The organism is Amycolatopsis sp. lyj-84 (assembly GCF_046549075.1).
In the GTDB taxonomy this organism is placed as follows: Bacteria; Actinomycetota; Actinomycetes; order Mycobacteriales; family Pseudonocardiaceae; genus Amycolatopsis.
In genome coordinates this window covers 56957-170698 of the sequence record NZ_JAJPWO010000003.1, presented here as the reverse complement: position 1 = coordinate 170698, position 113742 = coordinate 56957, and the positions used below count along the sequence as shown (strand labels likewise).

At 68.8% G+C, this 113742-nt stretch carries 112 protein-coding genes and 2 pseudogenes (2 of these 114 only partly in view); 68 read left to right on the top strand and 46 right to left on the bottom strand.

From position 1 onward, the window contains the following. The 4 genes from ACLJRM_RS10895 to ACLJRM_RS10880 all read left to right on the top strand — a co-directional run. Positions 1-224, top strand: partial view of a ferritin-like domain-containing protein gene (locus ACLJRM_RS10895; protein ID WP_410662943.1) — the final stretch only. The gene continues 706 nt to the left of window position 1, outside the view; only the last 224 of its 930 coding nucleotides appear in the window; the start codon falls outside the window, past its left edge; its stop codon occupies positions 222-224. Beyond that, complete coding sequence (locus ACLJRM_RS10890; protein ID WP_410662942.1) at positions 221-706, top strand: FAD-dependent oxidoreductase; 486 nt, start codon at positions 221-223, stop codon at positions 704-706. Before ACLJRM_RS10895 ends, ACLJRM_RS10890 begins: the two co-directional genes overlap by 4 nt. Then, complete coding sequence (locus ACLJRM_RS10885) at positions 703-2190, top strand: flavin-containing monooxygenase (RefSeq protein ID WP_410662941.1); 1488 nt, start codon at positions 703-705, stop codon at positions 2188-2190. The genes ACLJRM_RS10890 and ACLJRM_RS10885 overlap by 4 nt, the downstream gene beginning before the upstream one ends. A 76-nt stretch (positions 2191-2266) precedes the next feature. Beyond that, a complete protein-coding gene (locus ACLJRM_RS10880) occupies positions 2267-3799 on the top strand; it encodes a PstS family phosphate ABC transporter substrate-binding protein (RefSeq protein ID WP_101611088.1) in 1533 nt (510 codons plus the stop codon). Between the two features lie 42 nt (positions 3800-3841). Here the strand turns inward: ACLJRM_RS10880 and ACLJRM_RS10875 are convergent, their stop codons facing one another. Further along, the gene (locus ACLJRM_RS10875) at positions 3842-4306 is read right to left on the bottom strand and encodes a GreA/GreB family elongation factor (protein ID WP_101611087.1); all 465 of its coding nucleotides are present in this window, start codon (positions 4304-4306) and stop codon (positions 3842-3844) included. 123 nt (positions 4307-4429) lie between these two features. Here ACLJRM_RS10875 and ACLJRM_RS10870 point away from each other — a divergent pair, with 123 nt between their 5' ends. The 5 genes from ACLJRM_RS10870 (at position 4430) to glyA (ending at position 8739) form a co-directional block, all read left to right on the top strand. Continuing rightward, positions 4430-5017 (top strand): TetR/AcrR family transcriptional regulator, encoded by a 588-nt coding sequence (locus tag ACLJRM_RS10870; protein WP_101611086.1) that lies wholly within the window; start codon positions 4430-4432, stop codon positions 5015-5017. Positions 5018-5133: 116 nt separating this feature from the next. After that, positions 5134-6360: a M14 family metallopeptidase gene (locus tag ACLJRM_RS10865; protein WP_410663176.1), complete on the top strand. Its 1227-nt coding sequence runs from the start codon at positions 5134-5136 to the stop codon at positions 6358-6360. A 110-nt stretch (positions 6361-6470) separates the two neighbouring features. Then, positions 6471-6992: a gamma carbonic anhydrase family protein gene (locus tag ACLJRM_RS10860; RefSeq protein ID WP_410662940.1), complete on the top strand. Its 522-nt coding sequence runs from the start codon at positions 6471-6473 to the stop codon at positions 6990-6992. A 117-nt stretch (positions 6993-7109) separates the two neighbouring features. Then, positions 7110-7361: a hypothetical protein gene (locus tag ACLJRM_RS10855; protein ID WP_410662939.1), complete on the top strand. Its 252-nt coding sequence runs from the start codon at positions 7110-7112 to the stop codon at positions 7359-7361. 109 nt (positions 7362-7470) lie between these two features. Then, positions 7471-8739, top strand: a complete 1269-nt coding sequence (gene glyA, locus ACLJRM_RS10850; protein WP_101611082.1) for a serine hydroxymethyltransferase — start codon at positions 7471-7473, stop codon at positions 8737-8739. Between the two features lie 97 nt (positions 8740-8836). Here glyA and ACLJRM_RS10845 read toward each other — a convergent pair whose 3' ends face one another. Beyond that, positions 8837-9355: an inorganic diphosphatase gene (locus ACLJRM_RS10845; RefSeq protein WP_101611081.1), complete on the bottom strand. Its 519-nt coding sequence runs from the start codon at positions 9353-9355 to the stop codon at positions 8837-8839. A gap of 151 nt (positions 9356-9506) precedes the next feature. Here ACLJRM_RS10845 and dacB point away from each other — a divergent pair, with 151 nt between their 5' ends. The 14 genes and pseudogenes from dacB (at position 9507) to folK (ending at position 23958) form a co-directional block, all read left to right on the top strand. Further along, positions 9507-11618: a D-alanyl-D-alanine carboxypeptidase/D-alanyl-D-alanine-endopeptidase gene (gene dacB, locus ACLJRM_RS10840; protein WP_410662938.1), complete on the top strand. Its 2112-nt coding sequence runs from the start codon at positions 9507-9509 to the stop codon at positions 11616-11618. A gap of 109 nt (positions 11619-11727) precedes the next feature. Further along, positions 11728-12756 (top strand): zinc-dependent metalloprotease, encoded by a 1029-nt coding sequence (locus ACLJRM_RS10835; protein WP_101613567.1) that lies wholly within the window; start codon positions 11728-11730, stop codon positions 12754-12756. Beyond that, positions 12753-13727 (top strand): tRNA lysidine(34) synthetase TilS, encoded by a 975-nt coding sequence (tilS, locus tag ACLJRM_RS10830; RefSeq protein WP_101611079.1) that lies wholly within the window; start codon positions 12753-12755, stop codon positions 13725-13727. The genes ACLJRM_RS10835 and tilS overlap by 4 nt, the downstream gene beginning before the upstream one ends. Positions 13728-13740: 13 nt before the next feature. Next, on the top strand, positions 13741-14304 hold the full coding sequence (gene hpt, locus ACLJRM_RS10825) for a hypoxanthine phosphoribosyltransferase (protein ID WP_093933323.1): 564 nt from the start codon (positions 13741-13743) through the stop codon (positions 14302-14304). 144 nt (positions 14305-14448) lie between these two features. After that, entirely contained in the window at positions 14449-14814 is a 366-nt protein-coding gene (locus ACLJRM_RS10820) for a hypothetical protein (RefSeq protein ID WP_101611078.1), read from the top strand. Between the two features lie 17 nt (positions 14815-14831). Next, the gene (locus tag ACLJRM_RS10815) at positions 14832-16211 is read left to right on the top strand and encodes a WXG100 family type VII secretion target (protein WP_101611077.1); all 1380 of its coding nucleotides are present in this window, start codon (positions 14832-14834) and stop codon (positions 16209-16211) included. 65 nt (positions 16212-16276) lie between these two features. Next, complete coding sequence (locus ACLJRM_RS10810; RefSeq protein ID WP_101613566.1) at positions 16277-17071, top strand: ESX secretion-associated protein EspG; 795 nt, start codon at positions 16277-16279, stop codon at positions 17069-17071. Between the two features lie 182 nt (positions 17072-17253). Next, on the top strand, positions 17254-18087 hold the full coding sequence (locus tag ACLJRM_RS10805; RefSeq protein ID WP_101611076.1) for an ESX secretion-associated protein EspG: 834 nt from the start codon (positions 17254-17256) through the stop codon (positions 18085-18087). Positions 18088-18288: 201 nt separating this feature from the next. Next, positions 18289-20715 carry an ATP-dependent zinc metalloprotease FtsH gene (gene ftsH / locus ACLJRM_RS10800; RefSeq protein ID WP_101611075.1) on the top strand — a complete coding sequence of 809 codons (2427 nt, stop codon included), beginning with the start codon at positions 18289-18291 and terminating at the stop codon, positions 20713-20715. Beyond that, positions 20684-20956, top strand: a pseudogene (locus tag ACLJRM_RS10795) (GTP cyclohydrolase I); the annotation flags it as partial. The gene ftsH and the pseudogene ACLJRM_RS10795, both read left to right, overlap by 32 nt. A 972-nt stretch (positions 20957-21928) precedes the next feature. After that, positions 21929-22273, top strand: a pseudogene (folE, locus tag ACLJRM_RS10790) (GTP cyclohydrolase I); the annotation flags it as partial. Beyond that, on the top strand, positions 22270-23112 hold the full coding sequence (gene folP / locus ACLJRM_RS10785; protein WP_168214426.1) for a dihydropteroate synthase: 843 nt from the start codon (positions 22270-22272) through the stop codon (positions 23110-23112). The pseudogene folE and the gene folP, both read left to right, overlap by 4 nt. Further along, positions 23105-23464 (top strand): dihydroneopterin aldolase, encoded by a 360-nt coding sequence (gene folB / locus ACLJRM_RS10780; RefSeq protein ID WP_410662937.1) that lies wholly within the window; start codon positions 23105-23107, stop codon positions 23462-23464. Before folP ends, folB begins: the two co-directional genes overlap by 8 nt. Then, entirely contained in the window at positions 23461-23958 is a 498-nt protein-coding gene (gene folK, locus ACLJRM_RS10775; protein ID WP_410662936.1) for a 2-amino-4-hydroxy-6-hydroxymethyldihydropteridine diphosphokinase, read from the top strand. Before folB ends, folK begins: the two co-directional genes overlap by 4 nt. A 470-nt stretch (positions 23959-24428) precedes the next feature. Here the strand turns inward: folK and ACLJRM_RS10770 are convergent, their stop codons facing one another. The 10 genes from ACLJRM_RS10770 to topA form a co-directional block, all read right to left on the bottom strand. Next, positions 24429-25637, bottom strand: a complete 1209-nt coding sequence (locus ACLJRM_RS10770; protein WP_410662935.1) for a DNA polymerase III subunit delta' — start codon at positions 25635-25637, stop codon at positions 24429-24431. After that, complete coding sequence (locus ACLJRM_RS10765; RefSeq protein WP_101611097.1) at positions 25634-27688, bottom strand: bifunctional MFS transporter/dTMP kinase; 2055 nt, start codon at positions 27686-27688, stop codon at positions 25634-25636. The genes ACLJRM_RS10770 and ACLJRM_RS10765 overlap by 4 nt, the downstream gene beginning before the upstream one ends. 145 nt (positions 27689-27833) lie before the next feature. Further along, positions 27834-28349 (bottom strand): hypothetical protein, encoded by a 516-nt coding sequence (locus ACLJRM_RS10760; protein WP_410662934.1) that lies wholly within the window; start codon positions 28347-28349, stop codon positions 27834-27836. A gap of 112 nt (positions 28350-28461) precedes the next feature. After that, complete coding sequence (locus tag ACLJRM_RS10755) at positions 28462-29706, bottom strand: hypothetical protein (RefSeq protein WP_410662933.1); 1245 nt, start codon at positions 29704-29706, stop codon at positions 28462-28464. Between the two features lie 12 nt (positions 29707-29718). Beyond that, positions 29719-30492: an ESX secretion-associated protein EspG gene (locus ACLJRM_RS10750; RefSeq protein ID WP_410662932.1), complete on the bottom strand. Its 774-nt coding sequence runs from the start codon at positions 30490-30492 to the stop codon at positions 29719-29721. Beyond that, positions 30485-31276, bottom strand: a complete 792-nt coding sequence (locus ACLJRM_RS10745) for an ESX secretion-associated protein EspG (RefSeq protein ID WP_101611100.1) — start codon at positions 31274-31276, stop codon at positions 30485-30487. The genes ACLJRM_RS10750 and ACLJRM_RS10745 overlap by 8 nt, the downstream gene beginning before the upstream one ends. Before the next feature lie 95 nt (positions 31277-31371). Continuing rightward, positions 31372-32604 (bottom strand): RNA polymerase sigma factor, encoded by a 1233-nt coding sequence (locus ACLJRM_RS10740; RefSeq protein WP_410662931.1) that lies wholly within the window; start codon positions 32602-32604, stop codon positions 31372-31374. After that, positions 32601-32924 (bottom strand): YciI family protein, encoded by a 324-nt coding sequence (locus tag ACLJRM_RS10735; protein ID WP_410662930.1) that lies wholly within the window; start codon positions 32922-32924, stop codon positions 32601-32603. The genes ACLJRM_RS10740 and ACLJRM_RS10735 overlap by 4 nt, the downstream gene beginning before the upstream one ends. A 38-nt stretch (positions 32925-32962) precedes the next feature. After that, on the bottom strand, positions 32963-33583 hold the full coding sequence (locus ACLJRM_RS10730; protein WP_410662929.1) for a dihydrofolate reductase family protein: 621 nt from the start codon (positions 33581-33583) through the stop codon (positions 32963-32965). Between the two features lie 178 nt (positions 33584-33761). Next, the gene (gene topA / locus ACLJRM_RS10725) at positions 33762-36653 is read right to left on the bottom strand and encodes a type I DNA topoisomerase (RefSeq protein WP_174720475.1); all 2892 of its coding nucleotides are present in this window, start codon (positions 36651-36653) and stop codon (positions 33762-33764) included. A gap of 269 nt (positions 36654-36922) precedes the next feature. On the opposite strand from topA, the gene ACLJRM_RS10720 reads away from it, so the two are divergent. Next, on the top strand, positions 36923-37735 hold the full coding sequence (locus ACLJRM_RS10720; protein WP_101611101.1) for a serine protease: 813 nt from the start codon (positions 36923-36925) through the stop codon (positions 37733-37735). An 82-nt stretch (positions 37736-37817) separates the two neighbouring features. Here the strand turns inward: ACLJRM_RS10720 and ACLJRM_RS10715 are convergent, their stop codons facing one another. The 4 genes from ACLJRM_RS10715 to ACLJRM_RS10700 all read right to left on the bottom strand — a co-directional run bounded on the left by ACLJRM_RS10715 (position 37818) and on the right by ACLJRM_RS10700 (position 42074). Next, a complete protein-coding gene (locus ACLJRM_RS10715; RefSeq protein WP_410662928.1) occupies positions 37818-38429 on the bottom strand; it encodes a hypothetical protein in 612 nt (203 codons plus the stop codon). A gap of 34 nt (positions 38430-38463) precedes the next feature. Beyond that, positions 38464-39048 (bottom strand): hypothetical protein, encoded by a 585-nt coding sequence (locus ACLJRM_RS10710; RefSeq protein ID WP_101611103.1) that lies wholly within the window; start codon positions 39046-39048, stop codon positions 38464-38466. Between the two features lie 101 nt (positions 39049-39149). Beyond that, complete coding sequence (locus ACLJRM_RS10705) at positions 39150-39698, bottom strand: hypothetical protein (RefSeq protein ID WP_233222923.1); 549 nt, start codon at positions 39696-39698, stop codon at positions 39150-39152. Positions 39699-39812: 114 nt separating this feature from the next. Further along, entirely contained in the window at positions 39813-42074 is a 2262-nt protein-coding gene (locus ACLJRM_RS10700) for a sodium-translocating pyrophosphatase (RefSeq protein ID WP_101611104.1), read from the bottom strand. Between the two features lie 319 nt (positions 42075-42393). Here ACLJRM_RS10700 and ACLJRM_RS10695 point away from each other — a divergent pair, with 319 nt between their 5' ends. After that, positions 42394-44859 (top strand): DEAD/DEAH box helicase, encoded by a 2466-nt coding sequence (locus ACLJRM_RS10695; protein ID WP_410662927.1) that lies wholly within the window; start codon positions 42394-42396, stop codon positions 44857-44859. Between the two features lie 13 nt (positions 44860-44872). On the opposite strand, the gene ACLJRM_RS10690 is transcribed toward ACLJRM_RS10695, so the two are convergent. The 8 genes from ACLJRM_RS10690 to ssd form a co-directional block, all read right to left on the bottom strand. Continuing rightward, the gene (locus ACLJRM_RS10690) at positions 44873-45499 is read right to left on the bottom strand and encodes a bifunctional DNA primase/polymerase (RefSeq protein ID WP_410604986.1); all 627 of its coding nucleotides are present in this window, start codon (positions 45497-45499) and stop codon (positions 44873-44875) included. Between the two features lie 419 nt (positions 45500-45918). Further along, complete coding sequence (locus ACLJRM_RS10685) at positions 45919-46275, bottom strand: Rv3654c family TadE-like protein (RefSeq protein ID WP_410662926.1); 357 nt, start codon at positions 46273-46275, stop codon at positions 45919-45921. Continuing rightward, entirely contained in the window at positions 46272-46616 is a 345-nt protein-coding gene (locus ACLJRM_RS10680) for a TadE family type IV pilus minor pilin (protein ID WP_410662925.1), read from the bottom strand. The genes ACLJRM_RS10685 and ACLJRM_RS10680 overlap by 4 nt, the downstream gene beginning before the upstream one ends. Then, complete coding sequence (locus tag ACLJRM_RS10675; RefSeq protein WP_101611108.1) at positions 46616-46789, bottom strand: DUF4244 domain-containing protein; 174 nt, start codon at positions 46787-46789, stop codon at positions 46616-46618. Before ACLJRM_RS10675 ends, ACLJRM_RS10680 begins: the two co-directional genes overlap by 1 nt. A gap of 16 nt (positions 46790-46805) precedes the next feature. Next, the gene (locus ACLJRM_RS10670; protein WP_410662924.1) at positions 46806-47393 is read right to left on the bottom strand and encodes a type II secretion system F family protein; all 588 of its coding nucleotides are present in this window, start codon (positions 47391-47393) and stop codon (positions 46806-46808) included. Beyond that, positions 47387-48127, bottom strand: coding sequence for a type II secretion system F family protein (locus tag ACLJRM_RS10665; protein WP_410662923.1), 741 nt, complete (start codon positions 48125-48127; stop codon positions 47387-47389). The genes ACLJRM_RS10670 and ACLJRM_RS10665 overlap by 7 nt, the downstream gene beginning before the upstream one ends. Beyond that, positions 48124-49266, bottom strand: coding sequence for a TadA family conjugal transfer-associated ATPase (locus ACLJRM_RS10660; RefSeq protein WP_101611111.1), 1143 nt, complete (start codon positions 49264-49266; stop codon positions 48124-48126). Before ACLJRM_RS10660 ends, ACLJRM_RS10665 begins: the two co-directional genes overlap by 4 nt. Further along, positions 49263-50336: a septum site-determining protein Ssd gene (ssd, locus tag ACLJRM_RS10655; protein WP_410662922.1), complete on the bottom strand. Its 1074-nt coding sequence runs from the start codon at positions 50334-50336 to the stop codon at positions 49263-49265. Before ssd ends, ACLJRM_RS10660 begins: the two co-directional genes overlap by 4 nt. A 596-nt stretch (positions 50337-50932) precedes the next feature. On the opposite strand from ssd, the gene ACLJRM_RS10650 reads away from it, so the two are divergent. The 7 genes from ACLJRM_RS10650 to ACLJRM_RS10620 all read left to right on the top strand — a co-directional run bounded on the left by ACLJRM_RS10650 (position 50933) and on the right by ACLJRM_RS10620 (position 60552). Continuing rightward, positions 50933-51730: an HAD family hydrolase gene (locus ACLJRM_RS10650; protein ID WP_101611113.1), complete on the top strand. Its 798-nt coding sequence runs from the start codon at positions 50933-50935 to the stop codon at positions 51728-51730. A gap of 618 nt (positions 51731-52348) precedes the next feature. Continuing rightward, entirely contained in the window at positions 52349-54154 is a 1806-nt protein-coding gene (locus ACLJRM_RS10645; protein WP_410662921.1) for a glycoside hydrolase family 3 protein, read from the top strand. Beyond that, positions 54151-55431, top strand: a complete 1281-nt coding sequence (locus ACLJRM_RS10640) for an exo-beta-N-acetylmuramidase NamZ domain-containing protein (protein WP_410662920.1) — start codon at positions 54151-54153, stop codon at positions 55429-55431. The genes ACLJRM_RS10645 and ACLJRM_RS10640 overlap by 4 nt, the downstream gene beginning before the upstream one ends. A gap of 11 nt (positions 55432-55442) precedes the next feature. After that, entirely contained in the window at positions 55443-57218 is a 1776-nt protein-coding gene (locus tag ACLJRM_RS10635; RefSeq protein WP_101611116.1) for a serine hydrolase, read from the top strand. 237 nt (positions 57219-57455) lie between these two features. Next, the gene (locus ACLJRM_RS10630; RefSeq protein WP_233222922.1) at positions 57456-58427 is read left to right on the top strand and encodes a MurR/RpiR family transcriptional regulator; all 972 of its coding nucleotides are present in this window, start codon (positions 57456-57458) and stop codon (positions 58425-58427) included. Between the two features lie 17 nt (positions 58428-58444). Further along, positions 58445-59374, top strand: coding sequence for an N-acetylmuramic acid 6-phosphate etherase (locus tag ACLJRM_RS10625; RefSeq protein WP_101611117.1), 930 nt, complete (start codon positions 58445-58447; stop codon positions 59372-59374). 74 nt (positions 59375-59448) lie between these two features. Beyond that, the gene (locus ACLJRM_RS10620) at positions 59449-60552 is read left to right on the top strand and encodes a HoxN/HupN/NixA family nickel/cobalt transporter (RefSeq protein WP_410662919.1); all 1104 of its coding nucleotides are present in this window, start codon (positions 59449-59451) and stop codon (positions 60550-60552) included. 97 nt (positions 60553-60649) lie between these two features. Here ACLJRM_RS10620 and ACLJRM_RS10615 read toward each other — a convergent pair whose 3' ends face one another. Further along, positions 60650-61819 (bottom strand): MFS transporter, encoded by a 1170-nt coding sequence (locus ACLJRM_RS10615; protein ID WP_410662918.1) that lies wholly within the window; start codon positions 61817-61819, stop codon positions 60650-60652. Positions 61820-61870: 51 nt separating this feature from the next. Between ACLJRM_RS10615 and ACLJRM_RS10610 the strand changes: the two genes are divergently transcribed. After that, positions 61871-62176 carry an ArsR/SmtB family transcription factor gene (locus ACLJRM_RS10610; protein WP_101611120.1) on the top strand — a complete coding sequence of 102 codons (306 nt, stop codon included), beginning with the start codon at positions 61871-61873 and terminating at the stop codon, positions 62174-62176. Here the strand turns inward: ACLJRM_RS10610 and ACLJRM_RS10605 are convergent. Next, on the bottom strand, positions 62153-63010 hold the full coding sequence (locus tag ACLJRM_RS10605; RefSeq protein WP_410662917.1) for an alpha/beta hydrolase family esterase: 858 nt from the start codon (positions 63008-63010) through the stop codon (positions 62153-62155). The two genes, ACLJRM_RS10610 and ACLJRM_RS10605, sit on opposite strands and share 24 nt — an antisense overlap. A gap of 115 nt (positions 63011-63125) precedes the next feature. Here ACLJRM_RS10605 and ACLJRM_RS10600 point away from each other — a divergent pair, with 115 nt between their 5' ends. Both ACLJRM_RS10600 and ACLJRM_RS10595 read left to right on the top strand, forming a co-directional pair. Next, positions 63126-64400, top strand: a complete 1275-nt coding sequence (locus ACLJRM_RS10600; protein ID WP_410662916.1) for a tannase/feruloyl esterase family alpha/beta hydrolase — start codon at positions 63126-63128, stop codon at positions 64398-64400. Between the two features lie 4 nt (positions 64401-64404). Then, a complete protein-coding gene (locus ACLJRM_RS10595; RefSeq protein ID WP_410662915.1) occupies positions 64405-64989 on the top strand; it encodes a nitroreductase family protein in 585 nt (194 codons plus the stop codon). Here ACLJRM_RS10595 and ACLJRM_RS10590 read toward each other — a convergent pair. Together ACLJRM_RS10590 and ACLJRM_RS10585 are read right to left on the bottom strand one after the other, a co-directional pair. Next, positions 64967-66811: a helix-turn-helix domain-containing protein gene (locus tag ACLJRM_RS10590; protein WP_410662914.1), complete on the bottom strand. Its 1845-nt coding sequence runs from the start codon at positions 66809-66811 to the stop codon at positions 64967-64969. The genes ACLJRM_RS10595 and ACLJRM_RS10590 overlap by 23 nt on opposite strands. Next, a complete protein-coding gene (locus ACLJRM_RS10585) occupies positions 66808-68055 on the bottom strand; it encodes an MFS transporter (RefSeq protein WP_410662913.1) in 1248 nt (415 codons plus the stop codon). Before ACLJRM_RS10585 ends, ACLJRM_RS10590 begins: the two co-directional genes overlap by 4 nt. Before the next feature lie 453 nt (positions 68056-68508). Between ACLJRM_RS10585 and ACLJRM_RS10580 the strand changes: the two genes are divergently transcribed. Continuing rightward, positions 68509-68715 (top strand): hypothetical protein, encoded by a 207-nt coding sequence (locus ACLJRM_RS10580; protein ID WP_410662912.1) that lies wholly within the window; start codon positions 68509-68511, stop codon positions 68713-68715. A 245-nt stretch (positions 68716-68960) separates the two neighbouring features. Here the strand turns inward: ACLJRM_RS10580 and ACLJRM_RS10575 are convergent, their stop codons facing one another. Next, positions 68961-69770, bottom strand: a complete 810-nt coding sequence (locus ACLJRM_RS10575; RefSeq protein WP_410662911.1) for a GntR family transcriptional regulator — start codon at positions 69768-69770, stop codon at positions 68961-68963. Between the two features lie 153 nt (positions 69771-69923). Here ACLJRM_RS10575 and ACLJRM_RS10570 point away from each other — a divergent pair, with 153 nt between their 5' ends. From ACLJRM_RS10570 to ACLJRM_RS10525, 10 genes are all read left to right on the top strand, one after another. Next, positions 69924-70391: a hypothetical protein gene (locus ACLJRM_RS10570; RefSeq protein WP_410662910.1), complete on the top strand. Its 468-nt coding sequence runs from the start codon at positions 69924-69926 to the stop codon at positions 70389-70391. Between the two features lie 318 nt (positions 70392-70709). Beyond that, on the top strand, positions 70710-70949 hold the full coding sequence (locus ACLJRM_RS10565; protein WP_410662909.1) for a hypothetical protein: 240 nt from the start codon (positions 70710-70712) through the stop codon (positions 70947-70949). Between the two features lie 19 nt (positions 70950-70968). Then, positions 70969-71259 (top strand): AMED_5909 family protein, encoded by a 291-nt coding sequence (locus ACLJRM_RS10560; protein WP_410662908.1) that lies wholly within the window; start codon positions 70969-70971, stop codon positions 71257-71259. A 41-nt stretch (positions 71260-71300) separates the two neighbouring features. Beyond that, positions 71301-71537, top strand: coding sequence for a helix-turn-helix domain-containing protein (locus ACLJRM_RS10555; RefSeq protein WP_410663175.1), 237 nt, complete (start codon positions 71301-71303; stop codon positions 71535-71537). A gap of 1 nt (position 71538) precedes the next feature. Continuing rightward, a complete protein-coding gene (locus ACLJRM_RS10550; protein WP_410662907.1) occupies positions 71539-71871 on the top strand; it encodes a hypothetical protein in 333 nt (110 codons plus the stop codon). Between the two features lie 10 nt (positions 71872-71881). Continuing rightward, on the top strand, positions 71882-72160 hold the full coding sequence (locus ACLJRM_RS10545; protein ID WP_410662906.1) for a helix-turn-helix domain-containing protein: 279 nt from the start codon (positions 71882-71884) through the stop codon (positions 72158-72160). A 355-nt stretch (positions 72161-72515) separates the two neighbouring features. Continuing rightward, positions 72516-74081 carry an FtsK/SpoIIIE domain-containing protein gene (locus ACLJRM_RS10540; protein WP_410662905.1) on the top strand — a complete coding sequence of 522 codons (1566 nt, stop codon included), beginning with the start codon at positions 72516-72518 and terminating at the stop codon, positions 74079-74081. Beyond that, entirely contained in the window at positions 74078-75718 is a 1641-nt protein-coding gene (locus tag ACLJRM_RS10535) for a replication initiator (protein WP_410662904.1), read from the top strand. Before ACLJRM_RS10540 ends, ACLJRM_RS10535 begins: the two co-directional genes overlap by 4 nt. After that, positions 75715-75936 carry a helix-turn-helix domain-containing protein gene (locus ACLJRM_RS10530; RefSeq protein ID WP_410662903.1) on the top strand — a complete coding sequence of 74 codons (222 nt, stop codon included), beginning with the start codon at positions 75715-75717 and terminating at the stop codon, positions 75934-75936. The genes ACLJRM_RS10535 and ACLJRM_RS10530 overlap by 4 nt, the downstream gene beginning before the upstream one ends. A 130-nt stretch (positions 75937-76066) precedes the next feature. Continuing rightward, positions 76067-77314, top strand: a complete 1248-nt coding sequence (locus tag ACLJRM_RS10525; RefSeq protein ID WP_410662902.1) for a tyrosine-type recombinase/integrase — start codon at positions 76067-76069, stop codon at positions 77312-77314. A 161-nt stretch (positions 77315-77475) separates the two neighbouring features. Here the strand turns inward: ACLJRM_RS10525 and ACLJRM_RS10520 are convergent, their stop codons facing one another. From ACLJRM_RS10520 to ACLJRM_RS10510, 3 genes are all read right to left on the bottom strand, one after another. Further along, positions 77476-78234: a 3-hydroxybutyrate dehydrogenase gene (locus ACLJRM_RS10520; protein ID WP_410662901.1), complete on the bottom strand. Its 759-nt coding sequence runs from the start codon at positions 78232-78234 to the stop codon at positions 77476-77478. A 160-nt stretch (positions 78235-78394) separates the two neighbouring features. Continuing rightward, a complete protein-coding gene (locus ACLJRM_RS10515) occupies positions 78395-79126 on the bottom strand; it encodes an oxidoreductase (protein ID WP_410662900.1) in 732 nt (243 codons plus the stop codon). Continuing rightward, positions 79123-79620, bottom strand: a complete 498-nt coding sequence (locus ACLJRM_RS10510; RefSeq protein WP_410662899.1) for a phosphoribosyltransferase — start codon at positions 79618-79620, stop codon at positions 79123-79125. The genes ACLJRM_RS10515 and ACLJRM_RS10510 overlap by 4 nt, the downstream gene beginning before the upstream one ends. A 115-nt stretch (positions 79621-79735) precedes the next feature. Between ACLJRM_RS10510 and ACLJRM_RS10505 the strand changes: the two genes are divergently transcribed. Together ACLJRM_RS10505 and acs are read left to right on the top strand one after the other, a co-directional pair. Continuing rightward, positions 79736-80314, top strand: a complete 579-nt coding sequence (locus ACLJRM_RS10505; RefSeq protein ID WP_101611128.1) for a GNAT family N-acetyltransferase — start codon at positions 79736-79738, stop codon at positions 80312-80314. A 100-nt stretch (positions 80315-80414) separates the two neighbouring features. Next, complete coding sequence (gene acs / locus ACLJRM_RS10500) at positions 80415-82385, top strand: acetate--CoA ligase (RefSeq protein ID WP_410604965.1); 1971 nt, start codon at positions 80415-80417, stop codon at positions 82383-82385. 69 nt (positions 82386-82454) lie between these two features. Here acs and ACLJRM_RS10495 read toward each other — a convergent pair whose 3' ends face one another. Further along, positions 82455-83309, bottom strand: coding sequence for a GyrI-like domain-containing protein (locus ACLJRM_RS10495; protein ID WP_410662898.1), 855 nt, complete (start codon positions 83307-83309; stop codon positions 82455-82457). A 173-nt stretch (positions 83310-83482) separates the two neighbouring features. Here ACLJRM_RS10495 and ACLJRM_RS10490 point away from each other — a divergent pair, with 173 nt between their 5' ends. Continuing rightward, on the top strand, positions 83483-83986 hold the full coding sequence (locus ACLJRM_RS10490) for a DUF6319 family protein (RefSeq protein ID WP_410604963.1): 504 nt from the start codon (positions 83483-83485) through the stop codon (positions 83984-83986). A 57-nt stretch (positions 83987-84043) separates the two neighbouring features. Here the strand turns inward: ACLJRM_RS10490 and ACLJRM_RS10485 are convergent, their stop codons facing one another. Next, the gene (locus tag ACLJRM_RS10485; RefSeq protein ID WP_410662897.1) at positions 84044-84379 is read right to left on the bottom strand and encodes a cupin domain-containing protein; all 336 of its coding nucleotides are present in this window, start codon (positions 84377-84379) and stop codon (positions 84044-84046) included. Next, a complete protein-coding gene (locus ACLJRM_RS10480) occupies positions 84376-85683 on the bottom strand; it encodes an MFS transporter (RefSeq protein WP_410604961.1) in 1308 nt (435 codons plus the stop codon). The genes ACLJRM_RS10485 and ACLJRM_RS10480 overlap by 4 nt, the downstream gene beginning before the upstream one ends. A 109-nt stretch (positions 85684-85792) precedes the next feature. Here ACLJRM_RS10480 and ACLJRM_RS10475 point away from each other — a divergent pair, with 109 nt between their 5' ends. Next, positions 85793-86473 (top strand): DUF2848 domain-containing protein, encoded by a 681-nt coding sequence (locus tag ACLJRM_RS10475; protein WP_101611132.1) that lies wholly within the window; start codon positions 85793-85795, stop codon positions 86471-86473. Here ACLJRM_RS10475 and ACLJRM_RS10470 read toward each other — a convergent pair. Continuing rightward, positions 86437-87219, bottom strand: a complete 783-nt coding sequence (locus ACLJRM_RS10470; protein ID WP_410662896.1) for a tRNA(His) guanylyltransferase Thg1 family protein — start codon at positions 87217-87219, stop codon at positions 86437-86439. The two genes, ACLJRM_RS10475 and ACLJRM_RS10470, sit on opposite strands and share 37 nt — an antisense overlap. Then, positions 87216-87668, bottom strand: a complete 453-nt coding sequence (locus ACLJRM_RS10465) for an ATP-binding protein (RefSeq protein ID WP_101611133.1) — start codon at positions 87666-87668, stop codon at positions 87216-87218. The genes ACLJRM_RS10470 and ACLJRM_RS10465 overlap by 4 nt, the downstream gene beginning before the upstream one ends. Positions 87669-87946: 278 nt before the next feature. Between ACLJRM_RS10465 and ACLJRM_RS10460 the strand changes: the two genes are divergently transcribed. Further along, on the top strand, positions 87947-88666 hold the full coding sequence (locus ACLJRM_RS10460) for a VIT family protein (protein ID WP_101611134.1): 720 nt from the start codon (positions 87947-87949) through the stop codon (positions 88664-88666). A 124-nt stretch (positions 88667-88790) separates the two neighbouring features. Here the strand turns inward: ACLJRM_RS10460 and ACLJRM_RS10455 are convergent, their stop codons facing one another. After that, a complete protein-coding gene (locus ACLJRM_RS10455; RefSeq protein ID WP_168214429.1) occupies positions 88791-90251 on the bottom strand; it encodes a peptide MFS transporter in 1461 nt (486 codons plus the stop codon). A 206-nt stretch (positions 90252-90457) separates the two neighbouring features. Here ACLJRM_RS10455 and nhaA point away from each other — a divergent pair, with 206 nt between their 5' ends. The 4 genes from nhaA to ACLJRM_RS10435 are packed head-to-tail and all read left to right on the top strand — an operon-like array spanning position 90458 to position 93561. Beyond that, positions 90458-91660 carry a Na+/H+ antiporter NhaA gene (nhaA, locus tag ACLJRM_RS10450; protein ID WP_101611135.1) on the top strand — a complete coding sequence of 401 codons (1203 nt, stop codon included), beginning with the start codon at positions 90458-90460 and terminating at the stop codon, positions 91658-91660. Between the two features lie 48 nt (positions 91661-91708). Beyond that, the gene (locus ACLJRM_RS10445; RefSeq protein WP_101611136.1) at positions 91709-92209 is read left to right on the top strand and encodes a phage holin family protein; all 501 of its coding nucleotides are present in this window, start codon (positions 91709-91711) and stop codon (positions 92207-92209) included. Positions 92210-92224: 15 nt separating this feature from the next. Then, a complete protein-coding gene (locus tag ACLJRM_RS10440) occupies positions 92225-93148 on the top strand; it encodes an alpha/beta fold hydrolase (RefSeq protein WP_410662895.1) in 924 nt (307 codons plus the stop codon). After that, positions 93145-93561 (top strand): DUF1992 domain-containing protein, encoded by a 417-nt coding sequence (locus ACLJRM_RS10435; RefSeq protein ID WP_410662894.1) that lies wholly within the window; start codon positions 93145-93147, stop codon positions 93559-93561. Before ACLJRM_RS10440 ends, ACLJRM_RS10435 begins: the two co-directional genes overlap by 4 nt. A gap of 81 nt (positions 93562-93642) precedes the next feature. Here ACLJRM_RS10435 and ACLJRM_RS10430 read toward each other — a convergent pair whose 3' ends face one another. Genes ACLJRM_RS10430 through nth form a run of 4 tightly spaced genes read right to left on the bottom strand, consistent with a single transcriptional unit; the run spans position 93643 to position 96814 of the window. Beyond that, on the bottom strand, positions 93643-94827 hold the full coding sequence (locus tag ACLJRM_RS10430; protein ID WP_101611139.1) for a MarP family serine protease: 1185 nt from the start codon (positions 94825-94827) through the stop codon (positions 93643-93645). A 6-nt stretch (positions 94828-94833) separates the two neighbouring features. After that, the gene (locus ACLJRM_RS10425; RefSeq protein WP_101611140.1) at positions 94834-95541 is read right to left on the bottom strand and encodes an NUDIX hydrolase; all 708 of its coding nucleotides are present in this window, start codon (positions 95539-95541) and stop codon (positions 94834-94836) included. Then, positions 95538-96134, bottom strand: coding sequence for a TlpA family protein disulfide reductase (locus ACLJRM_RS10420; protein WP_101611141.1), 597 nt, complete (start codon positions 96132-96134; stop codon positions 95538-95540). Before ACLJRM_RS10420 ends, ACLJRM_RS10425 begins: the two co-directional genes overlap by 4 nt. Further along, entirely contained in the window at positions 96131-96814 is a 684-nt protein-coding gene (nth, locus tag ACLJRM_RS10415) for an endonuclease III (RefSeq protein ID WP_410662893.1), read from the bottom strand. Before nth ends, ACLJRM_RS10420 begins: the two co-directional genes overlap by 4 nt. A 238-nt stretch (positions 96815-97052) precedes the next feature. Here nth and ACLJRM_RS10410 point away from each other — a divergent pair, with 238 nt between their 5' ends. The 9 genes from ACLJRM_RS10410 to ACLJRM_RS10370 all read left to right on the top strand — a co-directional run bounded on the left by ACLJRM_RS10410 (position 97053) and on the right by ACLJRM_RS10370 (position 107530). Continuing rightward, positions 97053-97304, top strand: a complete 252-nt coding sequence (locus tag ACLJRM_RS10410) for a hypothetical protein (protein ID WP_005166943.1) — start codon at positions 97053-97055, stop codon at positions 97302-97304. 158 nt (positions 97305-97462) lie between these two features. Then, positions 97463-98137 carry a Crp/Fnr family transcriptional regulator gene (locus ACLJRM_RS10405; RefSeq protein WP_003081747.1) on the top strand — a complete coding sequence of 225 codons (675 nt, stop codon included), beginning with the start codon at positions 97463-97465 and terminating at the stop codon, positions 98135-98137. 468 nt (positions 98138-98605) lie between these two features. Further along, positions 98606-99868: an MFS transporter gene (locus ACLJRM_RS10400; RefSeq protein WP_101611143.1), complete on the top strand. Its 1263-nt coding sequence runs from the start codon at positions 98606-98608 to the stop codon at positions 99866-99868. 9 nt (positions 99869-99877) lie between these two features. Next, positions 99878-100942, top strand: a complete 1065-nt coding sequence (locus tag ACLJRM_RS10395; protein ID WP_101611144.1) for a DNA polymerase III subunit beta — start codon at positions 99878-99880, stop codon at positions 100940-100942. A gap of 341 nt (positions 100943-101283) precedes the next feature. After that, positions 101284-101955: a FadR/GntR family transcriptional regulator gene (locus ACLJRM_RS10390; protein ID WP_101609539.1), complete on the top strand. Its 672-nt coding sequence runs from the start codon at positions 101284-101286 to the stop codon at positions 101953-101955. 4 nt (positions 101956-101959) lie between these two features. Then, positions 101960-103399 (top strand): amino acid permease, encoded by a 1440-nt coding sequence (locus tag ACLJRM_RS10385; RefSeq protein ID WP_101609540.1) that lies wholly within the window; start codon positions 101960-101962, stop codon positions 103397-103399. Next, positions 103396-104349 (top strand): asparaginase, encoded by a 954-nt coding sequence (locus ACLJRM_RS10380; protein ID WP_410662892.1) that lies wholly within the window; start codon positions 103396-103398, stop codon positions 104347-104349. The genes ACLJRM_RS10385 and ACLJRM_RS10380 overlap by 4 nt, the downstream gene beginning before the upstream one ends. 10 nt (positions 104350-104359) lie before the next feature. Then, positions 104360-105748: an aspartate ammonia-lyase gene (gene aspA / locus ACLJRM_RS10375; protein WP_410662891.1), complete on the top strand. Its 1389-nt coding sequence runs from the start codon at positions 104360-104362 to the stop codon at positions 105746-105748. Between the two features lie 159 nt (positions 105749-105907). Then, a complete protein-coding gene (locus ACLJRM_RS10370; protein ID WP_410662890.1) occupies positions 105908-107530 on the top strand; it encodes a CocE/NonD family hydrolase in 1623 nt (540 codons plus the stop codon). Here ACLJRM_RS10370 and ACLJRM_RS10365 read toward each other — a convergent pair. Then, positions 107527-108288 (bottom strand): metallophosphoesterase, encoded by a 762-nt coding sequence (locus ACLJRM_RS10365; RefSeq protein ID WP_410662889.1) that lies wholly within the window; start codon positions 108286-108288, stop codon positions 107527-107529. The genes ACLJRM_RS10370 and ACLJRM_RS10365 overlap by 4 nt on opposite strands. A gap of 4 nt (positions 108289-108292) precedes the next feature. Beyond that, positions 108293-108922 (bottom strand): GntR family transcriptional regulator, encoded by a 630-nt coding sequence (locus tag ACLJRM_RS10360; protein WP_101609544.1) that lies wholly within the window; start codon positions 108920-108922, stop codon positions 108293-108295. Between the two features lie 46 nt (positions 108923-108968). Here ACLJRM_RS10360 and ACLJRM_RS10355 point away from each other — a divergent pair, with 46 nt between their 5' ends. Then, complete coding sequence (locus ACLJRM_RS10355) at positions 108969-110147, top strand: aminotransferase class V-fold PLP-dependent enzyme (protein ID WP_410662888.1); 1179 nt, start codon at positions 108969-108971, stop codon at positions 110145-110147. On the opposite strand, the gene ACLJRM_RS10350 is transcribed toward ACLJRM_RS10355, so the two are convergent. Beyond that, the gene (locus ACLJRM_RS10350) at positions 110144-110635 is read right to left on the bottom strand and encodes a DUF1453 domain-containing protein (RefSeq protein WP_410662887.1); all 492 of its coding nucleotides are present in this window, start codon (positions 110633-110635) and stop codon (positions 110144-110146) included. The two genes, ACLJRM_RS10355 and ACLJRM_RS10350, sit on opposite strands and share 4 nt — an antisense overlap. 63 nt (positions 110636-110698) lie before the next feature. On the opposite strand from ACLJRM_RS10350, the gene ACLJRM_RS10345 reads away from it, so the two are divergent. The 3 genes from ACLJRM_RS10345 to ACLJRM_RS10335 are packed head-to-tail and all read left to right on the top strand — an operon-like array spanning position 110699 to position 113280. After that, positions 110699-111325 carry a TetR/AcrR family transcriptional regulator gene (locus tag ACLJRM_RS10345; protein WP_410662886.1) on the top strand — a complete coding sequence of 209 codons (627 nt, stop codon included), beginning with the start codon at positions 110699-110701 and terminating at the stop codon, positions 111323-111325. Continuing rightward, a complete protein-coding gene (locus ACLJRM_RS10340) occupies positions 111322-112818 on the top strand; it encodes an AMP-binding protein (protein WP_410662885.1) in 1497 nt (498 codons plus the stop codon). The genes ACLJRM_RS10345 and ACLJRM_RS10340 overlap by 4 nt, the downstream gene beginning before the upstream one ends. A 42-nt stretch (positions 112819-112860) precedes the next feature. Continuing rightward, positions 112861-113280: a cupin domain-containing protein gene (locus tag ACLJRM_RS10335; RefSeq protein WP_410605548.1), complete on the top strand. Its 420-nt coding sequence runs from the start codon at positions 112861-112863 to the stop codon at positions 113278-113280. Here ACLJRM_RS10335 and ACLJRM_RS10330 read toward each other — a convergent pair. Then, positions 113277-113742 carry the 3' portion of a MarR family winged helix-turn-helix transcriptional regulator gene (locus tag ACLJRM_RS10330; protein WP_410662884.1) on the bottom strand. It continues 53 nt past the right edge of the window, so only the last 466 of its 519 coding nucleotides appear in the window; its start codon lies beyond the right edge, outside the window; the stop codon is at positions 113277-113279. The two genes, ACLJRM_RS10335 and ACLJRM_RS10330, sit on opposite strands and share 4 nt — an antisense overlap.

The window sequence follows — 113742 nt, the reverse complement described above, 5'->3', positions numbered from 1 at the left end:
TGAAACGGTTCTCCACCATCGGCGGCCGCGGCGAGTTCACCAAACGCATCCCGGCGTACCACGTGCTCAAGGCACAGGCGGCGATGATCGTCGACCGCTCGCACGTCTACCACCGGCTGCTGGCCGACCCGATGGTCAAGGCGACCCGGCTGATCCCCGCGCGGCTGCTCGGCAAACCGCAGTCGTGGACCGAGGAGATCACGCACGAACCGGTCGCCTCATGACCTTGGGCGAATTCCGGGGCGAGGTGCTGCGCGGCACCGAATGGTTCGGGCACGACTTCGCCGGGCAGCGGGTCGCCGTCGTCGCGCCCGGCCGTGAAGCGGCGCAGATCGTGCCCGAGGTGGTGGCCACCGCGCGGTCGGTGAAGGTGTTCCAGGAGGAACCCGACTGGGTGGTGCCGATGCCGGTGCCGGGGCCGAACGTCCTCGGGATCGCCGTCGCCCGCGTTTTCCTGCGCTGGCAGGTGAAAGACCCGTGGGTCCGCAGGCTCCTGACACCGGACCGCCGCTTCGGCTCGCGGCGGACGGCGCCGGGCCTCGGCTACTACGGAGCGCTGCGAAGGCCCGGCTGCAAGCTCATCACCTGGCCTGTCTACGCCTTCGCGCCCCACGGAATCCGTACCGCCGAAGGCATCGAGCATCAGGCCGACGTCGTCGTGCTCGGCGCCAGTTCACTTTTCGCACCGGAAGGACGTCCCGCATGACCCCGGACCACGAGATCGCGATCATCGGCGGCGGCTTCTCCGGAATCGGCGCCGCGATCCTGCTGCACAAAGCGGGTTTCGAAGACTTCCTCATGCTGGAGGAGGGTGACGGCGTCGGTGGCGCCTGGCACTGGAACACCTATCCCGGTGTCGCCGTCGACATCCCGTCGTTCAGCTACCAGTTCTCGTTCGAGCAGATCTCCGGCTGGTCGCGGGTCTACGCGCCGGGTCGCGAACTCAAGGCCTACGCCGACTACTGCGTCGACAAGTACGACATCCGCCGCCGTACCCGCCTCGGCAGCAAGGTCGTTTCGGCGACCTTCGACGACGAGACGCACTTGTGGCGCCTCGAAACCGCCGACGGCTGGTCGATGACGGCACGGTTCGTCGTCGGCGCCACCGGCGTGCTCACCCAGCCGAAGCCGCCGGAGATCGACGGGCTCGCCGATTTCCGCGGCACGGTGATGCACACCGCGCGCTGGGACCACACCGTCGACCTGCGCGGGAAACGCGTCGCGGTCGTCGGCACCGGGGCGTCGGCCGTGCAGGTGATCCCGTCCATCGCGCCGGAAGCCGGGCATCTGACGGTGTTCCAGCGGACGCCGATCTGGTGCCTGCCCAAGCCCGACGCCGCCCTGCCGGGGCCGGTGCGGCTCGCGATGCGACGGTTGCCCGGAGCGAAACGGCTGTCGCGGCTGGCCAGCCAGGCACTCGTCGAACTGACCTTCCCGCTGGCCGCGCACTTCCACAAACTCCTGCCGACCGCGGGCGCGGGCGAGCGGATCGGGCTCGCGCATCTGCGCCGCGCGGTCAAGGATCCGGAGACCCGGGAGAAGCTCACGCCGCGCTATGCCTTGGGCTGCAAGCGCCCGAGCTTCTCCAACGAGTACCTCCAGACGTTCAACCGCGAAGACGTCACGCTGGAGACCACGGGCATCGACGCGATCACCGAGCACGGCGTGCGCACCGCGGACGGCACCGCGCATCCGGTCGACGTGCTGGTGCTGGCGACCGGGTTCAAGGTGTTCGAGAAGGGCAACATGCCCGCGTTCACCGTGCGCGGGGCGGGCGGCACCGATCTGGAGAAGTTCTGGGAGGAGAACCGGTTCCAGGCGTATCAGGGCGTCAGCGTGCCCGGTTTCCCGAACCTGTTCACCATTCTCGGGCCCTACGGCTACAACGGTTCCTCGTACTTCAACCTGATCGAGACGCAGACGGCGCACATCGTCCGGTGCCTGCGCAACGCCCGCAAGACCGGGGCGACCCGGGTGGAGGTCACGAACGAGGCCAACGACCGGTACTTCCAGAGCATGCTGGACCGCCGCAAACACCAGGTGTTCTTCCAGGACAGCTGTTCGCTGGCCAACAGCTACTACTTCGACGTGAACGGGGACGTGCCGTTCCGTGCCTCGCCGACGCTGGAAACGATGGTGACGAGCCGGTTCTTCGACCTCGACGACTACGCCTTCGCGGACGGCCGGTGAACACTGGCTGAAGTCCGCCGTCGCCGCCCTGGCTGAGCCTTAAGTTCGGTTCCCCGAACCGACCTGGAGGCTGGCCTTGGAAGGCTTTCCGTGGGACGTCCTGCTCGCGGTGGTCGGGATCGCCGTCCCGGCCGTCGCGTTCCTGTGGGAGTTCGTGCTCGTCGGCCGCAAACGGCTCGGCTACCGCGTGCAGATGGACACCCCGACGGCGTCCGAGCGCGGCTTCGCGCCGACGGCCGACGCGCTCGCACAGTTGCAGCACGAGAACGGCGAGCGGCTCGTCGACCCGTCGTTCGTGCTGCTGCGCATCGAGAACAGCGGCACCACCGACATCGACACCGACGACTACGCGGTCAACGCGGACGACCGGGTCGGCGTCCGGGTGAAGTTCCCCGGCCGCACCGTGGCCGGGATGGTGGTGACCGAGCTCAGCTCGCCGCATCTGCACGAATGTTTCGGCGACGACTCCGGTTTCGGCGCGCGCGACGAGAATCCCGAGCGGCCGGTCGGCGTGATCGACCTGCCGAGGGTGCCGCTGAACCGCGGCGCGCACTACAAGATCCTCGCCGTGCTCGACCGGATCCCGAACGGCTCGACCGAGGACTTCGACGATCCTCAGGTCATCGGTGAGATCAAGGGCGGCAGCCTCCGCGAGACCAAGAGCCGCACCGGGCCTACCGGTTCGGTGATGGCGCTGATCCTCTTCCTGGTGGTGGTCAGCATCTTCCAGCTCACCCGTTCGCTGGTCTTCGACGAGAAGCCGCCGCCGCTGGACTGCGCGTCCGGGAAGCTCACGATCACCGGGTCGACGGCGTTCGCGCCGGTGTTGAAGGAAGCGACGGCGTCGTACGCGAAGACGTGCCCGGGCGCGTCCTTCGCCTTCGACAGCCGGGGGAGCGCGGAAGGGCTCGGCAGCCTGAACCAGGCCGGGAACGACAGCGTGCTGGCGTTCTCCGACGGCGCCAAGGGCGAGGGCTTCCCGCAACTGCTGCCCCGCCCGGTCGCGTTCTCGCTGTTCACGCTCGTGGCCAACAAGGAAGCCGGCGTCCAGGACCTCTCGCTCGCGCAGATCCGTGACGTCTACGACGGCAAGATCGCGAACTGGCGGGAGATCGGCGGCAAGGACCAGCCCGTCCGGCTCGTCGACCGGCATTCCGACTCCGGTACGCGGCGGACGTTCGAGCTCCAGGTCCTGGCGGGCAAACGGGAACCGGGCGACAACTCCGACGACTGCCTCAAACCGGCGCCGGGGGCCCAGCCGGGGGTGGTGCGCTGCGCGCGGCCGTCCACGAACGACGTCCTCGAGGCCGTCTCGCGCGTGCCCGGCGCGCTCGGCTACAGCGAACTGGGTGCGGCCACGAAACGCGAGGACGTGCTGCCGGTCCGGATCGACGGCCACCAGGCGACCCTGGAGGGCGCGATCCACGCGGCCTACCCGTTCTGGGAGACCGAGTACGCGTACACGTTCGGCGAGCCGAAGGCCGACTCGCTCGTCGCGAGCTTCCTGCGGTACCTGACCAACCAGGTCGGCAAGGACATCGTCCGGTCCCACGGGCACCGGCCGTGCGCCGAGCTGGTGAATCCGGTCCTCTGCCGTCCAGGCGCGTGAAGGCCCCCTTGCCGCGGCAAGGGGGCCTTCACGCGCGAAAGGTCAGGCAGGCGGCTTCAGGGTGACGACGGTGGCGCTGGTCTCGCCGCGCGGCGTCCGGTACTTGATCTCGTCGCCCTCCTTGGCGCCCACGAGCGCGAGGCCGAGCGGGCTGTCCGAGGTGACCGTGAAGGCGTCGGCGTCCTCGCCCGGGATCATGACGATGTGGAGCTCCTCCTCGTCACCGTCGGAATACCTGATGGTGACGGTGGTGCCGTCGGGGAGCAGGCCCTTGCTGTTGCGGCCGCCGTGCTCGAGTTTCGCGGCGACATCCGAGATGCGCCGCTCGAGGTAGGCGGCGGCCTCCGCGCGGTCCAGCACCTCCGCTTGGTCGGCCGCGTCGCCGGTCCGTTCCTGTTCGCCGACGAGCGGCGCCATCGCGTCGCGCTGCGCACGCAGATCGGCGAGTTCCTTTTCCAGCTGCCGGCGTGCCGCCGGGCTGAACCCGTTGTCCCCTGTGGTCACCATGCCGCGCATTGTCCGCTACAGATCGGCCGCTAGCCACCTCGATTTTTCACCCGCTGTGATCGTCCGGGACGCTTGCCCTAAGCTTCAGGGCTCCCGTCCTGACTACTTGGTGTAAGGAACTTCGTGACCGCCGTTCCCGGCCGCAGCGTGCGGCTCTCCCCCAATCAGCTGCAGAAACAGGAGCAGATCGTCGAAGCGGCGCGTGTCGTGCTCGCCAGGGACGGGCTCGCGGGCTGCACCGTTCGCGCGATCGCGGAGGCCGGACCGCTCACGAAGAGTGCGATTCATTACTACTTCGCGGACATCGACGTCCTGATCGACCGCGCGATGGCGGCGCACATCACAACGTTCACCGCCGATTTGCGCAAAATTTCGGAGAAACACGATCACCCGGACGAGCGGCTCTTCGCCGCCCTCGAGGCCTTCCTGTCCGAGTTCTCCGGCCGCCCGAACGCGGCCTTCCTCTGGTTCGAATACTGGATCGCCGCGGGCCGCGCGCAGCATCCGCAGGCGATCGACGTCATGCTCACGTCGATCACCGAACTGCTGGCCGAGTTGCTCGCCCCGCTCGACGTCGAAGACCCCCGCGCGCGGGCGCGGGCCCTACTGTCCTATCTGCTCGGTGCGATCGTCCAGCAGCGCGTCCGGCGGCGGCCGTTCGCCGCACTGCGTGGCGACATCGAAGCGCTCTGTTTCGCGAACTACGGGTAGAAATACGCATTAGATCCGTACCGTTACGGATTGTTCGCTCCTGTCGGCTCCCGCCATGGTGAGGTTCCCTTCCCTTGCCTGAGAGCTAGGAGACGACGATGCGCATAAGACGGTGCATGGCCGTGGCGATCGCGGCCGTCGCTGCGTTCACCATCCCGGTCGCCGCGAGTCCGGCGACCGCCGACCAGCAGGCCGAAGACGCGCAGGTCCAGATCTACGAGGTCTTCGGTACCGGTACTTCGCAGCAGCGCACCCAGATCTCCCGGCTGGGCGTCGACGTCCTCGGTTCCGCGGGCGGTACGACCACCTTCATCGGCGAGGCGCGCGACGCGGCGAAGGTGCGCTCACTCGGCTTCCGCGTCGAGCAGCGCGGCGTCGTCGACAGGTCGGAGAAGGTCGGCACGAACGCGATCAACGACTTCCCGCCGTCGGACTCCGGCTTCCACAACTACGCCGAGGTCACCACGGAACTGCGCAACGCGCAGGCGAACTACGGGTCGATCGCGCGGCTGAGCAGCGTCGGCAACTCGTTCCAGAACCGCGCGCTGAACATGCTCAAGATCAGCGACAACGTCGCCACCGACGAGACCGAGCCCGAAGTCCTCTTCACCTGCAACCAGCACGCGCGCGAGCACCTCACCACCGAGATGTGCCTGCGGATCGTGAACCGGTTCACCCAGGGCTACGCCTCCGACCCGGCGATCAAGCGCTTCGTCGACAGTACCGAGATCTACGTGATCCCGAACGTCAACCCGGACGGTTCGGAGTACGACATCTCCGGCGGCAGCTACAAGTACTGGCGCAAGAACCGCCAGGGCAACGGCACCGACCCCAACCGCAACTGGGCCTACAACTGGGGCTGCTGCGGCGGTTCGTCGGGTTCGACGACCAGCGAGACCTACCGCGGTCCCTCGGCGTTCTCCGCCCCGGAGACCAGGGCGGTGTCCAACTTCGTGAACTCGCGCAAGATCGGCGGCGTCCAGCAGATCAAGGCGAGCATCGACTTCCACACCTATTCGGAGCTCGTCCTGTGGCCGTTCGGCTTCACGTACAACGACACCGCGCCGGGCATGACGGCGGCCGAGGCGCAGCGTTTCCAGACGCTGGGCAGGCAGCTGGCGGCGACCAACGGCTACACCCCGCAGCAGTCGAGCGACCTGTACATCACGGACGGGACGATCGACGACTGGATGTGGGGCACCCACAAGATCCTGAGCTTCACCTTCGAGATGTACCCGCGGGGTTCCAACCCCGGTTTCTACCCGCCCGACGAGGTGATCGTCCGGGAGACCACGCGTAACGACAAGGCCGTGGACCTCCTGCTGAACACCGCCATCGGCTGACGGCGCTGAGCTGAAGGGGCCCTTCACCGCATCCCATGCGGTGAAGGGCCCCTTCGTCGCATCAGATGCGGGCATGGTCCCCTTCAGCTCCCGCGCATAGGGTGCGGGACATGCCGATGTTCGAATTCGAGGGGCTGCGTCCCCAGGTGGATCCCGAAGCGTGGATCGCCCCCACCGCCACCCTGATCGGCGACGTCGTCGTCGAAAAGGGCGCCTCCGTCTGGTACGGCGCCGTGCTGCGCGCCGACTTCGGGCGGATCCTCATCCGCGAGGGCGCCAACATCCAGGACAACTCGGTCATCCACGTCAACGGCGGCGTGACCGAGGTCGGCAAGAACGTCACCGTCGGGCACCAGTGCCTCGTGCACGACTGCACGATCGGCGAGCAGGCGCTGATCGGGAACGGCTCGATCGTGCTCGACAAGGCGCAGATCGGCGCGAAGGCCCTGGTCGCGGCCGGTGCCACGGTGACGCCCGGGATGATCATCCCGCCGGAGACCGTCGCCATGGGCAGCCCGGCGAAGAAGCACGTCCCGCTCGACGGCACCGCCCGCGGCTGGGTCGAGCACAACGCGGCGATCTACCAGGAGCTGGCGCGCAGGCACTCGGAAGGCATCAAGCCGATCGATTGACTCTGTTCGTCTGTCGAGCGCTGACGGAAACCTTCCGCGGGGCACAAGGCCGTAGGTACGTCGCGCAGGTGCGAAGGGCGCCCCGCAAAAGGTTTCCGGTGTCGCGATCGAAGAACCGTGACCCGCAAACACGTGATCGTCCCGCCTTTCCGCGATCTCGACCCGGAACTCGGGATCGCGGAAAGGCTGCTGGCGCAAGGGAATCCGTGGCTCGCCGGGGCGGAACTGGTCGCGTTCGGCGGCTGGCGGCGGATCGAACGCTGCGCCGTCTGCGCGGAGGCGTTCTGCGATCGGGCGGCAGGCTGCAGCCGCCGTTGGTGTGCCGGACATCGTCCGCATGCCGACTCCCGTCCCGGTGGAGTGCACTAGGCTCCGGAGGCACCAGCGACTGGCGCATTTGAGGTGGAGCACCACCGGGAAGCGAATCGGGCCGGCACCGCGCGCCTGGGTGAAGGCCACTCCTGAGCCGGAGTACGCCATGACACACCAGCCAGAACTGTCCGCGCTCGCCGCCGCGGACCCGCAGATCGCCGGGCTCGTCGAGGACGAGGCGAAGCGCCAGCACGACAAGATCCGCTTGATCGCCTCCGAGAACTACGTCTCCCAGGCGGTGCTCGAAGCGACCGGCACCGTCCTCACCAACAAGTACTCCGAGGGCTACGCCGGCAAGCGGTACTACGAGGGCCAGCAGCTCATCGACCAGGTCGAGAACCTCGCCATCGAGCGGGCGAAGGCCGTCTTCGGCGCCGACCACGCCAACGTCCAGCCGTACTCGGGTTCCCCGGCGAACCTGGCGGTGTACCTCGCCTTCGCGAAGCCGGGCGACACCGTGCTCGGCATGGCGCTGCCGGACGGCGGTCACCTCACGCACGGCTGGAGCGTGTCCGCGACCGGCAAGTGGTTCACCCCGGTGCGCTACGGCGTCCGCAAGGAGACCGGCCGCGTCGACCTCGACCAGGTGCGTGAACTCGCGCTGCAGCACCGGCCGAAGCTGATCTTCGCGGGCGGCACCGCGATCCCGCGCACCATCGACTTCCCGGCGTTCGCGGAGATCGCCCGCGAGGTCGACGCCGTCCTGGTCGCCGACATCGCGCACATCGCCGGTCTCGTCGCCGGTGGCGCGCATCCGTCGCCGGTCGGGCACGCGCAGGTCATCACCACGACCACGCACAAGACGCTGCGTGGCCCGCGCGGCGCGATGATCCTTTCCGACGCCGACCACGCGAAGGCCGTCGACAAGGCGGTGTTCCCCGGTCTGCAGGGCGGGCCGCACAACCACACGACCGCCGCGATCGCCGTCGCGCTGGGCGAAGCGCAGAAGCCGGAGTTCCGCGACTACGCGCACGCGATCGTCGCCAACGCCCGGGCGCTGGCGGAGGCGCTGGTGGAGCGCGGGTACGACCTCGTGTCCGGCGGCACCGACAACCACCTGCTGCTGATCGACCTGACGAACAAGAACGTGCCGGGCAAGCCCGCCGCGCAGGCGCTCGACCGGGCCGGGATCGAGCTGAACTACAACACCGTGCCGTTCGACCCGCGCAAACCGTTCGACCCGTCCGGGATCCGGCTCGGCACCTCCGCGATCACCACTCGCGGGCTCCAGCCGGAGCACCAGGTCAAGGTGGCGGAGTGGATCGACCGCACGATCACCGCCGCGGCGGCCGAGGAACAGGCCGCCCTGGACACCATCGCCGCCGAGATCCGCGAGTTCCTGGCGCCGTTCCCGATCCCGGGTTACTCGGCCTAGCGAGAGCTGAAGGACGCTTTCCCCGCATAAGACGCAGCAAAGGGGCCCTTCACCGCATGACATGCGGTGAAGGGCCCCTTCAGCTCTGCTCTGCGAACTAGTGAGCGGCCGGACCGTCGACGGCTTCCTTGGCCAGCCGGTCGGTCTCACGCTCGTACGAACGCTTGATCTCGGCCTCGGCTTCGGTACGCCCGACCCAGCTCGAACCCTCGACGCTCTTGCCCGGCTCCAGGTCCTTGTACACCTCGAAGAAGTGCTGGATCTCGAGCTTGTGGAACTCGTTCAGGTGGTGGATGTCGCGCAGGTGCTCGAGGCGCGGGTCGTTCGTCGGGACGGCGAGGACCTTGTCGTCCGGGCCCTTCTCGTCGGTCATCCGGAACATGCCGATCGCGCGGCAGCGGATCAGGCAGCCCGGGAAGGTCGGCTCCTGGACGAGCACCAGCACGTCGAGCGGGTCGCCGTCCTGGCCGAGGGTGTCGTCGATGAACCCGTAGTCAGCGGGGTACTGGGTGGCGGTGAACAGGGTCCGGTCGAGCTTGATCCGACCGGTCTTGTGGTCCACCTCGTACTTGTTGCGCTCCCCCTTGGGGATTTCGATAGTGACGTCGAATTCCACGCCGGCCTCGCTGCTCTCGTCTTTGGTACGCCCCGCCTCGCGGACGGCTCACCGAAATCATCGTCTTGTCTTCACTAGTGTGGACCACGGGGGCTCGGGCGGTCGCATCGATGTGGTCGTATGTGAGCTTGGCCCCTTCCCCGGACGGTGGATGAAGGAGCGTTACGTGCCGGAAAACGATGACCCGAGGTGGCCGTCGGACGACAAGGACACCTCATCCGCCGAGCCCAAGGGCACCAAGGGGGACGGTGAAGCCACCGTCTGGCTGCCCATGTCGGGTCTGGCGAACGGCAAGACCGAAGAGCTTTCAGTGCCGAAGGTCACACCCGAAAGTGGCTCGTGGTTCTCGCCGGTCGTGGAGGTCGAGGACGAACCCGAGATTCCGGAGACGCCCACCCCGCAGTGGTCCGCGTTCGCGCCGGTGACGCCGGTCGAGCCGGAGAAGCCCGAGGCGCCCAAGACGGTCTTCGTCCAGCCCGTCCAGCCGCGGCAGACGGACGAACCGGACTGGGACCAGTTCGACCGGGGCGCCGCCACTCCGACGCGTGAACACGAGCTCGCGAGACCCGAGCCCCGTCAAGAGCCCCAGCGCCCAGAACCCCAGCGTCAAGAGCCTCCGCGCCAGGAACGCCCAGAGCCCTCGCTCCAGGAGCCGCCGCCGGAGCCGTCGCGACGGCCCGAGCAGAACCGGGTCGAGCCGCCGCGTCCCGCGGAGGTCCCGTCCGCGACCATGCACGCGCGCCCGGTCCGCATCGAGCCCGCCGAAGAGCGTTTCGACCCCGAAGCCACTGTCGGGATCCAGCAGCCCCAGCCGCCGTCCGAGGAACCTCCGGCCGCCGAGGCCGCCCCCGCGCCAAAGCCGAAGAAGCGCAAGCGCAAGGTCCTGCTGATCACGGGGCTGGTCGTCGTCCTGCTGCTCGCCGGGGTGGGCGGCGCCGCCGCGATGCCCAAGGTGTCGAACCGGCTCGGCCTGCCCTGGGCGCCGAACGCGCCGAGGGGCGACATCCCCCAGCCCGCCGGGGTCACCCGTGTCCTGCACGGGCCGGACATCAACGGCGTCGCGCCGACGAAAGCGGGTCTCACGGCCGCGCTGGCGGGGCCCGCCGGTGCCGCGGACCTCGGCACGCTCACCGGCACCGTGGTGGACGCGGCGACCGGCGACGTCCTCTGGGACAAGAACTCCGGCACCCCGCTGACCCCGGCGTCGACCACGAAGATCCTCGTCGTGGCGGCCGCGCTGCTGTCGCTGGACCACGGGACGCAGATCTCGACGAAGATCGTCCAGGGCGCCGATCCGGGCACGGTCATCCTCGTCGCGGGCGGCGATCCCTCGCTGACCTCGCTGCCCCTGGGCACGGACTCGCCGCTGTACCCGGGCGCCGCCCACGTCGACGATCTCGTCGCCCAGGTCAAGAAGGCGAGCGGCGGCAAGATCTCCAAGGTCCAGCTGGACGTCAGCCTGTTCAAGGGGCCGACGTCCGCGAAGGGCTGGGACCCGGAGGACACCATCGCCGGGAACACCTACATGGCCCCGGTCGTCCCCGTGATGGCCGACGGTGGCCGCAACGACCCGAAGAGCGACCACGCGCCCCGCATCGCCAATCCCGCGACCGCGCTGACCCAGAAGATCGCGGGGAAGCTCGAAGCCCAAGCGGGCGGCACGACGACGGCGCCGAAGGACGCGAAGGTGCTCGGCGAGGTCAAATCGCAGCCGCTGGCGGAGTTCGCGAACTCGCTGCTCCAGCTTTCGGACAACATGCTCGCCGACGTCCTCGCCCGCCAGATCGCGCTCGCCAAGGGCGCCGAGCCGTCGTTCGCCGGCGGCGCGGCCGCGACCCTGGACGTGCTCAAGCAGGCAGGCTTCGACCTGACCGGAGTCCAGATCAACGACGGCAGCGGGTTGTCCGACCAGAACAAGATCCCGGCCAAGGTGCTCAGCGAGATTCTCGCGGTCGCCGCGGCGCCGGACGGCAAGGATCCGAGGACGGCCAAACTGCGGCCGCTGCTGGCGGGCCTCCCCGTCGCGGGCGGCAGCGGGACGCTGGAGAAGCGCTACGGCGATCCGGCGTCGGCGGCCGGCCGGGGCTGGGTCCGGGGCAAGACCGGGACGCTGTCCGGGGTGAACACCCTGGCCGGCGTGGTGCTGGACACCGACGGCCGCATGCTGGTGTTCGCGCTCATGTCGTCCGGTTCGGACCAGAACAAGGGCCGGGCCGCACTCGACGTCGTCGCGGCGACCCTGCACAAATGCGGTTGTCGCTGAATCCGGTGAGCGACCGGAATCGGAGCGTGAGGAAGTCGAGGCGGAATTCGGTCTTCCAGCGGGTAGCGTCATAAGAGTGAGTGAGGAAACGCCGACCAAGACGCGTTCGATGGTCGACTGGTCCCTGGCCGCCTCGACGGGCGCGCTCCTGGTGCGCGGCGGACCGGTGGTCGACCGCGAAGTGGCCGATGAAGCCGTCGCCGATCTGCGCGAGCTGACCGGCGAGGCGGAGGGGCACGTCCGTGAGCTGACCGGGCTCGGCCTCGACCTGCCACTGCTGCCCGCCGAAGTCGTCGACAGGCCCGGCTGGGTCCGTTCGGCCGCCGCGGGGCTCGACGCGCTCACCGGCCGCGCGCTGCCGGAGGCCCAAGGCGGCCCGCTGGCGCCCGTGCTGGCCGGTGGCGCCGGTGTCCAGACCGGTCTGGTGCTCGCGTTCCTGGCGTCGCGGGTCCTCGGTCAGTACGACCCGTTCGGCGGGCCGGAACGCCGGGGCCAGCTGGTGCTCGTCGCGCCGAACGTGGTCGCCGCCCAGCGCGCGATGGACGTGCCCGGCCACGACTTCCGGCTGTGGGTCTGCCTGCACGAATGCACCCACCGGCTGCAGTTCACCGCGGTCACCTGGCTGCGCGACTACTTCGCCGACGAAGTCGAGCGCCTGATCGGCGGGCTCGCCGGCCGCGACGCGGACGGGCTGAGCGATCTGGTCGGCCGCCTGCCGGACACCATCAAGCAGATCGGCAAGGGCAAGGCGAGCGGCGCCGGTCTCGCCGAACTCCTGCAGTCGCCGGGCGAACGCGCGGTGTTCGACCGGCTGCTCGCGCTCTCCACCCTGCTGGAGGGGCACGCCGACTTCGTGATGGACGCCGTCGGGCCGCAGGTCGTGCCCAGTGTCGAGCTGATCCGGTCGCGGTTCACCGCCCGGCGCAAGGGCGGCGGCCTGATCGACCGCGTGCTGCGCGGCCTGCTCGGCGTGGACGCGAAGATGCGCCAGTACGAACAGGGCGCGAAGTTCACCAAGCACGTCGTCGGCGCCGTCGGCATGGACGGCTTCAACGCGGTGTGGACGTCGCCGAACACCTTGCCGACCAGGGCCGAGATCACCGATCCGGCGGCCTGGGTGCGGCGCCTGCACGGGTGAGCGGGCCGGATCCGGCGATCGCGGCCGTGCGGACGGCCGTGCGGGAGTTCCTCGCGTCGGCGAAGGTCACCGACGAGGTGTGCGTCGCCGTCTCCGGCGGCGCGGATTCGCTCGCGCTCGCCGAAGCGGCCGCGTTCACCGGTACCCGAGCGGGCCTGAAGGTGCGGGCGCTGGTCGTCGATCACGGGCTCCAGGACGGTTCCGCCGGGATCGCGGCGAAGGCGGCGGACACGGCCCGGAAACTGGGCGCCGACACCGCCGAGGTGCTGACGGTGAAGGTCGAGGGCCCGGGCGGACCGGAAGCGGCCGCCCGCCGGGCCCGTTACGGCGCCCTGCGCTCGGCACTTCCCGGCGGACACGGCCTCGTCCTCCTCGGCCACACCCTCGACGACCAGGCCGAAACCGTCCTGCTCGGTCTCGGCCGGGGTTCGGGACCGCGCTCGCTGGCCGGGATGAGGCCGCACGACCCGCCGTGGGGACGGCCGCTGCTCGGCGTCACCCGCGCCACCACCCGGCGGGCTTGCCGGGCGCTCGGCGTCGACCCGTGGCAGGACCCGCACAACGAGGACCCGAGGTTCACGCGTGTCCGATTACGAACGGAAGTAGTGCCCCTTCTGGAGGATGTGCTGTCCGGCGGTGTCGCGGCTTCGCTCGCCCGGACGGCGGCACAACTGCGCGAGGACACCGAGGCGTTGGACACACTCGCGGGTGAGGTCTACCTGCGCGCTTTCACCGAGGAGGGGCTCGACGTCGCGGTGCTCGCCACCGAGCCGCCAGCGCTGCGGCGGCGCGTCCTCCGCAGGTGGCTGCTGGACTCCGGGGTCCGCGAACTGACCGACGCCCATCTCCGTTCGGTCGATGCCCTGGTGGGCAATTGGCGGGGTCAGGGGGGCGTTTGGCTACCCGGCGACTTGGTGGCCACCCGGGCGCATGGCAGGCTCTCGGTCGAAGCACCCCAATCCACCACCTAGAGGGGATCGTCCTGTGTACGAAGGCGAGATCGCCTCCGTGCTCGTCACCGAGCAGCAGATCAACGACAAGATCGCCGAGCTGGCCGCGAAGGTCGCCGCGGACTACCCGGCCGACGGCCCCGGTTCGGGGCAGGGAGACCTCCTGCTCGTCGGGGTGCTCAAGGGCGCGGTGATGTTCATGACCGACTTCGCCAGGGCACTTCCTCTTCCTTCACAGCTCGAGTTCATGGCGGTCTCCTCCTACGGCTCGGCGACCTCGTCGTCCGGCGTGGTGCGGATCCTCAAGGACCTCGATCGCGACATCGCCGGCCGCGACGTGCTCATCGTCGAGGACATCGTCGACTCCGGGCTCACGCTGTCCTGGTTGCTGAAGAACCTCGCCAGCCGCAACCCGGCCTCGCTCGAGGTCGTCTCGCTCCTGCGCAAGCCGGAAGCGGTCAAGGTCGATGTACCGGTCAAGTACATCGGGTTCGACATTCCCAACGAATTCGTAGTCGGATACGGCCTCGACTACGCGGAGCGTTACCGGGACCTGCCCTACATCGGCACCCTGGATCCGCACGTTTACACGTCCTGAGAACCGCTTGCCCGCATCGGCGGAAATGCGGAACCCTGAGCACGGCGAACGCGTCATAGGCTGCGATCAAGTGCGTTAACCTATGCGAAGACCTTCGTCACGAATCAGTCGTGACCTGGCCCGGGGGAAACGGAGAGAGCTCAGATGGGGAACAGCAGCTTGGCGGACGCGAACGCGTTCAAGAACGCCGCGGCCCAGGGCCAGGTCGGGATCGACCCGGACGCGGCCCAGACCGCACTGAACAAGATCCGGACCGGCAAGGACGCCGTCGAGGCGCTGCTCCAGCGTGCCGGTGACCTCGGGCAGGCGCCGAAGCTGGGCAACAACCCGGTCGGCAACGCCATCGCCGCGAAGGTCGCGAACCGCGCCGACGGCGGCGGCGACTCGTACGCCGCCGCTCTCCAGAACCTGTACCAGCAGTACGAGGCGGCCGAGTCCGGCATCGTCACCGCGATGGCCCGCTACCACGAGATCGACCAGGCCGCGGCCGAGCCGTTCCGGAACGTCTGAGGGGGAGTCAGAAAGCCATGCCACCGAAGCACAGTGCCGACTCTTTCGGCGAGAACACCAGCAGCACCCCGGTCCAGCTCGGCGACAACTCGCAGGCCGCGGGCATCGTCTCGTCCGCTCGCGGGCGTTCGGACGGGTTCGACATCGGCGCCGACCGCGCCATCACCAACCCGCCGAACTGGGAGAGCGCCCCGACCAGCCAGGAGCTGTGGGACCAGGCCAACGTCGGCAACGACCCCAGCACCGCGACGTCGATCAGCCAGTCGTGGACCTCGCACGGCTCCAAGCTGAGCCAGGCGTCGAACGACCTCTACAACGCGATCTCCGAACTGGGCGCCGCCTGGATCGGGCAGGGCGCGGCGAGCGCGCAGGGTTCGCTGGTCGCCATCGCGAACTCGGGCTCGCAGGCCTCCGAGGCCGCGCACACGATGTCGGACAGGCTGCAGAAGCAGGCCGACGCGGCCACCAAGGTCAAGCTCATGCCGAAGCCGACCAGCTACACCCCCGAGGGTGCGCTGGGCGCGGCTCTCGCGGCTGGCCCGGTCGGCATGATCACCGACCAGAAGCCCCTCGCCGACCAGGACAAGGAAGTGCGGGCGGAGCAGGCCAGGTTCCTCGAGGCCTACACCAAGGAGATGAGCGAGGTCGACAGCTCGACCCCGAGCTTCGGCCCCGAATCCCTCGGCATGAAGCCGACCGCTTCGCACAACAGCGCTTCGTTCAGCGGTGTCGGCAACGTCGGCGGCGGTGGCCTCAACTCGGGCGCCGTCTCCGGCACCCCCGTCCTCGCCGGCACGCACGGCTACGGCGGCGTGCAGGCTGGTTCGCCCGCGGCGGCCGTCCACGGCGGTCCGGACTCGGGTGTGTTCTCGCAGGCCGGCTACAACGCCGCCACCGGGAACCTTCCGGCTTCGGGTGTCGCTCCCGGCCCTGGCGCCGGTATGGCGTCCGGCGCCGGTGCGCCGATGGCCCCGCACGCCCCGGCGAACGGCGGCAACGGTCTCGGCCAGGCGCTCACGGCGGCCGCGGTCGGCGGCGGCCTCGGTTACGCCGGTGCCAAGGCGCTCGGACAGGGCAACAAGTCCGGCGCGAAGGACACCGACAGCACCGACGCCGCGGCGACCGACAACGCGCCCGCGCAGAGCGCCGCGTCCCAGGCCGTGCCGCAGCAGGGCATCGTGTCCTCCAGCGGCACCATCGGCGGCGGTGCCACCCCGCCGATGCAGGGCATGGGCGGCGGCATGGGCATGGGCGCCCACGGCGCGCAGGCCGAGCAGGAAGAGGAGCACACGCACGCGTCGTTCCTCATCGAGCCGGACCCGGACGACGCCTTCGGTGCCAACGAGGCGACCCCGCCGCCGGTCATCGGTGCCTGGACCGAAGACGACGATCGCTAAAGCGGTTCTCACCGGGCGCGCGGCCTCATCGGCCGCGCGCCCGCTGACTTGTTTGGGGGCTGATGATGGCGAACGGTGAGCTGCTCACCACGGTCGAGCTGGACTTCCTGTGGGAGACCGCGAACGCCGGAGAGCTGCCGTACCCGCTGCGGCTCCGCTCGCACGGGGCGACCGTGGACGAGCGCGCCGCCCTGCGGGCGCAGACGTTCCAGTCACTGAGCCAGCGCCGTCTCGCCGACGACCGGGGGCGCCCCGAACCCCACATCGAGGACTTCTTCGGTGTCCTCGCGAGGCCGGATCTGAGCCTGGACTGCGTCCAGCTCAACAATCCCAACACCGAACCGCTGCTCGCGGTCGCGTCACTGCTCGGCGGGCAAGGCCTCCTGACGGTGCAGGACCCGCGCGGTTTCCACTTCCACCCCATCGCCCCGGACGGCCTCGCGAGCGCGATCGTCTCCCTCCTGCCGCCGGGTTCGCGCGGCACGGAGAAGTCGATCACCCTCCCGCTGGACGGGCTCGTCGGCGCTTCGGGGGCGGACTTCCTCCAGCGTCGCCAGCCGCAGGTCGACGGTACGGCGACGTCCGACGAGGACCGCAAGGCACTCTCTCGGCTCCAGGCGCAGCCGCGGCTGCGCGGGGGCCAGTTCGGCGCCAACGCGCGCAGCAAGCACGGCACGCGGAGCCGGTCTTCGGTGCTGAGCTGGTTCGACACGCAGTCGGGCCGTTACTTCACCCAGGCCACCCGCGGTTCCGACGGTCGCGACTGGATCACCATCGCGCCCGCGGATCCGGCGACGCTGCGCCACCGGCTCACGGAGATGCTGGGGAAGATCGCGGCCGACGCCTCTCCCGCCCGCTGAGCCCTTCCGCCCGTGCAATGAAGGGGACTTTCCTTGCGAAATTTGCGAGGAAAGTCCCCTTCATTGCGTTCTCGCCGGACCACTATCCGCATCCGGCCGACGACTGTCGTACCCCTTCGCTATCGTGAACCCCCTGGGCGTCCCGAGGCCCAGGAGCCAAGGTGCCGGGAGGGCACGGAGCAATGCATCAGGAACACTTCACGCCGCTGGCGTTCGACTTCCTCTGGGAGTCCGCCGAACTCGGCGACCTGCCTTATCCGCTGCGCGTGCGTTCGCACGGCGCGACCGAGGCCGAGCGCCGGGCGCTGCGCAGCCGTGCCGAAGTCGAGCTCCAGGCCCGCGGCCTCCGCGACAACAGGGGAAGGCTCGAGTCGAAGATCGAGGACTGGCTGTACCTCCTCGCCCGCGGCTCGCTGACCATCGACGCGCTGCACATCCCCGAGTTCCAGGCCCCGACGATCGCCGTCCTCGGCGCCACCGACGGTCGCGACGGAGTGCTCGCGATCCAGGACCAGTCCGGGATCTGGCTGCGCGAGGCGCCCGCGGACGGGCTCCCGACAGCGGTCGTCGACGTGCTGCCGCCGGGTCAGCGCGGCTCCGAGGCGTCCGTCACGCTGCCGATCGACGACGCCCGCCGCACCCAGCCGATCCGCGCCGCCGTCAACCCGACGAAGCAGGCCGAAGAGACCGAAGCCGCCAAGAACCGTCGTAAGGACAAGTCCCGCGTCTCACTCAGTGAACGCGTCACCGCGGACCCGCGCGAGGCGTTCGGCAAGCTCACCGGCCAGCCCCGGCTGCGCGGCGGTCAGCTCGCAGCGAACAGCCGGTCCCAGGTCGGCGCCAAACAGCGGTCCCGCGTCCTCGGCTGGTTCGACACCGTCAGCGGGCGCTACCTCAGCACGTCACAGGCCGGACCGGACGGCCGCGAATGGGTCACCGTCTCGCCCGCCGACGTCAAGACACTCCGCACGCGACTCGGTGAAATGGCCGCCGGTGTGGCGGTCGACACACGCTAGGGTGACTGGCGCGTTCACGCTCCGGGAACCCTCACGAGGCGTCCGCCGTTTACGTCCGAGAGGCTCACCACCCTCGTCCGTCCAGGCGGGCGGTATCCTGAGGGGCGGGTGTCGGAGCACCATGGGTCGTCAAGATCGTGATGGCGGGTATCACAGGAGCCGCCCAACCAGGAAGGGTCGAGGCCACCAGGGCCGAGTCGTATGAACCGGAAGAGCGTGCTCAAGAACCCAGTGCTCTGGATTCTCGCGGCGGTACTGGCGTTTCTCGCCTACAACACGATCTTCGACAGTGATCGTGGCTACACCCAGGTGCCGATCTCGATCGCGAATCAGCAGATCACCGCGAACAACGTCAAGGAAGCCTCGCAAGAGGACAAGGAGCAGCAGATCAAGCTGCTGCTGACCAAGAAGATCGAGGTCGAAGGCCAGCAGGTCGACCAGATCATCGCGCAGTACCCGGCGAACGTCGCGGGCAACATCTACGGCCAGCTCATCGGCCTCAAGAACGGCGACAACCCGGTCAAGTTCACCACCAAGGTCACCCAGCAGAACGTCCTCACCCAGATCCTGATCTTCGCCATTCCGCTGGCGCTGGTGCTGGGCCTGCTGATGTGGATGATGAACAACGCGCAGGGCGGCGGGAACCGCGTCCTCAACTTCGGCAAGTCGAAGGCCAAACAGCTCAACAAGGACATGCCCAAGACGACCTTCGGGGACGTCGCGGGCGCAGACGAGGCCGTCGAAGAGCTGTACGAGATCAAGGACTTCCTGCAGAACCCGGCGCGCTACCAGGCACTCGGCGCGAAGATCCCCAAGGGCGTGCTGCTCTACGGGCCGCCCGGTACCGGTAAGACGCTGCTCGCGCGAGCCGTCGCCGGCGAGGCGGGCGTGCCGTTCTACACGATCTCCGGTTCCGACTTCGTCGAGATGTTCGTCGGTGTCGGCGCCTCGCGGGTCCGTGACCTGTTCGAGCAGGCCAAGCAGAACGCGCCCTGCATCATCTTCGTCGACGAGATCGACGCGGTCGGCCGCCAGCGTGGCGCCGGCCTCGGCGGCGGTCACGACGAACGTGAGCAGACGCTGAACCAGCTCCTCGTCGAGATGGACGGCTTCGACGCGCGCGGCGGCATCATCCTGATCGCCGCCACCAACCGGCCCGACATCCTCGACCCGGCGCTCCTGCGTCCCGGCCGCTTCGACCGCCAGATCCCGGTGTCCGCACCGGATATGCGCGGTCGCCGGGCGATCCTCGAGGTGCACGCCAAGGGCAAGCCGATCGCGCAGGGCACCGACCTGAGCGGCCTCGCCAAGCGGACCGTCGGCATGTCCGGCGCCGACCTGGCGAACGTGCTCAACGAGGCCGCGCTGCTCACCGCCCGCCAGAACGGGCACGTGATCACCGACGAGGCACTGGAGGAGTCGGTCGACCGCGTCGTCGGCGGCCCCGCCCGCAAGAGCCGGATCATCTCCGAGAAGGAGAAGAAGATCACGGCCTACCACGAGGGCGGGCACGCGCTCGCCGCGTGGGCGATGCCGGACATCGAGCCGGTCTACAAGCTGACGATCCTGCCGCGCGGGCGCACCGGCGGTCACGCCCTGCTCGTCCCGGAGGACGACAAGGAGTTGATGACCCGTTCGGAGATGATCGGGCGCCTGGTCTTCGCGATGGGCGGCCGGACGGCGGAGGAGCTCGTCTTCCACGAGCCCACCACCGGTGCCTCCTCCGACATCGAGCAGGCGACCAAGATCGCCCGCGCGATGGTCACCGAATACGGCATGAGCGCCCGGCTCGGCGCCGTCAAGTACGGCCAGGAGCAGGGCGACCCGTTCCTCGGCCGCTCGGCGGGCCGCCAGGCGGACTACTCGCTCGAGGTCGCGCACGAGATCGACGAGGAGGTGCGCAAGCTCATCGAGACCGCGCACACCGAGGCGTGGCACGTGCTGAGCACCTACCGCGACGTGCTGGACGAGCTGGTCATCGAACTCCTCGAGAAGGAGACGCTGACCCGCAAGGATCTCGAGCGGATCTTCGCGACCGTCGAGAAGCGCCCGCACATCACCATCTTCAACGAGTTCGGCGAGCGGAAGCCGTCGGACAAGCCGCCGATCAAGACCCCCGGCGAGCTGGCGATGGAGCGCGGCGAGCCGTGGCCCCCGCCGGAGGAGAAGAAGGAGCAGCCGGTGCTGCAGCCGGCGCCGACCCCGGTCGGCACCGCGCAGGGTGGCGGCGACCTTCCCGGTGGCCCGCCGTACGCGGCCCCGGTCCCGCCGCCGGACCCGAACGCCAACCCCTACGCTCCGCCGCAGCCGGGCGCCTACCCCAACGGTGGCCGCCCGAACGGTGGGCCGAACGGCACCGGCCACTGGCCCCAGGCATATGGTGGGCAGCAGCCGGGCGGTCCGGCAGGCGGTTATCAGGGTGGGCCCGTTGGCGGTCCGCCGAACTACGGGGCTCCTCCCGGATGGACCCCGGCGACTCAGCCGGGCGGACAACCGAACCAGCCCTGGCGTCCCGCCGAAGACCGTCCGCGCGACACCTGGTTCGGCGGCGAGCCGGGCCAGCCTGGCGGTCAGCAGGACGAAGGACAGCAACGGCGTGACGACGGACAGGACGACACCAAGCGTTAACGGCGAAAGCCCGGTCTTCGACCAAGAGCGGGCCGAGAAAGCCGTACGCGAACTCCTGCTCGCCTGTGGTGAGGACCCGGACCGGGACGGTCTCTTGGAGACCCCGGCCCGGGTCGCTCGCGCTTACCGGGAAATGTTCGCCGGGCTCTACACCGAGCCGGACCACGTGCTGGACCGCACGTTCGACGAGGCGCACGAAGAACTCGTCCTGGTGACGGACATCCCGATGTTCTCGACCTGCGTGCCCAGCAAGCAGACGGTGAACGCTGTCGGTGGCCGTAAGCAGGCTGCCGAGGTCGAAGTCGGCGACAAGCTGTGGACTCTCGCAGGCGGCCAGGTCGAAGAGACCACGGTGACCGAGATCAGTTCGCACCAGACTCGCGAGCTGGTGGAGGTCAAGACCTCGGGCGGAAGCTTCAAGGTCACACCCGACCATCCTTTGGCGACGCCGAAGGGATGGATGGAAGCCAAGGACGTCGAAGGCTCGTTCATCGAGTGGACTCACGCGCGCAAGCTCAGCCGGGATCGGTGGAAGCCGGTGTTCGGGTACGACTTCGGCTATGTGATCGGCACCGTCTGTTCGGATGGGACTGTCGCTGAGCGGTATGTCTCGCTGGTGGTGAACGACCGCGACTTCGCGAAGAAGTACGCCGAGTCGCTCTACCGTGCCTTCGGAATCGAGGCGAAGCTCGAACCGGTCACACGGCCGTCGGGCTACCTGGGACGTGACGTGCCGGGATTCCGGGTGCGCGTCGTCTCGTCGTTCCTGGCGGACCTGATGCGCCAGTATGTCGGCGGCGACGCTCACCACCAGCGCCAGCGCTTCCCGATGGTCGTGCTCAACGACTTGAGCACGTTCAACGGATTTCTCGACGGGTACGTGGACGGGGACGGTTTCCGGTACAAGAAGATCGCCGGCCGTACCGTCGTCAGCGCGAATATCCCTTTCTTGGAAGATCTGGCCACGGTCATCGGGGCTCGTTTCACCCCCCGGAGCGGCGGGATCGCCTCCCACCTCTATATCGCCGACAGCTGGTTCCGGCGACATGGCTTCCCTCAAGACGACTACACAACCGACCTGATCGAGTCGGAGTACGTCGAGGTCGAGTCCGTCCGGCCGGTGAAGGCGACGGGAACCAAGCCCTACACGGTGTACAGCTTCAAATGCGAGCCGCACCCGACCTTCCTGATCGCCGGGCACCTGACGCACAACTGTGAGCACCACCTGGTCCCCTTCCACGGTGTCGCCCACGTCGGCTACATCCCGAACGGCCACGGCAAGGTCACCGGTCTGTCCAAACTGGCCAGGCTCGTCGACCTCTACGCCAAGCGCCCGCAGGTCCAGGAGCGTCTCACCTCGCAGGTGGCCGACGCGCTCATGCGCAAACTCGCCCCCCGCGGCGCGATCGTCGTGGTCGAGGCCGAGCATCTCTGCATGGCCATGCGCGGGATCCGCAAGCCCGGCGCCCGGACGACGACGTCGGCCGTGCGCGGTCTGCTGAAGTCTTCGGCGTCCTCGCGGGCGGAGGCGCTGGACCTCATCAAGGGCCGTCGATGACCGCCCTGCCCCGGCCCGGCCGCTGCGCGGTGATGGGCATCCTCAACGTCACCCCCGATTCCTTCTCCGACGGCGGCCGCTACCTCGGGGTCGAGCAGGCGCTGGAGCACGCGCACGAGATGTGGGCGCGCGGCGCGGACCTGATCGACGTCGGCGGCGAGTCGACCAGGCCCGGGGCGTCCCGAGTGGACGCCGAAACCGAGATTTCCCGGATCATGCCGGTGATCCGCACCCTCGCGGCCGACGGTGTCGCGATGTCCGTGGACACCACGCGGGCCGAGGTCGCCCTCGCCGCCGTCGACGCGGGCGCGTCGGTCATCAACGACGTCTCCGGTGGGCTGGCCGATCCGAACATGGCGAAGGTCGCCGCGGAGACCGGGGTCCCGTGGGTGCTGATGCACTGGCGCGGGCACAGCAAGGACATGAACGCGCTGGCGTCCTATGCGGACGTCGTCGCGGACGTGCGCGCCGAACTGCTGTCCCGAGTGGACGAAGCGGTCGCCGCGGGGGTCGACCAGAGTGCGATCGTGCTCGATCCGGGGCTCGGTTTCGCGAAGGACGCCGAACACGACTGGGCGCTGCTGAACGGCCTGGATTCCTTCCTGTCACTGGGTTTCCCGGTGCTCGTCGGCGCCTCGCGCAAACGGTTCCTCGGGCGCCTTTTGTCCGGAAAGGACGGAAAGCCCGCTCCGCCGGACGGCCGGGAGAACGCGACCGCGGCCGTGTCCGCGCTCGCCGCGGCGGCGGGCGCCTGGGGTGTGCGGGTGCACGAGGTCGGCGCGAGTATCGACGCCGTGACCGTCGCGGCGGCTTGGCGGAAGGGGAGTCCCGTTGTCTGACCGGATCACGTTGACCGGCTTGAGGGTCTTCGGCAGGCACGGGGTCTTCGACCACGAGAAGCGCGACGGGCAGGAGTTCGTCGTCGACATCGTGGTGTGGCTGGACCTCGGACCGGCCGCCGCGTCCGACGACCTGACCAAGACGCTGCACTACGGCGAACTGGCCGAACTCGCCGCCGGGATTGTGGCGGGCGAGCCGTACGACCTCATCGAGAGTGTCGCCGGGAAGATCGCCGACGAGGTCCTGCGCGACGAGCGGCTGACCGCCGTCGAGGTGACCGTGCACAAGCCGTCGGCGCCGATCCCGCTGAACTTCGGCGACGTCGCCGTGAGTGTGCGGCGGGAGCGATGAGCCGCGCGCTGCTTTCGCTCGGTTCGAATCTGGGGGACCGGCTCGCGTTCCTTCAGTCGGCCGTGGACGCGGTGCGGCCCGCGGTGGTCGCGGTTTCGTCGGTGTACGAGACGAAGGCGTGGGGTGTCGAGGACCAGCCGGACTTCCTCAACGCCCTCGTCCTGGTCGACGACCCGGCTCGCGACCACTGGGACTGGCTGCGCGCCGGGCAGGCGGCCGAGCGGGAGGCCGAGCGCGTGCGTGAGGTCCGCTGGGGGCCGCGCACGCTGGACGTCGACATCGTGACCGTGGACGGGGTGCGCTCCGACGACCCCCAGTTGCTGCTTCCTCATCCCGGCACGCCGGAGCGCGCGAGCGTGCTGATCCCCTGGCTGGAGATCGAGCCCGACGCGGTGCTCCCCGGCCACGGTCCCGTCGCGGCCCTCCTCGCCGCCCGCCCCGCCTCCGACGTCGACTCGGTGCGCCGGACCCCGCTCACGCTCGCCGTCGCCTGACCCCGGAGTAGGGCGTTTGGTCACGTGGGTCGTGAGTGGCGATTCGGGTTAGAACCCGAATCGCCACACACGACCACCCCCCCCCCCCCCCCCCCCCCCCCCCCCCGCTCGGGTCCGGTTGGGTCCGGGGCGGGGGCTGAAGGGGCCTTTCCCCGCATGCGATGTGGCGAAAGCGCCCTTCACCGCGTCCTATGCGGCGAAGGCTCCCATCGCTTCTCTCGGGTCTGCCGCAAGCTGCCCCCAATGCCACATTGGGGACGTTGAGCGTCTCCAATGCCACATTGGGGGCACATCCGAAGCCTCCGAACCCGAAGCCGCTTCACTTACCCACAGCAGTTGTCCACAACCACCCCTACCTGTGGACAACTCGCCCGACCAGCACTTTTCCACCCTCGACCCCGGTAAACTGGACTCGGGGTCGCCCCCCTGGGACGGGCGGGGGGCTGGGGTAGGGCCGGAAGCGGTGCGGTTCAGCCTTGGCGCAGGGTGGTGACCATGGCTTCGACGGCGATTCGCGGTTTCACGTTCAGGTCGATGGCGTCGCGGCATTCCAGGACGGCTTCGAGGCGGCGCAGGATCGAGTCCGGCGCCCAGGCGGAGGCGGCCTGCGAGATTTCCGAGGCGTGGTCCGGATGGTTCAGCGTCGCGCCCGCGCCGCTCGCGGTCACGAGAACGTCCCGGTAGAACGCGGCGAGGTCCACCAGCGCGAGATCGAGGGTGTCTCGCTGGGTCCGGGTCGCGCGTGACTTCTGGCGTTTCTCGAGTTGCTTCACCGCGGCTTCGGCGGCTCGTTTCGCGCCCGAGACGCCCTTTCCGATGCCGTCGCCGCCCATCGCGGTGCGGAGTTCGGAGCGCTCGGCCTCGTCGCGGACCTTGCTTTCCTCGCCCGCGTCGGCCTCGGCCGCGCTGATCAGCTGATCCGCGCAGGTGAACACATCGGACGGACGCCGCAGGCCGAGCGGGATCCGCAGCACCGTGGCCCGCCGCTGCCGGGCGGCCTCGTCGGTGGCGAGCCGCCTCGCGCGGCCGACGTGTCCACTCGAGACGGACGCGGCCCACTGCGCGCGTTCGGGATCGATGCCGTCCCGTTCCACGAGCACCTGCGCGATCGCCTCGGCGGGCGGAGTCCGCAGGGTGACCAGACGGCAGCGCGAGCGGATCGTCACCGAGACGTCGTCCGGGTGATCGGACGGCGCGCACAGCAGGAACACCGTGCGGTCCGGCGGCTCCTCGACGGCCTTCAGCAGCGCGTTCGACGCACCTTCGGTCAGCCTGTCGGCGTCTTCGATGATCACCACCTGCCACCGCCCGGTGGTCGGACGGCGAGCGGCGGACTGGACCAGCGAACGCATTTCGGCGACGGAGATCGAAAGACCTTCCGGCGCGACGAGCTTGACGTCGGCGTGCGTGCCCGCCAGCACGGTGCGGCAGCCGGGGCAGGCCCCGCAGCCGGTGCCGGTGCTGCACTGCAACGCCGCCGCGAACACCCTGGCGGCGGTCGAGCGACCCGAACCCGGCGGACCGGTCACCAGCCACGCGTGGGTCATCGCCCCCGGCGCGACAGGCTGGTTCTCGATGATCCGCGCGGCCGCCGCCGACGCCGTGGAAAGCGTGCGCGCGCCGGGCTCCTGGCCGACGAGCTGCTTCCAGACACCGATCAGCACCGGGGCTTCCGTCATCTGACCTCGACCTTTTCCTCCGCCGGGGCGAGTCCGGCGAGCCTGCCGACGAGCACCGCGCGAATCGCGGTGCGGACCCGGTCACTCACTTCGTCTTCGGTGCCTTCCGCGTCGACCACCACGTACCGGTCCGGGTCGGCGGCGGCCATTTCCGTGAGCAGATGCTGCACCCGCCACTGCGCGTCCAGCGACTCCGACTTCCGCATCACCGTGCCGGGATCGGCGTCGAGCAGGACGGTGATGTCGGGCCGCAACCTGCCGGTCGCCCAGTCGGCGAGCCCTTCGAGTTCCTGGCTGTCCAGCCCGGCGACCGCGGACAGATGCGCCAGCGGCGAGTCCACGAACCGTTCCATCACCACGACGGAACCGGCGTCGAGCGCGGGCTGGATGTCCCGTTCCACGATGTCCGCCCGCACCGCGGCGGCGGCGAGCGCCTGCGCCCGCGCACCGGTCAGCGAAGCGCCGGAGAGCAGCTTCGCGAGCCGCTGGTCGTCCAGCGCCGGGTCGGCCGCCAGCACGACCGGGCGCGTGCCCGCGCGCAGCCATTCGGCCAGCCGCTCGGCCTGGGTCTCGGTGTTGATCGCCCGCGTGCCTTCGAGCGCGATCAGCAGCCCGTTGACGCGGCGAGGGCTGCGGCGCAGGGCGTTGCGGAGATCGGCGAGGATCGGCTCGGCGCGCCTGTCGTCCATCTGCCGGTACGCGAAGATCCCGGCGAGCAGCGCGAGGACACCGCCGCCGATCATCACCGGCCGCGTGCCGTCGATCGAGATCGTGCCGCCCCACAGGCTGATCTCGGTCGTCTGGACCGCGCTGATCAGCACCGGCACCAGGATCGTCGAGCCGAACAGCACGATCTTCATCAGCGACTGGTAGATCGCGTTGATCCGGCCGCGGATGGAGTCCTCGATCCGCGAACCGATGATCGTGACACCGGTCAGGAACGCCGTCCCCGCCCAGACACCGACCGCGGCGACGGCCACCAGCGAAACCGCTAGATGCGGCGACAGCGCGACGACGACGAGACACAGGCCCGCGGCGATGATCGAGATCCCGAACAGCCGGTCGTGCGCGAGCCGCCGGGCCAGCTTCGGGGCCACGGCCATCCCCGTGGCGAGCCCGAGGAAGACGGCGAGCACGAGGAGGTTGAACGCCGCGTCACCGGCCAGCAGGCTGGACGAGTACGGCTTGGCCGAACCGATCACCGCGCCACCGGCGGCGAAAGCGCCGAACGCGCCGATCATCAGCCCGCGCACCAAGGGCGTCGTCCGCACGAAACGGGCGCCGTCGGAGATCATCTGGCGGAAGCCGAATTTCTCCTCGTCTGCGGCCTTGACCTTGGGTTTCTCGACCGAGTGGACGTTGCGCAGCGAAAGCTCGGGGATCCTGGTCGCGATCACGATCGCGCTGGTCAGGTACAGCAGGCCGGTGATGACGACGGCGACCTTCGCGATGCCGAGCTGCGCGTCGCCCTGGAAGAAGTGGAACGTGGTGTTGCTGCCGGTGAGCACGGCGTTCGCCCCGGCCGCGGTGATCACCGCGAGGCCGTAGGTCATCACCATGCCGAGCTGGTTGGCCGTCTCGACCTGGTCCGGGCGGCGCAGCAGGTTCGGCACCGCCGCGTCCTTCGACGGGATCCACATCATCGCGCAGCAGCCGACCAGGAAGTTGCCGACGAACACCCACCACGGCGTGCCGACGAACGCGATCGACAGCAGGAACCCGCACCGGCCGAGGTCGCAGAGCACCATCACCTTGCGCCGGTCGAACCGGTCGGCGAGCAGCCCGCCGAGCGGGGCGAACAGCAGGCCGGGCAGCAGCGACGTCAGCACGACACCGACGAACGCGAAGTTCTGCGCGGCGTAGTTGTCGGTCAGCTTGGTGACCAGACCGGTCAGCGTCAGCAGGTTCAGCCAGTCCGCGACGCTGCACAGGTACGAGACACCCCAGATCCGGCGGAACGGCTTGATCGCCAGCACCCGCCGCACGCGGTGCATGGTGGAAGTGTCACGGCCCGCCGAACCATCCGTGCCCGCTTCGGGCACCGACTGCACGCCCTCGCTGATACGCCCACCCCACTAGTCACCGCGACGCCGGGCGCGACCCGGGTCAACGCCGAGTCCCCCGACCGTATGGCCAGGGTATCCCGATGGGTGACGTGCGGGCGGACGGCCCCGTCCGGCGCTACCGCCGGACGGGTTACCCGAAGATCCCCGCGATGCTGTTAAACAGGCTGGCCAGCAGCTGGATGGCGAGGACCGCGAAGACGATCAAAAGCGCGATCGCGATCATCACACCGGTGGTGTTCGACGACGGCTTGCCGAGCCTCGGAAGCTGCCGGGAACGCTTGGCACGCCGTATTTCGAACTCGGCCTCTTCGTCGACCTCGACCGGCTCTTCCTGCTTCAAACGACGGGGTTGGCGAAGCAGCTGAGGCGGCCTCGAGGGCCACGTGCGCTGTTGGGGCAGGATCCCGATCGGAGCAGGGCCTTGCTCACCGACCGTGCTGACGATCTTTCCCGGCGGCAGGCCGGCGGAATGCTCGGCGCCGTGGCCGTCGGCGGGCTGGTCGTCCGCGAGCATGGCCGCGTTGACCATCCTGCTCACGACTTCGGGGTCGTGCTGGACCGGTCCCGGCACCTGTACGCGGACGTCGTCGGACTCCGCCGACGAGTTCGCTTGTGCCGACGTGCCCGTCGTGACCAGCCCGGACAATGGGTCGGCGAATGTGTCGCCCGGAGGATCTGCCTGAGTGCCATCGCCTTTCACGACGTCCGGGGCATCGAAGAAGGGAGTTCCGCCCTTCCCGCTCATGGTGACCACCTCACTACGGAATGTCCTCTGCTTCCAGGGTAACCACCTCGGCCCGGCGCACATCCGCCCAATGGGCCAGATAAATATCACGCGCAGCGAGGCTGATCTTCACATCCTCCAGCAATGGCTCGAAGAAAGAACGCCGGTACCGGGCATCTGTCGCGGTTGATGCGGCGAAGTACAAACCGGAGAAAACCGCAAGGAAAAAGGAGACATTGATCAGTGCGGAACTCACCGGAAGGGGGACACCCAGCAGTGTTCCGGGCGCCGACTCCCGGCCGGCGAACTCCGTGACGACCTCCGGCTGGAGGATCAGCACCCCGAACACGATGAAGAAGGCGAACACCAGCACGCCGAACGCCACGATCTGCACCGCCTGGGCGAAGAACAGCACCAGGGCGAGGTTCAGCCGCTCCATCTTGGACAGCGCACGCCGTCCCGGCGGTGTCGTGCCGTTGTCGTCGAACGGCGTGCCGCGCAGGACCGCCGCCCCTGGCTCCACGGTCCAGGACTTCAGCTCCTTCATCTCGTCGGACAGCATCGACGCCAGGAACACCGCGCCGATCAGGACGAGGAAGCCAGCCACCAGCCACAACCGCCCCGGGGTGAGCCGTTCCACGGCCTGCCACAGCTCCGCGGTGAAGAAGCTGAACATCACCACCAGCAGAAGCAGCGGCAACGCCCGCGACGCCAGCGAGCCGATCGCCCTGACCTGCGCGACAGCGCTCCGCGCCGCCCAGGTCAGGATCGAGCCGACACCGATCCGCACCAGCAGCATCAGCACGGCCAGCGCGGCGAGGTTGACGAGCACGGCGGCCCACAGCGGGTCTTCCCACGACACCAGCCCGGCGACCCGCTCGCCGAGCGGCAGCACCAGCACCCAGAGGCCGATCGTCGCCACCATGACGGCCAACCGGACCCGGGTGCGCCGCAGCGTCCGGAGCAGCTTCGCCATCGAACGGCCGCCGACCAGCGGCACCACGACCACGGCGAACGTCAGCGCCAGCACGCCGAGGACGTAGGCGAGACCGGTCTCGCGCATCCGGGCCTCGAGCACGTCCTCGGGAACGTCGAGCAGCCGCACCAGCCCGGCCAGCAGCAGGTCGAGCAGGCACAGGAACATCAGGCCCGGGGTCGAGCGGCGCAGCATGCCCGCCCCTCGCCTGCGCCGGTGGATGACCATCGGCAGCCCTCGCCGCCGGAACCACGCGTCAGCCGCCCGCCGGTCCAGGTCCATGCCGCCCTCCCCCTCGTTCATCGCCCAAGACGGCTACGTCCGGCTCAAGTCCACCGCCTCGTGCAGCCAGCCCGCCAGTGCGCGGCGGTCCATTCCACCGAACATCAGCCACCCTTCGGAAGGGGCGGCGTACAACACGAACCTCCCCAGATCGTTGTCGACGATCACGAAGCCGTAGTCCGGGTACTCGGCGTTCAACCCGCCGAAGGCGACCAGATCGAGGATCGCCGTCCCGGTCCGCGGCCGGTTCAGCGTGTCCCCGACCAGGCCGACCTCCTCGTCCTGACCGGCCAGCGGCACGCCGTGCTCGTCGATCCGGATGCGCATCGGGGCCACTTCACCGGCCGGGACGTGCGGGAGCCCGCCGAAGACCCGCGCGCCCAGCTCGCCGAAGTCGCTCAGGCTGAACGTGGTCCGCCGCCCGGACCGCATCCGCCAGACCGCCGCCTGATGCCCGTCGCCGTAGCAGTCGACCCGCACCGCGCGGGGCTCGGACGCGAAGACGCCGGTGAGGACGCCTCGCACCGAACCTCGCAGCATCACGCCGTGCATCTGGACCGCGGCGGGATGGATCTCGCCGTTCTCCATCAGCCCGGCCTCTTCGAGCATCGCCGCCTTGGCCGCGTACCGCTCGGCCTGGGTGACGAGATCCGCGGGCTCGTCGTAGGACGGGCACAGGCGGCGGATCTCGTCGTCGGTGATCTCCGGGTCGTAGCCCAGGTACACGCTCCGTCGCTCGGGCACCGCGCGCAGCACCGGCTCGGCGGCGCGCTTCATCAGTTCCTTCACCGTCGCCGGTTCACGCATGGTTCTGCACCGCCTTCACGATCCACTGTTCGGCCATCGACCGGGTGGCCGGACCCCAGGTGAGCGTCCAGCGGCCGTCGGCGTCCATCGCCGCGCTGAACTGGTACCGGCCGAGGTCGTTGTCCACCAGGCCGAACGCGCCGTGCGGGTACTCGGCGAGGATGGAGTTCCGCACCGCGAGATCGACGAGGACCGTGCCGTGCCTCGGCCGCGAAGCGCCCGCGCGGATCACCTCGACGGCCTCTCGTGCCCGCAGCGGGATCAGCCCGCCCGCGTCCGTCTCGATGCGCACGGTCTCGCCGGGACCCGGCGGATGGTCGGGCAGCCCGTCGAACACCCAGCCCGGCAGCGCGCTGAGGAAACCGGACCGCAGCCGCGCTCGCCTGCCGAGCTTGTTCAGCACCGTGGTGTAGTCCTCGTCGCCGAAGAACCGGACCTCCCACGGCTCCGCGCGCGACGGGAAGACCCCGGTCACCACGCCGCGGATGAACCCGCCGCGCAGCGCGCGATACAGCCCGACGGCCTCGGGCGTGACCTCACCACCGGGGGCCAGCCCGATCGTCGCCATCCCGCTCACGAACCGGGTGTACTGCTCCACCTCCTCGGCCAGGGTGAGCCCTGGAGTCGGCTCCTCGTCGGCCAGCACCGGCGGCACGGCGAGTTCGGGATCGTAGAACTCCATCACCGAGGGACGCTCCGGAACCTCGGCTGCCAGCGGGGCGATGACCTCGTCGATGACGTCGAAGACAGCGGTCGTTGAAGTGCTCACCTGACCATTGAACACCCTGGTACCGACAATTTTTAGAACTTTTGTTCGAACGGGTGAGGTCGGTCGGTGAGCGGTCGGCGAACGGTCCCGAGGCGGTGTTCGGCGATCGGCTAAAGCCGGTCGCGGCGTCGTGTCAGGGAGGCTGTCTCGGCGGTGTTGCCCGCCAGATCGATGGCCTTGTCGTAGGCCTCGCGCGCTTCCCCGCCGCGGCCCAGCCGACGCAGCAGGTCGGCGCGGGTGGCGTGATAGGCGTGATAACCGGCCAGCCTGTCCCCGAGGCGGCCGACGGCCGCCAGCGCCACTTCCGGGCCGTCGAGCTCGGCGACCGCGATGGCCCGGTTGAGGGCGATGGCGGGTGAGGGATCGAGGCGGACGAGCTGGTCGTAGAGGGCGAGGACCTGCGACCAGTCGGTGTCGCGCATGTCGCGGGCGGAGGTGTGCACGGCGTTGATCGCGGCGAGGATCTGGTAGCGCCCCGGGGCCACCCCGGCGGCGGCCGCGGCGAGGCGTTCGCGCACCAGCCGGTGGCCCTCGGCGATCAGCGCCGTGTCCCAGACGCCGCGGTCCTGCTCGTCGAGGGCGATCAGTTCGCCGCCGTCCGAGACCCGGGCGGAGCGGCGGGCCTCGGTGAGGAGCATCAGCGCCAGCAGCCCGGCCACCTCGCCGTCGTCCGGCAGGAGGGCCCGGATCAGGCGGGTGAGCCGGATGGCCTCGGCGGTCAGGTCGTGCCGCAGCGGATCGGTGCCGGAGCCGGTGGCCAGGTAGCCCTCGTTGAACACGAGGAAGAGGGCGGTGAGCACGCTGGAGACGCGGGCCGGGAGATCCTCGGCGGACGGCACGCGATAGGGGATGCGGGCCGCCTTGATCTTGGCCTTGGCGCGGGTGATCCGCTGCCCCATGGCGCTCTCGGCCACCAGGAAGGCGCGGGCGATCTCGGGCACGGTCAGCCCGCCGACCAGGCGCAGCGTCAACGCCACGCGGGCGTCCATCGCCAGCGCCGGGTGGCAGCAGGTGAAGATCAGCCGGAGCCGGTCGTCGTCGATGGCGCCGGGAGGCTCGGGCGGGTCGTCGTCGTAGGTCATCCGGGCCTCCTTCTGCTTGTCGTCGCGTTTGTTCTCGCGCCGGATCCGGTCGATGGCCTTGCGGTTGGCGGTGGTGGTCAGCCAGGCGCCGGGGTTCGGGGGCACGCCGTCGGCGGGCCACCGCTCGACGGCGGTCGCGAACGCCTCGGCCGCCGCCTCCTCGGCGATGTCGAGGTCGCCGAAGCGCCTGGTCAGGGCGGCCACCACCCGTGCCCACTCGCCGTGGTGGGCCTGGGTGATCGCCTCGTCGACGTCGCTCACCGGAACGGCCGCACCTCGATCTTCCGATCGCAGATCTTCGACGCCTCGGTGGCGAGCTTGAGCGCCACGTCCAGATCGGCGGCCTCCCACACCCAGACGCCCGCGAGGTACTCCTTCGACTCCACGAACGGCCCGTCGGTGAGCAACGCCTGCTCGCCCCGGTTGTCGATGACCGTCGCCGAGTCGGTGTCGGCGAGTCCGCCCGCGAAGACCCAGTGGCCCTCGGCGATCAGCCGTTCGTTGAACGCGCTGATGGCGGGCTCCCGGTCCGTGCTGCCGGGGTTGCTCTTGTCGTCGATCACGGAAACCAGGTACTGCATTCCGGGGATCACCTCCTGTGGTGTCGGGACAGTGCGCTTCAGGCAGTTGCATACCGCGGACGCCCGGCGGGCCGGTAGACCTGGATCGTCACGCCCTTCGAGTCGGTTCGCGACTCGGTCAGGTCGAGCGCGAGATCCGGGCCGTTCTCCGGGAACAGGCGCGTGCCCTGGCCGAGGATCACCGGGACCACGATCAAGGTCAGCTCGTCGACCAGCTCGTGCTCCAGCAGCCACCGGATCAGGGTGCCGCTGCCGTGCACCTGCAGCTCACCGCCCGGCTTGGCCTTCAGGTCCGCGATGGCGTTCGCGAGGTCGCCGGACAGGAGGGTGGTGCCCGACCACGCCGGCTCGGTGAGCGTGGTCGACGCCACGTACTTCGGCCGCGCGTTCAACGCCCGCAGGACAGGCTCCCAGCCAGGGATGTCCTGGGCCGTCATGGTTCCCCACGAGCCGGCGAACAGCTCGTAGGTCCGGCGGCCGAACAGGAACGCGTCGGCGCGCTCGTAGGTCCGGTTGATGAACGCCACGGTCTCGGCGTCACCCTTCCCCCTTGCCCATCCGCCGCGCTCGAAACCGTTCCTGCGGTCCTCGTCCGACGCACCGCCGTTTCCCTGCGTGACTCCGTCGAGGGTGATCTGGGTGATGGTCGTCAGCTTCATGAGCGGTTCCTTCGCCTCGGCGCCGCCCCTCGCGGGCGGCCTCACCCCTGCTACGAACGCCCCCGCCCCGATCCGACACCTCCTCCCGGATTTCTTCGGAGAACTTTTCGGGGGACATGAGAACGGCCCGTCTCCTGCTCATCGCAGGAAACGGGCCGTTCGTGGTGACCTGGGCGCGCTACTTCGTCTTCGTGGCTGTCGAGCGCGCAGCGGGCTTCTTGGCCGCAGTCGTCTTCGCCGCCGTCGACTTGGTCGCGGTGGTCTTCTTGGCCGCGGTCGTCTTGGCGGCCGCGGGCTTCCGCGCCGGAGCCTTGCGCTTGGGCGCGGGGCCCTTCGCACGCTTCTCCGCCAGCAGTTCGGCACCGCGTTCGGCGGTCAGCTCCTCGATGCTGTCCGACTTCCGCAGCGTCGCGTTGTACTCGCCGTCGGTCACGTACGGACCGAAGCGGCCGTCCTTGACCACCATCGGCTTACCCGACACCGGGTCGTCGCCCAGTTCCTTGAGCGGCGGCTTCGCGGTCGCGGACCGGCCACGCTGCTTCGGCTCCGAGTAGATCTTCAGGGCCTCTTCGAGCGTGACCGAGAACAGCTGGTCCTCGGTGGTGAGCGAACGCGAGTCCGTGCCCTTTTTCAGGTACGGCCCGTAGCGCCCGTTCTGCGCGGTGATCTCGTCGCCGGATTCCGGGTCCTTGCCGACCACACGCGGAAGCGAAAGCAGCTTCAGCGCGTCTTCGAGGTTCATCGTCTCGATCGACATGGACTTGAACAGCGAACCCGTACGCGGCTTCGGCTGCTTCGCCTTCGCGGCCTTCTTCTGCGCGGCTGTCGCGCCTTCGGGCAGCGGCTCCGGCTCGGGCAGGAGCTCGGTGACGTACGGGCCGAAGCGGCCTTCCTTCGCCACGATCTCGTGTCCGCTGACCGGATCCTTGCCGAGGACACGGCCTTCCTGCGGAGTCGCGAACAGCTTCTCGGCGAGCTCCAGGGTCAGCTCGTCCGGCGGCAGGTCCTCGGGCAGGTTCGCCCGCTGCGACGTGCCGTCGACCTCGCGCTCGAGGTACGGGCCGTAGCGGCCGACGCGCACGACGACGGTGTGGCCCTCGGGGTCGCTGAACAGCGGGATCGAGTTGATCTCGCGGGCGTCGATGTCCTCGACGCCGGAACCGACCAGCTTCTTCAGCCCGCCGAGGCGGCCGACGGAACCGTCGACGCCCATGTCGCCGCCGAAGTAGAACTTCGACAGCCACTGCGTGCGGTGCTCGTCACCGGCGGCGATGCGGTCGAGTTCGTCCTCCATGCCGGCGGTGAAGTCGTAGTCGACCAGCCGCTCGAAGTGCCGCTCCATCAGGCCGATCACGGCGAAGGCGACCCAGGAGGGCACCAGCGCGGAACCCTTCTTCCACACGTAGCCGCGGTCCTGGATGGTCTTGATGATCGACGCGTACGTCGACGGGCGGCCGATGCCCAGCTCTTCCATCTTGCTGACCAGGCTCGGCTCCGAGTACCGCGCCGGCGGCGACGTGGTGTGCCCGTCCGGGCTCAGTTCGGTCGCGGTCAGCGCCTGGTCCTTGACCAGCTGCGGGAGACGGCTCTGCTTGTCGTCCGCCTCACCACCGCTCTCGGTGTCGACGGCCTCGACGTACGCCTTGAGGAACCCGGCGAAGGTGATCGTGCGACCCGAAGAGGCGAAGGTGACCTCTTCGCCGCTGGTGGCGGTGCCGACGATGCGCACCGACATCGTGGTGCCCTTCGCGTCCGCCATCTGCGACGCGATCGTGCGCTGCCAGATCATCTCGTAGAGGCGGTACTCGTCGGTGTCCAGATCCTTCGCGACCTGGCCCGGCGTGCGGAAGACCTCGCCCGAGGGACGGATCGCCTCGTGGGCTTCCTGCGCGTTCTTCACCTTGCGCGTGTACTGGCGCGGCGACGGCGAGACGTATTCCTTGCCGTACAGCTGCGTCGCCTGGCTGCGCGCCGCCGAGATCGCCGACTCCGACAGCGTCGTGGAGTCGGTACGCATATAAGTGATGTAACCGTTCTCGTACAGCTTCTGCGCGATCCGCATGGTGCGCTCGGAGGTGAACCGCAGCTTGCGGCCCGCCTCCTGCTGCAGGGTCGAGGTCATGAAGGGCGCGTACGGCTTCCGCGTGTACGGCTTCTCTTCGACGCTCGCGACCTTGAAGTCACGGTTCTTCAGTCCCTCGGCCAGCCGGACCGCGTCGGCCTCGGCCAGCACGCGGATCTCGGTGTTCGAGGAGGTGCCGGTCTTGAGCTGCCCGTCCGAGCCGAAGTCACGGCCGGTGGCCAGGCGCGCGCCGTCGACGGCGATCATCCGGGCCGGGAAGTTCCGCGGCGACGCCTCGGCGCCCGCGTCCATCGTCGCGGAGATGTCCCAGTAAGACGCCGAGGTGAAGCGCATGCGCTCGCGCTCCCGCTCGACCACGATCCGGGTCGCCACGGACTGCACGCGGCCCGCCGAAAGCTTCGGCATGACCTTCTTCCACAGCACGGGTGAGACCTCGTAGCCGTAGAGCCGGTCCAGGATGCGGCGGGTCTCCTGCGCGTCGACCAGGTCGCCGTCGAGTTCACGGGTGCTGTCGGCCGCGGCGCGGATCGCCTGCTCGGTGACCTCGTGGAAGACCATCCGGCGGACCGGGACCTTCGGCTTGAGGGTCTCCAGCAGATGCCACGCGATGGCTTCGCCCTCGCGGTCGGGGTCCGTCGCGAGGTAGAGCTCGTCGACGTCCTTCAACAGGCTCTTCAGCTCGGTGACCTTGGACTTCTTGTCCGGCGTGACGACGTACAGCGCCTTGAAGTCGTTGTCGACGTCGACACCCAGCCGCGCCCACGACTCACCCTTGTACTGGGCGGGCACGTCGGCCGCGCCGCGGGGAAGGTCGCGGATGTGCCCGACGGAGGACTCCACGACGTAGTTGACGCCGAGGTACGGGGCGATCTTGCGGGCCTTGGTCGGCGACTCGACGATCACCAGCCGACGACGGCCCGCGCCGTCGTCCGACGCCGCGGTCTTCTTCGTCCGTGCTCCTGCCACGCTGTCCTGCTCTCCGCTCATCTTCGGCGCCTTCGCGCCGCCTCTCGACCCGTCAGTGTGCACGCTCGCACCGCCCGGACCACGTCTAGGTGGCACAACACGCCGCCGATCGTGTGTCCAGCGCATCGCCGCTGACCTCGCCGATGTTTCCTTTCAACACCTAGCACGTGATGTCGGACACGTCCGCCTGGGGTACCGCGTGACGGGGTGAACACCCTCCGTTCGACGGTGGTGTCTCCCCCTCCGCCAACGCTTCACTTGATACCCACGCCGACCCGAAAGGACTCCACGTGACCCGACGACTCCTCGGCACACTGTTCGCCATGCTGACCGCATCCGCCCTGGTCGGAACCGCCCCGGCGGAAGCGGCGACGACCACTTTCGCCGGAACCGTGGCGCTGTCGAATTGCTCCGGGTCGGTGGTCAAACCGCCCGCGGCGAGCCTCGACGACCCCGCCCTCGTCATGTCCAACGGGCACTGCCTCCAAGAAGGTTTCCCAGACCCAGGAGAAGTAGTCGTCAACCAGCCTTCGTCACGGACCTTCAGCCTGCTGTCCAAGGACGGGCGTTCGTCCCTGGGCACGCTCAAGGCGAAGAAACTGCTTTACGCGACGATGACCGACACGGATGTGTCGCTCTACCAGCTCAACACCAGCTACGCCAAGATCCAGGCGACCTACGGTATCGCCCCGCTGACCCTCTCGCCGACCCGTCCGTCGGCGGGCGTCGCGATGGACGTGGTCTCGGGGTACTGGAAGAAGATCTACTCCTGCAACATCGACGGCTTCGTCCACGAGCTGCGCGAGGCGAACTGGGTCTGGAAGGACTCGATCAGGTACACCCCGGCGTGCAAGACGATCGGCGGGACCTCGGGGTCGCCGATCATCGAGACCTCGACGGGCAAGGTCGTCGGCGTCAACAACACCGGCAACGAAAGCGGTCAGCGATGCACGATGAACAACCCGTGCGAGGTCGACGCCGCGGGGAACGTCACCGTGCGGAAGGGCATCAACTACGGGGAGCAGACCTACCAGCTGACCTCCTGCCTTTCGCGTAGTGAGCTGGATCTGTCGAACCCGAACTGCAAGGCGCCCAAGCCCTGATGTCTCGCTCCTGAAGTGCAATGAAAGTCCCCTTCATTGCAAATTTTGCAATGAAGGGGACTTTCATTGCACTTGGTGAGGCTCAACCGGCGCGCACCACGGGCACCAAGCTGGGCCAAGCGGGCTCCGCCCCCACCGGCGCGTCCCCGATCAGCTCCAGCACGTGCGCCAGCCGCCGGCGTCCGGTGACCCGCAGCAACGCCTCGTCGCCGCGCGGCGCCTTCGCCGGTACGCCCAGCTGGGCCAGCGCCGTGATCAGGCGTTCGTGCGTCTCCGGCGCCTCCGGATCGAGCGCGAGCAGGTAGCCGTTGCCCTGGGGGCTGCCCGCCGCCAGGGCCCACATCCTCAGCATCGCCCCGTCGAGCCGGAACCCGTCCGGCAAGACCTTCTTCTCACCACTGCTCCAGCGCTGCTCCAACGGCAGCAGATCGACCCGGAACGGCGTTCTCACGAGCGGCCGCCCGCATTCGGCGGCCGAGACCTGCGCCTCGGCGCCACGGCGGCGGCATTCCCTGGCGAGGGCACCGGCCCGCCACGGCTCGTCGACCACGGCGGACAGCCGTGCCGCCGTCCGCCCGAAGCCCGTCATCCGCCCGGGCCCGCACAGCACACCGGCGAGGTCGGCGAGCCCCGGCCCGCTCGCCTCCGCCGAGAAGAGCGAGATCGTCCCGTCCACCCCGACACAATAGAACACAAGTTCGAGTCATGGCCAGTGATAGCGCGGTGACTCAGCGCGGTTGCTTGACCAATTCCTGGCAAACCGGGATCCGGCTGCTCGCCGAAGCGAGCTGAGGCACGTCGTTAAGGCCCCTGAGAAGGTCGAGACGGTCGAGTTCGTCGAGCGACGTCCTAGCATCGCGAAGCGCCGTCTTCGTCGCTTCGGCGTCGGCTGAGGAGTCGAGGCGGTGCCGGACGTCGTCGGCGCGCACGCGGATGCCGTCGAGCTGGGCTACGGCGGCCGCGCGCGAGGCGTCACCGCCGGCGATCGGGGACGGGCCTAGGCCCTTGAGCGCGGACGAGGTGCGGTTCAGTCCCTCGACCACCGAGACCATCAGCTCGCTCGAGGTCCGGGACGCCTGCTGGGGCGTGCTCGGATCGACGCTGGGCAACGTGGCCAGCGTCCGTACGAGGCCACCTGCCGCGCCGCAGTATCCCTCCGCCCAGGCGGAGGTGGGGTCGGCCTGCGACGCGCTGACCGTCGCGAGACCTTCTTGTCTGGCGTGGGAAGTCACCGCGGGCTGCTGCCCGCACCCGGCGAGGCCGAGCCCGATACCTGTTGCTAGCGCGGCAAGGACGGTGAACCGCGGCCGCACAAAACACCTCCCGACCCGACGACTTCCCGGCTGGCCCCCGACGGTACCGATACCGGGGGGCATTGCAAATCGCCGGGCGATCAACACGGCGAAAAGAATGGTCAGGAGGGCAACTTCTTGCAGTTCGGGGCCTGTTCGGCCAGTGCCTTCAGCGACGCGTTCGTTTCCAGCTGCTGGAACGGGTCGGGCATGTCGTTGATGTTCGACCCGATCTGCCGGAACGCGAGCCCGGCCTCCGCCGTGGCGGCTTTGTCGTCCTTCGGCGCGGCGTCCAATTTGGCCTTCGCGGAGACGACCTGGTCGCGGATCGGCGTCAGCGCGTCGACGATGCTCTTGCGCGCGGCCTCGGCTTCCGGGCTCGGCGCCTGAGCGAGTCCGTTGAGGCCGGTGACGGCGTTGTCGAAACCTGGGGCGAACACACGGAAGGCTTCGTCCATCGCGTTCCGGGCGTTCGCGACGTCGCCCTGCTCGAAGTCGGGCATCCTGAACTCGCCGATCTTGGCGAAGTCGATCAGCGAACCGCAGAAACCGTCCATCCAGGACGTTCCGGCGGCGGGGGCGGGAGAAGAAGGTGCCGCGGCGGGAGTTTCGGCGCCGCCACAGCCCGCCAGCAGGAAAGCGGCGGCGAACAAGGTGAGCGAACGCCTCATGGCAGGGACTCCCCGGATCGGGATCAGTGTGACGCGCAGAGATTAGCCTGCCCCGGACGGCCGCCGGGCCCGCCACGGAAACGTGGCGGGCCCGGCGGGTCGAGCTTTTCGGTGTTACGCCTTGGCTTCCGCGGGCGTGTCGGAGAGAACCGACTCGCGGCGCTTGGAAACCACGATCGCCGCGACGATGATCGCGACGGCGACCAGCGAGATCCCGATCCGGACGCCGACGTTGGCGTCCGCGCCGATCGAGAACTGCACGACCGCCGGGGCGATCAGCACCGACACCAGGTTCATCACCTTGATCAGCGGGTTGATCGCCGGACCGGCGGTGTCCTTGAACGGGTCACCCACGGTGTCACCGATGATGGTGGCCTCGTGCGCGTCCGAACCCTTGCCGCCGTGGCTTCCGTCTTCGACGAGCTTCTTCGCGTTGTCCCAGGCGCCACCGGAGTTGGCGAGGAAGATCGCCATCAGGGTCCCGGTCGCGATCGCACCACCCAGGTATCCGGCGAGCGCGCCGGTGCCGAGGCCGAAACCGACCGCGATCGGGGCGAAGACCGCGAGCAGACCGGGAGTGGTCAGCTCACGCAGCGAGTCACGCGTGACGATGTCGACGACTCGGCCGTACTCGGGCCGCGTGGTGCCCTCCATGATCCCCGGGATGTCGCGGAACTGGCGGCGCACTTCGTAGACGACCGCGCCGGCGGCACGGGACACCGCGTTGACCGCGAGACCGGAGAACAGGAACACGACCGCCGCGCCGATGATCACACCGACGAGCGTCTCCGGGCCGACGATGTTCGCGATGAACTCCTTGCCATCGCCGACAGCCTTGGTGATCGCGTCCTGGTAGGACCCGAACAGCGCCGTCGCCGCGAGGACCGCCGTGGCGATCGCGATGCCCTTGGTGATGGCCTTGGTGGTGTTGCCGACCGCGTCGAGCTCGGTGAGGATCTGCGCCGCGTCCTCGTCGACGTCACCCGACATCTCCGCGATGCCCTGCGCGTTGTCCGAAATCGGGCCGAAGGTGTCCATCGCGACGATGACGCCGACGGTGGTCAGCAGCCCGGTACCGGCCAGCGCCACGGCGAACAGCGCGACGCCGCCACCGACCAGGAAAGCACCGAACACGGCCGCGGCGATGACCAGCGCGGTGTACACGGCGGACTCGAACCCGACCGAGATACCGGCCAGGATCACCGTCGCCGCACCGGTTTCCGAGGACTTGCCGACCTCCTTGACCGGCTTGTACTCGGTGCCGGTGTAGTAGCCGGTGATCTTGAGGATGATCGCGGCGAGCACGATGCCGATGATCACCGAAAGGGTCGCGATCAGCGCCGGGTTACCCGACTTGCCGGCGAAGGCCTCGCCGAACTCGGAGAACGAACCGGGCAGGTAGACGAACGCCGCGATCGTCGACAGGACCGCGGAAATCGCCGCGGAGATGTAGAACGAGCGGTTGATCGTGACCAGACCGCCTTCGCCCGCCTTGGCCTTGGTGATGTAGACACCGATGACCGCGGTGATCACGCCGATGGCGGGGACGATGAGCGGGAAGATCAGGCCGTGCACGCCGAAGGCGGTGCTGCCCAGGATCAGCGCCGCCACGAGCATGACCGCGTACGACTCGAAGAGGTCGGCGGCCATGCCGGCGCAGTCGCCCACGTTGTCACCGACGTTGTCGGCGATGGTGGCCGCGTTGCGCGGGTCGTCCTCGGGGATGCCCTGCTCGACCTTGCCGACCAGGTCGGCGCCGACGTCGGCGGCCTTGGTGAAGATACCGCCGCCGACACGCATGAACATCGCGATCAGCGCGGCACCGAAACCGAAGCCCTCCAACACCTTCGGAGCCTGTCCGGTGTAGACGAGGACGACGACCGCGGCACCGAAGAGGCCGAGGCCGACGGTGATCATGCCGACGACGCCACCGGTGCGGAAGGCCAGGCGCATCGCCTTTTCGCGACCGCCGGGTTCACGCGAAGCGGCCGCGACGCGCAGGTTCGCCTGCGTCGCCAGCCACATGCCTAGGTAGCCGATCGCGAAGGAGAACCCCGCGCCGACCAGGAAGAAAATGGACCTGCCGATCTTCTCGTTCCAGTCTTCGGCCGGCAAAGCGAAGAGCAGCAAGAACACGAGACCCCCGAAGATCACGAGGGTGTTGCGCTGCCGCTTCAGATAGGCAGCCGCACCTTCCTGCACTGCCTTCGCGATGTCCTGCATCTTCGAGGTGCCCTGGCCGGCGGCCAGCACCTCCTTGAGCAGGACGTAGCCGATGACCAGTGCAACAAGGGCGACCGCGGCGATTACACCGACGATGGTGTAACCACCTCCGGAGAGCGTGATTTCGCCCTCCGCGAGGAACTGCCGGGACATTCGTCCTCCTGGAGACGTCGCCGTAGGCCAACGACGATCCGCCGATGGAACCGGCGGCACGCGCGCTGGCATGGGGATCTGAGCCGAACGTCACGCTAGTCGCACTGCAAGGCACGTCTCACATGACGCTCGCCACAGACGGTGTGGATTGCGGGAGTGTATTGGTAGTGGGATGGAGGACGGCAAGGCGTCCCCGCCACCGCACGTTCCGTTACCTTGTGAGGCTGATCACTTTATCGATCATCCGCGGGCCGTTCCGGCGTCCGTTCCGTTCGGCGGCGGCCGTTTTCTGTCGGTGCGCTGTGCGAAGCTTCCGAAGGTGGACGGCACGGCGGAATCCGGTAAGGGGCGGCGGCTTCTCGACCGCGCGACGGCGGGGATCCCGGCTTCGCTGTACCCGGTCACCCATGTGGCCGAACTGCCCGCACGCCCGGCGGATTCGGTGGACTGGCCGGAGTGGGCGGCGGCTCCGGTCGTCGAGGCGCTGACGGCGAGCGGCGTCAAGGCGCCGTGGCGGCATCAGGCCGAGGCCGCGTCGCTGGTCCGCGAGGGCAAGCACGTCGTGATCTCCACCGGCACCGCGTCGGGCAAGTCGCTCGCGTACCAGTTGCCGGTGCTCTCGGCACTGGTCGAGGACGAGCGGGCTTCGGCGCTGTACCTGTCCCCGACCAAGGCGCTCGGCGCCGACCAGTTGCGCGCGGTTTCCTCTTTGGACATCAAGAAGGCACGTGCCGCGTCGTTCGACGGTGACACTCCGCTGGAGGAGCGGGACTGGGTCCGCGCGCACGCCAACTGGGTGTTCACGAACCCGGACATGCTGCACCGCGGGATCCTCTCGTCGCACGCGCGCTGGTCCCGGTTCTTCCGGCGGCTCTCGTTCGTCGTCGTCGACGAATGCCACAGCTATCGCGGCGTCTTCGGTTCCCATGTGGCGTTGCTGCTGCGCAGGCTGCGCCGGGTCGCGACGTACTACGGCGCTTCGCCCGTCTTCGTTCTCGCGTCCGCGACGACGGCGGACCCGGCGGCGTTCGCTTCGAAACTCTCCGGGCAGGACTGCGTCCCGGTCACCGAAGACGGCTCACCGCGCGGCGCCCGCACGGTCGCGCTGTGGGAACCCCCGCTGCTGTCGGAACTTTCCGGCGAGAACGGCGCTCCGGTGCGGCGCTCGGCAGGCGCCGAGGCTTCGCGGATCCTCGCCGAACTGGTCATCGAGGGCGCCCGCTCGCTGGCGTTCGTCCGGTCGCGGCGGGGCGCGGAACTGACCGCGCTCGGCGCACGACGGATCTTGTCCGAAGTGGACGCTTCCTTGGCGGATTCCGTTGCCGCGTACCGATCCGGGTACCTGCCTGAGGAGCGGCGCGCCCTCGAAGCGGCGTTGCTGTCCGGGCGGCTGCTCGGGGTGGCGACGACGAACGCGCTCGAACTCGGTGTCGACATCGCGGGGCTGGACGCGGTGGTGCTGGCCGGTTACCCGGGGACACTCGCGTCGTTCTGGCAGCAGGCAGGCCGGGCCGGGCGCGCGGGAGACGCGGCACTGGTCGTGTTCGTGGCCCGCGACGATCCGCTGGACACCTATCTCGTGCACCATCCGGCCGCGATCCTGGACCGGCCGGTCGAGGCCGCCGTCCTCGACCCGTCGAACCCGTATGTGCTGGGACCGCAACTGGCCTGCGCCATCGCCGAACTCCCGCTGACCGAACCGGAGGTCGCGGCCTTCGGCGGTGACGCGGCGCGCGCCGTGCTCGCGGATCTGGTCAGGGAGAAGATCATCCGTCGCCGCACGAGCGGCTGGTACTGGACCTCCCGCGACCGGCCGCACGCCGACGTCGGCATCCGCGGTTCCGGCGGCGAGCAGATCGCCGTGGTGGAAGCCGATTCCGGGCGGATGCTCGGCACGGTCGACCCGGGTTCCGCCTGCTACGCGGTCCATCCCGGTGCGGTGTACCTGCACCAGGGTTCGTCCTACGTGGTCGACGAGCTGGATCTCGAAACCGGGCTCGCCCTGGTGCACGCGGAGGATCCGGACTGGAGCACGTCACCGCGCGAGATCGTCGACATCAGCGTGCTGCGCGTCGAGGAGAGCAGGGTGCACGGCGGGATCACGGTGAATCTCGGCGAGGTATCGGTGAGTTCGCAAGTGGTCGGCTACTTGCGAAGGCGTCCGTCGGGTGAGGTGCTGGACCAGACTCCGCTGGATCTGCCGGAGCAGAGACTCGACACCCGCGCCGTCTGGTACACGATCTCGGCCGAGCTGCTCGGCTGTTCCGATGGCTTGGCGGGGACCGGGGGCCATCGGCCGAAGACCGAGGTTCTGGAGCCGGTGGGGACCGGAGGCTCCAAGGTGGGGACCGAGGATCTTGGCGGAGCACCGGGGACGAGCGCCGAGTTGGATCCGGCGCGCGTCCCCGGTGCCCTGCATGCCGCCGAGCACGCGGCGATCGGCCTGCTACCGCTGTTCGCTACTTGCGACCGCTGGGACATTGGCGGGGTGTCTACCGCGTGGCACGAGGACACCGGGGAGGCGACGGTGTTCGTGCACGATGGCCATCCCGGGGGTGCGGGATTCGCCGATCGCGGGTTTGCCGCAATTGTCCCTTGGCTGGCCGCAACGCGGGAGGCGATCGTTTCCTGCGAGTGCCCGGCCGGCTGCCCGTCCTGCGTCCAGTCGCCGAAGTGCGGGAACGGCAACGATCCGCTGGACAAGGCGGGGGCAGTGGCCGTTCTCGACACCGTGCTCGGGGCGTTGCGTCAGCACGGGCCGCGGTCGGGCCACTTGTTGGCTTGAAGTTGTGGGTTGGTCAGGCGGCGGTGGTCAGGGTCGCCACGGGAGCGACGGCCTTGTCACCGGCCAGCGCACGAACGAGCACGTCGTGCACCTCGGCGGCCTCGGGCAGCTGCCAGCCCCAGACCTCGGGCTTGACCCGCCAGTGCACGACACCGTGCTGGAACGGCGACGGGGGAAGCGGGATGTAGTCGTTCGCGCCGTGCCACTGGATCGAGGCGTGGTCAGCCAGTTCCCGCGGGATGCTCGTCGCGACGGTGGTGAGGAACAGCCAGCGGCCGTTCGGCATCGCGACGATCGGGGCGGGGTGGCCGGTGGCGCGCAGCAGACGGGCGGCGGCCTTGCCGAGCTCGTCGTCGACCTCGATGGCGTCCAGCACGGTGCCGGTGGCCACGAGCAGGCTGTGCGTGTCGTCGCCGAACCAGGTGGCGACCTCGTGCGGGTGGGTCTCGATCAGTTCACGCCAGTTGTCCTGGGCCGGGACGGGACGCCGCCAGGTGAGGTCGTCACCTTCCGCGGTGATCGCGGCGGGCTCGGCACCCGGGAGCACCGGCCAGCCACGCCAGGCGAGACCGATCGCCTCCGCCCGCATTTCGATGCGGAAGGCGCCCCGCCAGCTGTCCGGCCAATTCGCGTCCAACATTACTGTCCCTGCCTCAGGTCAACTCTGTCCTGTGTCTGTCTCTGCCGCACCGCCCCGGCGAACTTTTCGAAGTGGCGCACATCTCAATAAACGGCAAGTTGCACATCGGGAGAAGACCTCACGCGACAACCGGCGGTTACTTAGCGATGAACGCGCGGTAGTCCGACTCGACGGACCGAACGCCGCACGTCCGGTTAACGGGCCTCGACGACCGGTTCGGCGCCGTTCGTCGCAGCCGAGCAGGGCATCCCGCCCTGGTGACCCTGCTCACGACAAGCGGCGCAGGGCCGTTCGGCGGAGCGCTGATCATGCCTTCGACCGCTCGCCGCTCGTCAACGACCGCTGCTCGCGCTCGGCGGTTACCCGTGCGTACCACCGGCCGGTCGCCGAGGGGACGACCGTTCACCGTGCGACGTCCGTCACGGTGGCCGGTCGACCGGCCCCGCCCTTGCCCGTGCCTCTGCCCGCCCCAGGGACGCCAGGTGTCCGGACTCTTCTGACCGCACCTCGACCAGGGCATCGCCACGTTCCCACCGACAGGTCAGCAAGGTGACTGACATCCGGACGGCCACCAGCCGCGCCCGTTCGCAGGCCGCACCGGGACCCGCCGCCGCGTACGAGGCCGCCGCGAGCGCCGCCAGATCCGCGGCGGCCTCGGTGTGGTGCCGGGTCGTGACGGCACCGCCGATCCAGAAGGTCGACACCGCCGCGCAGATCAGGACGGCGACGATCGACGCGGTCCACACGGTCGCGACGCCACGGTCATCCCGCCTCATGGGCCACCGCCCGGTTCGGCGAACGCGAAGGCATGGGAACGCAGCCGGATCCCCGGCAGCAGACCCGCCACCGGTTCGGCCTCGACACCGGCGGTGATGGCATCGCCTTCGCGGACGACGTCCAGCCGCGCGCCGGGCGGCGCGATCTCCCGCACCGCCTGTTCGGCGCGGGCGGGCTGGCCGCGAGCGAGGAGCCTAGCCGCCTCGCGGGCCGCGTCGGTGCAGCGGAGCTGATCGGCGGCGACCCCGATCCCGGCCAGCAACAAAGCCGAGACGAAGGTCAGCGCGCCGATGCCGAGCGCGGCCTCCACCGTGACGGACCCGCGATCACCACCCGGCATCAGAACTTCACCGACAAGGCCCGCTCGATGAGCGCGGTGAGCCCGGCGAAGACGGCTTCACCGTTGACGATCAGGTACAGGACTCCGGCCAGCGCGGCGGCGGCCAAGGTCGCGATGGCGTACTCGACCGTCGCCATGCCGTCGTCGTCGCGGAAGGTGGGGAGCTTGCTCATGGGTATCGCCTTTCGATCAGAGGAGGCCGTCGAGGCGACCGGCCAGGCCGAGCACGACGGGCAGGACACCGAGGCAGAGGAACGCGGGAAGGAAACAGAGGCCGATCGGCGCGGCCAGCAGCACTCCGGCCCGTTCGGCGCGCTCCTCGGCTTCGGCGGAGAGCGATTCGCGCAGCCGTCGCGCGAGGTCCTTCGCGTGAGCCGCGAGCGCGGTGCCCGCCCTGGCCGTGCGAACGGCGGCGACGGACAGCTCGGTCAGACCGGGCCGGTCCCGGACCGGCGCCCAGGCTTCGGCCGGGCCGACGCCCACGGCGAGATGCGACGCCACCGAACGCAGGGCCGCCGCGGTCTTCGGTGACGCGGCGGGCCCGACCGCCTCGAGCGCGACGGACACCGGCAACCCGCCCGCCAGGCAGGCGGCCAAGAGGTCGAGGGTGGCCGCGGATCGGAGGAGTTCGGAGACACCGGAGACACTTCTGTCCCGGACCGGCCGTTCCCGAAGCCACTTGTGGAGACGGCCCGGCCGCGCGACGACCCCAGGTCTGACGCGTGGCCAGCAGAAGACGGCACCGCCCAGCAGGCTCAACGCCGCCCCGGTCAGCACGGCGCCACCCGTCCGGTGAGGGCCCGGCACCAGGCCGTACCGGCCCAGATCAGTCCACTGCCCACGACGAGCAGCAACTGGCCCGTGCCCGTCCCGGTGAGGACACGGACCGGGCCCGCGCCCATCGCCTCGCCGAGCAGCAGGCACACCAGCGGGAGGACCGCGAGTACGGCGGCGCTCGCCCGGGGACCGGCCATCTTGGCTTTGAGACGACGGCGGAATCCGATCTCCGCCTCGGCGTCCCGCCGTGCGGCTTCGAGGACGTCGGCCATCGGGAGGCCGAACCGGTTCGCGAGGGCCCACGCGTTCGCCAAGGCCGGTGGTGCGTCCGGGTCGGCCGTCTCACCACCGAGCCGGGCGGTCGCGATCAGGCCGCGCAGCCGCCCGGACGCCGCGGGCACCGCTTCCGCGACGGCCTCGGCCGCCGTCACCGGATGGGCGCCCGCCCGGAGTTCGCCGACCATCGTCCGCAACACGGACGCGGTGAGCTCGGCTTCGGCAAGCGCCGCCTTCGCCTGTGCCCGCCGACGGTGCTCCTGGCGGACGGTAACGGTGAGCACCAGCGTCGCCAGTGCCCAGCCGATCCCGAGAACCGGCAAGACGAGCAACGCGGGCAGCGGCCACCAGCCCGCGCGAGCGGCCTGAGGGAGGCGCCAGGCGAACGGAGTGCCCACCGTCGGTCTCGGCCAGCACGCCAGCCCGGCGCCGCAGGAGAGGAGGAACCAAGGACTCATGCCGCCATCTCCTCGAGCGGGCTCTCGTCGCCGATCCAATGGCCCTTGCTCCAGATCGGGATGACTTTGGCCTCGCCGCGCAACGACCGCAGCACGCCGACCTCGTCCAGCCGCCGGATCCCGCTCGGCAGGCGTCGCATGTGCAGGACCACCCGCACCGCGGCGGTCAGCTGACTGTGCAGCGCGTCCCGCTTCAACCCGCCGAGCGCGGCCAGGGCCTCCATCCGCGCCGGGACGTCCGACGGCGAATTGGCGTGCAGCGTGCAGGCTCCGCCCTCGTGCCCGGTGTTCATCGCGTTGAGCAACGCGCAGACCTCGCCGCCGCGCACTTCGCCGACGACCAGGCGGTCCGGGCGCATGCGCAACGCCTGCCGCACCAGTTCACCGAGCCCGATCTCCCCGGTGCCCTCGACGTTGGCCGGGCGCGCGATCAGACTGACGAACTGCGGGTGGTCCGGTTGCAGTTCGCCGGCGTCCTCGACGCACACGATGCGTTCGGCCGGGGAAACCGCGCCCAGCAGCGCGGAAAGCAAGGTCGTCTTCCCCGCCCCGGTCCCACCGGAGACCAGGAACGCGAGCCGCCGCCGGATGATCGAATCGAGCAGGTCCGCGCCGCTGGTGCCGAACACCCCGCGCGAACGCAGCTCCGCGAGGTCATGGGTGGCGGGCCGCAGGACGCGGAGCGAGAGGGAGGTCCCGGCGGGCGCCATCGGCGGGAGGATCGCGTGCAGCCGGATCCGGCCCTGCGGCCCCACTCCCGGCAGCCAGCAGTCCGCGAACGGTTGCGCGTCGTCCAGCCGCCGCCCGCCGGCGAGCGCGAGCCGCTGGGCCAGCCTGCGGACGGCCTCCTCGTCCGAGAAACGGATGTCGGTCTTTTCCGGGCCTTCACCGGTATCGACCCAGACCTCGTCCGGAGCGGTGACGAGAACGTCGGTGATACCGGGCTTCCCGAGAAGCGGAGTGAGCGGGCCGGCGCCGACGAACTCGTCGCGGGCCAGCCGGACCGCCCCGAGGACGGCTTCCTGACCGAGCGCGCCACCGGCTTCGGCGCGGACCGCCCGCGCCACGCTCACCGGATCCGCCGGGACGGCCGATCCGGCCAGCCGCCGCCGGACCCGCTCGACCAGATCGTCGGTCATCGCAAGGCACCGGCCAGATTTCCGCGCGCGGCGGCGAGGACTTCGGTGGCCGCGGTGGCCAGATGCCCGCGATGTCTCGGGACGAACTCGCCGCGGTCGAGGGCCGTGGACAGGGAACGTTCGCGGCCCATCGACGTGATGAGCGGGAGGCCCACGGCGTCGGCGATCTCTCGCGGGATCAGCCCTGCGGGCGACGGACCCCGGACCGCGACACCGATCCGGTTCGCGTGGGGTTCGAGCCTGGCGAGGACCTGTTTCGCCGCCGCACAGGCACGGAGTTCCGCGGGGACGACGACCACGACCAGATCGGCCAGCCCGACGACGGTGGACGTTTCGGTGCCGAAATACCTCGGCAGATCGCAGACGACCGTCCGTCCCGCCCGCCTCCCGGCGCACAACACGCCCTCGATCGCGTCCGGCCCGGGGCCGTGTCCTTCCCTGCCATAGGACACAAAGGACAGTGATCCGGACGCATACCTTTTCCGCGGCAGGGCTTCGCTCAACGCCGTCATCGACACCCTGCCGCCGAGGTCGAGTTCCGGCCAGCGCGGCCCGCGATCGCGTTCGGCGGCGAGGAGGACGTCGATTCCGCCGCCGAGCGGATCGCAGTCGACGAGCAGCCCGCCGCTCCCGGATTTCTCCGCCTGGTACGCGACGGCGGCCGCCAATACGGAGGCGCCGGCCCCACCCCGTCCGCCGATGATCCCGATGACGAGGCCGTCGTCACGAGCGGGCCCGTCGACCACGTCGGCGAACGCGCCGATGAGGTCGCCTTCCTCGTCCGGCAGCGAAAGGACCTTCTCCGAACCGGTGTTGAAGGCGCGCTCCCACGTCACCGGTGTCGGCGCGCCCTTGCAGACGAGCAGGACCTTGTTCCGCCGCAGCAGGCGGTTCGGCACGCTCGCGGCTTCTTCGTCGAGCACCACGAGCGGCGCGCGTGCCCATCTCCCGCGAGCGGCGTCCAGATCGGGCGCGCGTTCGACCTCGCAGCCCGCGGCGGCCGCCACGCGCAAGATCTCGTCGAGCAGGATGTCGTCTCCGGCGACGACGAGCGGATGTTCCTCGATCATGACTCCCCCGGGGATTCGGTCGGACTCGGGCTGTGACTCCACGGTCGCCCCCGGCCCCGGTCCCGCACAACGCCATTCCCCTCCGCCTGTGGACAACCGGGGTGTTGTGGACAACTCCGCCGCCGAAAACCGGTTTCCCGCGTTTCCGTCGGGCCTTTCTGGCACACTCCCGGGTTTTTCCACACCGAATGCGCCCGATCCGTTTCCCGGTCGAATCGAACACGAAAAGAGTTGAGGGCAAAGAAAAGTAACGAACATCGGCCGATTCGGCCTTGTCACGGTGAGGTTTTCCGCGGCCGACAAGGTCTGAACCATTGGCGGGGCGGGAAGTTAGAGGGCGGTCCCCGCCAGGGGGGAGGGACGGGGACCGCCTGGGGTTCAGCCCCGGGGGGTCGGACTGAACCTGGGTCCGGTGCAACACCGGACAATGTCACTGTAACTCCGATACCGGCCCGTTGCGGTGGGCGGCGGCACCCACAATTCGATAACGGCACGACGCGCCCGATCAGGTGTGCGGTCGTGAATTTTCCACCGCCGTATCCCGATCGTGGTCGACCAACGGGCGCGCCGTCGTCCGGCTCTCCTATCCTTGGCGAGTGGCCCACCCCAGCACGACACCGAGCCCGGTCGCGGCGTTCTTCGATCTCGACAAGACGATCATCGCGTCTTCGAGCGCGCTGGCCTTCAGCAAGCCTCTTTTGCGCGAAGGCCTGATCAACCGGCGAGCCGCGCTTCGCAGCGCGTACGCCCAGCTCGTCTTCTCGCTCGCGGGCGCGGACGCGGCGAAGACCGAACGGATGCGGGCCGAGGTTTCCGCGCTGTGCACCGGATGGGACGTGGCGCAGGTGTCCGCGATCGTCCGCGAAACGCTGCACGACGTCGTCGACCCGCTCGTCTACGCGGAGGCTGCGGAACTGATCTCCTCGCATCTCGCGGACGGTCACGACGTCGTGGTGCTGTCGGCGACCGGCGAAGAGGTCGTCGCCCCGGTCGCCGAAATGCTCGGCGCGACGCGCAGCGTGGCCACGCGGATGCAGATCGTGGACGGCCGCTACTCGGGCGAAGTCGATTTCTATTGCTACGGCGAGAACAAGGCCATCGCCGCGAAAGAGCTCGCGGCTACTTACGGCTACGACCTCACCCAATGCCACGCGTACACCGACTCGAGCACCGACATCCCGCTCCTCGAGGTCGTCGGAAGGCCGCACGCGGTCAACCCCGACCGCGTCCTGCGCAAGCACGCGACCGAGCAGGGCTGGGACATCCTCGCGTTCGATCACCCGATGTCACTGCGGACCAGGATCCCGGCCAGGTCGGCGGGCCTGGTCGCGCTCGGCGCCGTCGCCGCGGGTGCCACCTGGTACGGCTACAACCGGCGCAAACGCACCCGCTGAGCCCGCACCCGGTCAGCGGTACGGAACCGGTTTTCGCAGACAGAGCGGCGAATTGTCCGTCGCGGAGGGTGCCCGTGTCACTAGATCGAGCCTCTGTACCGGTGCACCCGTCTGCGCACTTGAAGTGACCCGGCTCACGGCGTAGAAAGAAGGTGCGGACGTTCGGTCGGCCAGGGAACAGGTAGAAGAGAAGCCTGTTCCACCCCGGCGAATCTCCGTGTGCGGACACCGGGTACCCACGCGCAGCGCGCCGCGGGAGGCTCGTCGTCTAGGGACTGCGTACCGGGACGCCGGACGCCGAGTCCATGAAGGTACGACCAGAGTTGCACGCTTGGTCGCCCGAGTCGTTCGCACTGATTGGCGGCGCCCGCCGGCTCAGGCCGACGGGCGCCGCCAGTGTTTTGCCCGCCTTTCCCGTCGTGACCGGCCCGGTCACGCATCGATGACGCCTTGTTTTCAAGCGTGACAGGCCCCTTCGCGTCCCTTTGTGTATGAACGGACCGTTCGTGCGGGTGGCCGATGGACAAGCAAAGTGCTCGTGGGTAGCTTCCGGATATCAGTGCTTCCAGGTGGACTTCTTTCCATCTGAGAGTCAGGCACGAATCTGGGAGGCTTGAGGTGACGACCCGAACCGCGCACGCCCGTCATCGGAGGATCCATGCGCTCGCCGTGCCCCTCGCGGGTCTGCTCACCCTCGCGATCGCGGGCGTCCCGGCCGCCGCGCAGCCGGTGACCGCCGACGCGGAGGCCCAGCGGACGCTGCGCGGGCTGACTCTGGAGCAGAAGGTCGGCCAGCTGTTCGTCACGTGGGTGAACGGCAAGTCCGCCGACGAGGTCAACGCCAAGAACAAGGCCGACTTCGGCGTGGACACCCCCGCGCAGGTGATCGAGAAGTACCACCTGGGCGGCGTCATCTACTTCAACAACGACAGCCGGGACAACTTCGACGACCCGGTGCAGGTGGCCAAGCTGTCGAACGGGCTCCAGCGGGCCGCCATCCGCAGCGGCGCGCACATCCCGCTGCAGATCGCGACCGACCAGGAGGGCGGCACGGTCACCCGCATGGGTGCCCCCGCCACCGAACTGCCGAACGCGATGGCGATCTCGGCGGGCCGCGACCCCAAGGCCGCGCAGGACGCCGCCCGGATCCTCGGGCACGAACTGCGCGCCGTCGGCATCAACCAGGACTTCGCTCCCGACGCCGACGTGAACTCGAACCCGGCGAACCCGGTGATCGGCGTCCGTTCCTTCTCCGGCCGCCCGGAGCTGGCGAGCCAGTTCGTCGGGGCCCAGGTCAAGGGCTTCCAGGACTCCGGACGTCGCTCCGAGACGGTGTCCGCCGCCGCGAAGCACTTCCCCGGCCACGGTGACGCGGCCACGGACAGTCACCTGGAACTGCCCAGGATCGACCGGACCGAAGCCAGCTGGCGTGAGACCGACGTGCCGCCGTTCAAGGCCGCCATCAAGGCCGGCATCGACTCGATCATGAGCGCGCACATCCAGTTCCCCAGCCTCGACCCGTCGGGTGAGCCCGCCACGCTGTCGAAGCCGATCCTCACCGGCAAACTGCGCGGCGAGCTGGGCTATCGCGGCGTCGTCATCACGGACTCGCTCTCGATGGACGCCGTGCGCGAGATGCACACCGACGCCGAAATCCCGGTGCTGGCGCTCAAGGCCGGCATCGACCAGCTGCTCATGCCGGTGAACCTCGACCTCGCGATCAACTCGGTGCTCGACGCGGTCCGCAAGGGTGAACTGACCGAGCGGCGCATCGACGAGAGCGTCCTGCGGGTGCTCAAGCTCAAACTGAACCGGGGCATCCTGACCTCGCCGTTCGTCGACCCGGCCAAGGTCGCTTCGAAGGTCGGCATCCCGGCCAACCTCGCGACCGCGCAGGGCATCGCCGACCGGTCGGTCACCGCTATCCGCAACGACGGCGGTGTCCTTCCGCTCGAGCGGCAGCCCGCGAAGACGCTCGTGACCGGCTGGGGTGTGAGCACGACGACCGCGCTGGCCTCGAAACTCACCGCGCACGGAACGCAGGCGACCGCGCTGCAGACCGGCCAGACCCCGACCGACGCGCAGATCGCCCAGGCCGTCGCGGCCGCGAAGAACGTCGACCTCGTCGTGGTGCTGACCAACAACGTCGGCACGTATCCGTTGCAGGGCAAGCTGTTGCAGGCCCTGACGGACACCGGGAAGCCCGTCGTCGCGGTCGCCGCGCAGATCCCCTACGACGCCGGCTACGAGAACCCGGTCAAGACCTGGCTCGCGACGTACGGCTACATCACGCCGTCGGTCGAGGCGCTGGCGAAGGTGATCCTCGGGAAGGTGAAGCCGCAGGGCAAGCTGCCGGTGGACGTCCCCGCGGGCAAGGACGTGGGCACGGTGAAGTACCCCTTCGGCCACGGGCTGACCTGGTGACGCTCAATCGCCGCCACCTCCTCGCCGCCGGGGCGCTCGCGGTCCCCGCGCTGACGGCCGGATCCTCGGTCGCGCAGGCAGGGCCCGAGGTCACGGCGGAAAGCGAGAGCAAAGGTCCCTCGCTCACCCGCACCGGAGCGGACGTGCTCGCCGCCCGTGGCTGGGCGCCGCTGTCCGGCCGCAAGCTCGGCGTCCTGTCGAACCCGACGGGCGTCCTGGCGAGCGGCGACCACATCGTCGATTCGATGGTCGCCGCCGGTGTCCGCCCGCTCGCCGCGTTCGGGCCGGAACACGGCTTCCGCGGCAGCGCGCAGGCGGGCGGCTCCGAGGGCGACTACACCGATCCCCGCACCGGCGTCCCCGTGTACGACGCGTACGGCGCCGACGCGACGAAGCTCGCCGGGATGTTCACGAAGGCAGGCGTCGACACGGTCGTCTTCGACATCGCCGACGTCGGCGCGCGGTTCTACACCTACATCTGGTCGCTGTACACGGCGATGGTCGCGGCGGCGAAGGTCGGCGCGGCGGTGGTCGTGCTGGACCGGCCGAACCCGCTGGGCGGCAAGGCCGCCGGGCCGATGCTGGACCCGGCGTACGCGTCGGGCATCGGGCGGAAGCCGATCGTGCAGCAGCACGGCATGACCGTCGGGGAACTCGCGCGGTACTTCGCCGCCGAGTTCCTGCCCGCCGAAGGGGTCACCCCTGGCAGGCTCGAGATCGTCGAAGTACGTGACTGGCGGCGTGATCAGCTCTTCGAGCGCACCGGGCTGACCTGGGTCCCGCCGAGCCCGAACATGCCGACGCCGGACACGGCGCTCGTCTATCCCGGCACAGGGATGTTCGAGGGCACCGTGTTCTCCGAAGGCCGCGGCACCACCAGGCCGTTCGAGATCATCGGCGCGCCGGGCCTCGATTGGCGCTGGCGCGAGAAGCTCGGCGAACTGCGGCTTCCCGGGGTGAAGTTCCGTGAGGCGTACTTCGTGCCGACGTTCGGCAAGTTCGTCAACGAGCCTTGCGGCGGCGTGCAGGTGACGATCACGGATCCGCGGGCGTTCGACGCCATCCGCACCGCGGTCACCATGTTCGTCACCGCGAAGCAGGTGCACCCGGACAAGTTCAAGTGGCGACCCGACAACTTCCTCGACAAGCTCTCGGGCTCCGACAGGCTGCGCACGATGATCGACAAGGGCGCCGGAGTGGACGAGATCGTCGGCTCCTGGCAGGCCGAGCTCGCCGAGTTCGACCGGAAACGCCGTCGCCATCTCATCTATCGCTGAGGGGAACGACCTTGCGTGCTAGGAAGATCCTGATCGCGACCGTTTCCGTCCTGGTCGCGGCGACCACGCTGTCGACGGCGGGAGCACAGGCGATTCCGGGTTCGGAACAACAGCGAGACCGCGTGGCGGGCCGGTTCGACAAGCCTCGCGAGGGCTTCGCGCCGGCGTCCACCGTGCTCCGTGACGGCGCGCCCGGCGACGTCGGCCTCGACCCGGAGCCGATCAAAGCGGCCGAGCGGTTCATCGACAGCTGGACGAAACCGGACGCCACCGGGCATCCGCACTTCTCCGGCGCTGTCGGCCTGCTCGCGCACGACGGCGTCGTCGTCGAGCGCCAGGCCGTCGGCGGTGCCGTCCGCTACGCCGACGCGAACGGCACGGAACTGCCGCCGGAGCAGCAGATGCCGATGCGCGCGGACACCATCTTCGACATGGCGTCGATCTCGAAGCTGTTCACCTCCATCGCGGTGATGCAGCTGGCCGAGACGGGCAAGCTGGACATCTCGGCGCCGGTGGCGCGGTACCTGCCGGAGTTCGGGGTGAACGGCAAGGAAGCCGTCACCGTCCAGCAGCTGCTCACCCATGTTTCGGGCTTCGCCGCGACACCGCTCCCGTCGCTGTGGGAGGGCTATCCGGACATCCCGTCGCGCCGGAAGGCCATCCTCGACAGCCCGCTGAAGAACCCGCCGGGCAGTACGTACCTCTACTCCGACATCAACCTGCTGACGCTCGGCCTCCTGGTCGAGAAGCTGGCCGGGGCACCGTTGGACAAGGTGGTCCAGGACCGCATCGCGACTCCGCTCGGCCTCGCCGACACCGGATACAACCCGCCGGCGTCGAAACTGGCCAGGGTCGCGGCGACCGAGTACGCGGTGAAGCCGCCTCGGGGCCTCGTACGCGGGCAGGTCCACGATGAGAACGCCTGGTCGCTGGGTGGCGTCGCCGGGCACGCGGGCGTGTTCTCCACGGCCTCCGACATGGCCGTGCTGGCGCAGACGATCCTCAACGGCGGCGCGTACCGCGGTCAGCGGATCCTGCGGCCGGAAACCGTGCGATCGATGCTGACGAACTACAACCAGAAGTTCCCCGACAACTCCCACGGACTCGGCTTCGAACTCGACCAGCCCTGGTACATGGGCGCGCTGTCGGCGCCCTCGACCGCCGGCCACACCGGGTTCACCGGGACCTCGCTGGTGATCGACCCGCTCTCGAGGTCGTTCGCGATCCTGCTCACCAACCGCGTGCACCCGACGCGGAACTGGGGCTCGATCAACCTCGCCAGGGAGGCGTGGGCGAGTTCTCTCGCGAAGGCGATGGCCGTCCGCCCGGTACGTGGCCGTGACGCGTGGTTCAGCGGCGCGGGGGACGTCTCCACGGCCACGCTCACGACCCCGCCGTTGCGGACCCGTGGCGGCCCTCTGAAGGTCTCCTTCGACACGTTCGTGGACACCGAAGGGCCCTCCGATTCGCTCTTCCTGGAAATAAGTACCGACGGTGGCACCACCTGGAAAACGATTACTCTGCGTGCGAGCGGCCCAGGCGCTCCCGCGGGGGACCTGACCGGCCTCGGCGGGCACGGACACCGGGCTTGGTGGCGAGCCGCCGCCGAGGTGTCACAAAGCTCACAAATCACCCTCCGGTGGCGTTACACGACCGATGCCCGTTACACGGGACGCGGAATTTCCCTGGACGGTGTGAAAGTCACTGAACGCGGCCGGATACTGCTGGACAGTGAGCATAATCCCCCTACTTTTGCAGCTACCGGATGGAAGTTGAGCGCTAGGTAGTTGAGCGGTTCCGTTTCGCAGACCGAACCGCCCCGTTGACCGGGGCACAGCCCCTTGCGTCGCGACACTAAGTTGCCAAGTCGTTAGCTCGACCTCGTTAACGGCCTCGACCTGGTTAGCGACTTTCTGGTCAACGATTAATCGCAAATCGAATCCGCAGACACGGATAGGTTGCGATCTTCCCGAAGGGTGTGGGTAGCCTTGTCGCAGATGCCAACGGTTAGTAACTTTCCCACGGTGGGCGATACCGAATCCGTAATCGCGGTCGCACCGTCCGAGTCCGTGCCGGCCCAGCCGACACGGGACGCTGACGCGAGCCCGCTGGTCCGGATCCGCTCACTGCTGCCCGGGCTCGCCCGGGCCGAACAGCGTGTCGCGAAGGTCGTCCTCGAAGACCCGGCGACGGTCGCGCGGCGCAGCATCACCGAGGTCGCGCTCGCGGCGAACACCAGCGAGACCACCGTCACGCGCTTCTGCAAGGCGGTCGGCGTCGGTGGATATCCGCAGCTCAGGATCGCTTTGGCGGCCGACACCGCCCGGTCCGAGGCGCGGTCCAGCCGCAATCTCGGCGGCGAGATCGGGCCGGAAGACGACCTGGCCGCGGTCATCGGCAAGGTCAGCTTCGCGGACGCTCGTGCCGTGGAGGAGACCGCCGACCAGCTCGACGTCCCGTCGCTACAGCGCGTGATCGACGTTTTGGCGGGCGCGGGCCGTGTGGACGTCTACGGCGTCGGCGCGAGCGCGTTCGTGGCCGCGGATCTGCAGCAGAAGCTGCACCGCATCGGCCGGGTCAGCTTCGCCTGGTCCGACACGCACATCATGCTGACCTCGGCCGCCGTGCTGAGCCCCGGAGACGTCGCCATCGGCATCTCCCACACGGGCGCGACCACGGACACCGTCGAGGCGCTGCGTGTGGCCCGTGAGCACGGCGCGATCACCGTCGCCGTGACGAACTTCCCGCGTTCGCCGATCACCGAGGTCTCCGACCACGTGCTGACCACGGCCGCGCGGGAAACGACGTTCCGCTCGGGTGCGACCGCCAGTCGCATCGCGCAGCTGACCGTCATCGACTGCCTGTTCATCGGTGTCGCGCAGCGGCACATGGACGCGTCGGTCAACGCGCTCGACGCGACCAGGGACGCGGTGGGTTCGCACCGGCTGGGCGTTCGGCCCGACGGCAGGCGACGGCCGCGGGAAACCGGCAAATGAGCGAAAAAGTGAGGCGCATGATGACCGTCCCACGCCAGGTGGTGCACGTCGATTCGCCAACCGAACAGCGCAATCCACGGACGACCGACATCGACCTGATGTCGACCATGGGCATCCTCGGCGCGATCAACGCCGAGGACCGCCGGGTCCCCGAAGCCGTCGCCGCGGTGCTGCCGCAGGTGGCGCGAGCGGTCGACTTCGCCGTGGAAGCGCTGCGGTCGGGACACCGCGTGCACTACTTCGGGGCCGGTACCTCCGGCAGGCTGGCGACGTTGGACGCGGCGGAGCTCGTGCCGACGTTCAACGTGCCCTCCGACTGGTTCATCGCGCATCACGCGGGCGGCGCGCGCGCTCTGCGCCAAGCCGTCGAAGACGCCGAGGACGACGTGAAGGCCGGAGCCGCCGAGGTGGCCGAGACCGTCGTACCCGGCGACTTCGTGCTCGGGCTGACGGCTTCCGGCCGGACGCCCTACGTTCTCGGCGCGCTGGCCGCGGCCAGCCGTCGCGGTGCCCGGACCGCGCTGGTCTCGGGCAATCCGGCCGCGGTGATGCCGCCGGGTGTCGATGTCCTCATCGCCGTGGACACCGGCCCCGAGGCGATCGCCGGGTCGACCCGGATGAAGGCGGGCACGGCCCAGAAGATCATCCTCACCGCGTTTTCCACCGCGACGATGATCAAACTCGGCCGGACCTACTCGAACCTGATGGTCAGCATGCGCGCGACCAACGCGAAGCTGCGCGGAAGGACCATCAGGATCCTGCGCGAGGCCACGGGGATGAGCATGGCGGACTGCTCCGACGCGCTCACCGAGGCCGACGGCGACCTCAAGGTCGCGCTGGTCCATCTGTTGTCCGGCGAAGACGTCGCGAACGCGGCGAAGGCGCTGGCGAACAGTGATGGCCACGTACGCAAGGCTCTCGACTCCCTGCGGGTGCGCGCGAGCTGAAAAATCACTGATTGCCCATCACCTGCTCATCTGCTTAGGCTCTCAGGTATTCGCGACTGAGAGGTCGGGTGGTCATGAGCACCGGCGGACAGCCCCGTTCATCCCGACGCCTCGCGCTCACGCGACGCGAACGGGTGTCCGTCGCCGGGATGGCCGGGTTCATCCTGCTGCTCAACGTCGTGGGCTGGGGGGTCCTGACGCTTTTCGTGGCGCCGCGCCAGTACGAGCTCGGCGCCACGGGCGTGTTCGGGATCGGCCTCGGCGTCACCGCCTTCGTGCTCGGGATGCGGCACGCTTTCGACGCGGACCACATCGCCGCGATCGACAACACCACCCGCAAGCTGATGGCCGACGGGCAACGGCCGCTTTCGGTCGGCTTCTGGTTCTCCCTCGGCCATTCGACGATCGTTTTCGTCCTGTGCCTGCTGTTGTCGCTCGGCGTCCGCGCACTCGCCGGCGCCGTCGAGGACGACTCGTCGGCGTTGCACGAGGCGACCGGGCTGATCGGGACGTCCGTTTCGGCGGTGTTCCTGTACCTCATCGGGATCATGAACCTGGTCGTACTGGTCGGCATCGTGAAGGTGTTCCGGCGCATGCGGCGGGGCGAGTTCGACGAAGCGGCGCTGGAACGGCAACTCGACAACCGCGGCTTCATGAACCGACTGCTGCGCGGCGCCACCAAGGCGGTGCGCAAGCCGTGGCACATCTACCCGATCGGCGTGCTGTTCGGCCTCGGCTTCGACACCGCGACCGAGATCAGCCTGCTGGTACTCGCCGGCGGCGCGGCCGCGTTCTCCCTGCCCTGGTACGCGATCCTGGTGCTGCCGATCCTGTTCGCCGCGGGGATGACGCTGTTCGACACCGCCGACGGTTGCTTCATGAACTTCGCGTACGGCTGGGCCTTCGCGAAGCCGGTGCGGAAGATCTACTACAACCTCACCGTGACAGCGCTTTCCGTCGCGGTCGCGCTGCTCATCGGGACGATCGAGCTGATCTCGATCCTCACCGAGCGGCTGGGCATCACGACCGGACCGCTCGCGGCGATCGGGTCCCTGAGCCTGGACTACGTCGGCTACGCGGTCGTAGCGCTCTTCGTGCTCACTTGGGCCCTCGCGCTCTTCGTGTGGCGCTTCGCGCGTATCGAGGAGCGTTGGTCGACCAGGATCCCGGTCAAGTAGCCCTCTGACCTGCGGGAAGAGAGCAAGGGACCTTTGCTGTCACTTACTTAGCGTACCCACGCTAACGATAGCAAAGGTCCCTTGCTCCCACTTTCGATCAGGCGGGCTGGGCCACCCGCGTGCGCGAAGGGAGCGAAAGCGCGAAGGCGAGCAGGGCGATGAAGGCGGCAACGGGACCGATCCACCAGACGCCCGCCGACGACAGGACGACGCCACCCAGCGCGGCACCGAGGGCGCCCCCGGCGTAGATCGCGGAACCGTTGAGCCCCAAGGCGACCGTCGGCGCGTCGGGCGCCAGCGAGAACAGCCGGTGTTGCTGCGGCACCATCAGCATCCCGCCGAAGATCCCCGAAGCGAGCGCGAGGACCAGCGCGCCGGGCAGGCTCAGCACGGCGACGTCCACCAGCGCGAGTGTCACGACCGTACCGACGAGCGAGATCGCGCGGACGCGTGCGGGCCCGAGTGAGTCGGTGGCCCGGCCCGCGAAGGCGTTGCCCGCGATCTGCCCGATCCCGAAACCGATGAGCAGCCACGAGATCATCGCGCCCGCGGCGACCGGAGCGACCAGAACGGGCAGGTACACGAAGGCCGCGAAGCCCGCCGCGGTGCCGAGAACGCTGACGCCGAGCACACGCGCGATCGGCGGCCGCGCGACGACGGCGAGCCTGTCGCGCAGGGACACCGTCGGCATCCGGACACCGGGCAGCAACGGCACGAGCAGCGCCACGACCACCGCCACCGCGCCGATCCCCCACATCACCGCGCGCCAGCCGAACCAGGTGCCCGCCAGCACCCCGATCGGCACACCGACCACCATCGACACGCTCATCCCGGCGGAGACCGTCGCCAAGGCGCGGCCACGTCGCTCGTCCGACGCCAGGGCGCCGGCGAGCACATACGCGTTGGACTGGAACGCCGCGGCGCCGAGGGCGGCCAGCACGCGGGCGATGGCGACCACGGCGAAGGACTCGCCGAGCGCCTGCCCGGCCATGCCGATCGTGAACAGCACCATCCCGGCACCGAGTACCCAGCGCCGGTCGAGCCGTCCGGTGAACGCCGCGATGAGCGGCGAGGAAATCGCGTACGTCACGGCGAAGACCGTGGTCAGCTGGCCTGCGGCGGCTTCGGAAACACGCAGGTCGGCGGCGATGGTGGGCAGCAGCCCGTTCAAGACGAACCCGTCGGTGCCGACGGTGAACGTCCCGACGGCGAGTACCAGCAGAGCCCCCAAGGCGAGCCGATCATTTGATGATCGTCGAATCGTCATGGGAGGTATAGTGGCCGGACTATTCGATGACTGTCAAACAGTTGGAGCGAAGTGACCAGCACGCTGCCGCAGCCGCCGACCGGCGAAATCGAGATCGTGCCGGTGCTCCAGGCGCTCGCGGATCCCGTGCGCCTGGAGCTGATCCGCGCCCTGCGAAGCAATCCTTCGCCGCGAAGCTGCGCCATCACCGAGTACGACGTCGAGATCAGCGCGCCGACGCTCTCCCACCACTGGAAGGTCCTGCGCGAGGCCGGCCTCACGACCACCTTCGTCGAGGGCCGGACCCGCTGGGTCGAGCTACGGACCGAGGACATCCACGAGCGGTTCCCCGGGCTACTGGACGCCGTCCTCGCCTAACCGCCACTTCGCCGCGAGTTCCGCCGCCGCGCACACGCCGACGTCCAGCAGATACGGCCCCGCCTGCCCGCAACCGGCCGCCGGCGCGATCGGCTGACCGTGCCCCATCCCGGTGACGGCGTGCGTGTCGACGGTGGCGCCGACGTCCGTCCACTGCTCGGAAAGCTCACGCAGATTCATCGAAGCGACCGTGTAGTCCGCGGTCCCGTGCCAGACGCTGACCGGGGAACGCGCGCCCGTGCCCGCGGCCCGCACCTTGTCACCCCACTGCTTCGGGGTCAGATCCTTGCCGGGATTCATGCACGAGTAGGCGTCGATCATCGAAGCCGCGCAGCCGTACGGCAGGCCCGCGACGACACCACCGCCCGCGAAAAGTTCCGGATACGCCGCCAGCATCACCGAGGTCATCGCCCCGCCCGCCGACAGACCGGTCACGTAAGTCCGGCTTCCGGCCGCGAACCGCGCCATCTGCGCGATCGATTCGGCTTCCCCGAACCCGCGCTTGATGTCGCCCGCCTGGAACCAGGTGAAGCATTTGCTGAAGTTGTTCGCCGAAACCTGTTGTGGCAGAACGAGTTTGAACCGCAGCTTGTCCGCGAGGCCGATCCAGCCGGAGCCACGGGCATATCCGGCCGCGTCCTGGGTGCAGCCGTGCAGCACGACCACCGCCGGACGTCCGGACGGCAGCCCGTCGGGAACGTACTCGAACATCTGCAACGCACCGGGATTGCTCCCGAACCCGGTCACGGGACGGATCGCCGCCGCCTGTGCCGGAGTCGCGAAGAGAAGGACCAATGTCGAAACCACCGCGCCGATGAGGAGTTTTCGCATCATTTCAGGCTAAAACCGCCACGGCCCGGTTCCCACGTGGACGACCACCACAGCGACGGCCCGTTTTGTGTGGTCGCGCCGGGTACCGATCCGAAAGGCACGCGTTTACCGTCGGCCGATGCGGCTCATTCTGGTCCTCGCGATGATGCTGGCCCTGATCTCGCCCGCCGAAGCGGCGGCGAGCGGATGCGCGAACGTGCGCGTTCCGGGGGCCGCGAAACAACAACTGTCCTGTTTGGACGACCTGACGACCACCGGCACCCTGGCCACCGGGCACACCGTCCAGGCCGACTGGGCCGGGCTGACCTCGGCCGGGTTCCCCGTCCCCCACGGCGTTCCCGGGATCCAGATCGACGGCTACTTCCCGGACACCTCGACGGCCAACACCACGCACGGCTGGAACCACGACGCGCAGTTCGTGCTGCGGCTGCCCGATCGCTGGAACGGCGGTCTCGTGGTCTCGGGTTCGCCCGGCGTGCGACGGCAGTACGCGAACGACCGCGCGATCGGCGACCAGGTCCTCGCCGCCGGGTACGCGTTCGCCGCGACCGACAAGGGCAACACCGGCGCCGACTTCCACACCGGCGGACGGCGGCCCGGCGACGCGCTCGCCGAGTGGAACTCGCGCGTCACGCAGCTGACCCTCGCCGCGAAGGCCGCCGTCGCCCACCGTTACGGGCGCCTGCCGAGCCGCACGCTCGCCGCCGGGATGTCGAACGGCGGCTACCTCGTCCGCTGGCAGCTCGAGAACCGGCCGTGGCTCTACGAAGGCGGCATCGACTGGGAGGGCACACTTTGGCACGAGGACGGCCCGAACCTGTTCACCTTCCTCCCGCCCGCGATCAAGGCCTATCCCGCGTACGTCGCCGGTTCCGCCCAGGCACACCAGCGGATTCTCGACGCCGGTTTCGCGCCGGGCTCGGAATTCCTTTGGCAGTACCACAACGACGTCTACTGGGGGCTGACCCAGCGCATCTACCAGGCCGAATTCGACCCGTCGTTCACCGGGACCGACTACGACTACACCGCTCGCCCGCCGTCGGTGCATCGCGCGGTCGAACGGATCTCGCTGACCGGCCGGATCGGCAAACCGCTGATCACCCTCCACGGCACCCTCGACACGCTCCTGCCGATCACCCGCGATTCCGACGTCTACCAGCGGATGATCGCCGGTCAGGGCCGCGCCGGGCTCCAGCGCTACTACCGCATCGTGGACGGCAACCACGTCGACGGACTGTACGACGTCTATCCGGGCAAACTGCGCCCGATCGGCCCGTGCTTCCGGACGGCGTTCACCGCGCTCGAAGGCTGGCTCGACGGCGTCCGCCCGCCGTCCTCGGCGACGATCCCGCGCGCGAGCGGCGACCTCGCGAGCTCTTGCGCACTAAACTGATCTCATGGAATTCCAGGACGTCGTACGACGCCGTCGCATGGTCCGGAAGTTCACCGACGAACCCGTCGCCGAGGCGAGCCTTCAGCGCATCCTGCGCAACGCGCTGAAAGGTCCCTCGGCCGGATTCTCACAAGGACAAGGATTTCTCGTCCTGACCGGTGAAGAACTCGCCAAGTTCTGGGAGTTCGGAGCCAGCTGGGCGCCGGAATCCGTGACCACGGCACCGGTCGCGATCGTGCCGCTCTCGGTCAAGAACGCCTATCTCGACCGCTATGCCAAGCCCGACAAGGGTTTCGCCGAAGGTGACGACTCCTGGTGGCGCGTGCCGTACTGGGACGTCGACACCGGGATGGCGGCACTGCTGATCCTGCAGACCGCCGTCGACGAGGGGCTGGGCGCGGTGTTCTTCGGCCTCGCTCCCGAGAGCGTGGAGCGCCTTCACGGCGAGTTCGGCGTGCCGGAGGATCACGACCCGATCGGCGTCGTGGCACTCGGCCATGGCGACGAGCCCGGCCCGTCACCCGGCTCGTCGGCGACGACGGTCGCTCGACGCGACTTCTCCGACGTCATCCGGTTCGGTCATTGGTGAGGCGGTGCAGCCTGAGCGCGAGCTGGAGTTCCAGCGCGCGCTCGGGCGTCTGCCACTGCTCGCCCAGCAGCGACGCGATGCGGTCCAGCCGCTGCACGACGGTGTTGACGTGCACGTGAAGCAGTTCCTTCGCCCGCGTCAAGTTGCCGCCACAGGCGAAATACGCCCGTAAAGTGCCGATCAGATCCGTACCGCGGCGTTCGTCGTAGTCGAGGACCGGGCCGATCGTGGCCGTCACGTACGCGTCGAGATCGGCGTGTTCGCCGAGGAGCAGCCCGACGAACCCGAGGTCGGCCATGCTCGCGCCTTCACCCACCCGGCCGAGGGCGAGCAACGACGCGACACACCGCGCGGCCTCCGCGTGCGCCTCGGCCAAGGCCCGTGGCGAGGTGGCCGGTCCCGCCGCACCCACCGTCACCAGGCAGTCCATTGTGGACGCGAGCTCGGCGGCGACGGACCGGGCCAGCGCGCCGGCGTCCTCGCCGCGGACCAGCAGGACGACCTCGTCGGCGTGGACACCGACCAGATCCGCGTGCCGGGCGGCGGCCATGGCCAGCCGCCGCCGGGAGACGTCGTCGGAGTGGGCAATCAGCACCGCGTGCGATGTCGACAAGTCAACCCCCAGGCGGCGACCTCGTGCCAGCAGCGCGGCGGGATTGCGGCCCGGCGCGGTGAGCAGATCCGACAGCAGTTCTCCACGCACCTCGTCCTCGGCACGCGCGACGGACCGCCGCTGCATCAGCAGTACCGCGGTGACCACGCCGGCGCGCTCGAACAGCCGCCTGTCGGCCTCACCGAGGGACCGCCCGCCTCCCAGCACCAGGCTGCCGAGGAACTCCTGCCCGGCCTGGACCGCGCACAGCCAACCGTCCTCAGTGGACACTGCCCGTCCGCTCGCGCGGGACGCGGACACGGCGGCACGCGAGAGGCTCAGCTCCCCGCCGGTCCTGGCCAGCACGGCGCCGTCCGCGTCGTAGACGGCGATCCCGCCGCCGAGCACGTCCGCGACCGCCGCGGCGACCTCGGCCAGGTCGCCGCCGCGCAGCACGAGATCCATCAGCCGGTCGTGCGCGTCTTCGGCGCGGCGCATCGCGTCGTTGTGCGCGCTGATCGTCGCGTTGGCGGCGTTCAGCTCGGCGACCGCGCGCCGCGTCTCGTCGAGCAGATGCGCGTTGTCCAGCGCGATCGCCGCGTGGTCGGCCAGCGACGACAGCAGCGCGACCTCCTCCGGCGAGAACTCGCGCGTGGTCCGATCCGAGGCGAACAGCACCCCGATGACCTTGCTGCCGATCGCCAGCGGCACCCCGAGGATCGCTGTCAGCCCCTCGTCGAGCACGCCGGTGTCGATCGACGAAGTGTGGCGGAACCGCTTGTCGTTGAAGTAGTCCGCCGTCGCGTACGGCCGCGCGGTCTGCGCGACCAGCCCGCCGAGTCCCTCGCCCATTCCCAGCACGATGTCCTGGAACAGCGCGGAAACCGAGCCGTCGGTCACGCGGACGTAGGTGTTGCCCTCGGTCTCGTCGTTGAGGCTGAGGTACGAGACGTCCACACCGAGCAGAGCCCGCGCCCGCCGCACGATCGACCGGAGGACGGCGTCCGGATCGTCCAGCCTGGCGAGGTCGCTGGCCGTGTCGAACAGCGCGGCCAGCTCCGCCTCGCGCCGCCGGTGCTCGGCGACGGTGTCGCGGATCCGCAGCGCCAGCTCGGTGGCCTTCGGGTCGACGGGGACGTGCGCCAGCTGCTCACTGCCCGCCCCGGAGGCGAGCAGTTCGAGCAGCCGGCGCAAAGCCCTCGTCGTTTCCGCACCGTCCACAACGGTCATGCTGACACGTGACCGCGCTCCGTGAGAACTTCGGAGTGCAGGGATTCCCCCTTGGTCTCGCGGGCGGCGAGCAGCGCGATCACCGTCAGCACGCACATCGCGACGACGTAGAGCGAGACCGGGACCGTGCTGCCGAACTCCTTGAACAGCGCTACCGCGATGAGCGGCGCCACCGCGCCCGCCGCGATCGACGACAGCTGCCCGCCGACCGAAAGGCCGGTGTAGCGGACCCGCGTCGGGAACTGCTCGGAGAAGAACGCGGCCTGCGGACCGTACATCGCACCGTGCAGCACCAGCCCGACGGTCGCCGCGAGAATGATGACACCGGAATTCTTCGTGTCGAGCATCGCGAAGAACGCGAAGCTCCACACCGCCATGCCGATCGCGCCGAACAGATAGACCGGACGGCGGCCGATCCGGTCGGAAAGAATGCCCCACAAGGGAATGGTCAGGAAATGCACGGCCGAACCGATGAGCACCGCGTTGAGTCCCGCGGATTTCGGCAAACTCAATCCGGTGGTGACGTAAACCAGAATGAACGCGGTGATCACGTAGTACGAAACGTTCTCCGCCATGCGCGAACCGATGGTGATCAGCACCGCGCGCCAGTTGTTCCGGAACACCTCGACGACCGGCGCGTGCTCGGGCGCGCTCTTTTCTTGTGCAGCCAGGAAGACGGGCGATTCGCTGACCGCGAGCCGGATCCAGAGCCCGATCACCACGAGGACCCCGGAAAGCAGGAACGGGATCCGCCAGCCCCAGCTGAGGAACGCCTCGTCGGACTGGGTCGCGGCGAGGATCGCCAGGACCGCCGTCGCGAGCAGGTTCCCGCCGGGGGCGCCGCACTGCGGCCACGACGCCCAGAACCCGCGGCGCTTGTCGTCACCGTGTTCGGAGACGATCAGCACCGCGCCGCCCCATTCGCCGCCGAGGGCGAAACCTTGGACCAGCCGCAGCAGCGTCAGCAGGATCGGCGCCAGCACGCCGACGGTCGCATACGTCGGGAGGATGCCCATCGCGCAGGTCGAACCGCCCATCAGCAGCAGGCTCAGCACCAGCAGCTTCTTGCGGCCGACCCGGTCCCCGAAGTGCCCGAACACCAGCCCGCCGACCGGCCGCGCGAGGAAGCCGACGGCGTAGGTCAGGAACGCGAGCAGCGTGCCTGTCAGCGGATCGTTGGTGGGGAAGAACAATTTGCCGAACACCAGCGCCGCGGCGGAGGTGTAGAGGAAGAAGTCATACAACTAGATGCCTGGTGGATGCCACCTCGGGGTCTATGGGCTCAAAGGTGCTCTGACCTGCGTTTTTCGGCCGGTTGTGTCCCGTTGTGTCCGGCCGTGTCCTGACGTCTGACGGCCTGTAGACGGCCTGGCCCTGATCTTGGGATGGCTGCCAGGTCCTCGGTTCGAGCCGGGTTGACCTCTGCCGATACTCCCGCGAGTCGATGACGGCGGTTGAGTTGTTCGGTGCCTCTTTGCCCCCGTTTCCCTCGTCCAAGCTGCTTCTAGCGCCGGTTCGGTCGTGTCAAGGCACGCTTTCCCGCCTTGATGCGGGCGGACCGGTGTTAGACGCTCAGAAGCGAGGGATCCCCTGGTGACCACGGTGTCTTTCAGACGGGGAGCTTCGGCGATAGCCCATGTGATGTAACTGCTTCAGGTGCTCTCGTGGGCGGGGACGGCGGTCGCTATCGTCATGAGATGGGAGCGTCAGAGCGCGGTTTGCCTGTCGAGGTGATCAAGAGTCGAAGACTGATTGCCGAGAGCTACGAACTGATGGCGACCGGCCGTGAGCTGATCATTGTTAGCCAGGACCTGATTGCCCAAAGTCGTGAGTTGATCCCCACGCGTGAGGCGAATGGGTACATGGGCGATCACCGCTCGCGTGACCTTGGCGAGCCGGGGTGATCTGGCTGTGTTGCTCCTGGTGCTTCGTCGTCGTTGGCGGCGCGCTGCGGATGCTGCCCTACGGCGGGCTCGCCCGGCGGCGCCTGCCGAGAGCGGAGCGGTAGGCCGGCGTCGCCTCTTGGGCGAAGCCCGCCGAACGGCAGGTGACCCGCGCGCCGCCAACGGCGGCGCCTTGATCCCATAGAGCCAAATTCGGCAGCAAAAAGCCCGGCCAGAAGACCGGCCGGGCTCAGTGCTGCGTGGCGCTAGTGGATATCCATGACGTAGCGGAGTTCGTAGCGGTCGGCGGGAAAGAGAATGTCGGCCGTTTCGACGGCTACGTCCTCGGCGCCCCACTTCTCGACCCTGCGAAAGGTCTGGGTGATCTGCACGACCGGCCGGTTGGTCGCGATGTCAAGAAGTTTGGCTTCCTCGACGGTGGGCGTGCGGATATCGAGCTTCTCTTCGACCTGGTTCACGAAGATCTTGATGGCGGCGAATCGATCAGCTACACCCTTAGCGGCATGCGGTCCCTCGTGCGGCAGTTCGATCTCAGTGCCGCCGGTGATCGCCAGGGGCTCCCAGGCATAGCTGCTGGTGACCGGCTGAGGCGGATTACCCATCCGGATGAAGTACCGCGTACAGGTGACAGGATCTCCCTCCTCGATGCCGAGACGTTCCGCAATGTTCGCGGGAGCGGTCGTCCTGGTCGTGTGGTGCTCGACTGCCATCTCGACGTCGGAGGCTTCGGCCTCGCGCACGTACGTACGTGCCTCTTGTCCCTTGAAGTAGCGAATCGGAGCGATCCGGGTCAACTTCTCCAGGCGACGAACGAAGACCCCCTTGCCTTTGACGCCATTTGCGAAGCCCCAATCTCGTAACTGGCGCATGGCGGAACGTGCGGTGATTGGCGAGACGTCGTGTATGTCGCAGAGCTGTGCTTCGCTTGGCAGCTTCTCGCCGTCCTGTAGCTCCCCGCTGACGATCTTCTGGCGGTACTCCTTGGCGATCTTCTTGTAGAGGGGTTCGTCGTTGTCCGGCCACTCCGGATGGTCGCCGAACATCAGTTCTGACATGTCGTCCTCCCTGGGCGCGTTGTCAGTGAGTGTCTCATGAACCTCGTATGTTGACAGCTTCTCATACGAGGTTTAACCTCGTATACGAGGTTGCTTCGGTGGGAGTAGCCGCAGGCCCGGGAGGCGGGCACCAGACGAGCAAGGGACACATCCATGGCAATCAGCAGGGGACACAGGTTCGAGATCAGCTTCGACGAGGCCTTCCCGCAAGGGCTGGTTCTGGTCGGCGTGGTGGCACCGGACAGCGAGTTCCAGTCGCGAGAGGACAAGGCGGCCGGGCGGCCTACTCGACAGCGTGTCGACGAAATCACGGGAAAGCGGCAGTGGAAGGCCACCGTCACCGATCCGAGCGAGGAGAAGGCGAAGCGGGCCTCGTTCGAGGTGACGTTCTTGGCGGATGTGCAGCCGGTGCCGTCGACGTCGGAGGTACTGCCGGGTATGCGGCCGATCGAACTGGAAGGGCTGACGGCTGAGCCGAAGGTGGCCGGACAGGGCGAGTACAAGTACCAGTCGTACGCGTTCCGGGCGACGGGCTTCAAGGCGGCTGCTGCGGGCGGCGGCTCGAAGTCGGCTCGGGCTGGTGCTGCGGGCACCGGTGATGCGACAGCAAAGGCAGCGTGATGGTCGGCGGGGTGCGGACGGGGCTTGGCTTTGCCGTAGTCCCTCCGCCCCTGGTCGTGGCCTGGGAGCAGGCTTACCGCAAGTTTGGTGACCTGCATGACCGGGCGGCGTCTGGGGTAAATGCACGCCTAGCACATGAGTTGTCGTTGGCCTGCGAAGCGGTCGCGGACGCATTCAAGGCGCTAGCGGCTGAGGGCCGTTTGTCGTGGTGGGTGAGAGCGGCTGTTGTGTCGGCGGCTGAGGGCTTCCAATACGACGCGCGCGAATGGGCGGTACGTGCACAAAGCGAGATGAAGCAACGTAAAGAAGGGAGTGGCGATGTGGGACAAGCCGGGTCTGACGTGGGTAATCGGATCGTGGGACGAAGTGACGGTCGAGGAGACTGGTTCGGATCCGGCTTTCCCGCCGGTGCTGATGATCTCGGGCACGTCGGGACTCTTGACGATTCGGCCCCCAAGCACGCCGCGCATGTGGATGACCCGCGTGCGGTTCCTTCACCAACTCCGCGACGGCGCGGACGAACTGGCGACGTTAGTGGCGGCAAGAGCGATCCGGTAATAGGAATCGAGGGACCGGAATGAGTGAGACCAAAGTGTCCTGCGGCTCCGATGTTCCGCGTACTTTGAGTGCGGCGCGGGCGGATATGGCAACGCGGGTTCCGTCGGTTTCGGACGATTCGGTTCAATGGGTCGCTTATCACCGAACAAATGTGAAGATGTTCAAGGCGGTGGCGAATTTAGATCCGGGCCATAGGTGGGAGTGTTTGGCGTGGGCCGAGTTTGAGCGGCGTCGCGTGGAAGGGTTTACGAGTCGGCCGGAATGGCGCGATGTGACTACGGGGCCGGGTTCGTCGGGGGTGGTGTTGTGATGGTGGCGCATCCGTGGAGGTGGGATACGCCCTTGGATGACATGGAGTTCGCCACTGGGCAGTATGTGCGGCGTGAGCGTGCGCGGCGGAATTGGAGTCAGGAGGAGCTAGGTAAGCGGGTGGGGCTGAGTGGCGGGATGATTTCACGGATCGAGACCGGACAAAAGCCGATCACGTCGATGACGACGTTGATTCGTTTGTGCGAGGAACTAGCGATCGGTTTCGATGATCTTTTGATACTGGCGATTGATGACTACCGAATGCGGGAGGGGGGTTGACATGGAGTCGCGTGATGCGTTTGAGCGGCGGATGTGGCGCTTGTGGTCGGATCGGCCTTTTCCGGACACGTCGCGTGCGGGTGGCTGGATGCGGTGGGTGCGGGTCACTCGGGGCCAGACCGCTGACGAGGTCGCGTTCGTGTCGAATATGTCGGTGAAGCTTTTGTATGAGCTGGAGCGTGGTCACAAGCGGCTGGATTCGGTGGAAAAGGCTTTGAGCCTGGCATATGCGCTGAATCAGGACCCGTTGCGGTTCATGCATCGAGTGGTGACCGACATTCTGGCGGATCGGGAAATCGATCTCCCGGAAGTGGGTGAGTCGGTACATGGATGAGGATGCGCGGGTGCCTCTGCTGCACGACGGTGCGGTGCTGGATGGGATGACGTCGGGGCAGTGGTTGCGGCGGGCTCGAAAGTCTCGACGCCTGACGCAAGCTCAACTGTCCGAGCGGTCCGGTCTTGGCGTGAACTATGTCAGCCACTTGGAGCGGGACGAACGAGCGTTGACCAAGCTGGCCACGGTGGTTCTGCTGGCGGATGGCCTGGACATCGCGCGGGAGCACGTGTGGATGGTCGCGCTGCGGGACTTCGAACGCAGGGAGCGTGCCCGCGCGAAGAAATGATCATGTAGTCGACAACTGAAGAGAAACAATTTTCACACGTGGGACGCGTGTTAGATAAACGCGTCCTCACGTGGCTAAAAGTGTCCCTATAAAACGCAGAACCGGCCGTGTGGCTACCAACCTTGAACCGGTTCTGCGCTGTCCACTGGAGTAAGTGAACAATGCAAAAGATAAACGATGACAAGCGGTGCGAGTCAACGGGGGTCACCCGAACGCGCTGCCCTGAATGTAAACGTTTCGCTCGGCTGCTGCCGGGTGAGGAGAAATGCGCCCCGTGCCTGGGGATGCTCCCGCTGCCGATCGTGGTTCCCGCCGCTGGTGAGCGGGGTGAGCGCCGATGAGTACGCAGGAGATCATGACCACCCTCGCGGTCGGCGGGGGCCTGGCGGTGGTGTTGTGGGTGCTGGCCAAAGTCGGCCGTGTGCTGGCGAGTGTGTTCGAGGCGCTGGCCGCGTTGGCGGTGCTGGGTATGGCGCTGTGGGGCCTGCTGCGGGCGGTCGGCTGGATTGTTCGGCAACTAGTCGGGCACTGGCGTACCTGCCTGGCGCTGCTGGGGTTGTGGGCCTGGTGCTCGTTGCTGGGCTGGGTGTCGCTGGCTGTCACGGTCGGTGTCCTGGCGCTCGTACAGCTCGTGTGGTGGCGCCTCGATGCGGTCGGCTATGACCAGTGGTGTGGGCGGTGGCTGCGGTCGTGGTGGCTGCGCTGGGCGCTCTACGGGCGCAAGCTGGCGGGTTGGCTGCATGCCTGCGGGCTGACGGTCCGAGACACCGCAATCCCGGTCGACGTGACCGTGAACCTGGTATCCCGGCGTCGCAAGCGTGAAGCGGTCACGAAAGCCCGTCAGGAGTCCGGGGTGGCGGTGCCGAAGCTGCTGTCGGTGCGGTCGGGTGCCTCATGGGATGAGGTCCGGGTCCGGCTGGTTCCGGGGCAGAAGCCGGAAGACTTCGATGAGGTCGCCCGCGAGCTGGCGGTGGCGCGCAAGGTTGCCCGGTGCCAGGTGCGGGAGCTTGAGCCGAACGTGGTGTCGATCGACTTCATGCGCCGTGATCTGCTCGACGCGGCGGTGACGTGCCTGCCGGTTCCGGAACTGCTGCCCACCGATGGCTCGGGGGTGGATCTGCGGGCGGTCTACGCGGGGTCGACCGAGTACGGGAAACCGTGGACGGTGCCGTTGATGGGCCGTGGCGCGCACACGTTGGTGGCTGGCGCGACGGGTGCGGGCAAGGGCTCGGTGATGTGGTCCCCGCTGGTGTCCGCCGCTCCGGCAATCCGGGCGGGCCTGGTCCGAATGTCGGGCATCGACCCGAAAGCCATGGAACTGTCCTACGGACGCGGGATCTTCACCCGCTACGGCCAGTCGGGCAAGGAGGCCCTGGAGATCCTGGACGCGCTGATCGATGAGCTGGAGAACCGTAAGCGTGTCTTCGCCGGACACACCCGTGAAGTGCCGCTGTCGACCGAGTTTCCCTTGGAGCTACTGGAGTTCGACGAGATCGGTGCCCTGACCCGCTACACCGACCGGAAGACCCGTGAGGCCATTGTGGAGCGGGTGGCGGTCCTGGCCACGCAAGGCCGGGCACTGTTGTTCACGGTGCGCGGTTATGTCCAGGAGCCGACGAAGGACACCGTTCCCGTGCGGGAGCTGCTGCCGCGTCGGGTGGCGCTGCGGGTGACGTCCAAGACACAGGTTCCGATGGTGCTGGGCGACGGCGCCTATGAACGCGGGGCGTGGGCGAACCGCATCCCGGAAGGCTCGGCTGGTGTCGGCTACGTGTGGGGCGAGGGCATCCGCGAACCGCTGCGGGTCCGGGCCGGGTGGGTCTCCGACCAGACCATCAAGCACCTGGAGCACTACGTCACCAACGGCGGTGCCTCGGTCGTGCACCTGTCAGACCGGCGCGGCGAGAGGGGGACGGCATGACCAGCGCAACCACGAATCAGCAGGTCGAGACGGCAAATAGGCGATTCCGCGGGACGCTCTCTGCGGAGGTTGTGAAGGCCACTGCGGAGAAGCACGGCGTGTGTGTCCGGCCGTTCACGATGGAGGTCGGGGACACCGAAACCGGGGAGATCCGCTACGTCCCGGTGCCGTGCGGATCGACGGTGGAATCAGTGTGTCTTCCCTGTGCTCGCAAGGCAAAGGCGCTGCGGCAGGCCCAGTGCCGTGAGGGATGGCACATGACCGAGGAACCCGTGATCACCCGGGAAACCCCGTCGGAGAGCCAAACGGAGCTGGTGGCGTTCCGGGCTGACCTGGCGGCGGCCTACCTGGAGGCGGTGGCGACCGGTGATGAGGTCGAGGCGGAGGAGATCCGGGCGGAGGTCGACTCGGTGGACGCGGAGCTGCGGGACTCGGGCATGACGGGTCGCCTGCCCGCCCTCGACGTTCCAGAGCGGAAGGCGGTGAAGCGGTCCACGAAACGGAGGCAGGACGCGCCGAACCTGCCACGCCGCAAGGTGTCTTCGGCGACGGTCGGGCGGGAGTACGCGGGGCGCTTCCGGCCGTCGATGTTCGTCACGCTCACCTGCGACACCTACGGCCCGGTGCGGTCGGACGGCTCGCCGGTCAACCCCTCGACGTATGACTACCGGCGGGCTGCCAGGGACGCGGTGCACTTCTCGGCGCTGGTGGATCGGTGGTGGCAGAACCTCCGGCGAGTGGTCGGCTGGGACGTGCAGTACTTCGCCACTGTGGAACCCCAACGGCGGGCGGCTCCGCACCTGCACACCGCCCTACGCGGCTCCATCTCCCATGAGGTCATCCGGATGGTCACCGAGGCGACCTATCACCAGGTGTGGTGGCCCAACCATGACGAGATCGTCTACACGGACCGGGAACCGTTGTGGGACATGGACTCCCGGACGTTCGTGGACCCGGACACCCGGGAGCCGCTGCCCTCGTTCGATGACGCGAAAGATGCGGTCGAGGAACCCGCGCACGTCGTCACGTTCGGCCGCCAAGTCCACTCCAAGGGGATCTTGGGTGGCACGGAGGAATCCGGCCGTCATATCGGCTATCTGACCAAGTACCTGACCAAGTCCACGGGTGAGGTGGTTGACGCGGACACCGCCGGACAGCGGGATCACCACGACCGCCTGCACGCGGAACTGTCGGTGACCCCGTGTTCACCCCGGTGTGCGGTGTGGCTGCTGTACGGGATCAACCCCAAGGGGGCCAACGGAAAGACCGTTCCCGGGCACTGCAAGGGACGTGCACACCGCCGGACCACGTTGGGGCTTCCGGGTCGGCGGGTGCTGGTGTCGCGGAAGTGGTCGGGCAAGACCGTGGCGGATCACAAGGCGGACCGGAAAGCGTTCGTGGTGTCCGCGCTGGCGGATATCGGTGTGGTGAAAGAGGAACCGGCGGCGGATCGGTTCGTGTGGCGCAAGGTCGAATCTGGCGACACGCACTGTCCACCGCGTGATCATCTGGTGATGCGTGCCATTGCGGAGCGGATCACCTGGCGGGCCGAGTACGACAGGGCGCTACTGGCCGCGCAAGGTCCACCCGGCGAGGACTGGCCGGAAACTTCGGCAACTCGGCCAGAGGCCGCTTGAGTCGGGGAAAGGGGGACCAGTTGAGCACTGATACGGCTGCGGTAGAGGCGTTGTGGACTCCGGGAGAGCTGGCGTCGTTTCTGCGGATACCGGAGAAGACGCTCCGGAACTGGCGTTCCGAGGGCGAGTCGGGGCCGCCGTGGATGAAGGTGGGGCGGCACGCACGCTATGCACCCGCTGAAGTCCGGGCGTGGCTCGCGAAGTTGACCAGCAAGTAACCGGGTAGGGACCTGGGCCGTTCATTCAACGGATGGCCCGGGTCCTTTCCCATGGCAGAAAGGCACAACCATGAAGGGTCATGTTCAGGACCGGTGGTGGCGGCAGAAAAAGGACGGCAAAAAGTTTGTCGTGGATGCCAACGGCCGTCCGGTGCGGGAGAAGACGGAACTGTTCGGCAAAGGCGAACGGTACAAGGTCCACTTCTACGATGAGGCAGGCAAGGAACGAAACAAGTCCTTCCCGGACAAGCAATTGGGCAAGGCCCAGAAGTTCCTGACCAAGATGCAGCACGACGTGTTGGCGGGCGAGTACATCGATCCCGACGCGGGCAAGATCACGCTCCGCGTCTACGTGAAACAGTGGCTCAAAGGGCAGTCGCAGGACGCGGCGACCATGCAAACCGTTCGTCATCGGCTGAACGCCCGGGTGTATCCGAAGCTCGGTGATCGTCCGTTGGAGGTCGTGGCGAAGGTCGACACGCTGCGGGACTGGATGGAATGGCTGACCGACGGCGACGAGGACACGGCGGGTGTCCAGGCGTCCTACCGTGCTCAGTTGTGGGACCTGCTGTCAGCGATCCTTGAAGCGGCGGTGGTGGATAAGAAGATCCGCGCGAACCCGTGCAAGGCCAAGAGTGTCCGGCGGCCGAAACCGGAACAGCGGAAGATCGTCCCGTGGACTGACGCGAAGCTCCACAAGGTTCAGCTCGCGCTACCGCCGCTGTATCAGGTGATGGTGCCGCTCGGTGGCGGGTGCGCGCTGCGGCAGATGGAGATGTTCGGGGCCAGTCCCGACGATATCGACCGTGATGCCCTTGAGTTGCACGTAGAGCGGCAAATCAGGTGGATCGGGAGTGTCCCGGTGTTCGCGCCTCCCAAGGGCGGGAAAACGCGAATCGTGCCGCTCGGTGAAGGGGTCCTCGACGCGATCGATGACTACTGCGAGACGTTCGAGCCCGGAACGCTCACGCTGCCGTGGCTGCATCCCGGCGGTGACCCGGTCACGGTGCGCGTGCTGATCGACAAACGACAGTGCGAGATGGGCAAGCATCGGGGCGCACTGGCCACGAATGTGTGGCGGGGCGGGAACTTCACCAGTGACGTCTGGAACCCCGCTGTCCGCGCGGCCGGACACGACTACGGCAAACGACGCGATGGGATGCACGCACTGCGGCACTACTGCGCGTCGGCGTGGTTGGCCAACGGTGTCTCTATCAAGGAAGTAGCCGAATACCTCGGCCACCACGACCCCGGCTACACGCTGCGGCTGTACACGCATCTCGTGCCTTCCAGCCACAAGCGTGCCCGGCTGGCGACCAACAAGACGTTCAAGCCCCGTCGACGGCCTGACACGGCCTCCGACTCCGCGACGGCCTGACAACGGCTTGACAAGATCAACAACACCATAATGGCAGGTCAGAGCACCTTAGAGAAAGTTGTCATACCACTCGATCGTCGTTCCGATCAGGCTGGCACTGACCACCTTCGCGATCGAGCCACGGGGTTGCGTGGTCACCGGGGACGTCCTTTCTGGAGGGTTCACGCGGCGGTCCAGCCGCCGTCGAGGGGGATCGAGGTACCGGTGACATGGGCGGCGTGGTCGCCGGAGAGCCAGAGCACGCACGCGGCGACGTCCGCGGGTTCGATGAGCCGCTTGATCGCCGAACGGCGCAGCAGGACCTGCTCGATGACGGCGTCGCGTTCGAGGCCGTGCTCTTCGGCCTGCGCTTCGAGCTGGCCGGTGACCAACGGGGTCCGGACGTAGCCGGGATTAACGCAGTTGCTGGTCACCCCGTGTTCGGCGCCTTCGAGCGCGGTGACCTTGGAGAGTCCTTCGAGCGCGTGCTTCGCGGTGACGTACGCGGACTTGAACGGGCTCGCGCGGAGGCCGTGGACGCTGGACATGTTGACCACGCGACCCCAGCCGCGGTCGTACATCGGCGGCAGCACGCGGCGGATGAGCAGGAACGGCGCGGTGACCATGAGCGCCTGGAGGCGGGTGAACGTCTCCGGCGGGAACTCGTGGATCGGCGCGATGTGCTGGAAGCCGGCGTTGTTGACGAGGATGTCGATCTCGGCAGGGAGGGTCTCGATGGCCCGGGCGTCGGTGAGGTCGGCGACGTGCGCGATGCCGTCGACCTCGGCCGCCGCCTTCTCGACGGCGTCGTCGATGTCGACGAGGTGGACCTTGGCCCCGGCCTGGGCGAGCGCTTCGGCGCAGGCCAGGCCGATCCCACTCGCCGCGCCCGTGACCAGCGCGGACTTACCCGCCAGATCGCTGTGATACGCACCACTCATGCCCGACGACGTTAGGTCGCTCCAGGCACTTAAACCATGTGGCTACTAGCTACACCTACTCAAGATCCCCTGTCGGCACACCACACCCCCGCGTTTCGTCCTCTAGTTGCGGTAGTTGCGTGCAAGTACCGCAACTGGAGGACGAAACGCGAGGAGGAGGTCAGCCGGCGGCGTCCGAGATGGACTTCGCCTCGCGGGCGCCCGCCTCGAAGGCTTCGCAGGAGAAGAGCAGCCAGGACCGGACACCCTCGGGAGTCCCGTCCGTAAAGGCCGAAGCGGCCTCGAGGTACTTCGGCACGCGCCGGAAGTACGCGACCTCAGGCACCGTCAGCGCCTTGGGGTCCAGCCCCGTCGCCACCGCCGAGAGCCGCGCCGCAGCCCGCGCGACGATCCCGTCCGCCGAACCGAAAGGCTTCAGCGCCAACAGTTCCCCGTGCACGACGGCGGTGAGCACCGGTCCGGGGACCGACGTCGCGCCGGTGACGAGTTGCGCCAGCATCTCCAGCCGCGGCCCGACGTCACCGGACGACCGCGGTCGTCCCAGCGCGTCGAGGTCCGTCACCAGATCCGACGCGGCGAGGACGTGCAAGCGCGCCAACGCCTGCAGCGGCGCACGCCGCCACGCCGGGAGCAGCCCCTCCAGCGCTTCCGCGACGCGCAACGCGCCCGCCAGTACCGGATCGGTCACTTCGCCGGATTCCGGCAGTTCGGGCGCCGCGCCCTCGATCCCGGCCGACGCGCGCGCCGACCGCACGGACGCTTCGGCGGCCGTCGCCGCGCCGCCACGCAGGTTGGCGGGCAGCCGGTGGACGGCGAACACCGCGTCCTGTGCCGATTTCGCGGCCGCCGCGACACCTTCGAGATCCAGCAGCGGCTTCAGCGGATCCGTCACGCGTCCAGCACCTGACCCTCGCGGCGCACGACCGGTGCCTGCACCGACCACGGGAAGTTGATCCACCGGTCCGTGTGCTTCCAGACGTACTCGCATTTCACGTCGGAGCGCGGCTTCTCGTAGACGACCGCGCAGCGCACCTCGGCGACATGGTCGGCGCAGAAGTCGCGGACCAGCTTCAACGTCGCGCCGGTGTCCGCCACGTCGTCGGCGACGAGCACCTTCTTCTTCGTCAGGTCGACGACGTTCGGCACCGGCGGCAGCATCACCGGCAGGTCGAGACGCTGATCGACGCCGGTGTAGAACTCGACGTTCATCACGTGCAGGTTCTTCACGTCCAGCGCGTAGCCGAGCGCGCCGGCGACGAACAGGCCGCCGCGCGCGATCGACAGGATCAGGTCCGGCTCGAACCCGTCGTCGGCGACGGCCTGCGCCAGCTCCCTGCCGGCCGTTCCGAACAACTCCCAGGTGAGCTCTTCCCGCTCCTCGGCCATGCGCGCCTCGCCTTCTCGATCGTTCCCGCGAGCATAGGCAACGCCTCAGTGGCCTTCTCGAATGCTTCGAAACTGGCTATCCAGCAGGGCCAATGCCGGACGTAGCGTCAAGATCGTGAACGACTGGAACGACCACGCGACCCTGGACGGCGAACGCGTCCGCCTCGAACCGCTCACCCGCGACCACGCGAAGGGCCTGTTCGAAGCCGGATCCGACCCCGCGATCTGGACCTGGCTCAGCCTCCGGCAGCCTCGGGACCTCGCCGAGGCCGAGGCGATGGTCGACGGCATCCTCGCCGACACCGACCGCCGCGCCTGGGCACAGCTCGACGCGCACACCGGCGAGGTCGCGGGCACGACGTCGTTCTACGCGATGAACGCGCGCCACAAGATCATTTCCCTCGGCTACACCTGGATCGGCTCCGCGTGGCAGCGGACCGGTCTCAACCGCGAGTCGAAACTCCTGTTGCTGCGCCACGCTTTCGACGACCTCGGCGCGAACCGTGTCTCGTGGGAGACCGACATCAACAACCTGAAGTCGCAGAAGGCGATCGAACGCCTCGGCGCACAGCGGGAAGGGGTGCTGCGCGCGCATCGCGTCCGGCCCGACGGAACCGTCCGTGACACCGTTGTCTACTCCCTCACCGGACCAGAATGGCCCGCGGTCCGTACCGCTTTGTCCTCAAGCGGATGAATGCCGCGCGCAACCACGATGCAACCTTTTACTTCGCGTCGTAACGTCGATAGCGTGCCAACGGGCGTGAAGACACGCGAATCACAGGAGGCATCGCACCATGACCGAGCAGTCGCCGGCGCTGGACAATTTGCTCACGGAGAGCAGGACCTTCCCCCCGAGTGAGGCTTTCAGCGCGCAAGCGAATGCCACCGCCGACTTCTACGCCGAAGCCGACGCGGACCGGGAAGCTTTCTGGGCCAAGCAGGCCGAGCGCCTCCACTGGGACACGAAGTGGTCGCAGGTATTGGACTGGACCAATGCGCCGGTCGCGAAGTGGTTCGTGGGCGGGAAGCTGAACGTCGCCTACAACTGTGTCGACCGCCACGTCGACGGCGGACACGGAGACCAGGTCGCCATCCACTGGGTCGGCGAGCCCGGCGACAGCCGTGACATCACTTACGCGCAGCTGAAGGACGAGGTCTCCCGGGCGGCGAACGCCTTCGAGTCCCTCGGCCTCACCGCGGGCGACCGCGTCGCCATCCAGATGCCGATGGTGCCCGAAGCGATCTTCGCGATGCTCGCGTGCGCCCGCATCGGTGTTCTGCACAGTGTCGTCTTCGGTGGTTTTTCCCCGACAGCGCTGCGATCCCGGGTGGACGACCAGGCGGCGAGGATCGTCATCACCACCGACGGCCAGTACCGCCGCGGCAAGGCCGCGCCGATGAAGGTCAATGTTGACGAAGCGCTCGAAGGCGCCGAATCGGTCGAGAAGGTCATCGTCGTCCGCCGCACCGGCGACGAGGTGCCCATCACCGAAGGCCGCGACCTCTGGTGGCACGAACTGGTCGACGGCCAGTCCGCGGAGCACGCGCCGCAGGCGTTCGACTCGGAGCACCCGCTCTTCATCCTCTACACCTCCGGCACCACCGGGAAGCCGAAGGGCATCCTGCACACCTCCGGCGGTTACCTGACCCAAGCGGCGTACACGCACCACAACGTCTTCGACCACAAGGCCGGCGAAGACGTCTACTGGTGCACCGCCGACATCGGCTGGATCACCGGGCACACCTACATCGTGTACGGGCCGCTGGCGAACCGGACGACGCAGGTCGTCTACGAAGGCACGCCGAACACCCCGCACGAGGGCCGCCACTGGGAGATCGTCCAGCAGCACAAGGTCTCCATCTACTACACCGCGCCCACGTTGATCCGCACGTTCATGAAGTGGGGCAACGAGATCCCGGAGAAGTACGACCTCTCCTCGCTGCGCGTGCTGGGCAGTGTCGGCGAGCCGATCAACCCCGAAGCGTGGATCTGGTACCGCGAGAACGTCGGCGCGAACTCGGCGCCGATCGTCGACACCTGGTGGCAGACCGAGACCGGCGGGATCATGATCTCGCCGCTTCCGGGCGTCACCTCCACGAAGCCGGGCTCCGCGCAGAAGGCGCTGCCGGGCATCTCGGCGAAGGTCGTCGACGACCAGGGCGTCGAGGTCGGCAAGGGTGGCGGCGGCTACCTGGTGCTCGACAAGCCGTGGCCGGGCATGCTGCGCGGCATCTGGGGCGACGAGGAACGGTTCCGCGACACCTACTGGTCGCGCTTCCGCGACCAGGGCTACTACTTCGCCGGTGACGGTGCGAAGTACGACGCCGACGGCGACATCTGGCTGCTGGGCCGGGTCGACGACGTGATGAACGTGTCCGGGCACCGCATCTCGACCACCGAGGTCGAGTCCGCGCTGGTCTCGCACCCGACGGTCGCCGAGGCCGCCGTCGTCGGCGCTTCCGACCCGACCACCGGGCAGGGCATCGTCGCGTTCGTCATCCTGCGCGGCAACGCCGTCGACGGTGGCGACAAGGCCGTGCAGGAACTGCGCAACCACGTCGCCAAGGAGATCGGCCCGATCGCGAAGCCGCGGCAGATCCTGGTCGTGCAGGAACTGCCGAAGACGCGGTCCGGCAAGATCATGCGCCGCCTGCTGCGCGACGTCGCCGAGAACCGCCAGGTCGGCGACGTCACCACGCTGGCCGACTCGTCCGTGATGGACCTGATCTCTTCGGGCCTGAAGTCGGGCAAGTCCGAGGAGTAGCTCCCGAGAGCGCCAGGAAAGGCCCGTTACTTGCAAATTTTGCAAGTAACGGGCCTTTCCTGGCATCGGTCAGGCGGGCTCGACAGCCAGCCAAAGCTCACAAGTGGCGGTCCCGAAGTCGTCCGAGTGCTCCAGGATCGTGACGATCGACGGCCCCGGCCGCAGCCGCCACGGGTTGGACGGGAACCACTCGGTCGCCGTCGCCGCCCACACCTTCTGCAGCGCCTCCGGATGCGGGCCGTCGGTACGGAAGACCGCCCACCGCCCGGACGGCACCTCGATGACGTCGAGATCGCCGGGTGCGTCCCCGGTGACGGCGACCCCGTGCAGGTAGGTCAGCTCGGCGCCGTCCGGGTCGAGAGCGTCGCTGACCTGCAGCAGCCCCGGCGGCTCGGTGTCGCTGAGCGCTTTCAGCCGGGCGTGCGCTTCCGGCGGCAGCGCGGTGATGTGCCGTTGAATGTGCGGATTGACGCCCTCGTGGACCAGCGGGACGCGGGTCGCGTGCCCGACGAGCCGGAAAGCGGGCCGGTCGACGATACGGGTTTCCATGGGGATGCTCCCTTCGACGCTCAGGCGGAACCTGAGCCGCGGTTGTGTGCGAAGGGGGCCTCCGTCGCGGCGGACGTCACCGGGACCGGCGCCGTGGACCGCCCGGAACGCCCTGCCGAACGCCTCTGCCGAGCCGTAGTCGTACCGGACGGCGATGGTCAGCAGATCGTCCTCGCCACGGACGACGTCGGCGACGGCGGCGGTCATGCGGCGACGGCGGACGTACTCCGACAGCGGCATTCCCGCCAGCGACGAGAACATCCGGCGCAGGTGGTACTCGGTCGTGCCGAGCGCACCTGCCAGCCCGATGACGTCGAGCTCGTCGGTGAGGTGCTCTTCGACCAGGTCGACGAGCCGGTTGAGTGCCGAGATCACGAGGCCTCCCTTCGCCGTCGACTCTGACGGAGCGCGACCGGACCGCGCCCGATCGTCGCGGACCGATCCGATCATGCGACACGCTTAGCACACCCTGCCGCGCGACAGTCGAACGCCTGTTCTAGGATGTGCCGGGTACCACCCCATACCCGGGCAAGGAGACGACACCGACGATGACCGTGGATGCCTTGACACGCACTGACGCCGTGTCCGAAGAAGCGGCTACTGAAGCGCCCGTCGACTCGAAGCCGCAGGCAGAGTCCACCGAGACGGCCGAGAACGCGACGGCCACCGAGACCGGGGACTCCCCGGCCGAAGACAAGACGGAGACCCCCGCCGGAGAAGCCGCGGCGGAGTCCCCCAAGCCCAAGCGTGGCCGCCCCAAGGTCGCCACGACGGCGAAGAAGACCCGCACCGTCGAGCTGACGCTCACGGTCACCGGCACCGCCGACGGCGAATGGCAGGCCGAGCTCAAGAACGGCGCCAAGTGGGTCGCGAAGGGCCTGGAGATCCCGGCCGCCGCCGTGTCCCGCGCCGCCAAGGAACTGCACGCGGACCTGTCGGGCCCGATCGACGAGGTCATCAACGCCGCTCGCGAGCTTCAGGCCGCGAAGGTCGCCCAGCTCGAAGCCGAGCTGGAGAAGGCGAAGCTGGCCCTGGCCGAGCTGGACGCGTAAGACTTTCCTCCCGACCGGGGCGGACGCTGGAACTTCAGTGTCCGCCCCGGTTTCTTTTCATCCGCTGATCGGCGGCCGCGACGGCAGTGGCGTTTTGAACTCGATCCACTGACTGTCCACAATGGCCTCGACGCTGTGCGGGACACCGCGCGGGTGGACGATCGTCTCGCCCACCTCGAGCGTCACCTCCCGGCCGTCGAGCGTGCCGCGCAGCGAACCCGAAACCAGGTACACGATGCTGTCGTGATCGTGGCTGTGCACGGGAGAGGCGACGCCCGCCGGGTAGAAGATCTCGTACGCCAGACCGCCTTCCGCCGTGGCGGCCGTCCGGAACCGGCCCTGCCCGCCGAGCAGCGGCAGCCCCTCCACTGTGGACATCGGCGTCCAGGTCATCGCGCGGCCTCCAGGGCTGCCGCCTCTTCCTCGCGGTCCGGGTCACGGGCGAGCAGGACCCCGATGACGGTCACCACCGCGGTCGCCAGCAGGTAGACGCCGATCGCGAGCCAGCTGTCGAAGCCGGCGAGCAGCGCCGTGAACAGCAACGGCGCGGGCGCCCCGCCGATGACCCCGGCGAGGGTGTACGCCAGCGAACTGCCGGTGTAGCGCAGGCGCGGCGAGAACTGCTCGGTGACGAGCGCGGCCTGCGGCCCGTAGAGCGCCGCGTGGATGACGAGCGCGAGCACGATGCCGATCGCCAGCATCGCGAACGAACCGCCGCTGACCATCGGGAAGAACACGAACGGCCAGATCCCGGCGGCGATGGTCGCGAACAGGTACATCTTGCGGCGCGAGACCCGGTCCGACAGCGCGCCGAACAGGGGCATCAGCACCAGCTGGAACGCCGAACCGATCATCACCGCGGCCAGCCCGGCGCCGCGAGAGAGGCCGGTGTGCGTGGTGACGTACGTCAGCACGAAAACGGTGAACAGCGCGTAGAGGACGTCCGGGCAGACGCGGATCAGCACGGCCGCGATCAGCGCGCGGCGTTCGGTGCGGAAGACCTCGGAGATCGGCGCCGACGAACGTTCGCCACGCTCCTGGAGCTGCTTGAAGACCGGCGTTTCCTCCAGCTTGAGGCGGATCCACAGGCCGAACACGACCAGCACTCCCGACAACAGGAACGCGATCCGCCAGCCCCAGCTGTTGAACTGGTCCTCGGTCAGCAGCGCGGCCAGTACGGCGAGGACGCCGTTCGCGAGCAGGTTGCCCGCGGGCGGGCCGATCTGCGCGGCCGACGCCCAGAACCCGCGTTTGCCCGGATCCCCGAACTCACTCGACAGCAGGACGGCGCCACCCCACTCGCCGCCGATGCCGACACCCTGTGCGAAGCGCAGCGCCACGAGCAGGATCGCCGCGAAGCCGCCGATGCTCTCGTACGTGGGCAGGACGCCGATGAGGAACGTCGCGACACCGGTGAGCACGAGGGTCATGACCAGGATGCGCTTGCGGCCGAGCACGTCGCCGAGGCGGCCGAAGATGAACCCGCCGAGCGGCCGGGCGAGGTAGCCGACGGCGTAGGTGGAGAACGCCGCCATCGTGCTCGCGAGCTGGTCTTCCGAGGGGAAGAAGAGATGCCCGAAGATCGTCGCGGCCGCCACCGAGTAGGCCGCGAAGTCGTACCACTCGAGCGCTGTTCCCGAGAGGCTGGCCGCGAAGGCCTTGTGCAGCGAGCGCCGGTCACCGGCTGGTGCGGTCATGTCCACTTCCCGTCCGTTCGAGGTCCCTCAACCCCGCCGGGAGGGGTTGAATTGCGGATATACTCCTTGTATACAAGCTGTATGCGCAACCCCCAATTTCGGAGGACAGATGCCTGAGCTGCGTTTCACCCTTCCCGACGGCCAGGAGCGGCGGACCGAGGTCCACACGCTGCTGAACGCCGGATACGCCGGTCGCAGCCAGGAAGACGTCGCCGCCCACGTGGCCGAACTGGCCGAACTCGGTGTCCCGGCCCCCTCGGTGATCCCGGCGCTCTACCCGGTCGCGCCGTACCTGGCGAGCCAGACCGAAGAGGTCCCCGTGCAGCACGAACGGACCTCCGGCGAGGCGGAATGGGCCCTCGTCATCACCGGTCCGGCCCCCGAGGACGTCCTCCTGACCGCCGCCTGCGACCACACCGACCGCGCGCTCGAAGCCCATGGCGTCGCGTGGAGCAAGAACGCCGGCCCCGACGTCCTCGCCGCCAAGGCGTGGCGGCTCGTCGACGTCCAAGACCGGCTCGACGAGCTCACACTGTCCGCCTGGGCCGGGGAAACCCTGATCCAGCAAGGAAAACTCGCGGAACTGCTGCCGCCGTCGTACTGGCTGGACGTGCTGCGCGAACGCGGTCTGCACGCGCCGGGCACGGTGTTGATCTCGGGCACGATCCCGATGGTGCACGGCGTCGACCAGTTCGCCGACTCCTGGCGCGTGGAACTGGGCGACCCGGCGACCGGCGAGACGATCGACCTCGCCTACACCGTGCGGCGGCTGCCCGAACCGATCGGCTGAAGCAGCTCGCCGAGGAAGGCGCGGTATTCGGCCTTCATCGGCAACTCGCGCTCGACGCGGACGCGGCGGCGGGTCGCGGAGACCTCGATCTCGCGCACCGGGTCGAAACCCGTGCGTTCATAGGTCTCCCAGTACAGCCCGACGCCGCGTCGCTGCCAGGTGGGCACTTCGGCGAAGTTGACGCCGTGCGCGAAGAGCAGTTCGTTCTTCTCGGCGGTACCCGCGCCTTCGATGGCGGCTCCGGCCTCACTCGCCGACTTCCCCGCCTTGCGCAGGATCCAGTAGCACCAGCCGTTGAGCGCGCAGCGGGTCGCGTCCGCCTGACGCCACGAGAAGTAGTCGACGACGTCGTCCGCCGTCGTGCCGAGCCAGACCCGGCCGTCGAAGTGCGCGGGCGTCCCCGCCGCGTGGGTGAACGCGGCCGACGCGACCCCCGCGGAGATCGACACGAGCTTCTCGACACCCCGGCCGAAGAGGTCCGTGGCGGGGTCGAGCAGGATCGAGATCTCGTCGCTTTCCGTGTAGACGTAAGGCGAGGCGAACTCCGCCATCAAGGCGTTCGCGGTCTCGACCATGCACTCGCCGAACCGCGGATCGAACGGCTTCTCGAACCGCGCTTCGGTGAACTTGGAGAATCCCCTGCCGTCGACGCGGAGCACCGTCCAGGAACCGGGCGGCACCGTCAGACCGTGGAACCACTCACGTTCCCGTTGCCGCGCTTCGAAACCGCCGGACTCCACGGTCACCCCCGTTCCACGACGAAACCGCCCTCGCCGTCGAAACCGACGGTGTACAGCTCGTCGAAACCGTCCTCGGCGCCAGGTCGCCTGAGGCGTTTGAGCGTCGCATACAGACCGACGTCCGGCACCCGGGTTTTGCCTTGCCGGCGCGCGTTGCGCTCCTGCGAACCGACGAAGTCCGGCGGGAACCAGTACCCGGCGACCTTCGCGCCGTACTTTTTGGCGACCTCGATCAGCGGCACCCACTCTTCGGCCGACGGATTGGTGTTGTCCACGACCACCGAACGACCGCCTTCGAGCGCCTCGGTGAGCATCCGCAGCTGGCGGACCTGCGGACGGCGGGCGTTGGGGAACGTGTCCTTGCTGACGTGGACGTGCGTGCCCGCGAACTCCCGCCGGAAGAACGTCGTCTTCCCGGACGCCTGGAGCCCGATCAGGATCACCACTTCGGCCACAGGCACAACCTAGCCCGGTACAGGTGGGTCGTGAGTGACGTTTCGGGTTCCATTGAGGGGTAAGGCGAATGTGGCGTTTCTGTCGCTCGCCCGCACGCTGGCTTTCGCGACGCTTCCGAACCTCCGCCGCCCACGGGGACCGCAGACCCGTGGCGAAGCCACTGTCACGCGAGGTCCTAGCCGACGGGTTAGGTAAGGCAATAGTCAATAAGGTTTGGCTGCATTGACCGAAAAGGTTTCCTCTCGCCGATTCCCGTTCTTCGTGTTTCACTGAAACGGTGACCGATACCGTGTCGACAGCCCATCCTCACGAACCTCATGAGGACCTCGGCGGCAAGCTGAACTGGCTGCGTGCCGGGGTACTCGGCGCGAACGACGGGATCGTGTCGGTGGCGGGCATCGTGGTCGGCGTCGCGGGCGCGACCACCGACTCCACCGCGATCGCGACCGCGGGAATCGCGGGACTGGTCGCCGGCGCGCTTTCCATGGCGGGCGGCGAATACGTCTCGGTGAGCACCCAGCGCGACACCGAACGCGCGCAGTTGCGGCTGGAAAAACGCGAACTGAAAGAGATGCCCGAAGCCGAAGAACGGGAACTCGCGGGAATCTACGAGGCGAAGGGCCTTTCCCCGGAACTCGCCGCCGAAGTCGCCCGCGAACTGACCGAAAAGGACGCGCTGCAAGCGCACGCCGAAGCCGAACTCGGCATCGATCCGGACAATCTGACCAGCCCGTGGCAGGCGGCGTGGGCGTCGCTGGTGGCGTTCACCGTCGGCGCGCTGCTGCCTCTGCTGTCGATCTTGTGGACGTCGACCTCGGCGCGGGTCTGGGCGTGCGCGTCGGCGGTCGTGGTCGGGCTGGTCCTGACCGGTTTCCTCAGCGCGAAACTCGGCGACGCGCACGTCGGCCGCGCGATCGCGAGGAACGTCGGTGTCGGCGCGCTGACGATGGTGGTGACCTACTACGTCGGCGTGCTGTTCGGGACGAGCGTCGCGTAGGGCAGGGCTGAAGGGGCCCTTCCCCGCATCTGACGCAGCGAAAGGGCCCTTCACCGCGTCCTATGCGGTGAAGGGCCCCTTCAGCACCTCCGAGGGTCACTCGTCAGCGCGGGCAAAAGAGCGTCTAGTGGACGCCCTTCATCAGCTTGCGGATCATCGGCGTCGCCACCAGAAGGGCCACACCGACCACGATGGCGACCCCGCCGACGATGCTGAAGTACGGCGCTTCGTCGTCCACCGAGTAGTACTCGGCGAGCTTTCCGGACATCGCCGTACCGAGTGAGATGGACAGGAAGTTCAGCGCCACCATCTGCGTCCGGAAGGCCTCCGGCGCGAGTTTGGTCGAAAGCGAAAGACCGACCGGCGAAAGCATCAGTTCCGCCATGGTGAACACGAACAGGATGCCCACCAGCGCGAGCAGCGGGCTGGCGTTCTTGCCGCTGCCGACCATCGGGAGGAACAGCAGGAACGCCAGGCCCATGGTCACCGTGCCGAGCACGAACTTGACCGGCGAGGACGGCTGCCGCGAGCCGAGTTTCGTCCAGATCGCCGCGATCACCGGCGCGAACAGGATGATGAACACCGGGTTGATCGAGTTGACCCACGCCACCGGCATCTCCCAGCCGAAGATGGTGCGGTTCAGCCGTTCGTCGGTGTAGGCCGCGACGACGGTGAACTGTTGCTGGTACAGCGAGAAGAACGCCGCGCTCGCGATGAACATCGGGATGAACGAGTACACCCGGCTGCGTTCCTCGGAGGTGATCTTCTTGCTGCTGATGATCACCACGAAGTAGATCACCGAGATGACCGCGACGGTCCAGACGACGATGTCGACCAGGTTCGCCGGGTTGATCACCCCGAAGACGATCAGGAGCACGATCGCCGCGACACCGGCCGCGGTACCGATGAAGACCAGCGGACGCTGCGACGCGGGCAGCGGGTTGGGGATCTCGCTCGCCTTCTCGCCGAGGTTCTTGCGGCCGATCGTGTACTGGATCAGGCCGAGCGCCATCCCGACCGCGGCGAGCCCGAAGCCGATGTGGAAGCCGAGTTCGCTCTGCGCGAGGCCGGTCAGCAGCGGTCCGACGAAACCACCGATGTTCACGCCCATGTAGAAGATCGTGAAACCACCGTCGCGGCGCTCGTCGTCCTTCGCGTACAGCGTCCCGACGATGGCCGTGGCGTTGGACTTCAGCCCGCCACTGCCGACGGCGACGCAGAAGAGACCCACGGCGATACCGGCCAGCCCGGGCAGGATCGCCAGGCTGATGTGGCCGATCATGATCAGGATCGCGCTGTAGAACAGCGTCCGTTCGGAGCCGAGCACGCGGTCCGCGACCCAGGCGCCGATCACCGCCGACAGGTAGACCATGCCGCCGTACGCGCCGACGATGCCGAGCGCGGAGGCCTTCGGCAGCGCGAGGCCGCCCTGACTGACTTCGTAGTAGAGGTAGATGGGGAGGATGCCGAGCATCCCGTAATAGGAGAACCGCTCCCACATCTCGACGCCGAAGAGGTTCGCCAGCCCTCGTGGGTGCCCGAAGAACCTCGTGTCGTGCTGGACCTCGGTAGAGGTACTCACCATGCCGTCCTTATCGAAGACATCGTTGTCGGTTTTCACTTGACATGCTAGAAGCCCAGCATGTGGACGGGACACCGACGTCCGGATGATCTTGTGGCACCCGTCATGAAGAGATGAAATTCGCAGCTCAAAGCGTTAAAATCGAGTCAAGGTGCGCCGGGAAGTCTGGTCGGCAACAGTATTCGTGTCGCCGAAAACCGGAGGATGCCTTGTCCGGCCCCAACCGTCCCGCGAAAGCCGTCGTCGCCGACTTCGCCCGCTATCTCCGCACCGAGACCACCGGCGGGCTGATCCTGCTCGGTGCCACCGCCATCGCCCTGCTCTGGGCGAATTCGCCCATCGACGACGTTTACCGCGCGATCCGCGATTTCCGGCTCGGCCCCGAATTCCTGCACCTGAATCTGACGATCGGCGATTGGGCCAAGGACGGCCTGCTCGCGCTGTTCTTCTTCGTCGCGGGACTCGAACTCAAACGCGAACTCGTGGTCGGCGAACTCTCCCGGTTCAAGCAGGCGATCCTGCCGGTGGTGGCCGCGATCGGCGGCATGATCGTCCCGGCGCTGGTCGCCCTCGCCGTCGGCTGGGGGGCGCCGGGCATCGATCGCGCGTGGGCCATCCCGGTCGCCACGGACATCGCCTTCGCGCTGGGCGTGCTCGCCATCACGGCGTCCAACCTGCCGAGCAGCGCGCGGGTCTTCCTGCTCTCGCTGGCGGTGGTCGACGACCTCGGCGCGATCCTCGTCATCGCGATCCTGTTCACCGCGAAGTTCGACCTCGTCGCCGCGGGTGTCGCCGTCGCCGCTCTCGCGCTGTACGCCTATCTGCAGCACCGCCGCGTCCGCAGCGCCTGGATCTACGTGCCGCTCGCACTGATCACCTGGGTCGCGGTGCACTCGGCGGGCATCCACGCCACCATCGCCGGCGTCGCGCTCGGCCTGCTCACCCGCGTCCGCTCTGACTCCGGCGAGGAGCACGCGCCCGCGATCCGGCTCGAACACCGGCTGCAGCCGTGGTCGGCAGCGGTCGCCGTGCCGTTGTTCGCGCTGTTCGCCGCGGGGATCACCGTGAACGCCGAGTCGCTCGGCGCCGTCTTCACCACGGCGTTGCCGCTGGCCGTCCTGGTCGGGCTGGTCGGCGGGAAGCTCGTCGGGATCTTCGGCGCCAGCCTGCTCGCGGTGAAGTTCAAGCTCGCGGAGAAACCCAGGGGCATGGGCTGGCGGGACATCGGCGCGCTGTCGATGCTCGGCGGCGTCGGGTTCACCGTGAGCCTGCTGATCGCCGACCTCGCGCTCGACGGCGAGTCCGTCGAACTGGCGAAGACGGCGGTCTTGATCGCTTCGGCCATCGCCTCGCTTTCGGCCGCCGCGATGCTCGTGCACCGCAGCCGCGTGCACGCGCGCGAGGATCTCTAGCGCGACACTCGCCGGTCCGCCGCGCCCAGGATGAGGGCACGTGGCACGATGACCGGTGTGAGCAGCCCCAAGCACGAACGCACCGGCCCCGACGGCGTGGGGGCCGTGCCCTACCTCCCCCTGTCGAGCGATGACGACGTGGTAGCGAGCGAGCAGTCCCTCGGGAAACTCGTCGGCGATGCCACACAGCACGTCTCGACGCTGATCCGCGCCGAGGTCGAGCTGGCCAAATCCGAGGTCGTCGCGGAGGCGAAGAAGGGCCTCAAAGGGGCCCTCTTCTTCCTGATCGCGCTGGTCATCGGGCTGTACAGCTCGTTCTTCTTCTTTTTCTTCCTCGGTGAACTGCTGTCGGAGTGGCTGCAGCGCTGGGCGGCGTTCGCGATCGTATTCGGGTTGATGCTCGTCACGACCATCGCCGCGGGCTTCCTCGGCTACCTGAAGGTGAAGAAGATCAAGGCGCCGGAGCGCACGATCAACAGCTTCAAGGACACCGCCGCCGCGTTCAAGCCGAAGCACGACGCGGACGACGTGCCCGCGGATCGCGGCTGAGAAGTCTTCGAATCGGTGCAGGCGACACCGGACCCGTCGATCGTCCGGATCGACGGTCCGTGGACCCATCGTGACGTCTCGGCTAACGGCATCCGGCTGCACGTCGCCGAACTCGGCGACGGACCGGTGGTCCTGCTGCTGCACGGGTTCGCCGAGTTCTGGTGGACCTGGCACCACCAGCTGACGGCGCTCGCCGACGCCGGTTTCCGCGCGGTCGCGGTGGATCTGCGCGGCTACGGCGACTCGGACAAACCCCCGCGCGGCTACGACGCCTGGACTCTCGCCGGCGACGTCGGCGGGCTGATCAAGTCACTCGGCGCGCGCAAGGCCCATCTCGTCGGACATGCCTGGGGCGGCATGCTCGCGTGGACGGTCGGCGCGCTGCACCCCCGGCTGGTCTCGTCGGTCAGCGTGCTGGGCGGCGCGCATCCGCTGGCGTTGCGCCGGGCCGTCCGGCGGCCGGGGCAGCTGCGCGCTTCGGGACATCTGTTCCGCTTCCAGGTGCCGATGGCGCCGGAGAAATGGCTGGTCAAGGACGACGCGTTCGCCGTCGAGGAGCTGTTCCGGAGCTGGTCCGGTCCACAATGGACGGATACTCCGGACTTCGCCGAAACCGTCCGGACGTTCCGGCAGGCGATGCTCGTGCCGGGAGTGCCGCACAGCGCGCTCGAGTACTACCGATGGGCGTTCCGCGCGCAGTTCCGCGGCGAGGGCCGCCGGTTCAGCGAAGCACTGCGAGGCCGCTACGCCGCCCGAGTGCTGCAACTACACGGCGAGGACGACCGGTGCGTCCTGCCCGACACCGCGGCGGCCTCACGCCGCCGGGCCCCGGACGCCCGTCTCGAGCGCTGGCCCGGCATCGGCCACTTCCCGCACCTGGAGGCCCCGGAGCGCACTTCGGCCGCGCTGGTGGACTTCCTCCGTATCTTGGAAGCATGACCGAGCGCAAACCGACGGGCGTGTCGTTCGAGTCCTGGGTGGACCGGCAGGTCAGTGCCGCACAGGCGAAGGGCGACTTCGACGACCTTCCCGGCGCGGGGAAACCGCTGCCGAAGACCGACGGCAAGGACACCGCGCTCGCCTGGGTGGTGAACAAGGTCCGCAGCGAAGGGCACGACGTTTCCGCGCTGCTGCCGCCGTCGCTGGCGATCGCCAAGGAACTCGACGACCTGCCGGACACGCTCGCGCGGGTGCGCCGGGAGGCACGGGTGCGGGAGATCGTCGAGGAACTGAACGAACGGATCCGGGCCGAGCACCGGCGTCCGGCGGGCGGGCCGGTGCTGCGGGCACGGCCGCTGGACGTCGAGGAGACTGTGGCTTCTTGGCGCGAGGGCCGCTCTTCGGGCTCCTGACCCGCTTCGCGCGTGCAATGAAGGGGACTTTCATTGCAAAATTTGCAATGAAAGTCCCCTTCATTGCACCCAACGGACAGCTCAGTTGGCGCAGGGACCGGTGGACGTGTTCGCGCTCAGCGCCGGGGCCGTGTCCACCACCGGTTTGACCTGTTCGGACGTCAGCGTGAAGCCGGTCTCCGGATCCTCGACGGCCGCGCCGAAGACGACCCCGATGACCTCGCCCTCGGGATTGATCATCGGCCCGCCCGAGTTCCCGCTGCGGACCTGCCCGCGCACGGTGAACACGTCGCGCTGCACGGTGTTGGACTCGTAGATGTCCGGCCCGCGCAGGTTGATCCGGCCGCGCACTCTGGCGGGCGACGCGGTGTACGGGCCGTCGAGCGGGTAGCCGAGGACGATCGCGTTGTCGCCCGCCCGAGCGACCTTCGGCGTGAACGGGAGCACCGGCGCCTGCAGCCTCGGCACCGCGAGCACGGCCACGTCGGCCTCCGGGTCGAAGTAGACGACCCTGGCCGCGAACTTGCCCGAAGTTGCTTCGATGGCGACCTCGTCGGTACCGGCGACGACGTGCGCGTTCGTCATCACGCGTTGCGGCGCGATGACGAAACCGCTGCCTTCCAGCGCCCGCGAGCACGAAGTCGCGTTGCCGCGGATCTTCACGACGCTGCCGTGCACCTGCTTGACGATCGCGCTCGCCTGCAGCGCGGTGTCCGGCGGGCTGGTGTCCTGGACGTTCGGCTTCTGGAACGGGTCCACAATGGACGGGAAGCCCGACGCGTCCAGCAGTTTGCGCAGTTCGCTCGGGAAACCCTGTGCCGCGTCCGGCATGACGTCGTTGACGCCGCCGAGCACGACGGAGCTGTTGATCGATTTCGCCAGCCCCGGCACTCCTGAGACGGCCGTGAGCGGCGTGGCGATCAGCCAGGCGACCACGAACACCACGGCGGCCTGCACCACCGCGCCGAGCGTCTTGTCGACGCCGGAAAGCTTGTCCGGGTTGATCTTCTGGCGCAGTTTCCGCCCCACCCACACGCCGAGGGTCTCGCCGAGCGCGACCAGGAACACCACGGTCGCCACCGCGAAGGCGACCTTCGCCGCCGGGTGCTCGAAGAGTTCGACGACCAGCGGCGCGATCTTGATTCCCGCGAGCGCGCCCAGCACCACCCCGACCAGCGAGGGGAGAGCGATGATCACCCCCTGGAACGCGCCGGACACGCCCGCCAGCAGCGCGAGCAGGATCACCAGTACGTCAACCCAGTTCACCGGCGCCTACTCCTTCTCCGGCACTTGCCGCCCGTCGACCCGCGCCTGATGTTCGGCCAACGCTACGTCAAGGTCCCGGACGTCGCCGTGGTCCCAGTCCCGTTCCCAGCCGCCGAGCGACAACGTCATCGCCAGCAGACCGGCCGTGAAGCCCCAGACGAACAGCCCGCCGACGTCGAACGCGGGCCCCTTCCAGTCGTAACCCTCGCGCCTGACCTGGAACCGGTTGGCCGGGTCGGTCAGTTCGGCGACCGGCACCCGCGCCACCGCCGCCGTCTCGCCGGGATCGACGGCGTGCACCGGGGACGGCGTCCGCCAGTAGGCGAGCACCGGTGTCACGGCGAAGGCGGAAACCGGCACGAACAGTTCGGGGAAGACGGCGACCGGCAGCACGCCGGAAGGCTCGACGCCGGTCTCTTCCTCCGCTTCGCGCAGCGCGGTGCCGACCGGCCCGTCGTCACCGGACTCGGCGCCGCCGCCGGGGAAGGAGACCTGGCCCGCGTGCGAGCCGAGCGTGTCGGCGCGGCGCTGGAGCAGGACGTCCGGCCCCTGCGGGCCCTCGCCGAAGAGCATCAGGACGGACGCGGACCGGTAGCTCGCGTCCGGTGGCACGCTGAACCGGCTGAAGGCGGCCGCGTCGACGTCCCCGCTGATCTTGACGAGCGGTTGCAGCCAGGCGGGCACGGCCTCCGGGTCCACGAGAGGGCCGGTCATGGTGTCCCTTCCACTGCGGCGCGCACCTGCTCAGTGTTCAGGAAGACGCGTGGGTTCTCGATGAGCCGGACGTCTCCCCCCTTCGTGACCAGGTACGTCGCCGGAAGAGAGGGAGGGACCTTCAGTGCCGTCCGCGCGGGACCCGACTGACCGTCACCGTCGAACACCGACGGCAGCCGGATACCGAGCTCGGCCAGCAGCGCCAGCCCGTCGGCCCCGGAGCTCGCGACCTGGACGAGGAGCACGCGCGCGGCACCGGGCTGCGCGGCGTACTCCTGCAGCAACGGCAGTTCGGCGCGGCACGGCTGGCACCACGACGCCCACAGGTTGACCAGCACGGGACCGTCCGAAAGCACCCGGGCGAGGTCGACCCGGGAGCCGTCGCCGAGGCATTCGACATCGACCCCGCGCAGCGTCGCCACCTCGCCGGGGCCAGGCGGCGGACACGCGGCCAGCCCGGCCTTCGCGCGGGCGGCTGTCAGGTCGCCGGAGGTCTTCACCGGCCCCTGACTGTCACGGGTCGTGAGCAACGCGACGATCAGGGCCACCACCAGCACGGCGGCGCCGAGGGCCAGTTTGGTGACCCTGGTCACCGCCCGGCCGCCAGATCCAGGATGTGCTCGCGTTCTTCGCCCTTGACCAGCTTCGCGGCCTCTTCGAAGTCCGTCGGGCCGGTTCCGTACGAGGGGCACATCTTGGCCAGCGGACAGGCGCCACAGGCGGGTTTGCGGGAGTGGCAGACGCGGCGGCCGTGGAAGATCGTCCGGTGCGACAGGAGCGTCCACTCCTTGCGCGGGATCAGCTCGCCGACGGCGTGCTCGACCTTGACCGGGTCTTCCTCCTCGGTCCAGCCCCAGCGGCGGACCAGGCGGCCGAAGTGGGTGTCGACGGTGATCCCCGGCACTCCGAAGGCGTCGCCGAGCACGACGTTGGCCGTTTTGCGGCCGACACCGGGCAGCGTGACGAGGTCCTTCAGCTTGCCGGGCACTTCGCCGTCGTAGCGCTCCACCAGCGCGGCTCCGAGTCCCATCACCGAGTTCGCCTTGGCCCGGAAAAAGCCCGTCGACCGGAGGTATTCCTCGAGTTCGGCTCGATCGGCGCCGGCGTAGTCGGCGGCACTTCGATAGCGCGCGAAGAGCGCGGGGGTGACTTGATTCACGCGGACGTCGGTGGTCTGCGCCGACAGCACGACCGCGACCAGCAGTTCGAGCGGAGTGGTGAAGTCAAGCTCACAGTGGGCGTCCGGGAACTCGTCGTCGAGGCAACGCTTCATCCGCCTGGCGCGTCTCACCAATGCGAGCCGGCTTTCACCCTTACCCCCCGCACGGGGGGCATTGGTGAGGGCAGGAGGCACCCCGATAGCCTACGGGCGCCATCGGACGAGCCAGTGGGGAGCACCCGCCGGTCGTCGTCCGACACGCCAGAGCACCACCTCGGCGCTTCGATCGAGTACGCCATGAGCGAGGATCTGGAGTAATGCACAATTTTTCGGAATTCCCAGGGCAGGGCTCATGACAGTCTGGTTCGTCATCCTCGTTCCCTTGGTGATCATGTTCTTCGCGCTGTTCATGGAACGCGTGGAGACCAGGCTCAAGCACGTCGCGGTGCAGGAGAACGAGGTCGAGGAGTTCCTCGAGCAGGCGCAGCCCAACGAGGTCCGGGCCCTGTACGGGCACGGCATCGGGCGCGCGCTCGAGCTGTTCCGGCTGCGCAGGCTGGGCGGGAAGGCGGCCAGGCTTCGCGCGCGACGCGTGCGGAGTTAGGCTCCACGTTCGAGCGAGATCGTTCCCGGCACGGACGCGCCTGCGGCGTGCCGACGAGCGATCTCGCGCGCACGACCTAGACTGACGCAAAAGTGAGCGGCGACACGGTCCCCGGCAGTGGGGGATCGACGTCGTATCTCGATGAGGAGGCACCCGAGGTGGACGAAACCCTGGCCCGAGCGGGCATTTTCCAGGGTGTTGAGCCGGCAGCCGCCGAGGCGCTGGCACAGACCTTGGAATCCGTGGAGTTCCCTCGCGGGCATGTCATCTTCAACGAGGGTGAACCCGGCGACAAGCTTTACATCATCCAGTCCGGCAAGGTGAAGATCGGCCGCAAGTCACCCGACGGCCGCGAGAACCTGCTGGGCATCTTCGGCCCGTCCGACATGTTCGGCGAGCTGTCCATCTTCGACCCCGGCCCCCGGACGTCCAGCGCGACGACCGTGACCGAGGTCCGCGCGGTGACGATGGACCGCCCGGCGCTGCGGCAGTGGATCTCCACCCGCCCCGAGATCGCCGAGCAGTTACTGCGCGTGGTCGCCCGTAGGCTGCGCCGGACGAACAACATGGTCGCCGAGCTGATCTTCACCGACGTCCCCGGACGTGTGGCGCGCGCGCTGCTGCAGCTCGCGCAGCGATTCGGCAGCCAGGAAGCAGGCCTGCTGCGGGTCACTCACGACCTGACGCAGGAAGAGATCGCCCAGTACGTGGGCGCTTCGCGCGAGACCGTCAACAAGGCTCTCGCCGACTTCGCGCACCGCGGCTGGCTGCGGCTCGAGGGCAAGAGCGTCCTGATCCTGGACCCGGAGCGCCTGGCCCGACGCGCCCGGTAACCGACAGCACTCCTCAACTGCCGCAAGTAGTCCTCTACTTGCGGCAGTTGTGCGTTCGAGTACCGCGACTAGAGGGCTACTTGCGGAGAGACAACGAAGAGCCGGGCGCCACCCCCGACGTGGCGCACCGGCTCTTCGCTGTGCGCGGACCATCCCCCGACGATCCGCGCTCCCCGCCCTCCGGATTCAGGCCCCGACCCGTACGCCGGAGGGAGTTGGAGATTGTGTGATGTCGTACAACCATCCACGGCCGTCGGCCGTGGATTCAAGCTCTTTCACTCTCAAGGACGCCATCTGCGTCGATTTGTTGCCCCGAATGACTCAGATTTGACTGACTGTTACCTGATCGTGACGAACCAGCGGGCTTCAGGGCTCGTAGTACCCGAATCCGGTGGTGACCAAACTTACCGGCCGAGATCTGGTACTCGCGTACCAAAGTGGTTCATACTGGTACGCGTGTCCCAGTCTGTGTCCGCTTCCGCCGAGAACCACCGCACCTCCCTCGCCGACTACCGGGCCGCGCTGACGGCGCCCGGATCCCGCGGGGCGGTCATCGCGTCCCTGCTCGCCCGTCTGCCGATCGCCATGATCGGTATTTCCGCGCTGCTCTACGTCCAGCGCGAGACGGGCTCCTTCGCCTCGGCCGGGCTGGTGTCGGCCGGGTCGCTGATCGGTGTCTCCGTCGGCGCGGTGGTGCAGGGACGGCTCATCGACCGTTTCGGGCCGACGCGGCCGCTGCTGACCACGACGGTGTTCTTCGCGCTGGCGATGACCGGGCTGGTGTTCGCGATCGAGGCGCACGCGCCGACGCTCGTGCTGGTCCCGCTCGCCTTCGGCACCGGGATCACCGAACCGATGGTCGGCTCGGCCTCGCGGGCACTGTGGACACGGCTGCTGCCCGCCGGGCCGACGCGGAACGCGGCGTTCTCCTACGAAGCGATCAGCATGGAGGTCTTCTTCATCCTCGGCCCGGGGTTCGCCGGGCTGCTGATCGCCGCGCCGTGGGCGGGCACCGGAATCGTCGTGGGCTCGCTGACCATGATCGCGGGCGCGGTGGTGTTCGCGCTGAGCCCGACCGTGCGGGCCTGGGGACCGTCACCGTCTTCGGGCGGCAAACTGCTCGGCGCGCTGGCCAGCCCCGGCATGCGCACCCTCGCGATCGCCGCGCTGGGCTTCGGCGCCGTGATCGGCTTCGTCGAGGTCGCCGTCCCGGCGGCCGCCACCGAAGCGGGCAACACCTCCATCGGCGGGCTGCTGCTCTCGGCCTGGTCGGTCAGCTCGGTCGCGTTCGGCGTCGCGTACAGCCTGCGCCCGTGGCCGCGCCAGATGGGCCTGCGGCTGCCGGTCCTGCTCGCCGGATTCGGCGCGCTGGTGGCGCTGCTCGCGCTGCCGGGGTCGCTCTGGGGCCTCGCGCTCGCCATGCTCGCCGCGGGTGCCCTCATCACGCCGCAGTCGACGACGCACTCCGCGGCCATCGAGATCGCCGCGCCGAAGGGCACGGCGGCCGAGGCGTTCGGCTGGGTGCTCACCGCGGTGACCCTCGGTCTCGCGTTCGGCCAGTCGATCAGCGGCTACCTCGTCGAGCATGCGGGATACGAAGCGGCGTTCCTCGCCGCCGGCGTCGTCGGATTCGCGCTCGCCGCGGTGGTCTGGTTGCTGCGCGGCACCTTCCGCCCGCAGCCGTCCGGAGCCGTCGCCGAAGCCCCCGAACTTGTCGGTGCCGCCCGCTAGCTTGCGGGCATGGACCTGACTGCCGCCACCCGCTCCCTCTCGTCCGCCGTTTCCGCCGCCGCCCGGCTGCTTTCCGCCCGTTCCGGCCTGCTCCTGCGAGCCGGGCGGGAAGGCCTGACCGTCGGCGGCAACGACAGCGAACGAGCGGTCCGCCTGACCTGTGACGCCGTCTCGCACACCGACGGTGAGGTGGTCGTCCCCGCCGGGCCGCTCGCCGAAACCCTGCGCATGCTCGACGACGATCAGGTGCGCCTGGTCGTCGAAGGTTCACGGCTGGCCGTGCGGGTCGAAGGCGGCCGGTTCGCGCTGCCGCTGCTGAGCCGCGAACTGCGCTTGCCGGACATGCCGCCCCTGGTGTCCGAAGTGGACGGTGCGGCGCTGGTGACGGCGTTGCGCACGGTCGCGGGCACCGCGGCCAAGGACGACGCGCTGCCGATGTTCACCGGCGTCCGCGTGCAGAGTTTCAGCCGTGAACTGCGGCTGACCGCGTCCGACCGGTACCGGATGGCCGTGGCCACCCTGCCGCTGCGCGCCGGAGGCGACCCGATCGACGCGCTCGTCCCGGCGGGCCTGCTCGCCGAGACGGCCAAGCAGGCGCGGGGTCCCGTCGGCCTGCACGGCGACGGGACGCGGTTCGGACTGAGCTGGTCCGGCGTCGCCGTCACCACCGCCGTGCTCGACGCGGGATTCCTGTCGGAGAAGCTGATCGAATCGTCCACTGTGGACACGACGGTCGAGGTCGCCGCCGACGCGCTGGCCGCCGCCGTGCGCCGGGTGGGCGTCTACGCGGACGAGCGCAGGGTGCTGACGCTGGAGGTCGGCGACTCGCACCTGCGGCTGGCCAGTTCCAAGCAGGACACCGGCGAGGCCGAGCAGACCTTGAAGGCCGAAGTGTCCGGCGGCCGGACGTCGCCCTCGTTCCAGGCGCGCTACCTGCTGGACGCGCTGCAGGGTTTCGCCGGGGAGCGGGTGCGGCTCGACATCCAGCCCGGGATGCGGGCTTGCGTCATCCGCTCGGTCGAGCCGAGCGAAGTGGACCTGACGTACTACGTGATGCCGATGCTGCCGCGCTGACTCCCGGTCTGTGCCGTGAAGGCGGTCGTGAGTGGCGATTCGGGTTAGAACCCGAATCGCCACTCACGACCACCTGTACCGACGCCCTGCTCGACACCGCTGTGACACTGACCACCCCCGCGCGGGATTCCGGTGCCACCACTGAACTTCGGACAGACGAAAGCGCCCAGCACCGCCTTCAATTCCGGTGCCGCTTACCCCATCGACGCCGTCCTCGCACAGCGGATCGGGCCCCTCGGCCGATCGCTTGACAAAGCGTGGGGCCGACCGCACGATCTCGTCTCATGAACCTGTCTGACAGCCAGACAGCCGGACACGGTGGTCCAAGACGCGTCAGCGCGATGGAGGCCGTTCTGGCCCACCTCCGCGGCGCCATCGAGCGCGGCGAGTACCCCGTCGGGCACAAGCTGCCGTCGGAATCCGCGCTCGGCAAGGAGTTCGAGGTCAGCCGTTCGGTCGTCCGCGAAGCACTGCGGGGACTGCAGGCGCTCGGGCTCACCGTGTCCAAAACGGGCAAAGGGACCTTCGTGACCGCCACCGGGCCGGTCGAGAACCCCACCTTCGGGACCTACTCGGCCCGTGACCTGTTCGAGGTCCGGCGCCACGTCGAGATCCCCGTCGCCGGGTACGCGGCCGTCCGCCGCAGCACCGACGACCTCGACCTGCTCGGCCACCTCGTCGAGCGGATGGACCTCGAAACCGACAACACCGCGTGGGTGGCGCTGGACTCGCTGTTCCACATCACCATCGCCCAGTCCTCGGGCAACCCGGTGTTCGGCAAGGTCATCGAGGAGATCCGGGACGCGCTGGCCCGCCAGTCCGCATTTCTCAACCAATTGGGTGGACGTCGGACCCGGTCGAACACCGAGCACCGTGAGATCGTCACCGCCATCGCCGCCGGTTCCGAAGCGGACGCCGTCGCGGCGATGACCTCCCATCTCGAACACGTCGAGGACGCGCTCACCACCATCGTGCGGCCGAGCCACACGACGCACCAGAACAAGGACGACTGACACCGTGACCGAACAGACCCTCAGCGCGGACGACAAGTCCGCGCCGGTGCCGGCCGACGCCGGTGACGCCGGCTACGACAAGGCGCTGAAGCCCCGCCACGTCAACATGATCGCGATCGGCGGCGCCATCGGCACCGGTCTGTTCCTCGGCGCGGGCGGACGCCTCGCCCAGGCGGGCCCCGCACTCGCGATCGTCTACGCGGTCTGCGGCCTTTTCGCGTTCTTCGTGGTGCGCTCGCTCGGCGAGCTCATCCTCTACCGCCCCTCCTCCGGCGCCTTCGTTTCCTACGCCCGGGAGTTCATGGGCGAGAAGGGCGCTTTCGTCGCGGGCTGGATGCACTTCCTGAACTGGTCGACGACCGGTATCGCGGACATCACCGCGATCGCGCTCTACGCGCACTTCTGGTCCTTCTTCACGCCGATCCCGCAGTGGGTGCTGGCGCTCATCGCGCTCGCGGTGGTGCTGGCGCTGAACATGGTGTCGGTCAAGCTGTTCGGCGAGATGGAGTTCTGGTTCGCCATCATCAAGGTCGCCGCGCTGGTGACCTTCATGGGGATCGGGATCTGGCTGCTGGTCACCCAGCAGCCGATCGACGGCCAGGTGCCCGGCTTCTCGCTGATCTCCGACAACGGCGGCTTCTTCCCCGCCGGTGTGCTGCCGATGGTGCTGATCGTCCAGGGCGTCGTGTTCGCCTACGCCTCGGTCGAACTGGTCGGCGTCGCCGCCGGTGAGACGGAGAATCCGCGCAAGATCATGCCGAAGGCGATCAACTCGATCATGTGGCGGATCGGGATCTTCTACGTCGGTTCGGTGGTCCTGCTGGCGATGCTGATGCCGTGGAGTTCGTACTCGAAGACCGAGAGCCCGTTCGTCACGGTGCTCTCGCACGTCGGGGTGCCGCAGGCGGGCAACGTGATGAACCTGGTCGTGCTGACGGCGGCGCTGTCCAGCCTGAACTCGGGGCTCTACTCGACCGGCCGCATCCTGCGGTCGATGTCACTGGCCGGATCCGCGCCCAAGTTCACCGGCGTGATGAACAAGAACCACGTGCCCTACGGCGGGATCCTGCTCACCTCCGCGGTCTGCGTGGTCGGTGTCGGCCTGAACGCCGTCGTGCCGAGCCAGGCCTTCGAGATCGTCCTGAACTTCGCGGCCGTCGGCATCCTCGGCACCTGGGCGATCATCGTGCTCTCGCATCTGCTGTTCGTGCGCAAGGCCAAACGCGGCGAGGTCGAACGCCCGTCGTACCGCCTCCCGTTCTCGCCCTACACCGAGATCGCGACGCTGCTCTTCCTCGTCGCCGTCATCGTGCTGATGGGCTTCGACGAGGTCGGCCGGATCACCCTGTTCTGCCTGCCGGTCATCGGGCTGGCGCTGGTGGGAGGATGGTTCGGAGTCCGCAAGCGGATCAACATGGACGTCTTCGAAAAGACGAAGCTGTGATCCCCGAGATCCGCGTTCCCGCGCACGTACCGCTGGTGCACCTCCTCCGCGACGGAATGGTCGAGGGGGTGCACCACGGTTCGGCCGTGATCCTGGCGCCCGACGGCCGCGTGCTGTTCTCCGCGGGCGACGTCGAGGCGGCGTTCTATCCGCGTTCGGCGGCGAAACCCTTGCAGGCCACCGCGATGGCCCGGCTCGGGGTCGACCTGAGCCCGGCGGGGTTCGCCGTCGGCGCGGCCAGCCACTCCGGCGAGGAAATCCACCTCTCGGAGGTCCTCAGGACGTTGGACGGAGCCGCGCTCACCGCCGACGACCTGCGGACACCGGAGGATCTGCCGTTCGATCCGGTCGAACGGGACACCTGGATCGCCTCGGGACGGACCGCTTCGAGGCTGGCGCACAACTGTTCCGGCAAGCACGCGGCCATGCTCGCGACCTGCCGTCTGCACGACTGGTCCACCAAGGACTACCTGGACCCGGGACACCCCTTGCAGCGCGCCATCGCGGACTGCGTCGAAGACCTGACCGGGCAGCCGATCCCGAAGGTCGCCGTCGACGGTTGCGGCGCTCCCCTGTTCGCGGTCTCGCTGCGCGGGCTCGCCAAGGCCGTCGGCAAGATCGCCGCCGCCGCTCCGGGTACTCCGGAAGGCCTTGTCGGCGAAGGGATCCGGAAGCATCCGGAACTGGTCGCCGGCACCCGTCGCGACGTCACCGCGCTCATGCGCGCGGTTCCCGGCCTGATCGCGAAGGACGGTTTCGAAGCCGTCCAGGTCGCCGCCCTGCCGGACGGGACGGCGATCGCGCTCAAGATCGCCGACGGCGGTGACCGCGCGCGGCGGCCGGTGCTCGCCGCCGCGCTCGCGCTGTGCGGCGTCGAACAGGACGTACTGGAGCCGACCCCCGGTTTGCGCGTGACGGACGCGCTCGCCGGACACCACCTTGCCGCCTGAGGAGCCTTCGATGCACCGCGTGGAACACGATCTGCTGGGAGACAAGGAAGTTCCGGCCGACGCCTACTGGGGTGTGCACACCGCGCGCGCCAGGGAGAACTTCCCCATCACCGGCACCGCGATCTCCGCGTACCCGCATCTGATCGAGGCGCTCGCCTCGGTCAAGGAGGCGGCCGCCCGCGCCAACGCGGGTCTCGGCCTGCTGAGCCCGGATGTCGCCGACGCGATCTGCGAGGCGTGCCGTGAGATCCGGGAAGGCGCGCTGCACGAGGAGTTCGTCGTCGACGTCATCCAGGGCGGCGCGGGCACCTCGACGAACATGAACGCCAACGAGGTGATCGCGAACCGCGCGCTCGAACTGCTCGGCCACGAGAAGGGCGACTACGCCCGTGTACACCCGAACGAGCACGTGAACCTCGGGCAGTCGACGAACGACGCCTACCCGACCGCGGTCAACGTCGCGACGATCATCGCCGTCCGCGAGCTCACCGAAGCGATGGTCGTGCTGGAGCGGGCGTTCGCCGCCAAGGCCGTCGAGTTCCACGATCTGCTGAAGATGGGCCGGACCCAGCTGCAGGACGCGGTCCCGATGACGCTGGGGCAGGAATTCGGGACCTACGCGGTCATGCTCGGCGAAGACCGGCTGCGGCTCACCGAAGCGGTGGCGCTGCTGCACGAGATCAACCTCGGCGCGACCGCGATCGGCACCGGCCTCAACGCCGCGCCCGGATACGCCGAAGCCGCCGTCGCGCATCTGCGCGAGATCACCGGGCTGCCCGTCGTGACCGCCGCCGACCTCGTCGAGGCGACGCAGGACTGCGGCGCCTTCGTGCACCTTTCCGGTGTGCTCAAGCGGATCGCGGTGAAACTCTCGAAGAGCTGCAACGATCTGCGGCTGCTCTCGTCGGGACCGCGGGCCGGGCTCAACGAGATCAACCTGCCGCCGGTGCAGGCCGGGTCGTCGATCATGCCGGGCAAGATCAACCCGGTGATCCCCGAGGTGGTCAACCAGGTCGCGTTCGAGGTCATCGGCAACGACGTCGCGATCACGATGGCGGCGGAAGCCGGGCAGTTGCAGCTCAACGCCTTCGAGCCGCTGATCCTGCACTCGCTCTCGGAGAGCATCACGCATCTGCGGTCGGCCTGCGTGGTCCTGGCCGAGCGGTGCGTTTCCGGGATCACCGCGAACGCCGACGTGATGCGGGGCTACGTCGAGAACTCGATCGGGCTGGTGACCGCGCTGAACCCGAGCATCGGGTACGCGGCTGCGACCGAGATCGCCAAGGAGGCGCTGGAGACCGGGCGCGGAGTGGCGGAACTCGTCGTCGAGAAGGGCCTTCTTCCCGCCGAAGAACTGGCGAAGCTGCTGAAGCCGGAGACACTCGCGCGGCTTCGCTGAGACCCGCGGGGCGGTACCGGGCGGTCCGCCCCGCGCCAGGCTCGTGAGTGGTAATGACGGTTCTAACCGTCATTACCACTCACGAGACCCACCACCTGCGGTGATCTGGAGTACGGTCGTAAGCGGACGATGATCATCCGCACGAAAGGCGGCCCAGGCGTGCTCGACCGACTCCTCGACCGGTTCCTCGGCCTCCCCCCGGCCGAAGGCCCCGCTCCCGTGGCGACCAAGGGGATCCCCGTCCCGATGTCCGACGGCGTCCGACTGCTGGCCGACCGCTACGCCGTCCCCGGCGGCGAGCCCCGGCCGGTGGTGCTGATCCGCACGCCGTACGGCCGCAAGGGGGTGATGGGCAAGATCTTCGGCGAGACGTTCGCCCGGCACGGCCTGCAGACGGTCCTCCAGAGCACGCGCGGAACCTTCGGCTCCGGCGGCGAGTTCCGGCCGTTCCACCTGGAGAAGGAGGACGGCCTCGACACCGTCGCCTGGCTGCGCGAGCAGCCGTGGTGCGACGGGCGGGTCGCGATGGCGGGCGCGAGCTACCTCGGTCACACGCAGTGGGCCGTCGCGCCGTACCTCGACGAGCCGCTCGAAGCGCTGTGCCTCGGCGTCACCGCGTCGGAGTTCGTCTCGACGTTCTATCCGGGCGGGATCCTCGCGGTCGACAACATGGTTTCGTGGTCGGCGCTGATCGGCCGCCAGGAAGGCCGGTTCGCCGGCCTTCCGAACCCCTGGCAGACGAAGAAGACCCGCCAGGCCATGGCGCATCTGCCGGTTTCCGGCGCGGACGTCGCGGCCATCGGCGAGCAGGTGCGGTTCCTGCAGGACGTCTCCGGGCACGCCGAGCCGGGAGACGACTTCTGGGCCCCGTCGGACCACAGCGCCGAGGTCGCCGCGCTGACGACCCCGGTGACGATGGTGACCGGCTGGTACGACCTGTTCATCTCCGCGCAGCTGCGCGACTTCAAGGAACTCGCCGCGGCGGGACGCGAGCCGAGGATCACCGTCGGCCCCTGGGCGCACGGCGAACCGGCCAGCCTCAAAACCCTGATCACCGACCAGATCGGCTTCCTCTCCGCCCACCTTCACGGCGACAGCGCGCCGCTGCGCCAAGCCCCGGTGCGCCTGTACCTCCAGGGCGCCGGACGCTGGCTGGACTTCGAAACCTGGCCGCCGGAGTCCGGCGCCACCCCGTATTTCCTGCGTCCCGGCGGGCTTTCCACCGCCGGACCGCTGGAGGCGAAGCCCGGGACGTTCACCTTCGACCCGGCCGATCCGACGCCGTCCGTGGGCGGGCCCCTGCTTTCGGGCACGCAGAAACAGCGCGACAACAAGGCCGTCGAGGAGCGCCGGGACGTGCTGCTCTTCACCGGCGACGCGCTGGAGCGAGACCTCGACGTCATCGGCGAGGTCTCCGCGCTGGTGCACGTCCGGACCGACCTCGGGCACGGCGACGTCTTCGTCCGGCTGTGCGATGTGGACGGTCGCGGCGTCTCCCGCAACGTCACCGACGGCGTCCTCCGGCTGCGTCCCGGCAGTCCCGGGTCCGATGAGGACGGTGTGGTCGCGGCGGAGGTCCGGCTCGATCCGACGGCCTACCGGTTCCGGCGCGGACACCGGCTGCGGCTGCAGGTCGCGGGCGGAGCGTTCCCCCGCTTCGCCCGCAACCACGGCACCGGTGAGCCCGTTTTCAGCGCGGTGGACGGGAAACCCTCGCGGTTCGAGATCTTCCACGACCCCGCGCACCCGTCCGCGATCACGCTGCCGGTGTTCTCGGGTTAGCCCGGGACCACCCGGTGATGGGTGGTCAGCCTGCCGTCGTCGTGCAGCACGTGGAACAGCAGCGACGGCGGCAGGTCGTAGTCGATCGGCCCGCCTTCTCCCCACGGCCGGAGCCCGTTCTCCTCCCACGGGAGCAGGATGCTCGACCCGACCGAGGGCGCCGACCGCAGCGGCAGCCCGGCGAACGTCGTCGACGACGAGGCGTGGACGTGTCCGCAGAGCAGGGCCACCACGCGCGGGTGACGGGCGAGCACCTCGGCCAGCCTGTCCTCGCCGTGCTGGCGCATCGCGTCCACCAACGGCAGGCCGAGCGCGACCGGCGGATGGTGGAAGGCGATGAAGGCGGGGCCGTCATCGTCGGCCAGAACGCCGTCCAGCCAGGCCAGGGTCTCGTCGTCGAACCGTCCGTCCGGCTTGCCGGGAATGCTCGAGTCCGCCATCACGAACGTGACGTCGCCGACGGTGTGCGCCTCGTTGACCGGGGCGTCGTCCGGCGCCCGGCCGAGCAGCCCCTCGCGGAACGGGCCGCGTTTGTCGTGGTTTCCGGGGCAGGTGAACAACGGGACATCGGTCTTGAACAGTTCGGCCGCGCGCCCGTACTCCTCGAGCGTGCCGTGGTCGGCGATGTCGCCGGTCACCAGGATCGCGTCGACCGGCTTCGCCAGGTTCTCCAGGTACCGCATGACCCGCGCGGTACGTTCGTCGGCGCGTTCCCCGCCGTCGAGATGGTTGTCGCTCAGATGTGCCGTCACGAACATCGTTTCACCCCATGTTCTCCAGATATGCCAACGTCTTCACCCAGTTCCGCACGAGCAGCTCCGCTGCCGTCGCGTGGTCGGAGACGCGGATCGCCCCGGCGATCCGGCGGTGCTCGTCGATGCTCTCCAGCGAGCGTTCGGTGCCTCCGAAATACGAGGTGTCGTAGCGTTTCAGGAGCGGCTTGGTCTGTTCGATCAAGCGCAGCAGATGCGGATTCGTGCACCGCGAGACCAGCAGCGCGTGCCAGCGATCGTCCAATTCGGACAGATCACCCCGGCGGCCGAGTTCGGCGGTCATCTCGTCGGCGATCCGGTCGAGGCCGCCGGTGAGCCCGGCGAGGTCCTGCGGCGAACTCCAGCGCAACGCGAGCGCTTCCAGTTCCGCGACGAGCGGGTACAGCCGCCGGGCCTCTTCGGGGTCGAACGGCGGCACCAGGAAACCGCGGCCCGGCGCCGAGACCAGCAGGCCACGATCGGCCAGCCCGATCAGTGCCTCGCGCAGCGGTGTCCGGCTGACACCCAGCTCGCGGGCGAGGTGCACCTCGTTGATCCGGCTGTCCGCGGCGAGCCGGCCGTCGAGTACCCGGGCGGTGATCTCCTCCGCGAGGTCGCTCCGGAGCAGGTTCCTCGTCATGCGGGCAGTATTGCATGCACTTCGGCCGTACTGTATTCAGTTAGGCATGACGGACTTCGATGTAAACCGCGCTCGCGCCGAGACGCCGGGCTGCGCGGAGGTGGTCCACCTCAACAACGCCGGATCGTCGCTGCCGCCCGCACGAGTGACCGACACCGTCGTCGGCTACCTGCGCGAAGAAGCCCTGGTCGGCGGATACGAGCAGGCCGCGGCGACCCTGGAGCGGATGGACGGCGTCTACGCCTCGGCCGCACGGCTCGTCGGCGCCGAACCCGACGACATCGCCCTGACCGACAACGCGACCCGGTCCTGGCAGGCCGTCTTCTACGCGCTGCCGTTCGCCGCGGGAGACCGGATCCTGACGGCGAAGTCCGAGTACGCGAGCAACGTCATCTCCTACCTGCAGCTCGCGAAGCGCACCGGCGCCGTCGTCGAGGTGGTCGAGAACGACGAGTCCGGGCAGCTGGACGTCGAGGACCTGAAGCGCCGCGTCGACGGCGACGTCAAGCTGATCGCCGTCTCCCACGTGCCGACCCAGGGCGGACTGGTCAACCCCGCCGAGGAGATCGGCGCGGTCGCGCGCGAGGCCGGGATCCCGTTCCTGCTGGACGCGTGCCAGAGCGCCGGCCAGATCGACCTCGACGTCGCGCGCCTGAACTGCGACGCGCTCAGCGTGACCGGCCGCAAGTACCTGCGCGGGCCGCGCGGCACCGGCTTCCTCTACGCGCACCCTCGGCTGCGCGAGCGCGTGGAGCCCGCGATGCTCGACCTTCACTCGGCCGCGTGGACCGCGCCCGAGAGCTACGAAGTCGATTCGACGGCGAAGATGTTCGAGGTCTGGGAACGCGATCACGCCGCGGTGCACGGACTCGGCGCGGCGATCGACTACGCCCTCGAGTGGGGCATGCCCACCATCGAAGCCCGCGTCACCGCGCTCGCGGCGACCCTGCGCGACGCGCTCCGCGAGATCCCCGGCGTCCTCGTCCACGACCAGGGCGCGCGGCAGTGCGGAATCGTCACGTTCAGCGTCGCGAAAACGCCGTCACCGGAAGTGAAACAGCGCCTGGCGGCGGCGAAGATCAACGTCAGCGTCGTGGAAGCGTCGTCCGCCCAGTTCGACTTCGTCGCACGAGGCCTGCCGTCGATGGTCCGGTCTTCGGTGCACTACTTCAACACCGAAGACGAGATCGCGCTCCTCGTGGACGAAGTCGGGAAACTGGCCTAGCGCCGGGAAAGCACCGACTCGGACGGCGGGGCGTACGGCAGCCCCGTCGTCTTCGCGCGCATGCCGATCACCAGCGCCTCCCCCAGCAGGCTGACGCCGATCGACAGCGTGATCGGCCTGGCGTCGGGATGCGCCCCCGACGTCGCGGCCAGGAAACCGATCCCGAAGTTCACCGCCATCGACAGCACCCAGACCCCGAACGTCCAGCCGGTGTAGCGCAGCCAAAGCACGCCATCGCGCTCGAACAGCTTCGTGGTGGCGGCGCGCACCACGCCGAGGCCGCAGCCGACCAAGGCGCCCAACACGAGCCAGAGACCGTCCGTGAACGTGAAGGCGTCGAGTTTCGTCAGGCCGTAGACCCCGATCCCGATCAGGATCACCGGCGCCCCGAACACGTCGCGGGCGACCAGCGGCTCCCCTCGCAGCCTTCGCACGACGATCGCGATCACCACGGCGATCGCCAACGCGACCAGTAGCCAGGTCCTCATGAACTCCCCCTTTGTAGCATGCCTGTGCCAAATAAAATAGCAAGGTCGTGCTATAAAGGCAACATGCCCAAGATCGTCGACCCCGAGGCCCGTCGCCTGGAGATAGCCGAAGCCGTCTTCCGCGTGATCCAGCGGGACGGTCTCGCGCAGGCTTCGCTCAGGAGCGTGGCCGACGAGGCCGGGCTGGCGATCGGTTCGGTGCGGCACTACTTCAAGGGGCACGACGAGCTGATCGTGTTCGCCATGCGCGCGCTCGGCGACCGGGTGATCGCGAGACTGCTCGCGCACCTCCCGGAACTCGACCCCGCGACGCCACGCTCACGACGGCTGGAACTCACCGAAGCGCTGCTCGGCGAACTGCTCCCGCTCACCGACCAGACCCGGGCCGAAACCGACGTCTGGCTGGCGTTCACGGCCGCCGCGAAGAACCGACCGGACCTCGCCGAGGAGGCCACTCGCACGCATGAAGGGGTCCGCGCCCTGGTCCGGCGGGTCCTCGACGGCGCGCACGGTGCGGGTGGCCTGCTCGACGGGCTCGACCTGGCCGTCGAGACCGAACGGCTGGCCGCGCTGCTGGACGGCCTCGCCCTGTCGGCAGGCCGGACTTCGCCGGAGATGATGCGGACGGTGCTCCGGCGGCATCTGGAGAGCCTGCGGCGACCCGGCCCGGATGGCACGGTGGCGGGATGAGCACGTTCTACGAAGTCGCGGCCCGGGATCCCGGCCGCGTCGCGGTGATCGACGTCGACGGGCGGGAGACCACCTTCGGCGAACTGTCGGCGCGAGCGAACCAGCTGACCCACGCCTTACGGGCGCTCGGTCTCGGCGAAGGCGACGGCGTCGTCGCGATCATCCACAACGGACTCGCCTATTACGAACTGCTGCTGGCGACCCTGCAGGCGGGGATCTACTTCACCCCGGTCAACCACCGGTCCTCACCGGGCGAGATCGCCTACATCGCGGCCAACAGTGGAGCCAAAGTGGCCGTCGCGGACGCGGACGTCGCGGCCACGTGCACCGCGGAACTGGAGGGCCTGCACCGGTTTTCGCGCGGCGAAACGCCCGGCTGGGCGGATTACGCGGCCTGGGGCGCGGACTCGCCCACCACCACGTCGCCGCATCGGACGGCCGGGCAGACGATGGTTTACACCTCCGGCACGACGGGGCGCCCCAAAGGCGTCCGGCGCGCCCTGTCCGGGCGGCCGCCCGCGCTGCACCCGATCCACGCGCACGTCCTCGAACGCCTGGACGTCCTGCCGGGGCACGGTGTGCACCTCGTCGCCTGCCCGCTCTATCACGCGGCGCCGGGCATGTTCTCGACCGCGAGCCTGCATCTCGGGCACACGCTCGTGCTGATGGACCGGTTCGACGCCGGGGAAACGTTGCGGCTCATCGAAAAGCACCGCGTCACGAGTACGCATCTGGTGCCGACGATGTTCCACCGCATGCTGCGGCTGCCCGAGGACGTCCGCGCGCGCCACGACCTCTCGAGCCTGATCTCGGTGATCCACGGTGCTGCGCCATGCCCGCGTGAGGTCAAGGAGCGCATGCTCGCCTGGCTCGGGCCGGTGGTCCACGAGTACTACGGCGCGTCCGAGGGACTGATCACGGCGGTGCACGCTCGCGAATGGCTCGCCGAACCGGGCACGGTCGGCAAGCCGCTGGACGGCGTGCTGGTGAAGGTCCTCGACGACGACGGCCGGGAACTCCCCGACGGCGAGACCGGGACGCTCTACTTCAGTTCCGCGCACACGAAATTCGACTATCACGATGATCCGGACAAGACCGCCGCCGCGCGCTCCGGGGAGTTCGTCACCGTCGGCGACGTCGGCTATCTCGACGCCGGGGGCCGGGTCTTCCTGTGCGACCGGCGGACGGATCTCATCCTGTCCGGCGGGGTGAACATCTACCCGGCCGAGATCGAGGCGCGGCTGCTGAGCCATCCCGACGTCGCCGACGTCGCGGTGATCGGGGAGCCGGATCCCGAGTGGGGGCAACGGGTCGTCGCCGTCGTCCAACCGGTCGAGGGTGTCGCCGGGGACCCCGCGCTGGCGAAGCGGCTCGAGGAACACTGCCGGGCCGGACTCGCCGGATTCAAGACGCCGCGCCGGTTCGACTTCCGGGAGCGGCTGCCGCGGACGGAGAGCGGCAAAATGCTGCGGCGGACGCTTCGGGCGACCTGAACAGCCCTTTCGGGCAGCGTGGATCGCGGTACGGTTTTCCTCATGCGCCTGCGGTCCGTGACCACGCTGCTCGCCACACTCGCGCTCCTGGTCGCCGTCCCCGCGACGGCCGACGCGACGCCCGGTTCCGGGGTGACCGGGACGATCTTCAAGCAGAAGACGGTCGGGGACACCGACTACGTGCTGCGCGAAGTCGTCATCCAGCCCGGCGGGTACACCGGCTGGCACTACCACGACGGGAAGCTCTACGCGTACGTCAAGGCGGGCACGCTGACGCACAACTCGGCAGACTGCGGTCTCGACGGGTTGTACCGGAAGGGTGCCGTCTTCACCGAGCCGAGCGACACCGTCCACATCGGACGGAACCTCGGGACGACGCCGGTGGTGCTGGAGGTGCTCTACGTCCTGCCTCACGGGAGCCCGCTGTCGCAGGACGCGCCGAACCCGGGCTGCCCGTTCTAGGCCCCGAACCAGCCGGCGACGTCGAGGCGGAAGCCGTCCGCCGGCGCCATCGTGCGGAGGTCGGCTTCGAGCGCGCGGACCCTGTCGACACCCAGCGCGTCGGCCCAGTCCTTGCGCAGGTCCTCGAAGATCGCCGCGCTCCGGCCGAGTGAGTCGACCCCGCGGCCGGTGAGCCGCACGACCTTGCGCCGCGCGTCGGCCGGATCGTCGGCGCGCTCGACGTAACCGAGCTGCTCCAGCTTGTCGACGGTCTTGCCCGCCGCCTGCTTGCTGACCCCGAGCCGCCGCCCGATCTCGCTCGCCGTCGCGCCGTCGCGGCCGATCGCCTGCATGGCGAAGCCGTACGCCGGACGGACGTCGGGATGCCCCTGCTCGGCCAGCTCGGCGTGCAGCCGGTCGATGATCGAGCGGAAGCCCGCGAACAGCAGCAGCGGCAGCTCGAACCCGGGCGCGTCGGGAACT

What these genes read in the sequence shown, in the direction of transcription:
- ACLJRM_RS10890 (WP_410662942.1), top strand. Translation starts at nt 221, where the DNA reads ATGACCTTGGGCGAATTCCGGGGCGAGGTGCTGCGCGGCACCGAATGG.
- ACLJRM_RS10885 (WP_410662941.1), top strand. Translation starts at nt 703, where the DNA reads ATGACCCCGGACCACGAGATCGCGATCATCGGCGGCGGCTTCTCCGGA.
- ACLJRM_RS10875 (WP_101611087.1), bottom strand. Translation starts at nt 4,306, where the DNA reads ATGGTGACCACAGGGGACAACGGGTTCAGCCCGGCGGCACGCCGGCAG.
- ACLJRM_RS10865 (WP_410663176.1), top strand. Translation starts at nt 5,134, where the DNA reads ATGGCCGTGGCGATCGCGGCCGTCGCTGCGTTCACCATCCCGGTCGCC.
- ACLJRM_RS10860 (WP_410662940.1), top strand. Translation starts at nt 6,471, where the DNA reads ATGCCGATGTTCGAATTCGAGGGGCTGCGTCCCCAGGTGGATCCCGAA.
- glyA (WP_101611082.1), top strand. Translation starts at nt 7,471, where the DNA reads ATGACACACCAGCCAGAACTGTCCGCGCTCGCCGCCGCGGACCCGCAG.
- dacB (WP_410662938.1), top strand. Translation starts at nt 9,507, where the DNA reads ATGAAGGAGCGTTACGTGCCGGAAAACGATGACCCGAGGTGGCCGTCG.
- ACLJRM_RS10835 (WP_101613567.1), top strand. Translation starts at nt 11,728, where the DNA reads ATGGTCGACTGGTCCCTGGCCGCCTCGACGGGCGCGCTCCTGGTGCGC.
- ACLJRM_RS10820 (WP_101611078.1), top strand. Translation starts at nt 14,449, where the DNA reads ATGGGGAACAGCAGCTTGGCGGACGCGAACGCGTTCAAGAACGCCGCG.
- ACLJRM_RS10815 (WP_101611077.1), top strand. Translation starts at nt 14,832, where the DNA reads ATGCCACCGAAGCACAGTGCCGACTCTTTCGGCGAGAACACCAGCAGC.
- ACLJRM_RS10810 (WP_101613566.1), top strand. Translation starts at nt 16,277, where the DNA reads ATGGCGAACGGTGAGCTGCTCACCACGGTCGAGCTGGACTTCCTGTGG.
- ACLJRM_RS10805 (WP_101611076.1), top strand. Translation starts at nt 17,254, where the DNA reads ATGCATCAGGAACACTTCACGCCGCTGGCGTTCGACTTCCTCTGGGAG.
- ftsH (WP_101611075.1), top strand. Translation starts at nt 18,289, where the DNA reads ATGAACCGGAAGAGCGTGCTCAAGAACCCAGTGCTCTGGATTCTCGCG.
- folP (WP_168214426.1), top strand. Translation starts at nt 22,270, where the DNA reads ATGACCGCCCTGCCCCGGCCCGGCCGCTGCGCGGTGATGGGCATCCTC.
- folK (WP_410662936.1), top strand. Translation starts at nt 23,461, where the DNA reads ATGAGCCGCGCGCTGCTTTCGCTCGGTTCGAATCTGGGGGACCGGCTC.
- ACLJRM_RS10770 (WP_410662935.1), bottom strand. Translation starts at nt 25,637, where the DNA reads ATGACGGAAGCCCCGGTGCTGATCGGTGTCTGGAAGCAGCTCGTCGGC.
- ACLJRM_RS10755 (WP_410662933.1), bottom strand. Translation starts at nt 29,706, where the DNA reads ATGAACGAGGGGGAGGGCGGCATGGACCTGGACCGGCGGGCGGCTGAC.
- ACLJRM_RS10750 (WP_410662932.1), bottom strand. Translation starts at nt 30,492, where the DNA reads ATGCGTGAACCGGCGACGGTGAAGGAACTGATGAAGCGCGCCGCCGAG.
- ACLJRM_RS10735 (WP_410662930.1), bottom strand. Translation starts at nt 32,924, where the DNA reads ATGCAGTACCTGGTTTCCGTGATCGACGACAAGAGCAACCCCGGCAGC.
- ACLJRM_RS10730 (WP_410662929.1), bottom strand. Translation starts at nt 33,583, where the DNA reads ATGAAGCTGACGACCATCACCCAGATCACCCTCGACGGAGTCACGCAG.
- topA (WP_174720475.1), bottom strand. Translation starts at nt 36,653, where the DNA reads ATGAGCGGAGAGCAGGACAGCGTGGCAGGAGCACGGACGAAGAAGACC.
- ACLJRM_RS10705 (WP_233222923.1), bottom strand. Translation starts at nt 39,698, where the DNA reads ATGAGGCGTTCGCTCACCTTGTTCGCCGCCGCTTTCCTGCTGGCGGGC.
- ACLJRM_RS10700 (WP_101611104.1), bottom strand. Translation starts at nt 42,074, where the DNA reads ATGTCCCGGCAGTTCCTCGCGGAGGGCGAAATCACGCTCTCCGGAGGT.
- ACLJRM_RS10690 (WP_410604986.1), bottom strand. Translation starts at nt 45,499, where the DNA reads ATGTTGGACGCGAATTGGCCGGACAGCTGGCGGGGCGCCTTCCGCATC.
- ACLJRM_RS10685 (WP_410662926.1), bottom strand. Translation starts at nt 46,275, where the DNA reads ATGAGGCGGGATGACCGTGGCGTCGCGACCGTGTGGACCGCGTCGATC.
- ACLJRM_RS10680 (WP_410662925.1), bottom strand. Translation starts at nt 46,616, where the DNA reads ATGCCGGGTGGTGATCGCGGGTCCGTCACGGTGGAGGCCGCGCTCGGC.
- ACLJRM_RS10675 (WP_101611108.1), bottom strand. Translation starts at nt 46,789, where the DNA reads ATGAGCAAGCTCCCCACCTTCCGCGACGACGACGGCATGGCGACGGTC.
- ACLJRM_RS10665 (WP_410662923.1), bottom strand. Translation starts at nt 48,127, where the DNA reads ATGAGTCCTTGGTTCCTCCTCTCCTGCGGCGCCGGGCTGGCGTGCTGG.
- ACLJRM_RS10660 (WP_101611111.1), bottom strand. Translation starts at nt 49,266, where the DNA reads ATGACCGACGATCTGGTCGAGCGGGTCCGGCGGCGGCTGGCCGGATCG.
- ssd (WP_410662922.1), bottom strand. Translation starts at nt 50,336, where the DNA reads ATGATCGAGGAACATCCGCTCGTCGTCGCCGGAGACGACATCCTGCTC.
- ACLJRM_RS10625 (WP_101611117.1), top strand. Translation starts at nt 58,445, where the DNA reads ATGATGACCGTCCCACGCCAGGTGGTGCACGTCGATTCGCCAACCGAA.
- ACLJRM_RS10620 (WP_410662919.1), top strand. Translation starts at nt 59,449, where the DNA reads ATGAGCACCGGCGGACAGCCCCGTTCATCCCGACGCCTCGCGCTCACG.
- ACLJRM_RS10615 (WP_410662918.1), bottom strand. Translation starts at nt 61,819, where the DNA reads ATGACGATTCGACGATCATCAAATGATCGGCTCGCCTTGGGGGCTCTG.
- ACLJRM_RS10605 (WP_410662917.1), bottom strand. Translation starts at nt 63,010, where the DNA reads ATGATGCGAAAACTCCTCATCGGCGCGGTGGTTTCGACATTGGTCCTT.
- ACLJRM_RS10600 (WP_410662916.1), top strand. Translation starts at nt 63,126, where the DNA reads ATGCGGCTCATTCTGGTCCTCGCGATGATGCTGGCCCTGATCTCGCCC.
- ACLJRM_RS10595 (WP_410662915.1), top strand. Translation starts at nt 64,405, where the DNA reads ATGGAATTCCAGGACGTCGTACGACGCCGTCGCATGGTCCGGAAGTTC.
- ACLJRM_RS10590 (WP_410662914.1), bottom strand. Translation starts at nt 66,811, where the DNA reads ATGACCGTTGTGGACGGTGCGGAAACGACGAGGGCTTTGCGCCGGCTG.
- ACLJRM_RS10580 (WP_410662912.1), top strand. Translation starts at nt 68,509, where the DNA reads ATGGGAGCGTCAGAGCGCGGTTTGCCTGTCGAGGTGATCAAGAGTCGA.
- ACLJRM_RS10575 (WP_410662911.1), bottom strand. Translation starts at nt 69,770, where the DNA reads ATGTCAGAACTGATGTTCGGCGACCATCCGGAGTGGCCGGACAACGAC.
- ACLJRM_RS10570 (WP_410662910.1), top strand. Translation starts at nt 69,924, where the DNA reads ATGGCAATCAGCAGGGGACACAGGTTCGAGATCAGCTTCGACGAGGCC.
- ACLJRM_RS10565 (WP_410662909.1), top strand. Translation starts at nt 70,710, where the DNA reads ATGTGGGACAAGCCGGGTCTGACGTGGGTAATCGGATCGTGGGACGAA.
- ACLJRM_RS10560 (WP_410662908.1), top strand. Translation starts at nt 70,969, where the DNA reads ATGAGTGAGACCAAAGTGTCCTGCGGCTCCGATGTTCCGCGTACTTTG.
- ACLJRM_RS10555 (WP_410663175.1), top strand. Translation starts at nt 71,301, where the DNA reads ATGGAGTTCGCCACTGGGCAGTATGTGCGGCGTGAGCGTGCGCGGCGG.
- ACLJRM_RS10550 (WP_410662907.1), top strand. Translation starts at nt 71,539, where the DNA reads ATGGAGTCGCGTGATGCGTTTGAGCGGCGGATGTGGCGCTTGTGGTCG.
- ACLJRM_RS10540 (WP_410662905.1), top strand. Translation starts at nt 72,516, where the DNA reads ATGACCACCCTCGCGGTCGGCGGGGGCCTGGCGGTGGTGTTGTGGGTG.
- ACLJRM_RS10535 (WP_410662904.1), top strand. Translation starts at nt 74,078, where the DNA reads ATGACCAGCGCAACCACGAATCAGCAGGTCGAGACGGCAAATAGGCGA.
- ACLJRM_RS10520 (WP_410662901.1), bottom strand. Translation starts at nt 78,234, where the DNA reads ATGAGTGGTGCGTATCACAGCGATCTGGCGGGTAAGTCCGCGCTGGTC.
- ACLJRM_RS10510 (WP_410662899.1), bottom strand. Translation starts at nt 79,620, where the DNA reads ATGGCCGAGGAGCGGGAAGAGCTCACCTGGGAGTTGTTCGGAACGGCC.
- acs (WP_410604965.1), top strand. Translation starts at nt 80,415, where the DNA reads ATGACCGAGCAGTCGCCGGCGCTGGACAATTTGCTCACGGAGAGCAGG.
- ACLJRM_RS10490 (WP_410604963.1), top strand. Translation starts at nt 83,483, where the DNA reads ATGACCGTGGATGCCTTGACACGCACTGACGCCGTGTCCGAAGAAGCG.
- ACLJRM_RS10485 (WP_410662897.1), bottom strand. Translation starts at nt 84,379, where the DNA reads ATGACCTGGACGCCGATGTCCACAGTGGAGGGGCTGCCGCTGCTCGGC.
- ACLJRM_RS10480 (WP_410604961.1), bottom strand. Translation starts at nt 85,683, where the DNA reads ATGACCGCACCAGCCGGTGACCGGCGCTCGCTGCACAAGGCCTTCGCG.
- ACLJRM_RS10475 (WP_101611132.1), top strand. Translation starts at nt 85,793, where the DNA reads ATGCCTGAGCTGCGTTTCACCCTTCCCGACGGCCAGGAGCGGCGGACC.
- ACLJRM_RS10455 (WP_168214429.1), bottom strand. Translation starts at nt 90,251, where the DNA reads ATGGTGAGTACCTCTACCGAGGTCCAGCACGACACGAGGTTCTTCGGG.
- ACLJRM_RS10445 (WP_101611136.1), top strand. Translation starts at nt 91,709, where the DNA reads ATGACCGGTGTGAGCAGCCCCAAGCACGAACGCACCGGCCCCGACGGC.
- ACLJRM_RS10435 (WP_410662894.1), top strand. Translation starts at nt 93,145, where the DNA reads ATGACCGAGCGCAAACCGACGGGCGTGTCGTTCGAGTCCTGGGTGGAC.
- ACLJRM_RS10425 (WP_101611140.1), bottom strand. Translation starts at nt 95,541, where the DNA reads ATGACCGGCCCTCTCGTGGACCCGGAGGCCGTGCCCGCCTGGCTGCAA.
- nth (WP_410662893.1), bottom strand. Translation starts at nt 96,814, where the DNA reads ATGAAGCGTTGCCTCGACGACGAGTTCCCGGACGCCCACTGTGAGCTT.
- ACLJRM_RS10410 (WP_005166943.1), top strand. Translation starts at nt 97,053, where the DNA reads ATGACAGTCTGGTTCGTCATCCTCGTTCCCTTGGTGATCATGTTCTTC.
- ACLJRM_RS10395 (WP_101611144.1), top strand. Translation starts at nt 99,878, where the DNA reads ATGGACCTGACTGCCGCCACCCGCTCCCTCTCGTCCGCCGTTTCCGCC.
- ACLJRM_RS10390 (WP_101609539.1), top strand. Translation starts at nt 101,284, where the DNA reads ATGGAGGCCGTTCTGGCCCACCTCCGCGGCGCCATCGAGCGCGGCGAG.
- aspA (WP_410662891.1), top strand. Translation starts at nt 104,360, where the DNA reads ATGCACCGCGTGGAACACGATCTGCTGGGAGACAAGGAAGTTCCGGCC.
- ACLJRM_RS10365 (WP_410662889.1), bottom strand. Translation starts at nt 108,288, where the DNA reads ATGTTCGTGACGGCACATCTGAGCGACAACCATCTCGACGGCGGGGAA.
- ACLJRM_RS10360 (WP_101609544.1), bottom strand. Translation starts at nt 108,922, where the DNA reads ATGACGAGGAACCTGCTCCGGAGCGACCTCGCGGAGGAGATCACCGCC.
- ACLJRM_RS10355 (WP_410662888.1), top strand. Translation starts at nt 108,969, where the DNA reads ATGACGGACTTCGATGTAAACCGCGCTCGCGCCGAGACGCCGGGCTGC.
- ACLJRM_RS10350 (WP_410662887.1), bottom strand. Translation starts at nt 110,635, where the DNA reads ATGAGGACCTGGCTACTGGTCGCGTTGGCGATCGCCGTGGTGATCGCG.
- ACLJRM_RS10345 (WP_410662886.1), top strand. Translation starts at nt 110,699, where the DNA reads ATGCCCAAGATCGTCGACCCCGAGGCCCGTCGCCTGGAGATAGCCGAA.
- ACLJRM_RS10340 (WP_410662885.1), top strand. Translation starts at nt 111,322, where the DNA reads ATGAGCACGTTCTACGAAGTCGCGGCCCGGGATCCCGGCCGCGTCGCG.
- ACLJRM_RS10335 (WP_410605548.1), top strand. Translation starts at nt 112,861, where the DNA reads ATGCGCCTGCGGTCCGTGACCACGCTGCTCGCCACACTCGCGCTCCTG.